The 113,996-nt window shown below is 68.0% G+C and carries 99 protein-coding genes, 7 tRNA genes and 1 riboswitch (1 of these 107 only partly in view); of the genes, 38 read left to right on the plus strand and 68 right to left on the minus strand.

Going from position 1 to position 113,996, the window contains the following annotated elements:
• Positions 1-227: 227 nt before the first annotated feature.
• A tRNA-Leu gene (locus AC1MFL_RS01310) sits at positions 228-308 on the minus strand.
• A 206-nt stretch (positions 309-514) separates the two neighbouring features.
• On the opposite strand from AC1MFL_RS01310, the gene AC1MFL_RS01315 reads away from it, so the two are divergent.
• Entirely contained in the window at positions 515-1,120 is a 606-nt protein-coding gene (locus AC1MFL_RS01315; RefSeq protein WP_301226264.1) for an ANTAR domain-containing response regulator, read from the plus strand.
• 115 nt (positions 1,121-1,235) lie between these two features.
• On the opposite strand, the gene pyk is transcribed toward AC1MFL_RS01315, so the two are convergent.
• From pyk to hisI, 11 genes are all read right to left on the minus strand, one after another.
• The gene (pyk, locus tag AC1MFL_RS01320) at positions 1,236-2,735 is read right to left on the minus strand and encodes a pyruvate kinase (RefSeq protein WP_479812828.1); all 1,500 of its coding nucleotides are present in this window, start codon (positions 2,733-2,735) and stop codon (positions 1,236-1,238) included.
• A gap of 83 nt (positions 2,736-2,818) precedes the next feature.
• On the minus strand, positions 2,819-4,276 hold the full coding sequence (locus AC1MFL_RS01325; protein ID WP_479812830.1) for a glutamate synthase subunit beta: 1,458 nt from the start codon (positions 4,274-4,276) through the stop codon (positions 2,819-2,821).
• A complete protein-coding gene (gene gltB, locus AC1MFL_RS01330) occupies positions 4,269-8,879 on the minus strand; it encodes a glutamate synthase large subunit (protein ID WP_479812832.1) in 4,611 nt (1,536 codons plus the stop codon). The genes AC1MFL_RS01325 and gltB overlap by 8 nt, the downstream gene beginning before the upstream one ends.
• A gap of 263 nt (positions 8,880-9,142) precedes the next feature.
• A complete protein-coding gene (gene lgt / locus AC1MFL_RS01335) occupies positions 9,143-10,372 on the minus strand; it encodes a prolipoprotein diacylglyceryl transferase (RefSeq protein ID WP_479812834.1) in 1,230 nt (409 codons plus the stop codon).
• A 5-nt stretch (positions 10,373-10,377) separates the two neighbouring features.
• The gene (gene trpA / locus AC1MFL_RS01340) at positions 10,378-11,205 is read right to left on the minus strand and encodes a tryptophan synthase subunit alpha (protein WP_479812836.1); all 828 of its coding nucleotides are present in this window, start codon (positions 11,203-11,205) and stop codon (positions 10,378-10,380) included.
• Positions 11,202-12,551 (minus strand): tryptophan synthase subunit beta, encoded by a 1,350-nt coding sequence (gene trpB, locus AC1MFL_RS01345; RefSeq protein ID WP_479812838.1) that lies wholly within the window; start codon positions 12,549-12,551, stop codon positions 11,202-11,204. Before trpB ends, trpA begins: the two co-directional genes overlap by 4 nt.
• 94 nt (positions 12,552-12,645) lie before the next feature.
• Positions 12,646-13,464 carry an indole-3-glycerol phosphate synthase TrpC gene (gene trpC, locus AC1MFL_RS01350; protein ID WP_479812840.1) on the minus strand — a complete coding sequence of 273 codons (819 nt, stop codon included), beginning with the start codon at positions 13,462-13,464 and terminating at the stop codon, positions 12,646-12,648.
• 2 nt (positions 13,465-13,466) lie between these two features.
• Positions 13,467-13,757: an HGxxPAAW family protein gene (locus tag AC1MFL_RS01355; RefSeq protein ID WP_479812842.1), complete on the minus strand. Its 291-nt coding sequence runs from the start codon at positions 13,755-13,757 to the stop codon at positions 13,467-13,469.
• 103 nt (positions 13,758-13,860) lie between these two features.
• The gene (locus AC1MFL_RS01360) at positions 13,861-14,496 is read right to left on the minus strand and encodes a Trp biosynthesis-associated membrane protein (RefSeq protein ID WP_479812844.1); all 636 of its coding nucleotides are present in this window, start codon (positions 14,494-14,496) and stop codon (positions 13,861-13,863) included.
• Positions 14,493-16,058 (minus strand): anthranilate synthase component I, encoded by a 1,566-nt coding sequence (locus tag AC1MFL_RS01365; RefSeq protein ID WP_479812846.1) that lies wholly within the window; start codon positions 16,056-16,058, stop codon positions 14,493-14,495. The genes AC1MFL_RS01360 and AC1MFL_RS01365 overlap by 4 nt, the downstream gene beginning before the upstream one ends.
• 105 nt (positions 16,059-16,163) lie before the next feature.
• The gene (gene hisI / locus AC1MFL_RS01370; RefSeq protein ID WP_479812848.1) at positions 16,164-16,646 is read right to left on the minus strand and encodes a phosphoribosyl-AMP cyclohydrolase; all 483 of its coding nucleotides are present in this window, start codon (positions 16,644-16,646) and stop codon (positions 16,164-16,166) included.
• A 154-nt stretch (positions 16,647-16,800) separates the two neighbouring features.
• Between hisI and AC1MFL_RS01375 the strand changes: the two genes are divergently transcribed.
• Positions 16,801-17,445 carry a TIGR03085 family metal-binding protein gene (locus AC1MFL_RS01375; RefSeq protein ID WP_479812850.1) on the plus strand — a complete coding sequence of 215 codons (645 nt, stop codon included), beginning with the start codon at positions 16,801-16,803 and terminating at the stop codon, positions 17,443-17,445.
• Positions 17,446-17,551: 106 nt separating this feature from the next.
• Here the strand turns inward: AC1MFL_RS01375 and hisF are convergent, their stop codons facing one another.
• From hisF to def, 12 genes are all read right to left on the minus strand, one after another.
• Positions 17,552-18,328, minus strand: coding sequence for an imidazole glycerol phosphate synthase subunit HisF (gene hisF, locus AC1MFL_RS01380; protein ID WP_479812852.1), 777 nt, complete (start codon positions 18,326-18,328; stop codon positions 17,552-17,554).
• Positions 18,329-18,372: 44 nt separating this feature from the next.
• On the minus strand, positions 18,373-19,215 hold the full coding sequence (hisG, locus tag AC1MFL_RS01385) for an ATP phosphoribosyltransferase (protein ID WP_226760087.1): 843 nt from the start codon (positions 19,213-19,215) through the stop codon (positions 18,373-18,375).
• Positions 19,216-19,350: 135 nt separating this feature from the next.
• Positions 19,351-19,614 (minus strand): phosphoribosyl-ATP diphosphatase, encoded by a 264-nt coding sequence (locus tag AC1MFL_RS01390; protein ID WP_123254457.1) that lies wholly within the window; start codon positions 19,612-19,614, stop codon positions 19,351-19,353.
• Between the two features lie 174 nt (positions 19,615-19,788).
• Entirely contained in the window at positions 19,789-20,274 is a 486-nt protein-coding gene (ribH, locus tag AC1MFL_RS01395; RefSeq protein ID WP_479812854.1) for a 6,7-dimethyl-8-ribityllumazine synthase, read from the minus strand.
• Positions 20,275-20,456: 182 nt separating this feature from the next.
• On the minus strand, positions 20,457-21,155 hold the full coding sequence (gene ribA, locus AC1MFL_RS01400) for a GTP cyclohydrolase II (RefSeq protein WP_479812856.1): 699 nt from the start codon (positions 21,153-21,155) through the stop codon (positions 20,457-20,459).
• A 13-nt stretch (positions 21,156-21,168) separates the two neighbouring features.
• Positions 21,169-21,816: a 3,4-dihydroxy-2-butanone-4-phosphate synthase gene (gene ribB, locus AC1MFL_RS01405; RefSeq protein WP_479815614.1), complete on the minus strand. Its 648-nt coding sequence runs from the start codon at positions 21,814-21,816 to the stop codon at positions 21,169-21,171.
• An 83-nt stretch (positions 21,817-21,899) separates the two neighbouring features.
• Complete coding sequence (locus tag AC1MFL_RS01410; protein ID WP_479812857.1) at positions 21,900-22,556, minus strand: riboflavin synthase; 657 nt, start codon at positions 22,554-22,556, stop codon at positions 21,900-21,902.
• Positions 22,556-23,674, minus strand: coding sequence for a bifunctional diaminohydroxyphosphoribosylaminopyrimidine deaminase/5-amino-6-(5-phosphoribosylamino)uracil reductase RibD (ribD, locus tag AC1MFL_RS01415; RefSeq protein WP_479815615.1), 1,119 nt, complete (start codon positions 23,672-23,674; stop codon positions 22,556-22,558). Before ribD ends, AC1MFL_RS01410 begins: the two co-directional genes overlap by 1 nt.
• 241 nt (positions 23,675-23,915) lie before the next feature.
• A riboswitch (FMN riboswitch) is annotated at positions 23,916-24,066 on the minus strand.
• A gap of 149 nt (positions 24,067-24,215) precedes the next feature.
• The gene (rpe, locus tag AC1MFL_RS01420) at positions 24,216-24,872 is read right to left on the minus strand and encodes a ribulose-phosphate 3-epimerase (RefSeq protein ID WP_479812859.1); all 657 of its coding nucleotides are present in this window, start codon (positions 24,870-24,872) and stop codon (positions 24,216-24,218) included.
• A gap of 75 nt (positions 24,873-24,947) precedes the next feature.
• On the minus strand, positions 24,948-26,561 hold the full coding sequence (locus tag AC1MFL_RS01425) for an RsmB/NOP family class I SAM-dependent RNA methyltransferase (RefSeq protein WP_479812861.1): 1,614 nt from the start codon (positions 26,559-26,561) through the stop codon (positions 24,948-24,950).
• Complete coding sequence (gene fmt, locus AC1MFL_RS01430) at positions 26,558-27,478, minus strand: methionyl-tRNA formyltransferase (RefSeq protein WP_479812863.1); 921 nt, start codon at positions 27,476-27,478, stop codon at positions 26,558-26,560. The genes AC1MFL_RS01425 and fmt overlap by 4 nt, the downstream gene beginning before the upstream one ends.
• Positions 27,475-28,071: a peptide deformylase gene (gene def / locus AC1MFL_RS01435; protein ID WP_479812865.1), complete on the minus strand. Its 597-nt coding sequence runs from the start codon at positions 28,069-28,071 to the stop codon at positions 27,475-27,477. Before def ends, fmt begins: the two co-directional genes overlap by 4 nt.
• 582 nt (positions 28,072-28,653) lie before the next feature.
• On the opposite strand from def, the gene AC1MFL_RS01440 reads away from it, so the two are divergent.
• Complete coding sequence (locus AC1MFL_RS01440; RefSeq protein ID WP_479812867.1) at positions 28,654-30,633, plus strand: HNH endonuclease signature motif containing protein; 1,980 nt, start codon at positions 28,654-28,656, stop codon at positions 30,631-30,633.
• A gap of 273 nt (positions 30,634-30,906) precedes the next feature.
• On the opposite strand, the gene AC1MFL_RS01445 is transcribed toward AC1MFL_RS01440, so the two are convergent.
• Together AC1MFL_RS01445 and AC1MFL_RS01450 are read right to left on the minus strand one after the other, a co-directional pair.
• The gene (locus tag AC1MFL_RS01445) at positions 30,907-31,755 is read right to left on the minus strand and encodes a cytochrome (protein ID WP_479812869.1); all 849 of its coding nucleotides are present in this window, start codon (positions 31,753-31,755) and stop codon (positions 30,907-30,909) included.
• Between the two features lie 213 nt (positions 31,756-31,968).
• A tRNA-Val gene (locus AC1MFL_RS01450) sits at positions 31,969-32,040 on the minus strand.
• 304 nt (positions 32,041-32,344) lie between these two features.
• Here AC1MFL_RS01450 and AC1MFL_RS01455 point away from each other — a divergent pair.
• The 6 genes from AC1MFL_RS01455 (at position 32,345) to AC1MFL_RS01480 (ending at position 33,340) form a co-directional block, all read left to right on the plus strand.
• Positions 32,345-32,417: transfer RNA gene (locus tag AC1MFL_RS01455), tRNA-Gly, on the plus strand.
• Between the two features lie 45 nt (positions 32,418-32,462).
• Positions 32,463-32,533 (plus strand) — tRNA-Cys (locus tag AC1MFL_RS01460).
• A gap of 39 nt (positions 32,534-32,572) precedes the next feature.
• A tRNA-Val gene (locus AC1MFL_RS01465) sits at positions 32,573-32,647 on the plus strand.
• 56 nt (positions 32,648-32,703) lie between these two features.
• Positions 32,704-32,776: transfer RNA gene (locus tag AC1MFL_RS01470), tRNA-Gly, on the plus strand.
• A 38-nt stretch (positions 32,777-32,814) separates the two neighbouring features.
• Positions 32,815-32,889: transfer RNA gene (locus AC1MFL_RS01475), tRNA-Val, on the plus strand.
• Between the two features lie 181 nt (positions 32,890-33,070).
• Positions 33,071-33,340 carry an antitoxin gene (locus AC1MFL_RS01480; RefSeq protein WP_479812871.1) on the plus strand — a complete coding sequence of 90 codons (270 nt, stop codon included), beginning with the start codon at positions 33,071-33,073 and terminating at the stop codon, positions 33,338-33,340.
• Between the two features lie 179 nt (positions 33,341-33,519).
• On the opposite strand, the gene zapE is transcribed toward AC1MFL_RS01480, so the two are convergent.
• Positions 33,520-34,557, minus strand: coding sequence for a cell division protein ZapE (gene zapE, locus AC1MFL_RS01485; protein WP_479812873.1), 1,038 nt, complete (start codon positions 34,555-34,557; stop codon positions 33,520-33,522).
• A 238-nt stretch (positions 34,558-34,795) separates the two neighbouring features.
• On the opposite strand from zapE, the gene AC1MFL_RS01490 reads away from it, so the two are divergent.
• The 3 genes from AC1MFL_RS01490 to ybaK all read left to right on the plus strand — a co-directional run bounded on the left by AC1MFL_RS01490 (position 34,796) and on the right by ybaK (position 36,773).
• Complete coding sequence (locus AC1MFL_RS01490; protein ID WP_479812875.1) at positions 34,796-35,713, plus strand: sulfurtransferase; 918 nt, start codon at positions 34,796-34,798, stop codon at positions 35,711-35,713.
• A gap of 69 nt (positions 35,714-35,782) precedes the next feature.
• Positions 35,783-36,241, plus strand: coding sequence for a SufE family protein (locus AC1MFL_RS01495; RefSeq protein ID WP_479812877.1), 459 nt, complete (start codon positions 35,783-35,785; stop codon positions 36,239-36,241).
• A 34-nt stretch (positions 36,242-36,275) separates the two neighbouring features.
• The gene (ybaK, locus tag AC1MFL_RS01500) at positions 36,276-36,773 is read left to right on the plus strand and encodes a Cys-tRNA(Pro) deacylase (protein WP_479812879.1); all 498 of its coding nucleotides are present in this window, start codon (positions 36,276-36,278) and stop codon (positions 36,771-36,773) included.
• A gap of 64 nt (positions 36,774-36,837) precedes the next feature.
• Here the strand turns inward: ybaK and AC1MFL_RS01505 are convergent, their stop codons facing one another.
• Entirely contained in the window at positions 36,838-38,166 is a 1,329-nt protein-coding gene (locus AC1MFL_RS01505; RefSeq protein ID WP_479812881.1) for an alpha/beta hydrolase family protein, read from the minus strand.
• A 187-nt stretch (positions 38,167-38,353) separates the two neighbouring features.
• Here AC1MFL_RS01505 and AC1MFL_RS01510 point away from each other — a divergent pair, with 187 nt between their 5' ends.
• The 9 genes from AC1MFL_RS01510 to AC1MFL_RS01550 all read left to right on the plus strand — a co-directional run bounded on the left by AC1MFL_RS01510 (position 38,354) and on the right by AC1MFL_RS01550 (position 49,127).
• Positions 38,354-38,842: a hypothetical protein gene (locus AC1MFL_RS01510; RefSeq protein ID WP_479812883.1), complete on the plus strand. Its 489-nt coding sequence runs from the start codon at positions 38,354-38,356 to the stop codon at positions 38,840-38,842.
• A gap of 14 nt (positions 38,843-38,856) precedes the next feature.
• The gene (gene msrB / locus AC1MFL_RS01515) at positions 38,857-39,372 is read left to right on the plus strand and encodes a peptide-methionine (R)-S-oxide reductase MsrB (RefSeq protein ID WP_479812885.1); all 516 of its coding nucleotides are present in this window, start codon (positions 38,857-38,859) and stop codon (positions 39,370-39,372) included.
• A gap of 283 nt (positions 39,373-39,655) precedes the next feature.
• Entirely contained in the window at positions 39,656-41,077 is a 1,422-nt protein-coding gene (locus AC1MFL_RS01520; RefSeq protein WP_479812887.1) for a DUF6421 family protein, read from the plus strand.
• Positions 41,074-41,964, plus strand: a complete 891-nt coding sequence (locus tag AC1MFL_RS01525; protein ID WP_479812889.1) for an SDR family NAD(P)-dependent oxidoreductase — start codon at positions 41,074-41,076, stop codon at positions 41,962-41,964. The genes AC1MFL_RS01520 and AC1MFL_RS01525 overlap by 4 nt, the downstream gene beginning before the upstream one ends.
• Positions 41,965-42,018: 54 nt before the next feature.
• The gene (locus tag AC1MFL_RS01530) at positions 42,019-43,107 is read left to right on the plus strand and encodes a threonine aldolase family protein (protein WP_479815255.1); all 1,089 of its coding nucleotides are present in this window, start codon (positions 42,019-42,021) and stop codon (positions 43,105-43,107) included.
• 100 nt (positions 43,108-43,207) lie between these two features.
• Positions 43,208-43,858 (plus strand): DUF3000 domain-containing protein, encoded by a 651-nt coding sequence (locus AC1MFL_RS01535; protein ID WP_479815257.1) that lies wholly within the window; start codon positions 43,208-43,210, stop codon positions 43,856-43,858.
• A gap of 86 nt (positions 43,859-43,944) precedes the next feature.
• On the plus strand, positions 43,945-45,357 hold the full coding sequence (locus AC1MFL_RS01540) for an HRDC domain-containing protein (protein ID WP_479812891.1): 1,413 nt from the start codon (positions 43,945-43,947) through the stop codon (positions 45,355-45,357).
• A 336-nt stretch (positions 45,358-45,693) separates the two neighbouring features.
• A complete protein-coding gene (locus tag AC1MFL_RS01545; protein WP_479815259.1) occupies positions 45,694-46,950 on the plus strand; it encodes a thiolase family protein in 1,257 nt (418 codons plus the stop codon).
• A complete protein-coding gene (locus AC1MFL_RS01550) occupies positions 46,947-49,127 on the plus strand; it encodes a 3-hydroxyacyl-CoA dehydrogenase NAD-binding domain-containing protein (RefSeq protein WP_479812892.1) in 2,181 nt (726 codons plus the stop codon). Before AC1MFL_RS01545 ends, AC1MFL_RS01550 begins: the two co-directional genes overlap by 4 nt.
• A gap of 148 nt (positions 49,128-49,275) precedes the next feature.
• Here AC1MFL_RS01550 and AC1MFL_RS01555 read toward each other — a convergent pair whose 3' ends face one another.
• From AC1MFL_RS01555 to AC1MFL_RS01615, 13 genes are all read right to left on the minus strand, one after another.
• Positions 49,276-50,235 (minus strand): hypothetical protein, encoded by a 960-nt coding sequence (locus tag AC1MFL_RS01555; RefSeq protein ID WP_479812894.1) that lies wholly within the window; start codon positions 50,233-50,235, stop codon positions 49,276-49,278.
• 56 nt (positions 50,236-50,291) lie between these two features.
• The gene (locus AC1MFL_RS01560; RefSeq protein WP_479812896.1) at positions 50,292-51,875 is read right to left on the minus strand and encodes an ABC transporter ATP-binding protein; all 1,584 of its coding nucleotides are present in this window, start codon (positions 51,873-51,875) and stop codon (positions 50,292-50,294) included.
• Positions 51,872-52,630, minus strand: coding sequence for an energy-coupling factor transporter transmembrane component T (locus tag AC1MFL_RS01565; RefSeq protein WP_479812898.1), 759 nt, complete (start codon positions 52,628-52,630; stop codon positions 51,872-51,874). The genes AC1MFL_RS01560 and AC1MFL_RS01565 overlap by 4 nt, the downstream gene beginning before the upstream one ends.
• A 17-nt stretch (positions 52,631-52,647) precedes the next feature.
• Positions 52,648-53,502: an ECF transporter S component gene (locus AC1MFL_RS01570; RefSeq protein ID WP_479812900.1), complete on the minus strand. Its 855-nt coding sequence runs from the start codon at positions 53,500-53,502 to the stop codon at positions 52,648-52,650.
• A 62-nt stretch (positions 53,503-53,564) separates the two neighbouring features.
• Complete coding sequence (locus tag AC1MFL_RS01575; RefSeq protein WP_479812902.1) at positions 53,565-54,638, minus strand: nucleoside hydrolase; 1,074 nt, start codon at positions 54,636-54,638, stop codon at positions 53,565-53,567.
• Positions 54,639-55,616 carry an aldo/keto reductase gene (locus AC1MFL_RS01580; RefSeq protein WP_479812904.1) on the minus strand — a complete coding sequence of 326 codons (978 nt, stop codon included), beginning with the start codon at positions 55,614-55,616 and terminating at the stop codon, positions 54,639-54,641.
• A gap of 119 nt (positions 55,617-55,735) precedes the next feature.
• Entirely contained in the window at positions 55,736-55,954 is a 219-nt protein-coding gene (locus AC1MFL_RS01585; protein ID WP_479812906.1) for a helix-hairpin-helix domain-containing protein, read from the minus strand.
• 66 nt (positions 55,955-56,020) lie between these two features.
• Positions 56,021-56,578: a hypothetical protein gene (locus tag AC1MFL_RS01590; RefSeq protein ID WP_479812908.1), complete on the minus strand. Its 558-nt coding sequence runs from the start codon at positions 56,576-56,578 to the stop codon at positions 56,021-56,023.
• Complete coding sequence (locus AC1MFL_RS01595; RefSeq protein ID WP_479812910.1) at positions 56,575-57,120, minus strand: DUF402 domain-containing protein; 546 nt, start codon at positions 57,118-57,120, stop codon at positions 56,575-56,577. The genes AC1MFL_RS01590 and AC1MFL_RS01595 overlap by 4 nt, the downstream gene beginning before the upstream one ends.
• An 8-nt stretch (positions 57,121-57,128) precedes the next feature.
• The gene (gene dxs / locus AC1MFL_RS01600; RefSeq protein WP_479812912.1) at positions 57,129-59,102 is read right to left on the minus strand and encodes a 1-deoxy-D-xylulose-5-phosphate synthase; all 1,974 of its coding nucleotides are present in this window, start codon (positions 59,100-59,102) and stop codon (positions 57,129-57,131) included.
• 213 nt (positions 59,103-59,315) lie between these two features.
• Positions 59,316-62,129, minus strand: a complete 2,814-nt coding sequence (locus tag AC1MFL_RS01605) for an aconitate hydratase (protein WP_479812914.1) — start codon at positions 62,127-62,129, stop codon at positions 59,316-59,318.
• Between the two features lie 172 nt (positions 62,130-62,301).
• Entirely contained in the window at positions 62,302-63,657 is a 1,356-nt protein-coding gene (locus AC1MFL_RS01610) for a class I SAM-dependent RNA methyltransferase (protein WP_479812916.1), read from the minus strand.
• On the minus strand, positions 63,654-65,630 hold the full coding sequence (locus AC1MFL_RS01615; RefSeq protein ID WP_479812918.1) for an APC family permease: 1,977 nt from the start codon (positions 65,628-65,630) through the stop codon (positions 63,654-63,656). Before AC1MFL_RS01615 ends, AC1MFL_RS01610 begins: the two co-directional genes overlap by 4 nt.
• Positions 65,631-65,786: 156 nt before the next feature.
• On the opposite strand from AC1MFL_RS01615, the gene AC1MFL_RS01620 reads away from it, so the two are divergent.
• Both AC1MFL_RS01620 and AC1MFL_RS01625 read left to right on the plus strand, forming a co-directional pair.
• Positions 65,787-66,458: a potassium channel family protein gene (locus AC1MFL_RS01620; protein ID WP_301228488.1), complete on the plus strand. Its 672-nt coding sequence runs from the start codon at positions 65,787-65,789 to the stop codon at positions 66,456-66,458.
• Positions 66,459-67,217: a potassium channel family protein gene (locus tag AC1MFL_RS01625; RefSeq protein WP_479812920.1), complete on the plus strand. Its 759-nt coding sequence runs from the start codon at positions 66,459-66,461 to the stop codon at positions 67,215-67,217.
• 117 nt (positions 67,218-67,334) lie between these two features.
• On the opposite strand, the gene AC1MFL_RS01630 is transcribed toward AC1MFL_RS01625, so the two are convergent.
• The 4 genes from AC1MFL_RS01630 to dut all read right to left on the minus strand — a co-directional run bounded on the left by AC1MFL_RS01630 (position 67,335) and on the right by dut (position 69,989).
• Positions 67,335-68,135, minus strand: coding sequence for a DUF3159 domain-containing protein (locus AC1MFL_RS01630; protein WP_479812922.1), 801 nt, complete (start codon positions 68,133-68,135; stop codon positions 67,335-67,337).
• Positions 68,132-68,551 (minus strand): single stranded DNA-binding domain-containing protein, encoded by a 420-nt coding sequence (locus AC1MFL_RS01635; RefSeq protein ID WP_479812924.1) that lies wholly within the window; start codon positions 68,549-68,551, stop codon positions 68,132-68,134. The genes AC1MFL_RS01630 and AC1MFL_RS01635 overlap by 4 nt, the downstream gene beginning before the upstream one ends.
• Positions 68,544-69,278, minus strand: a complete 735-nt coding sequence (locus tag AC1MFL_RS01640) for a DUF3710 domain-containing protein (protein ID WP_479812926.1) — start codon at positions 69,276-69,278, stop codon at positions 68,544-68,546. Before AC1MFL_RS01640 ends, AC1MFL_RS01635 begins: the two co-directional genes overlap by 8 nt.
• A 168-nt stretch (positions 69,279-69,446) precedes the next feature.
• Entirely contained in the window at positions 69,447-69,989 is a 543-nt protein-coding gene (gene dut / locus AC1MFL_RS01645; protein WP_479812928.1) for a dUTP diphosphatase, read from the minus strand.
• A 120-nt stretch (positions 69,990-70,109) separates the two neighbouring features.
• On the opposite strand from dut, the gene AC1MFL_RS01650 reads away from it, so the two are divergent.
• A complete protein-coding gene (locus tag AC1MFL_RS01650) occupies positions 70,110-70,595 on the plus strand; it encodes a DUF3093 domain-containing protein (RefSeq protein WP_479812930.1) in 486 nt (161 codons plus the stop codon).
• On the opposite strand, the gene AC1MFL_RS01655 is transcribed toward AC1MFL_RS01650, so the two are convergent.
• Positions 70,592-70,891 (minus strand): DUF4193 domain-containing protein, encoded by a 300-nt coding sequence (locus tag AC1MFL_RS01655; protein WP_018772415.1) that lies wholly within the window; start codon positions 70,889-70,891, stop codon positions 70,592-70,594. The two genes, AC1MFL_RS01650 and AC1MFL_RS01655, sit on opposite strands and share 4 nt — an antisense overlap.
• Before the next feature lie 355 nt (positions 70,892-71,246).
• On the opposite strand from AC1MFL_RS01655, the gene sepH reads away from it, so the two are divergent.
• Positions 71,247-72,599: a septation protein SepH gene (gene sepH / locus AC1MFL_RS01660; RefSeq protein ID WP_479812932.1), complete on the plus strand. Its 1,353-nt coding sequence runs from the start codon at positions 71,247-71,249 to the stop codon at positions 72,597-72,599.
• A gap of 37 nt (positions 72,600-72,636) precedes the next feature.
• Here sepH and AC1MFL_RS01665 read toward each other — a convergent pair whose 3' ends face one another.
• The 3 genes from AC1MFL_RS01665 to AC1MFL_RS01675 all read right to left on the minus strand — a co-directional run bounded on the left by AC1MFL_RS01665 (position 72,637) and on the right by AC1MFL_RS01675 (position 77,379).
• Complete coding sequence (locus tag AC1MFL_RS01665) at positions 72,637-73,863, minus strand: alkaline phosphatase family protein (protein WP_479812934.1); 1,227 nt, start codon at positions 73,861-73,863, stop codon at positions 72,637-72,639.
• 1 nt (position 73,864) lies between these two features.
• Entirely contained in the window at positions 73,865-74,608 is a 744-nt protein-coding gene (locus AC1MFL_RS01670; protein WP_479812936.1) for a DUF5998 family protein, read from the minus strand.
• Positions 74,609-74,694: 86 nt separating this feature from the next.
• Positions 74,695-77,379, minus strand: a complete 2,685-nt coding sequence (locus tag AC1MFL_RS01675; RefSeq protein WP_479812938.1) for a bifunctional acetate--CoA ligase family protein/GNAT family N-acetyltransferase — start codon at positions 77,377-77,379, stop codon at positions 74,695-74,697.
• Positions 77,380-77,446: 67 nt separating this feature from the next.
• Between AC1MFL_RS01675 and AC1MFL_RS01680 the strand changes: the two genes are divergently transcribed.
• Together AC1MFL_RS01680 and AC1MFL_RS01685 are read left to right on the plus strand one after the other, a co-directional pair.
• Positions 77,447-79,993 carry a DNA gyrase/topoisomerase IV subunit A gene (locus AC1MFL_RS01680; protein WP_479812940.1) on the plus strand — a complete coding sequence of 849 codons (2,547 nt, stop codon included), beginning with the start codon at positions 77,447-77,449 and terminating at the stop codon, positions 79,991-79,993.
• A 718-nt stretch (positions 79,994-80,711) separates the two neighbouring features.
• Entirely contained in the window at positions 80,712-81,230 is a 519-nt protein-coding gene (locus AC1MFL_RS01685; RefSeq protein ID WP_479812942.1) for a DinB family protein, read from the plus strand.
• 45 nt (positions 81,231-81,275) lie between these two features.
• On the opposite strand, the gene AC1MFL_RS01690 is transcribed toward AC1MFL_RS01685, so the two are convergent.
• The 4 genes from AC1MFL_RS01690 to AC1MFL_RS01705 are packed head-to-tail and all read right to left on the minus strand — an operon-like array spanning position 81,276 to position 88,520.
• Positions 81,276-82,268: a GNAT family N-acetyltransferase gene (locus AC1MFL_RS01690; RefSeq protein WP_479812944.1), complete on the minus strand. Its 993-nt coding sequence runs from the start codon at positions 82,266-82,268 to the stop codon at positions 81,276-81,278.
• A gap of 21 nt (positions 82,269-82,289) precedes the next feature.
• Positions 82,290-85,826, minus strand: a complete 3,537-nt coding sequence (cydD, locus tag AC1MFL_RS01695) for a thiol reductant ABC exporter subunit CydD (protein ID WP_479812946.1) — start codon at positions 85,824-85,826, stop codon at positions 82,290-82,292.
• Positions 85,827-85,832: 6 nt separating this feature from the next.
• Positions 85,833-86,882 (minus strand): cytochrome d ubiquinol oxidase subunit II, encoded by a 1,050-nt coding sequence (gene cydB / locus AC1MFL_RS01700; RefSeq protein WP_479812948.1) that lies wholly within the window; start codon positions 86,880-86,882, stop codon positions 85,833-85,835.
• Between the two features lie 36 nt (positions 86,883-86,918).
• Entirely contained in the window at positions 86,919-88,520 is a 1,602-nt protein-coding gene (locus AC1MFL_RS01705; RefSeq protein WP_479812950.1) for a cytochrome ubiquinol oxidase subunit I, read from the minus strand.
• Positions 88,521-88,813: 293 nt separating this feature from the next.
• Between AC1MFL_RS01705 and arr the strand changes: the two genes are divergently transcribed.
• The gene (arr, locus tag AC1MFL_RS01710; RefSeq protein ID WP_479812952.1) at positions 88,814-89,239 is read left to right on the plus strand and encodes an NAD(+)--rifampin ADP-ribosyltransferase; all 426 of its coding nucleotides are present in this window, start codon (positions 88,814-88,816) and stop codon (positions 89,237-89,239) included.
• Positions 89,240-89,478: 239 nt separating this feature from the next.
• Here arr and AC1MFL_RS01715 read toward each other — a convergent pair whose 3' ends face one another.
• The 4 genes from AC1MFL_RS01715 to AC1MFL_RS01730 all read right to left on the minus strand — a co-directional run bounded on the left by AC1MFL_RS01715 (position 89,479) and on the right by AC1MFL_RS01730 (position 92,767).
• A complete protein-coding gene (locus AC1MFL_RS01715) occupies positions 89,479-90,201 on the minus strand; it encodes a hypothetical protein (protein WP_479812954.1) in 723 nt (240 codons plus the stop codon).
• Positions 90,202-90,377: 176 nt separating this feature from the next.
• Positions 90,378-91,247: a class II glutamine amidotransferase gene (locus AC1MFL_RS01720; RefSeq protein WP_479812956.1), complete on the minus strand. Its 870-nt coding sequence runs from the start codon at positions 91,245-91,247 to the stop codon at positions 90,378-90,380.
• 320 nt (positions 91,248-91,567) lie between these two features.
• A complete protein-coding gene (locus tag AC1MFL_RS01725; RefSeq protein ID WP_479812958.1) occupies positions 91,568-91,981 on the minus strand; it encodes an Hsp20/alpha crystallin family protein in 414 nt (137 codons plus the stop codon).
• Positions 91,982-92,134: 153 nt separating this feature from the next.
• A complete protein-coding gene (locus AC1MFL_RS01730; RefSeq protein WP_479812960.1) occupies positions 92,135-92,767 on the minus strand; it encodes a TetR/AcrR family transcriptional regulator in 633 nt (210 codons plus the stop codon).
• A 308-nt stretch (positions 92,768-93,075) separates the two neighbouring features.
• Here AC1MFL_RS01730 and AC1MFL_RS01735 point away from each other — a divergent pair, with 308 nt between their 5' ends.
• The 3 genes from AC1MFL_RS01735 to AC1MFL_RS01745 all read left to right on the plus strand — a co-directional run bounded on the left by AC1MFL_RS01735 (position 93,076) and on the right by AC1MFL_RS01745 (position 96,560).
• Positions 93,076-93,852: an electron transfer flavoprotein subunit beta/FixA family protein gene (locus AC1MFL_RS01735; RefSeq protein ID WP_479812962.1), complete on the plus strand. Its 777-nt coding sequence runs from the start codon at positions 93,076-93,078 to the stop codon at positions 93,850-93,852.
• 11 nt (positions 93,853-93,863) lie between these two features.
• Positions 93,864-94,847, plus strand: a complete 984-nt coding sequence (locus AC1MFL_RS01740) for an electron transfer flavoprotein subunit alpha/FixB family protein (RefSeq protein ID WP_479812964.1) — start codon at positions 93,864-93,866, stop codon at positions 94,845-94,847.
• Positions 94,848-95,483: 636 nt separating this feature from the next.
• Entirely contained in the window at positions 95,484-96,560 is a 1,077-nt protein-coding gene (locus tag AC1MFL_RS01745) for a cytochrome b/b6 domain-containing protein (RefSeq protein ID WP_479812965.1), read from the plus strand.
• A 43-nt stretch (positions 96,561-96,603) separates the two neighbouring features.
• Here AC1MFL_RS01745 and AC1MFL_RS01750 read toward each other — a convergent pair whose 3' ends face one another.
• The gene (locus tag AC1MFL_RS01750; protein WP_479812967.1) at positions 96,604-97,362 is read right to left on the minus strand and encodes a VOC family protein; all 759 of its coding nucleotides are present in this window, start codon (positions 97,360-97,362) and stop codon (positions 96,604-96,606) included.
• A 236-nt stretch (positions 97,363-97,598) separates the two neighbouring features.
• Between AC1MFL_RS01750 and AC1MFL_RS01755 the strand changes: the two genes are divergently transcribed.
• Entirely contained in the window at positions 97,599-98,261 is a 663-nt protein-coding gene (locus AC1MFL_RS01755) for a maleylpyruvate isomerase family mycothiol-dependent enzyme (protein WP_479812969.1), read from the plus strand.
• On the opposite strand, the gene AC1MFL_RS01760 is transcribed toward AC1MFL_RS01755, so the two are convergent.
• Together AC1MFL_RS01760 and AC1MFL_RS01765 are read right to left on the minus strand one after the other, a co-directional pair.
• Complete coding sequence (locus AC1MFL_RS01760) at positions 98,248-98,637, minus strand: DUF6221 family protein (RefSeq protein WP_479812971.1); 390 nt, start codon at positions 98,635-98,637, stop codon at positions 98,248-98,250. The genes AC1MFL_RS01755 and AC1MFL_RS01760 overlap by 14 nt on opposite strands.
• Entirely contained in the window at positions 98,634-99,242 is a 609-nt protein-coding gene (locus AC1MFL_RS01765; RefSeq protein ID WP_479812973.1) for a hypothetical protein, read from the minus strand. Before AC1MFL_RS01765 ends, AC1MFL_RS01760 begins: the two co-directional genes overlap by 4 nt.
• A gap of 350 nt (positions 99,243-99,592) precedes the next feature.
• Here AC1MFL_RS01765 and AC1MFL_RS01770 point away from each other — a divergent pair, with 350 nt between their 5' ends.
• The 4 genes from AC1MFL_RS01770 (at position 99,593) to AC1MFL_RS01785 (ending at position 102,687) form a co-directional block, all read left to right on the plus strand.
• Positions 99,593-100,273, plus strand: coding sequence for a GAF and ANTAR domain-containing protein (locus tag AC1MFL_RS01770; protein ID WP_479812975.1), 681 nt, complete (start codon positions 99,593-99,595; stop codon positions 100,271-100,273).
• A gap of 27 nt (positions 100,274-100,300) precedes the next feature.
• The gene (locus AC1MFL_RS01775; protein WP_479812977.1) at positions 100,301-101,014 is read left to right on the plus strand and encodes a GAF and ANTAR domain-containing protein; all 714 of its coding nucleotides are present in this window, start codon (positions 100,301-100,303) and stop codon (positions 101,012-101,014) included.
• A gap of 290 nt (positions 101,015-101,304) precedes the next feature.
• Positions 101,305-101,691, plus strand: coding sequence for a BlaI/MecI/CopY family transcriptional regulator (locus tag AC1MFL_RS01780; protein ID WP_479812979.1), 387 nt, complete (start codon positions 101,305-101,307; stop codon positions 101,689-101,691).
• Positions 101,692-101,697: 6 nt separating this feature from the next.
• Positions 101,698-102,687, plus strand: coding sequence for a M56 family metallopeptidase (locus AC1MFL_RS01785; protein WP_479812981.1), 990 nt, complete (start codon positions 101,698-101,700; stop codon positions 102,685-102,687).
• 140 nt (positions 102,688-102,827) lie between these two features.
• Here the strand turns inward: AC1MFL_RS01785 and AC1MFL_RS01790 are convergent, their stop codons facing one another.
• The 4 genes from AC1MFL_RS01790 to AC1MFL_RS01805 all read right to left on the minus strand — a co-directional run bounded on the left by AC1MFL_RS01790 (position 102,828) and on the right by AC1MFL_RS01805 (position 106,387).
• Positions 102,828-103,298: a M28 family peptidase gene (locus AC1MFL_RS01790; RefSeq protein ID WP_479812983.1), complete on the minus strand. Its 471-nt coding sequence runs from the start codon at positions 103,296-103,298 to the stop codon at positions 102,828-102,830.
• Between the two features lie 50 nt (positions 103,299-103,348).
• Positions 103,349-103,747, minus strand: coding sequence for a PA domain-containing protein (locus AC1MFL_RS01795; protein WP_479812985.1), 399 nt, complete (start codon positions 103,745-103,747; stop codon positions 103,349-103,351).
• Entirely contained in the window at positions 103,729-104,103 is a 375-nt protein-coding gene (locus AC1MFL_RS01800) for a hypothetical protein (RefSeq protein WP_479812987.1), read from the minus strand. The genes AC1MFL_RS01795 and AC1MFL_RS01800 overlap by 19 nt, the downstream gene beginning before the upstream one ends.
• A gap of 175 nt (positions 104,104-104,278) precedes the next feature.
• Positions 104,279-106,387: a DNA gyrase/topoisomerase IV subunit B gene (locus AC1MFL_RS01805; protein ID WP_479812989.1), complete on the minus strand. Its 2,109-nt coding sequence runs from the start codon at positions 106,385-106,387 to the stop codon at positions 104,279-104,281.
• Positions 106,388-106,618: 231 nt separating this feature from the next.
• On the opposite strand from AC1MFL_RS01805, the gene AC1MFL_RS01810 reads away from it, so the two are divergent.
• The gene (locus tag AC1MFL_RS01810) at positions 106,619-106,840 is read left to right on the plus strand and encodes a DUF7455 domain-containing protein (protein WP_226759873.1); all 222 of its coding nucleotides are present in this window, start codon (positions 106,619-106,621) and stop codon (positions 106,838-106,840) included.
• Positions 106,841-107,084: 244 nt separating this feature from the next.
• On the opposite strand, the gene AC1MFL_RS01815 is transcribed toward AC1MFL_RS01810, so the two are convergent.
• From AC1MFL_RS01815 to AC1MFL_RS01830, 4 genes are all read right to left on the minus strand, one after another.
• Positions 107,085-108,422, minus strand: a complete 1,338-nt coding sequence (locus AC1MFL_RS01815) for an RNA polymerase sigma factor (RefSeq protein WP_226759874.1) — start codon at positions 108,420-108,422, stop codon at positions 107,085-107,087.
• Positions 108,423-108,767: 345 nt separating this feature from the next.
• Complete coding sequence (locus AC1MFL_RS01820) at positions 108,768-110,060, minus strand: DUF4192 family protein (protein WP_479812991.1); 1,293 nt, start codon at positions 110,058-110,060, stop codon at positions 108,768-108,770.
• Between the two features lie 111 nt (positions 110,061-110,171).
• Positions 110,172-111,503: an MFS transporter gene (locus tag AC1MFL_RS01825; protein ID WP_479812993.1), complete on the minus strand. Its 1,332-nt coding sequence runs from the start codon at positions 111,501-111,503 to the stop codon at positions 110,172-110,174.
• A 34-nt stretch (positions 111,504-111,537) separates the two neighbouring features.
• Positions 111,538-112,476, minus strand: a complete 939-nt coding sequence (locus AC1MFL_RS01830; RefSeq protein WP_479812995.1) for a proteasome assembly chaperone family protein — start codon at positions 112,474-112,476, stop codon at positions 111,538-111,540.
• Between the two features lie 291 nt (positions 112,477-112,767).
• Between AC1MFL_RS01830 and AC1MFL_RS01835 the strand changes: the two genes are divergently transcribed.
• Positions 112,768-113,996, plus strand: the 5' portion of a protein-coding gene (locus AC1MFL_RS01835; protein ID WP_479812997.1) for a leucyl aminopeptidase. The gene runs 298 nt beyond the window's last position; the window shows 1,229 of its 1,527 coding nt (coding positions 1-1,229); the start codon lies at positions 112,768-112,770; the stop codon falls past the right edge of the window.

Here is a 113,996-nt window from a genome sequence, read left to right on the forward strand (position 1 = left end):
CCATGAAGTGGTGAACGCGAAACCCCAAGGGAAGGACGAACGAGGATGAACACCCAGAAGAGATCACACAGGGCGGTACCCGGTCCGCCGTAGGCAGCCGCTCCCCCACACAACCGAATAGGCCGTTCCGGGACCCCACACACCCGGAACATCAGATCAGAGGCGAGAGTGTGCACAATGTGCACACGAATAAGCACCAAAAGAGCCCCTGACCTGCGGAAACACTGTGCCCGAGGTGGGACTCGAACCCACACACCTTTCGATACCGCATTTTGAGTGCGGCGCGTCTGCCATTCCGCCACTCGGGCGCGGAGTACACCGGTAGCATAATCCGCCACCCACAGTGCTGTGAGCAACGCGATCGCTTCCAGTGCGCGAAATTACTCTACATGCAGATAGGCTGAATTCCAGAATCGCGCCAGTGACGCCGCATCGAACCCAACCCGGTCCCAGTACAACAGCGGTGACAACCTAAGATGGTCTAGTTCCCGCCGTACCTTTCCAAGGAGTTCCCGTGTCAGAACAGACGGAGTCAAACCCCACGTCCAAGCCGGCGCGCCGCGTGGTCGTGGCCGAGGATGAGACCCTCATCCGGCTCGACATCATCGAGATCCTGCGCGGCGAAGGCTACGACGTCGTCGGCGAAGCGGACAACGGCGAGAAGGCCGTGCAGCTCGCCGAAGAACTGAAGCCGGACCTCGTCCTGATGGACGTCAAGATGCCCGTCATGGACGGCATCACCGCCGCCGAGAAGATCGTCAAGGCCCGGATCGCCCCCGTGGTCCTGCTGACCGCGTTCAGCCAGAAGGAACTCGTCGAGCGCGCCCGCGACGCCGGCGCCATGGCCTACGTGGTCAAGCCCTTCACCCCGGCGGACCTGATCCCGGCCCTGGAGATCGCGCTGTCCCGCCATGAGGAAATCAAGGCGCTCGAGAGCGAAGTGACGGACCTGCAGGAGCAGTTCGCCACCCGCAAGCTCGTGGAGCGCGCCAAGAGCCTGCTGACCACGAAGATGGGCCTCACCGAGCCGGAGGCGTTCCGCTGGATCCAGAAGACCTCCATGGACCGCCGCCTGAGCATGCGCGAAGTGGCCGAGACGATCATCAACCAGGTCAACTGACCGGGCCCCGGCAGCCCGGCAACACAGCAACACGGAGCAACACAGCAACACAGACCAAAAGGGAGGGTCCCCGCCAGCTGGCGGGGACCCTCCCTTTTGGTTTCAAGCTGCGGGACTAGACTTTGCCGTTCCGCTTCTTCTTCTCCGGCCAGGGGCCGAGCTTGTCCTTGGTGACCTCGGTTTCGCCGTGGCTGCCGGCGTCGGCCAGGTCGCCCACGCGGTGGACCTTCAGCATGTTCGTGGAACCGGCTTTTCCGGGAGGCGAACCGGCGGCGATAACCACCATGTCGCCGTCCTCGACGAGGTCCATGTTCAGCAGGCTGCGGTCAACCTGGGCGGTCATCTCGTCGGTGTGGCCCACCATCGGGACCAGGACCGGCTGGATGCCCCAGGTCAGTGCGAGCTGGTTCCAGACATGCTCGACCGGGGTGAAGGCGAAGACCGGCCGGATCGGACGCAGCCGCGACAGGCGCCGTGCGGAGTCGCCGGACTGGGTGAAGGCACAAATGTACTTGGCGTCCAGCTGGTCGGCGATTTCGACGGCGGCACGGGTGATGGCGCCGCCGCGGGTCTTGGGCTTGGTGCCCAGCGGGGGGACGCGCTCCAGGCCGTGGACCTCGGTGGATTCGATGATCCGGGCCATGGTCTTGACGGTTTCGATCGGGAACTTGCCCACGCTGGTCTCGCCGGAGAGCATAACCGCATCGGCGCCGTCGAGCACGGCGTTGGCACAGTCGGAGGCCTCGGCGCGGGTCGGACGCGGGTTGTCGATCATGGACTCGAGCACCTGGGTTGCCACAATGACCGGCTTGGCCCAGCGGCGTGCCAGTTCGACGGCGCGCTTCTGCACGATCGGCACTTCCTCGAGGGGAAGTTCCACGCCGAGGTCGCCACGGGCCACCATGATGGCGTCGAACGCGTCGATGATCTCGGGCAGCTGCTCAACGGCCTGCGGCTTCTCGATCTTGGCGATCACCGGCACGCGGCGGCCTTCTTCGTCCATGATCTCGTGGACGCGCTTGATGTCCGAGGCGTCGCGAACGAAGGACAAGGCGACCATGTCCACGCCGCGGCGCATGGCCCAGCGCAGATCGTCCTCGTCCTTTTCGCTCAGCGCGGGAACGTTGACGGCAACGCCGGGCAGGTTGATGCCCTTGTTGTTCGAGACCCACCCTCCGACGATGACCTGGGCGACGACCTTGACCGCGTCGACGTCGATCGCGCGGAGCGCGACCTTGCCGTCATCGATCAGCAGGGCGTCGCCGGGGTTGACGTCCTCGGTGAGGCTCTTGAGCGTCGTGGAGCAGATGTCCTTGGTGCCCGGGACGTCCTCGGTGGTGATGGTGAACGTGTCGCCAACAGCCAGCAGGTGCGGTCCGTCGACGAACCGGCCAAGGCGGATCTTCGGCCCCTGGAGGTCGGCCATGATGGCAACGGCCTTGTGCAGCTGACCGGCTGCCTTGCGGACGTTCTCGTACGTGGTGTCGTGGACGGCGTAGTCGCCGTGGCTCATGTTCATGCGGGCCACGTCGACGCCGGCTTCCAGCACGGCGAGAGTGTTCTCAAAACTCGCGATTGCCGGTCCGAACGTGGCCACTATTTTAGCGCGTCTCATATACCTACCCTAGTAGTCGATTGTATGGATGAAGTTGTCGGCGGAATGTGACCGGAGCCGGCCGCCAGTGGAGCAACTGCGGCCTAGAGGACGGCCATGGCCCGGTCGGTCGGGGCCACGGGAGCCGGAAGAATGGTGCTGCCCATCAGGAACTTGTCCACCGCGGCGGCGCAGGCACGCCCCTCCGCGATGGCCCAGACGATGAGGGACTGGCCGCGGCCGGCGTCTCCGGCGACGAAGATGCCTTCCGTGTTGGTCATGTAGTACCCGTCGCGGGCCACGTTGCCGCGGCCGTCGAATTCGGCGCTGACCTGCTCGGTGATCCCTGCCGGTTCCGGGCCGGTGAAGCCCAGCGAGAGGAACACCAGGTCCGCCGGGATGATCCGCTCGGTGCCGGCCTTCGGGAGTCGCTTGCCGTCGACAAATTCGGTCTCGGCCACCTTGACTCCGGTGAGCTTGCCGTTCTCGCCGACGAACTCCACGGTGGAGGCGAGGTAGGTGCGTTCGCCGCCTTCCTCGTGGGCGCTGGCAACCTCGAACAGGGTGGGGAACGTCGGCCACGGCTGGTGGCTGGCGCGCTCCGCCGGCGGCTGCTTGCCGATCGCCAGGGTGGTGACGGACGCGGCCTGGTGCCGGTGCGCGGTGCCGAGGCAGTCCGCACCGGTGTCGCCGCCGCCGAGGATGATCACATGCTTTCCTGCGGCGTTGATCTGGTTCTCCACCGTCTCCCCCGCCACCACACGGTTGGCCGGGACGAGGTAGTCCATCGCGAAGTGCACGCCCTCAAGCTCGCGGCCCGGGATCGGCAGGTCACGCGGGACGGTGGCGCCCGTGGCGATAACGACGGCGTCGTACCGGCGGCGCAGCTGCTCCCAGGTCACATCGGTGCCGACGGCGACGCCGGTCCGGAAGCGGGTGCCTTCGGCCTTCATCTGCTCCAGACGGCGGTCGACGTGCTCTTTCTCCATCTTGAAATCGGGGATGCCGTACCGCAGGAGCCCGCCGATTTTGTCGTCGCGCTCGTAGACGGCGACGGTGTGGCCCACCCGGGTCAGCTGCTGCGCGACGGCGAGCCCGGCGGGGCCGGAGCCGACGACGGCGACTGTCTTGCCGCTGAGCCGGGCCGGCGGCAGCGGGTTGACCCAGCCGTTCTCGAAAGCCTGGTCCACGATGGAGACCTCAACCTGCTTGATGGTCACGGCGGGCTGGTTGATGCCCAGCACGCAGGAAGCCTCGCAGGGTGCCGGGCAGAGCCGCCCGGTGAATTCGGGGAAGTTGTTGGTGGCGTGCAGCCGCTCCATCGCTTCCTCGCCCTTGTCCCGCCAGATGAGGTCATTCCATTCCGGAATGAGGTTTCCCAGCGGGCAGCCCTGGTGGCAGAACGGCACGCCGCAGTCCATGCAGCGGCCCGCCTGGGCCTTCAGGACACCCTTCTCCTGCGCCTCGTAGACTTCCTTCCAGTCCATGATGCGGACCGGAACGGGACGGCGGGGCTGGGTTTCGCGCTGACGTACTTTCAGAAATCCGCGTGGATCAGCCACCGGTCACCTCCAGGATTCGAGACCAAACTTCTTCGCCGTCGGGGTCAAGGCCCTCTTCGATGGCGTCGAGACGGGTTTGCAGTACGGCCGCGTAGTCGCGCGGCAGCACCTTGGTTATGCGGGCTGCGGTGTCGTCGAAGTTCTCCAGCAGCCGGGCCGCGAGCAGCGACTCGGTCTCCTCGAAGTGCTTCTGCAGCAGTCCATGGACAATCTCGCGGTCCTCGGCGTCGAGCTCGCGCAGCTGCAGCTCGCCGGACTCCAGGGCCTGCTTGTTGACGCGTTCGGTCTGCAGGTCCAGCACGTAGGCCGTGCCGCCGGACATGCCGGCACCGAAGTTGCGGCCGGTGCGGCCGATGATCAGCGTCTGACCGCCGGTCATGTACTCGCAGCCGTGGTCGCCGATTCCCTCGACCACCGCGGTGGCGCCGGAGTTGCGGACCATAAAACGTTCGCCGACCTGGCCGCGGAGGTACATTTCGCCGCTCGTGGCGCCGTAGCCGATCACGTTTCCGGCGATCACGTTGCGTTCGGCCGGGAACACGTTGGTGCGGTCCGGCCGGACGATGATGCGCCCGCCGGAAAGCCCCTTGCCGACGTAGTCGTTCGAGTCACCAAACATCCGCAGCGTGATGCCCGCCGGCAGGAACGCACCGAGCGACTGGCCGGCGGTGCCGGTCAGCGTGATGTCGATCGTGTCGGTGGCCAGCACGTCCGTGCTGAAGGTCTTGGTGACCACGTGGCCGAGCATCGTGCCGACGGAGCGGTCCGTGTTGATCACGTCGACGGCGATTTTGACCGGGGTGCGGTCGCTCAGGGCCTCCGCGGCCATCACGATGAGGCGCTGGTCAAAGTGCTTGTCCAGCTCGTGGTTCTGGCCGGTGAGGTTGCGCAGGGGTGCGTCGTCGTCGAATTCGAGTCCGTGCAGGATCGGGTCCAGGTCCAGCCCTTCGGCCTTCCAGTGGTTGATCGCCTCACGGGTATCGAGCATTTCGGCGTGGCCGATCGCTTCCTGGATGCTGCGGAAGCCAAGCTCGGCGAGGATCTCGCGGACTTCCTCGGCGAGGAATTCGAAGAAGTTGACCACGAATTCCGGCTTGCCGGTGAAGCGGGAGCGCAGCTCCGGGTTCTGCGTCGCGACGCCCACCGGGCAGGTGTCCAGGTGGCAGACGCGCATCATGATGCAGCCGGAAACCACCAGCGGCGCGGTGGCGAACCCGAACTCCTCGCCGCCGAGCAGCGCGGCGATCACGACGTCGCGGCCGGTCTTGAGCTGGCCGTCCACCTGCACCACCACGCGGTCGCGCAGGCCGTTGAGCATCAGCGTCTGCTGGGTCTCGGCGAGGCCGAGTTCCCACGGCACACCGGCATGCTTGAGCGAATTCAGCGGCGAGGCGCCGGTCCCGCCGTCGTGCCCGGAAACCAGGACGACGTCGGCCTTGGCCTTCGTGACGCCGGCGGCGACCGTGCCGATCCCGACCTCGGAGACCAACTTGACGTGCACCCGGGCCGAGGGGTTGGCCCGCTTCGCGTCGTAGATCAGCTGGGCGAGGTCCTCGATCGAGTAGATGTCGTGGTGCGGGGGCGGGGAGATGAGCCCGACGCCGGGCGTCGAGTGCCGTGTCCGGGCCACCCAGGGGTAGACCTTCTGCGCCATCAGCTGGCCGCCTTCGCCGGGCTTGGCGCCCTGGGCCATCTTGATCTGGATGTCATCGGCGTTGGTCAGGTAGAGGCTGGTCACGCCGAAGCGGCCGGAGGCGATCTGCTTGACCGCGGAGCGGCGCGTCGGGTCCAGCAGCCGGTCGACGTCCTCGCCGCCTTCGCCGGTGTTGGACTTGCCGCCCAGCCGGTTCATGGCGATCGCGAGGGTTTCGTGGGCCTCCTGGGAGATGGAGCCGTAGCTCATCGCACCGGTGGAGAACCTCTTGACGATGCTGGAGACGGACTCCACTTCCTCGAGCGGGACCGCGGGGCGCAGCCCGGCCTTGAACTTCAGGAGCCCGCGCAGGGTCATCAGGTTCTCGGACTGGTCATCCACGCCGCGGGTGTAAGCCTTGAAGATGTCGTAGCGGCGCTCACGCGTGGCATGCTGCAGCCGGAACACGGTCTCCGGGTTGAACAGGTGGGGCTCACCGTCGCGGCGCCACTGGTACTCGCCGCCGCCGAGCAGCGCCTGGTGGGGCTGCTCGATGCCGTTCTCGGGGTACGCCATCCGGTGGCGTGCCGCGACCTCGGCCGCGATGACGTCGAGGCCGACGCCGCCGAGCTGGGAGTGCGTGCCGGAGAAGTATTCGTCCACCAGGTCCTGGCCCAGGCCCAGGGCCTCGAAGGTCTGGGCCCCGGTGTAGGAGGCCACGGTGGAGATGCCCATCTTGGACATGATCTTCAGGACGCCCTTGCCGAGGCCCTTGATCAGGTTGTAGACGCCGTCCTGCGCGGTGACCCCGACGACGTCGCCGGAGGTAATCAGCTGCTCCACCGATTCCATCGCCAGGTACGGGTTCACGGCCGAGGCGCCGTAGCCGATCAGCACGGCCACGTGGTGGGTCTCGCGGACGTCGCCGGCCTCCACCACGAGGGCGGTCTTGGTGCGGTTGGCGCTGCGCAGCAGGTGGTGGTGCACGGCGCTGACCAGCAGCAGGGACGGGATGGGTGCCCACTGGGCGTTGGAGTCGCGGTCCGAGAGCACGACGTACTGCACCCCGCGGTTGATGGCGCCGGAGACCTGCTCGCAGATTTCGGTCAGGCGGGCGCGCAGCGCATTTTCGCCGCCTTCGGGGCGGTAGAGGCCGCGGACCTTCATGGCGACCTTGTCGCCGTCGGCGTTCTCGATGTTCGCGATCTTGGCGAGCTGGTCGTTGTTGATCACCGGGAACGGCAGCGCAACCTGCGGCTGGCGGACCTGCTTGGTGTCCAGCAGGTTGCCGTTGGGGCCGATCGCGCACGTCAGCGAGGTGACGAGTTCCTCGCGGATGGCGTCCAGCGGCGGGTTGGTGACCTGCGCGAAGGACTGCACGAAGTAGTCGAAGAGCAGCCGGGGCCGCTTGGACAGCACGGCCACAGGGGTGTCCGAGCCCATGGCTCCGAGCGGCTCGGCGCCGGTGCGGGACATCGGGCCCAGCAGGATTTTCAGTTCCTCGGTGGTGTAGCCGAAGGTGCGCTGGCGGATGTTGACCGAGGCCGCGGTGTGCACGACGTGCTCGCGCTCGGGCAGGTCCTTCAGGTCGATCAGGTTTTCCTTGACCCAGTCGGCCCACGGGTTGGCGGCGGCCACCTCGGCCTTGACCTCGGCGTCGCTGATGATCCGGCCGGCGTCGGTGTCCACGAGGAACATCTTGCCGGGTGAGACGCGGCCCTTCTTGACCACCTTGGAAGGTTCGACGTCGATCACGCCGACCTCGGAGGCGAAGATGATCAGGCCATCCTCGGTGATCCAGAACCGGCCGGGGCGCAGCCCGTTGCGGTCCAGGGTGGCGCCGACGAGGTTGCCGTCGGTGAAGGACACCGCGGCGGGGCCGTCCCACGGTTCCATCAGCATGGAGTGGTACTCGTAGAAGGCGCGGCGGGCCGGATCCATCGTGGCGTGGTTTTCCCAGGCCTCGGGGATCATCATCATGATCGAGTGCGTGATCGGCCGGCCGGAGAGCCAGAGCAGTTCCGCGACCTCGTCGAAGGAGGCCGAGTCGGAAGCGCCCGGGGTGCAGATCGGGTAGAGCTCCTCGGGGGAATCCCCCAGCAGCGGGTTGGCCAGCTGCGACTGGCGGGCACGCATCCAGTTGCGGTTTCCCTTGACCGTGTTGATTTCGCCGTTGTGGGCGATGGTCCGGAACGGCTGGGCCAGCGGCCAGGACGGGAAGGTGTTGGTGGAGAAGCGTGAGTGGACGATCGCAAGCTTGGTCTTGAAGCGCTTGTCCGAGAGGTCCGGGTAGAACGGCTCGAGCTGGGCCGTGGTGAGCATGCCCTTGTAGACGATGGTCCGGCAGGACAGCGACGGGAAGTACACGCCGAATTTGTTCTGCGCGCGCTTCCGGATGCGCCAGGCGCGGGAGTCGAGTTCGTTGCGCTCCAGCACCTCCCCGGTGCTGGAGGCAAAGAACGGCTGGGAGAAGTAGGGCATGCAGGCCCGGGCCATTGCCCCGACGAGGTCGGCCACGATCGGCACTTCGCGCCAGCCGAGGACGGTGAGGCCCTCGTCGGCGGCGAGGCCTTCGATGCCGGCCTTCGCGGCGTCGGATTCGCGCTTCTCGGCCGGGAGGAACGCCGTGCCCACCGCGAATTGTCCGGGTGCCGGAAGTTCGAAGTCGGCCACTGCGCGGAAGAATTCGTCCGGGACCTGCATCAGCAGTCCGGCGCCGTCGCCGGTGCCCTCGTCGGCGCCCACGGCGCCACGGTGCTCGAGGTTGCGCAGGGCGGTCAGGGCGGCGTCAACGATGTCGTAACCCGGCTCCCCCCGCAGCGTGGCGATGATGGCGAGTCCGCAGGCGTCCTTCTCCTGCTCGGGGTTGTAGAGCCCGGCCGCTTCGGGAAGCGCTGCGAAGCGCTTGAAAGGTGACATGGCGGCCTGCTGAGGCTCGGACCAACTGGGGCTGTGCAGGGTTTGGGTCATGGGAGACGTCCTTCCTCCTGATCGTGCGTATGGGAGGGACAACATTGGCCCGCATCGGTGCGCCGGTGTGATGGGCACAACAAAGTTTTTTCTTATTCGAATTGTAGGTCAGCGCCGCGTCCTGCACTAACAGTTACGCAACCGCCGGCCCGGAATTGCGCGAACAACAACTCTCTGCTGTCCGGTGCTTTCCTTGCTGCCACGCCGTTGTGGAGACGGGCTCTGCGAGGGGTGACTCCGCGGCCCGGTTTGCCGGGGCTGAGCTACTTGGTGCCCTCAGCGTCCGGCGCGGTTCCGGTGGCCTGGTGGCCGGATGCTCCGGCCGCCGGCGCTCCCGTGGCGGGCTTGGTGCCGCCCGTGGATTCCTTTGACGCTTCAGCTGGGGCGGAAGCGTGGCCTGGACCGCTCTGGTTAACAGGGAGATTACCACGCAAACCACTATCTGAGACAGCAGAATCCGAATGCTGGACGCCCTCGCTGGGGGCAGGACCGGTGGCCGGAACGGTGGCCGGCTCCTTGATTGCCGCGTCGTTTCGGGCTTCGGCTGCGGCCGTTGCGGCCTCGTCATCCAGGTCGTCGGCGGGAGCGGACGGTTCGCGGCCCGGCAGGTAGACCGTGTCGGGCTCCGTGCGCTTGCGCAGGCCCAGGATGATGAACGCGGCCAGCGCACCCAGCAGTACGAAGATGCTGGTCCACACGTTCAGCCGGGTGGTGATGCCGAAGAGGTTGATCTGCTCGGCATCGTCGATCCGCATCGCCTCGATCCAGACCCGGCCCAGCGTGTAGTAGACCGCGTAGAGGCAGAACAGCCGGCCCCGGCGGAAGCGGAACCTGCGGTCCAGCAGCAGCAGGATCCCGACGCCGGCCAGGTTCCAGAGGGATTCGTAGAGGAATGTCGGGTGGAAGAGGGTGCCGGCGGCCATGCCGGGCGGGAAGTTCGGGTTGTCGGCGTCGATCTGCAGCCCCCACGGCAGCGTGGTGGGGCCGCCGAAGAGCTCCTGGTTGAAGTAGTTGCCCCAGCGGCCGATTGCCTGGGCCAGCAGCAGGCCGGGCGCGGCGGCGTCGAGGAAGGCGCTCAGCTTGACCCCCGCCCTGCGGCAGCCGATCCACGCACCCACGGAGCCCAGCAGCACGGCTCCCCAGATCCCCAGTCCGCCGCGCTGGAGCTGCGGGATCAGGGACAGGTCACCTGTGCCGTTAAAGCCGGGGCCGAAGTACGCATCCGGTGAGGACACCACGTGGTAGAGCCGGCCGCCGATGATGCCGAAGGGGATGGCCCAGATGGCAATGTCCCACACGCTGCCCTCCGGGGCGCCGCGCTTGGCCCAGCGCACCGAGGTGAGCCACAGGCCGGCAACGATGCCGAGCAGGATGCACAGGGCGTAGGCGTGGATGCGCAGGGTCCCCCACGGCAGCGGGATGTCGAAGCCGGACCAGTCCGGGCTCGGAATGCTCGCGGGAATCATCGCTGCCGCGTGGAGGACTGACTGCATGTGCTTTATGCTTCTTCCCTGGTGAGGCCGGTGCTGAGGTCTTTCGTCAAGGACGCTACCGCATCCACGCCGCCGTCGCCGATGGCCACGACGAGCGCGGTGCCAACGATCACGCCATCCGCGTAGGCTGCGATCTCGCGGACCTGGTCCGCGTTGGACACGCCCAGCCCGACACAGACGCGTTCTGCGCCGGCAGCGTGCGCGGCGGCCACAACGTCCTTGGCCGCGGAGCTGACCGAGGTGCGGGCGCCGGTGACACCCATGATCGAGACAGCGTAGACGAAGCCCCGGCTCGCGTCGACGGTGCGCTTCATGCGCTCCGGCGACGATGACGGCGCCACCAGGAACACCCGGTCCAGACCGTACATGTCCGAGGCCGCCATCCATTCGGAGGCTTCGTCGGGGATCAGGTCGGGGGTGATGAGCCCGGCTCCCCCGGCTTCGGCGAGACGGCGGGAGAATTCCTCCACGCCCATCCGGACCACGGGGTTCCAGTAGGTCATGACCAGCACGGCGGCGTCGGTCTTGCTGGTGATGCCGCGGACGACGTCGAAGACCTGCTGGACGTGGAAGCCCTTGTTGAGGGCCTCGCTGGTGGCCGCCTGGATGACCAGGCCGTCCATGACCGGGTCGGAGTACGGGATCCCGATTTCGATCAGGTCTGCGCCGTTTTCCGCGAGGGCGATGCCGGCCGCGATGGTGTCCTCGACGCTGGGGTAGCCGGCGGGCAGATAGCCGATGAGGGCCGCGCGGCCCTGGGCTTTGGCCCGGTCAATGGCGGCAGCGGACTTGCTGGCGGTCCGGGCGGTGCCCGGTTCCTGCACGGTGCTCACAGCTGCTCCCCCTCTTTGGCGATCTCGTGCTCGGGTGAATCCTTGTCCAGCAGGTCGAACCATTCGGCGGCGGTGGCCACGTCCTTGTCGCCGCGGCCGGAGAGGTTCACGATCACGATCTTCTCGGATGCTTTGACGGTTGATTTGCCGGCGGCTTCGTCGGCGGCGCATTCGGCGGCGATCCGCTGGCCGATTTTCATCGCTCCGGCCAGGGCGTGCGCGGACTCGATGGCCGGGATGATGCCTTCGGTGCGGCAGAGCAGCCGGAACGCGTCCATCGCCTCGCTGTCGGTGATGGGCTCGTAGCTGACGCGCCCGATGTCCGCGAGGTAGGAGTGCTCCGGGCCGACTCCGGGGTAGTCCAGGCCCGCCGAAATGGAGTGCGATTCGATGGTCTGGCCGTCGTCGTCCTGCATCAGGTAGGAGCGGGCGCCGTGCAGCACGCCGGGCTTGCCGAGGGTGATGGTGGCGGCGTGGCGGCCGGTTTCGACGCCCTCGCCGCCGGCCTCGAAGCCGTAGATCTTGACCGAGGGATCGTCCAGGAAGCCGTGGAAGATGCCGATGGCGTTCGAGCCGCCGCCGATGCAGGCGCAGACGGCGTCGGGCAGGCGGCCGGCCTGCTCCAGGATCTGCGCCCGGGCCTCCTCGCCGATGACCTCGTGGAAGTACCGGACCATGGCCGGGAACGGGTGCGCCCCGGCGGCGGTGCCCAGCAGGTAGTGGGTGTTGTCCACGTTGGCGACCCAGTCGCGGAGCGCCTCGTTGATGGCGTCCTTGAGGGTCTGGGAACCGTTGGTCACCGGGATGACGGTGGCTCCGAGGAGCTCCATCCGGGCGACGTTCAGGGACTGCCGGCGGCAGTCCTCGGCGCCCATGTACACGACGCATTCCAGCCCCATCAGGGCTGCAGCCGTGGCGCTGGCGACGCCGTGCTGGCCGGCGCCGGTTTCGGCGATGACACGGGTCTTGCCCATGCGCTTGGCCAGGAGCGCCTGTCCCAGCACGTTGTTGATCTTGTGCGAACCGGTGTGGTTGAGGTCCTCGCGCTTGAGGAAGATCCGGACTCCCCCGGCGTGTTCGGCGAAGCGCTTGGCCTCGGTCAGCAGCGAGGGCCGGCCCGAGTAGTTCTTGTTCAGCTCCGCGATCTGCGCGGTGAACTCCGGATCGGCCTTGGCCTTCTCGAAGGTGTCCTCAAGCTCATCCAGGGCTGCGATGAGTGACTCGGGCATCCATCGGCCGCCGTAGGCGCCGAAGTAGGGTCCGGGGGCGTGCCGCAGGGATTCTCCACCCTGCAGGAACGCGTCCACGGCGCTTTCGTCTGAGCCGGCTGCTGGCGCATCGACCATCAGTCTCACCATCCTGTTCCACTGCTAATTAGATCTGGGGTCCGCACGGCTGCGCTGCCGAGTCCGGCCAGGCATTGCCCGGCCGGAGCGCCGTTCAGGAACGTGCGGCGATTTCTTCTGCTCCGGCGGCCATAAACTCCGCGATCCGCTCCCGCGGGGTCGCGTCACTGACCAGGGCTTCGCCCACGAGTACCGCGTTGGCGCCGTTCGCGGCGTAGTGCCGGACATCGTTGACGCCGCGCACGCCCGATTCCGCGATGACGAGCGCGCCGGCGGGGATGCCTCCGGCGAGTTCGGCGAAAACGGAACGGTCGACGTCGAGCGTCTTGAGGTTGCGCACGTTGACGCCGATGATCCGCGCCTCGGCGGCGACCGCCCGCTCAATTTCCCCGGCGGTGTGCGTTTCGACGAGCACGTTCATGCCGAGTTCGCGGCTGAGGGCGCTGAACTCGCGCAGCTGCGCATCGGACAGGGACGCCACGATCAGCAGGATCAGGTCGGCCCCGTGTGCCCGGGCCTCCCAGATCTGGTACTCGTCGATCATGAAGTCCTTGCGCAGCAGCGGGATGTCCACGGCTGCCCGGACGGCGTCGAAGTCGGCGAGCGAGCCGTTGAAACGGCGCTGTTCGGTCAGGACGCTGATCGCGGCGGCGCCGCCGCCGGCGTACTGCACGGCGAGCGAGGCAGGGTCCGCAATACTGGCGAGATCGCCCTTGGAGGGGCTGCGGCGCTTGATTTCAGCAATGACCCTCAGCTGGTCGCGCGTTGCCGAGGCACCGCCCAGGGCGGTCCACGCGTCGCGCGCCGGTGCGGCCGCGGCGGCGCGCTCCTTCAGCTCGGCGAGCGTGGTGACCCGCCGGCGGGCCTCCATATCCTCCCTGACACCGGCGTTGATGTCATCGAGAACGCTCACCCTTAGTGGCCGGAGTTCTTCAGCTTGCTGCCGCCCACACCGTAACCGGCCTTGCGCATGACGAAGCCGACGACCAGGCCGACGGCCATGACGACGCCGCCCGCGATGAAGATCGTGGCGTTGGCGATGACAAAGGCGATGGACATGATGAGGGCGCCGACGAGCATGACAAAAACGGTGGTCCAGGCTGCCGGGCTGTTGCCGTGGCCGGTCGGTTCTTGGTGATCGATGTCGTCGTAGGAGTAGCCGGTTCCGGCAGCGGGCTTGGGGGCGGAAACAGGGGCTTTGCTCATGGGAATCTCCTCAGGGTGAATACTGCTTACATTCTGCCATTTTTTGGCTGTGTTGTTCGCCGCGTTACCGGGCCGCGTTACCGGGCGTGCACGCGGCACCGGCTCAGGTGGGATCGTCGCCTCGTGACAAACGGTCCCAGCTGTCGATGTCGTCCGCCGGTCCGTCCGGCGCCGCGGACCCGGCGGCGGCGGCACCCGTGGCTGCGGTGTCGTATTTGGTGCGCGACTTCCAGAAGCGGCCCGCCGGGATGATCAGCAGCGCGCTGAGCCCCAGCAGGGCTCCGGCCACGACGGCGAGGCCCGGGAACACGGTGACGTCCACCGATACGTCGCTGCCGGTGATTCCGGTGGCGGCGGCGATGGATCCCTGGGCGGCGGCCAGCGGGTCCGCAATCACGATCGCGGCGGCGCTGACGATGCCGGCGGCGGCCAGCAGGATGAGCGCCGTGATGATCCAGCGGGCGATCCGGCCGGCGATCGACACCGCGAGCCCGCCGGCGAGAGCCACCAGCGCCAGGGCCGTCACCGTCGTCGCGGCTTTGCTGCCCTGCACGTGCAGGCCGTCCTGGCTGCTGACGGCCTGGCCGAGCTGGGCAGGGTCCAGGTGGACGGTGAGCCAGGTCTGCGTGGTGGTTCCGAAGACGGCCAACGCCAGGGCGACGATGGCCAGCACCAGGGTGGACTTCCGGGCCCAGCGTGGGACGACCGGGCTGGTGCTCTTGACCGTGCTGCCGCTCATGACTGCGTCCCGGCGTCGGGAATGGACTCGGCGGTGATATTGCGCAGCGACCGGGCTGTGTGGACGGCCCGCATCGGGGCGGCGGCCTTGTTCACGGTTTCGAGGGCCTCCGTGGCGTTCACGGAGTCGGCCACGATGCCGCCGCCTGCCTGCACGTAGGCGCGTCCTTCCCGCAGCAGCGCCGAGCGGATGGCGATGGCCATGTCCATGTCGCCGGCGAAGTCGAGATAGCCGACCACTCCCCCGTAGATCCCGCGGCGGTGCGGTTCCAGCTCATCGAGCAGGCGCAGCGCGCGGGGCTTGGGGGCGCCGGACAGCGTCCCGGCCGGGAACGTCGCCTTCAGCACGTCGTAGGCCTTCGCGGTGGGCGCAAGTTTGCCGACGACGGTGGAGACCAGGTGCATGATGTGGCTGAAGCGCTCGACTTCCATGAACTGGGTGACGTCGACGGAGCCGGCGACGCAGACCTTGGAGAGGTCGTTGCGGGACAGGTCCACCAGCATCAGGTGTTCGGCGCGTTCCTTCTCGTCCGCAAGGAGCTCCTCGGCCAGGGCCTTGTCCGCCTCCACGGTCTTGCCGCGCGGCCGGGAGCCGGCGATGGGGTGGGTGATGACTTCCTCGCCCGTCACGGTCACCAGCGCCTCCGGGGAGGACCCGACGATCGAATATTGCCGGCCGTCGGCGTCCTCGAGGCTGAAGATGTACATGTAGGGGCTGGGGTTGGTGTTCCGGAGCACCCGGTAGACGTCCAGCGGGTCGGCGCCGCATTCCATTTCGAAGCGGCGCGAGATGACCACCTGGAAGACCTCGCCGTCGACGATCGCTTCCTTGCTGCGGTCCAGGGCGGCGAGGTAGTCCGTCTCGTTCCAGCGTTCCTGCACGCTGGAGGCGAAGTCCAGGGCGGCCGGGTCGAGCACGGAAACCGGCTGTTTCACGGGGGTGCTGACCTGGGCCAGCAGCGCCTTGACCCGGGCGACGGCGTCGTGCCAGGCCTCGTCGACCCGGTCGGAGCTGTTGTCGAAGTTGATCGCGTTGGCGATCAGCAGCACGGTGCCGTCCATGTTGTCGTGCACCGCCATGTCCGTGACGAGGTTGAGCGCCATTTCGGGCAGCTGCAGGTCATCCTCCGGCGGGCTGGTCAGTTTCTCCCAGTGCCGGACGGTTTCCCAGCCGAGGAAGCCCACCAGGCCGGAGGTGAAGGGCGGAAGGTCGTCGAAGCGGTCGGTGCGCAGGGCCTCAATGGTGTCGCGGATCGCGTCCACCGGGCTGCCGCCCAGCGGCACCCCGACGGGCGGCTCGCCCAGCCAGTATGCCTGGCCGTCCTTGGTGGTCAGGGTAGCCCTGGACCGCGCGCCGATGAAGGAGTAGCGCGACCAGGAGCCTCCGACGGCGGCGGATTCCATCAGGAACGTGCCGGGCTGGCCCTGGGCAAGTTTGCGGTACAGCCCGATCGGCGTTTCGGCGTCAGCCAGCACCTTCAGCCGGACGGGGATAACACGGCTGTGGCCTGCGAGTTCACGGAACTCCTCCAGGCCCGGGCTGATGATTCCAAGGTCCTGCATGGCTGTGGTTTCCGCCTGTTCTTTCAGTGGTCCTGAAGGTTGAGTGTGCGGGGCCGGGCCCCGCCGGGGCTGCTTGCTGCGGCTGGGCCGCAGTCAACCGCCGGGTCAGTCGGCGTGGCCGGTGACGACGTCGAGTCCGCGGCCGTCGAAGCAGGTCCGGGTCCCGGTGTGGCAGGCCGCGCCGACCTGGTCCACACGGACCAGCAGCGCGTCGCCGTCGCAGTCCATTGCGAGCGACTTGACCCACTGCACGTGGCCGGAGGTGTCCCCCTTGCGCCAGTATTCCTGGCGGGAGCGTGAGTAGAACGTCACCCGCCCGCTGGTCATGGTGCGGCGCAGGGCCTCGTCATCCATCCAGCCGAGCATCAGCACCTCGTTGGTGTCGAACTGCTGCACGATCGCTGCGACCAGGCCGGCACTGTCCCGCTTCAGGGCTGCTGCGAGGCCGGCGGGAAGGGTGTCCGCGGGCGCGGCCGATCCGGGACCGGTGTTTTCCGGGACAGGACTTCCACCGACGGAACGTCCGCCGTCGGTGATTCCGTTGACAGTTCTTCCACTGACGGGGGCGGGGGCGGGCTGCTCAGACATCAGCTCCAGTCTAGTGCCTCCCGGCACGGCGCCGCCCAGCCGCCCGGCGCCCCCTTAACATCGGCGTCACGCGGATGTGAGACGGCTCCCAGTGGCACAAACGACGGCGGTTCACGTGCCCACGCGGGGCACTCTCGTGCTAGTTTCACAAGTGATGCATTTCGTCGATCCGTCCCGAGAAGTTCTGGCCGAAACCTTACTGGCGGCCGGTCCTGACTCCCCCACGCTCTGTAAGGGCTGGCTGACCAGGGACCTTGCTGCCCACCTGTACCTCCGAGAGCGCAAAGCGGCCGTCGGCCTGGGACTGCTGATCAAGCGTCTGTCCAAGGCCTCGGACCAGGCCACAGCCGCGCTGGCCGCCAAGCTCCAGACGCCGGAGGACTACAACAAGCTGGTCAACTCCTTCCGCGCCGGGCCGTCCGCGTTTTCCCCGATGAAGATCAAGGCCCTGGACGAAAGCGCCAACCTGATCGAATACTTCGTCCACACCGAGGACATCCGCCGGGCCGTGGACCGCTGGGCACCCCGCGCCCTCGACGAGGCCTACTCCGACGCCCTCTGGGATGAACTGGTGAAGCGCGCGGCGATTCTCTACCGCGGGGTGGACCTCGGGATCGTGCTGGTGCGCCCCTCCGGCCCCCGGCACGTCGCCAAACGCGCCCCGGTCTCGGTGGCGATCGTCGGCGAGCCGGGCGAACTCCTCATGCACGCCCACGGCCGCACCCGCCACGCCCTCGTGACCTTCGAAGGCCAGCCGGACGCCGTCGCGCTCCTGCAGTCCGCCGAAGTCGGACTCTAACCCCACACACCCAGCACCCCACACAGCAACGCGGGGTCACTTAGCGCCCGTAATCCCCTCCGGGATGGGCGCGAAGTGACCCCGCGTTGGTTTAAGCGGCGGCTGGTTAGCGGACTTCGAAGCCTGCTGCACGGATCGCGGCCTTGACCTGCGCGATCATGTCCAGCGGGCCGAAGTGGAAGACGGACGCGGCGAGGACCGCGTCGGCTCCGGCCGCGACGGCGGGCGGGAAGTGCTCCGGCTTGCCGGCACCGCCGGAGGCGATGAGGGGGACCTTGACGGCGGCCCGCGCGAGCCGGATCAGTTCCAGGTCGAAGCCGTCCTTGGTGCCGTCGGCGTCGATCGAGTTGAGCAGGATTTCACCCACACCGCGGTCGGCCGCTTCCCGGGCCCAGGCGATCGCGTCGATTCCGGTCCCCTGGCGTCCCCCGTGGGTGGTGACTTCGAAGCCGGAGGGGGTGGGCTGGGAGCCGGGACGGGTGCGGCGCGCGTCGAGGGACAGCACCAGGACCTGGGACCCGAAGTGCCGGGTGATCTCGTCGATCACGTCGGGACGGGCGACGGCGGCGGTGTTGATCGCGGCCTTGTCCGCCCCGTAGCGCAGGAGCTTGTCCACCTCGGCGACGCCGCGGACACCGCCGCCGACGGTCAGCGGGATGAAGACTTCCTCGGCGGTGCGCCGGACGACGTCGAAGGTTGTCTCCCGGTTGCCCGAGGACGCCGTGACGTCGAGGAAGGTCAGTTCGTCGGCGCCGCCGTTGTCGTAGCGGTGCGCCAGTTCGACGGGGTCTCCGGCGTCGCGGAGTCCTTCGAAGTTGATGCCCTTGACCACGCGGCCGGCATCAACGTCCAGGCACGGGATAACGCGGACGGCTACTGCCATGACTTCTCCTGGTATTCGCTCACGGAAGGAACATACACGCCGGGTCAGATGCGGCAGGCGTGGATCGTGCTGACCAGGATGGCGCGGGCGCCCAGGTCGTAGAGCTCGTCCATGATCCGGTTGGTCTGCTTCTTCGGCACCATCGAACGGACCGCGACCCAGTCCGAATCGCGCAGCGGCGAGACCGTCGGCGATTCCAGTCCGGGGGTGAGTGCGGCGGCTTCCTCCACGAGTTCCTTGCGGATGTCGTAGTCCATCATCACGTACTGGTGCGCCACGAGGACGCCCTGCAGGCGGCGGATCAGCACCTCGGCGGCCGGGTTCTGCTCACCCTTGCGGCCGATCAGGACGGCTTCGGAGTGCAGGATGGGCTGGCCGAAGATCTCCATGCCGGCAGCCTTGAGGGTGTTGCCGGTTTCGACGACGTCGGCGATCGCGTCCGCCACGCCGAGGCGCACGGAGGATTCGACGGCGCCGTCGAGGCGGACAACCTTGGCCTTGATGCCGCGCTCGGCGAGGTAACCGCGGAGCAGTCCGTCGTAGCTGGTGGCGAGGCGCTTGCCGTCGAGCTGCTCGACGGTGCTGAAGTCGCCGACCGGTCCGGCGAAGCGGAAGGTGGAGGCGGCGAAGCCCAGCGGGAGGAGTTCCTCGGCTTCAACCTCGGCGTCCAGGAGCAGGTCGCGGCCGGTGATGCCGACGTCGAGCGTGCCCTGGCCGACGTAGACGGCGATGTCGCGGGGCCGGAGGAAGAAGAATTCGATGTCGTTGTCCGGGTCCACCATGACCAGCTCGCGGGTGTCGCGGCGCTGGCGGTAGCCGGCCTCGGCGAGCATGGCGGAGGCGGCTTCGGACAGGGATCCCTTGTTCGGGACGGCAACTCTCAGCATGGGGGAGGTCTTTCTGGGTCGGGACGAAGTCCGTTGAGGAACAGTGCGTCCAAGATCAGTCGGTTCAGGCACAGCGGGCCACGCGATGCACCGGGTCAGCAGGTCAGGGCCTGGCGGGGTCCGGCGCGGACGTGGCTAGAGATGCTTGTAGACGTCTTCCAGGCTGAGTCCTTTGGCGAGCATCAGAACCTGCAGGTGGTAGAGCAGCTGCGAGATTTCCTCGGCGGCGGCTTCATCGGATTCATACTCGGCAGCCATCCAGACCTCGGCTGCTTCCTCCACGACTTTCTTGCCGATGCCGTGGACTCCGGAATCCAGTTCGGCGACGGTGCGGGAGCCTTCCGGGCGGGCGGCTGCCTTCTCACTCAGTTCTGCGAACAGCGATTCGAAATTCTTCACACCCTCCAGCCTACTTGCTCGCGGGCGGAGGACGGCCGCCCGGCGCTTGCATGACGACGAGGATGTGAGCGATTACACAGCCCGCAGGGTCCGGCCGTGCCCCGGCGGGGGTACGGCCGGACCCTGGGCGGGCTGTTTAGTGCCTGGCGGGCTGTTTAGTGCCTGGCGAGCTGTTTAGCTGTACTGCTTGAGCGTCACGGCAGTCGCGAGGGCGGCGGTGACGGCCTCGTGGCCCTTGTCCTCGGTGGAGCCCGGCAGCCCGGCCCGGTCGATGCCCTGCTGTTCCGTGTCGCAGGTGAGCACGCCGAAGCCGACCGGGACCCCGGTGCGCACCGACACCTCGGTCAGGCCCAGGGTGGCCGCCTCGCAGACATACTCGAAGTGCGGGGTGCCTCCGCGGATGACGACGCCGAGCGCCACGACGGCGTCGAAGTGCGGCGCCAGCCGGGCGGCGGCCACGGGGAGTTCAAAGGTGCCGGGGACGCGCAGCACGGTCGGTTCGCTGATGCCCGCGTCCTTCGCCGCGCGCAGGGCGCCCTCCAGCAGCCCGTCCATGATCCGGGTGTGCCAGCTGGCGGCCACGATGGCCAGTTTCAGCTGGGAGGTTTCCTCCGGCTTGAAGGTGCTGAGGTCAATCTGTGGTGCGCCGTGTCCGCTCATCTGGGAATCCTTGTCCTGCTCAGTCGTAAGGTCTGTGTCGAAAGTTGTGCGTGTCGAAAGTTGTTCGTGTCGAAAAAGTGCGCGCGCCGAAAGGTGTGCGCGTCCAAAAGCCTGTGTCCGAAAAGTCTGCGCCGAAAGCCGGGCCGGCCCCGCGCGGGGCCGGCTGGAATCCTGTGGTCGGCTCAGTCCTGGCCGTGCTCGAAACCGCGCGGACCGGCAGCCGGCGCTGCCGGCTCCATATCCAGGACCAGCCGGTGGTCCATCCGGTCCTTTTTGGTCTGCAGGTACCGGATGTTTTGTTCGCGGGAGGGGACCTCGGTGGGCACCATCTCCACGACGCGGACGCCGGCCCGGGCCAGCCGGTCCTGCTTGTCCGGGTTGTTGCTCAGCAGGCGGACCTCGTGCAGGCCCATGTCCGCGAGGATCTGGGCCGCTGCCTTGTAGCAGCGGGCATCCACGGGAAGGCCCAGCTGTTCGTTGGCCTCCACCGTGTCGAAGCCCGCTTCCTGCAGGGCGTAGGCCTTCATCTTGTTCGCCAGGCCGATCCCCCGGCCCTCCTGGCCGCGCAGGTACAGCAGCGTCCCGCCGAACTCGTTGATCATCTCCAGGGCGTAGGCCAGCTGTTCACCGCAGTCGCAGCGGTAGGAGCCGAAGACGTCTCCGGTGAGGCATTCCGAATGCAGGCGGACCAGCGGAGCCGTGCCGTCGACCGGCGGCAGCGGGGAGCTGACCGCCAGGTGCTCGGCACCGGTGGCCAGATCCGTCCAGGCCTGCGCCACGAAATCACCGAAGGCGGTGGGCAGCTGGACGATCGGGCCGGCGCTGACCGGGTGGGGCTGGCGTCCGGCCGCCCGCTGTTCTTGTGCTTCCGACGTCGTCATCGTTTCTCCTCCATCACACGGGGTCCGTTGCGGGGCCGGCAGGCTGCCCGGCCTCAAGGTAAGCCACCAGGTCCGCAATCGAGATCAGCGGGCAGCCGTGCTCGAGCGCGAAACCGCGGAGTCCGTCCAGCCGCATCATTTCTCCGTTGTCGTAAACCACTTCTGCGATCACACCCACGGGCTCGAGTCCGGCCAACTGGCACAGCTCCACGGCTGCTTCGGTATGGCCGGGACGTTCCCGCACTCCCCCCTTAACGGCGCGGAGCGGAAAAACATGCCCGGGGCGGGTCAGCCCGGCCGGCCCGCTGCCGGGATCGGCCAAGATTCGGGCTGTCAGGGCCCGGTCCGTAGCGGAAATTCCGGTGCTGATGCCCACCGCGGCGTCACAGGAGACTGTGTAGGCGGTGCCCTTGGCGTCCTCGTTGATTTCGACCATCGGCGGCAACGCGAGGGCGTCGGCCCGGCCGCCGTCGAGCGGTACGCAGATGACGCCGGAGCTGTACCGGATGGTCCAGCCCATCAGGGCCGGGGTTGCGTGCTGCGCGGCGAAGATGATGTCGCCTTCGTTTTCGCGGTCCTCGTTGTCGACCACCAGGACGGGACGTCCGGCGGCGATGGCGCGGACGGCGTCTTCGATCAGGTCGAGGCCTGCCGGCGAGATGACCGGCGCAAGCTCGGCGGGAAGTGCGGCCTGGGCGGGGTCAGTGAGAAGGGACTGCTGGGCAGGGATGTCCTTGACGTTGTTCACGCTGTTGCCCCCTCCGCGCGTACTGCTGCTCCGCCGGCTGCTGTGCCTGAAAATGCGAGCAGGCGCTCAGTGTACTTCGCCAGGACGTCCACTTCGAGGTTTACGTGGCTGCCGATGGCTTTCGCGCCCAGTCCGGTGTCAGCGAGTGTGGTGGGGATCAGCCCCACTTCGAACCACGGCGCAGGTTCAGCAGCGGGGCTCACCGCGGTCACGGTCAGCGAAACGCCGTCGACGGCGATGGAGCCCTTCTCGGCGATATAGCGCGCGAGCCCGGCGGGGACGCCGAAGCGGAGCCGGTCCCAGTTGCCCAGCGCCTCGCGCTCGAGCAGCTGCCCGACGCCGTCGACGTGGCCCTGGACGACGTGTCCGTCGAGCCGGCCGCCGGCCGGTACGCACCGCTCCAGGTTCACCGGGTCCCCGGCGGCGAGTTCGCCGATGGTGCTGCGGGTGAGGGTCTCGCCCATCACATCGACGCTGAAGTCCTTGCCGTCGATCTCCGTCGCCGTGAGGCAGACGCCGTTGACGGCGATGGAGCCGCCGAGGGCCAGGCCTTCGGTGCTGCCGGGCGCGTGGAGCCGGACGGTGGCGCTGATGTTGCCGTTGCGCTCAACGGACAAGACCTTCCCCTGCTCGGCGATTATTCCGGTGAACATCAATTGCCTCCTGAGGCGGGGTCCGCAACGGTGCGGAGCGGGGTTGAATCGGATGGGGTGTTGGCCGCGGCGGCCGGCGGTGTTGGAGGTCCGCCTGCCGGGGCGGGTTCGGTGTGGACGGGCCGCAGATGCAGCCGCAGGTCGCGGCCGAGCTGCCGGACCGCGCCGTCGGACGCGGGGTCCCATTCCCACTGCTGGGCATCGGCCAGGGTGGTGATGCCGAGGTCCTCAAGTGCCGGGGTTCCGGAGCCAAGGAGCGTCGGGGCGAGGTAGACGATGAGTTCGTCCACAAGCCCGGCCGCGAGGAAGGCGCTGAGGATCCGGGAGCCGCCCTCCACCATGAGATGCCGGACTCCGGCGGTGAACAGCTCGTCCAGCGCCTCCCGCGGATCACGGGTGGGCAGGTGGAGGACCTTCCCGTCGTCGCCGTTGATCGCGGCGCCGTCGGGGATCCCCCGGTAGCCCATCACGACGCGCAGGGGCTGCCGGCCGGCCGGTTCCCCGTCGGCGCCGCGGGCGGTGAGACGCGGGTTGTCCACGAGGACCGTCTGGGTTCCGACCAGGATCGCGTCGATCCGGCCGCGCAGGGCGTGGTTGTCGGCGAGGGATTGCGGGCTGGAGATCCACTGGCTGGTTCCGTCGCTGGCAGCGATACGGCTGTCGAGGGTCTGCGCGATGTGCAAGGTGACGAAGGGACGCTGGGCCGCAACGGCGTCGAACCAGCGCCGGTTCAGCTCCAGCGCGGCCTGCGCGCCGAGTCCGGACCGGACGCGGACTCCCGCGGCGCGCAGTGTGGCCGCGCCGCCGGCAGCGGGGTCGTGCGGATCATCGATCGCGTAGACGACGTCCGAAATCCCGGCCTCGATGATCGCCCGGGCGCAGGGCCCCGTGCGTCCGCAATGGTTGCACGGCTCCAGCGTGACCACCATGGTGGTGCCGCTGAGTCCGAGCCCGGCGGCCTTCGCCTGGTCAATCGCATCGGCCTCCGCGTGGGCGGTGCCGGCGCCGCGGTGATACCCCGTGGCCAGCCAGGTTCCGTCGGCGGCGATCACGACGGCGCCGACCAGCGGGTTCGCGCCGCGCGGCCCCTGCAGGGCTGCCGCGAGGGCGGCATCCATGGCGGCGACCTCGGCTGCGCTGAAACCGGGAACGGCCAGGGCAGCGGCGACGCCGACCGCCGCGTGGGTCGAGTGTTTGACGCTCATCAACCTGCCACCGGGCCTTCGAAAGCCGCAGTGTGGGTGAAGAGCCATCGCGAAGAGTCCATATTGTGTCGTTCCTTCCCTCAAAAGCCGCGATGGCTCCGGGGGTATACGACAGCGAACTTCCGCGGCGCCACAGGGCTCCGCAGTAACAGCTGTACGTGCTTCTCTCATCCAGACTTTAACTGTCGGTACCGGAGTTCCACCGGTTCAACCGTCTGCCGGCATTCTTCCCAGGGGAAGCTCCGGCTCGCGGGTCGCGGACTATAACCGCCGGTTCGGACTTACACCGACCCCGGAGCACGTATGTGTGTTGCTATTCTGGCACAACCGCCGGGTAGCTTCGGCTATTCCCGCCGGCTGGATGTTACGGAGTGCGTCATTTTCAGCCCGCTTCCCGCCGGACGGCCACACCTCCTACGCCCGGCCGGACGGCCGGACGGGCCCCTGGCGGCTCCTAGCGTCGGCCGGCGACGCGGAGCCGTTCGATCGCCTCGGCCGGATCCTCGGCACCGTAGACGGCGGACCCGGCCACGAAGACGTTGGCGCCGGCGTCCGCGGCACGCCAGATGGTGTCCTCGGTGATGCCGCCGTCGACCTGCAGCGCCACGTCCAGCCCGGACGCGTCGATCGCAGCGCGGGCCCGGCGGATCTTGGGGAGCGTCAGGTCAAGGAATTCCTGGCCGCCAAAGCCGGGTTCCACCGTCATGATCAGCAGCACGTCGATCTCACCGAGCATGTCCAGGAACGGCTCAATGCCGCTACCCGGCCGGAGCGCCAGGCCGGCCTTGGCCCCGCGGGCCCGGAGCTCGCGGGCGAGCTTGATCGGCGCAATCGACGCCTCGGCGTGGAACGTCACCGAGGCGACACCCGCGTCGGCGTAGGCCGGGGCCCAGCGGTCCGCGTGCTCGATCATCAGGTGGGCATCCAGCGGCACCGGGCTGATCTCCTGCAGGCGTGCAACGACCGGCAACCCCAGCGAGAGGTTGGGCACGAAGTGGTTGTCCATGACATCGACGTGCACTGCATCCGCGGTGCTGATTTTGCGCAGTTCCGTTTCGAGGTTGGCAAAATCGGCGGAGAGGATGCTCGGGTGGATACAGCATTTGGCCATGTGGAATTCCTTGTCGTTCTGCTGAGATGTCCTGTTGAAGGCGCGGGCTTCTGGTGTCCCAGTATTCCCTGTTGATCAGGCCTTTTTGTGGATGAGGGCCAGGAACATGGCGTCCGTGCGGTGCACATGCGGCCACAGCTGGGCGGTGAGCTCGTGCCCGGCCTCGAGGTGGCCGGTGAGGCTGACACTGTCCAGCGCCGAACCGGCGTCGAGCAGCTCGAGGTCCTCGCGCTTGCGCAGCACATCGCTCACGACGGCGGTCGTCTCCGCCGGGTGCGGCGAGCACGTCACGTAGGCCACCACGCCGCCGGGCTTGACGGCCGCCAGAGCGGACCTGAGCAGTTCGCGCTGCAGCGGGCCGAGGTCCGTCAGGTCCTTGGGGGTCCGGCGCCAGCGGGATTCCGGGCGGCGGCGCAGGGCACCGAGCCCGGTGCACGGCGCGTCCACGAGCACGCGGTCGAAGCTTTCCGGCATTTCGGTGCCGACGTCGCGGCCGTCGCCGGTCCGCACATGCCAGACCTCGTGGGGAACCGCGGCGAGGGCCTGCCGGACCAGTTTGGCGCGGTGCGGGGCGGGTTCGTTGGCCAGCAGCGTGGCGCCTTGTTCCCGGGCCAGGGCGCCGAGCAGGGCGGCCTTGCCTCCGGGGCCGGCGCACATGTCCAGCCAGCGTTCAGCCGGCTTTTCCGCGCCGGGGCTGCCGTCGGCGGTGCGATCGCCAAGGTCGACGGCGGCCATGGCGCGGGCCACCAGCTGCGATCCGACATCCTGGACACGTGTGGTGCCTTCGCGCACGGAAGCGAGCCGGCCGAGGTCCCCGCCGCTGGAAAGGGCCGAGCCCTCGACGAGCTCGCCGGGCATGGCGCCGCCTTCGAGGGCCTCATCCAGGCTGCCGAGCCCGGGCAGGGCCACGAGGTTGACCACCGGAGCGGCGTTATCCGCCTCGAGGAGGTCGCTGATTTCGCTGACCGGCCGCCCGTGGGCCACGAGGGACTGCCGGAGGGCCCGGACAATCCACTCCGGGTGGGCGTACCGGATGGCGGCCTTCTTGGTTTCGTCCGTCTCGTCGCTGAGCAGAAGGTCCAGCCACTCCTCCAGGGTGTGGGCGGATACCTTACGGAGCACAGCGTTGATGAGCGCCGACGGCCCGGCGCCAATCACCGCGCGGGCCAGGCCTACGGTCTGGTCCAGGGCGGCGTGCGCGGGCACGCGCATCGCCAGCAGCTGGTGGGCGCCGATCCGGAGGGCATCGAGGATGGCCGGGTCCAGCTGGTCCAGCGGCCGGTCCACGCAGCGGGCCAGGATCGCGTCATAGGTTCCCTGGCCGCGCAGCGCGCCGTAGCTCAGTTCCGTGGCGAAACCGGCGTCGCGCTTGTCCAGGCCATGGTGCCGGATCCGGGCGGGCAGGACGAGGTTCGCGTAGGCGTCCTCGGCTGCGACGGCGCGCAGCACCTCGAACGCCACGAGCCGGGCCGGGTCCGCCCGGCGTGTGCGCTGGGACGGCGCGTTTTCGGTGAATCCCCGCTGCGGACCACGGTTGCGTTCGCGGCCCTGCGCGTTCCGCTGGCTGCCGTCCCGCCCCCGGCCGCCCTGGCCGCCACTGGAACCGGCGCCTTGGCCGGCGCCGCGCTGGCCGCCTGATCCGCCGCGCTGGGGGCCTCGGCCGCTGCCGCTCGTCCCGGACTCGCTCATTCGAATACCACGCTTTCAAGTGTTGCCTGTCCGCGCGCCCAATCAGCGGCGGTCATCATTTTCTTGCCCGACGGCTGTACCCGGGTGAGTTCAACCGGGTGCGAGCCGGTTCCCACCAGCACACTCTTGCCCTCCAGGGCCAGCTGTCCCGGTTTCAGGGCCGGAGCTTCGGGCCGCATTCTTACCGGTTCCAGTTTGACCCGCTGGCCGTCGAGGGTGGTCCAGGCGCCGGGCTCCGGGGTGACCCCGCGGGCCCGCCGTCCAATCGCCAGGGCGGGCTGCTGCCAGTCGAGCCGGCCGTCCTCGAGGGTGAGTTTGGGTGCCAGGCTGACGTCACCCTGCTGCGGCACCGCGGCGGCCCGGCCGCCGTCGACCGCTGACAGCGTGTGGGTCAGCAGGATGGCGCCGCTGTGGGACAGCCGCTCGAGCAGCGCCCCCGCGGTGTCGTCGGGCCGGACCGATTCGGTCAGGGTGCCGAACACCGGGCCGGTGTCCAGCCCCTCCTCCAGCAGGAAGGTGACAGCGCCGGTGACGTCGTCGCCAGCGATCACGGACCGCTGCACGGGGGCTGCGCCGCGCCAGGCCGGCAGCAGGGAGAAATGCAGGTTGATCCAGCCATGCCGGGGAACGTCGAGGGCGGCCCGCGGGATGAGCCCGCCGTAGGCCACAATGGCGGCGACGTCGGGGGCGGCCGCAGCGATCTGCGCGGTCACCGCGCTGTCCACCTTGGAGGCGTGAATGATCTTGATGCCCAGTTCGGCGGCGCGGGCGGCAACGGGCGACGGCGTCAGCACGCGTTTGCGTCCGAGCGGCGCGTCCGGGCGGGTGAGGACGGCAACGACGTCGAATCCGGCTCCGACGAGCGCGTCCAGGGAGGGCACGGCCACCGCCGGAGTCCCCGCGAAGAGAACCCTCACTGGGAATTGCCGAAGGCGCCGAAGCTTCCGGAACCCGCGGTGCCGGAACCGAAGCTGGAGCCGACGGTCCTGGCGCGCTTCGCCGTCGTCTGCTCGGTAATGGAGTCGTAATTGGCGTTCCGGATGGCGCGCAGCGCAGCCTTCCGGTCTTCGCCTTCCAGCCGGTCGGTGAAGAGGATGCCGTTGAGGTGGTCTGTCTCGTGCTGGAAAGCCCGCGCCAGCATGCCTTCGCCCTCCACCATGACGGGGTTGCCGTGCAGGTCGACGCCGGTGACGCGGGTGTGCCGGTGCCGGCGGACCGGGAAGCTGAGGCCAGGGATGGAGAGGCAACCCTCGACTTCGTCGGGCTGGAAGTCCTCGCTGTTTTCCAGCACAGGGTTGATGATGTGTCCCTCAATGCCGCGGATGCGATAGGTGAAAACCCGCTGGCTGACGCCGACCTGGGGCGCGGCCAAGCCCGCCCCGTCCACGTCCTCCATGGTTTCGGTCATGTCGGCAACAAGCTTCGCCAGCTCAGGCCCGAATTCCGTCACGGGATCGGCAACTGTGCGCAGCACAGGATCCCCGATGATGCGGATATTCAAAATGGCCATGTGCAATCTGTCCTTATCAGTGGGCGACGAAGGGATTTAGTCCAGTTTAGTTGCACTCCGGGCCTCGTCCTGGACAGTTTCTATCATTCGGCTTGAGCGGGGGTGCGCGGGTTCGCGGGTGTCGTGTGGCCTGGCTGAACTACGGGTACGGCGCGGGCGTGGACTACGCCTCCGTACCTGGCGCTGGCGCGGTGCGGGCGCGGGCCGGGCGCGGTGCGGGCGCGGGCCTCACAACCGGCCTGGCGCGGGCGCGGACCGGGCCCCAGAAAGACTTTGGACATAAAACTGCGGGCGTTATCAGGGCCGGCCCTTATTGTCGGAGCCCTCTGGCAGGGTGGTTCCATGGAAGCCGTCAGGGATTTCATGGATTTGCAGGGCACGGACCGCGGCCCGGACCGCGGGACCGCCCGGTCCGGGGTGTCCGGGGTGTCCGGGGTCGATGGGGCCCTGACCGTGCTGCGGGTCGTGAGTTCGACGCCGGCCGGTGACGCGGTTTGTGCCCCAGGGAGAATTCCTGCCGCACATCTTCGGCGGGTGTCCGGCCCGGCTAATAATGTCGGAGCTAACTGGCAGAGTGATTCCATGGAAGCCGTCAGGGATTTCATGGATTTGCAGGACTCGGAACGCGGCCCGGACCGCGGTACGGTCTGCGGGACCGCCCCGTCCGGGGTGTCCGGGGTGTCCGGGGTGAATGAGGCCCTGGCCGTGCTGCAGGATGTCAGTTCGACGCCGGCCGGGGACGCGGCGTCTGCCCCAGGGAGAACAACGGCCGCAAATCTTCGGCCGGTGTCCGGCCCGGCTAATAATGTCGGAGCCAACTGGCAGAGTGATTCCATGGAAGCCGTCAGGGATTTCATCGACTTGCAGGGCACGGACCGCGAGACCGCGCAGCCCGGGATGTCCGGGGTGGATGGGGCCCTGGCCGTGCTGCGGGATGTGAGTTCGACTGCCGTCGGGGACGCGGCGTTCCGCGGCTTCCAGGCCGCCTCGGATTTCGCCGGCACCGTGGAGGAACTCTCACGGACCGTGGAATACCTGCAGCTCGTGGCAGCCGGGGCCGTGGACCGGACCCGGAAGCAGGCCGCGGCTACCGCCGCGAAGGCCAGCACCTCGTGGACCACCGGCTGGCGTGAGGCCCCCGCCCCCGGCGCTACGGCTGCGGCTGCGGCTGCGGGGCCAGCAGGAGTAGGATCCGCGGCCGCAGCGACGCCGGGAGCACCGAACGCTCCGGCCACCGGTGATGGCTCAACTGTTGCCGTGGACGACGGTTACCGGAACACCACGGAATTCCTCAGGGCGCGGCTGCGGATCAGCGCCGCCGAGGCCCGGCGCCGGTTGTCCCTGGCCGAGAGTCTGCTGCCGCGCCAGGGATTCACCGGCGGGCCCTTACCGGCCGTGCACGGGGAACTCGGGGCCGCCGTGGCCTCCGGGGAGGTCGCGTCCCGGCCCGCGACCATCATCACCCTGGCACTGGACCGTGTCCGGCACGTCTGCGACGCCGGCGCCGCCGCCGGGATGGAACACGCCCTGACCCGCACCGCGGCGGAGAACGACACGGACTTCCTGACACGCGTGGCCCGGAGCTGGACCGATGCCCTGGACCAGGACGGCGCCGAGCCCTCCGAGGAACTCCTGCGCCAACTCCAGGGCGCCTTCATCCGCAAACCCCGCCACGGACTCCAGCACCTGGAAATCTTCGGAACGGCCGAACAATTCGAACACCTCCTCACCGTCATGAACACCGCCACCAACCCCCGCACACCAGCCCCGGAACCCGGAACCGACGCCGCCCCGGCAGGCACCACCGCTGCCGCCGGAGCCCCGGCCGCCGGGATCTGCGCCGGGGCCGTCGCCGGAGGCCCCGTCCCGTGGGCCGAGGGCGGCCCGGACGCCGCAGAGGTCCCCCTTGACCTGCGCTCACGCCCGCAGAAACTCCTCGACGGCCTCGTCGGTGCCTGCAAAGCCGCCCTCGCCGCCGGCACGCTGCCCGCCGCGGGAGGACTCCGCCCACAGGTCATGGTCACCATCGACTACCGGGACCTGCTCGCCCGGCTCGGACACCTCGACGGAGACCTCCAGAACACCGCCGGCAGCCCCTTCCACCCGGGAGCCACAACGGAACACACCGGTAACCTGCTCTTCACCGGACCCGTCACCGCCTCCACCGTCCGGAAAATCGCCTGCGACGCGGACATCATCCCGGTCCTGCTCGGCAGCGAAGGCCGGGTCCTGGACATCGGCCGGGCCTCACGGGTCTTCCCGCCCCACATCCGCAAAGCCCTCACCGCCCGCGACCAAGGCTGCGCGTTCCCCGGCTGCACCATCCCCGCGCCCTGGTGCGAAGCCCACCACATCACCTACTGGTCCCGCGCCGGAACAACCGGCACAGACAACGGAACACTCCTGTGCTCCCACCACCACCACGTCATCCACAAAGAACAATGGACCATCCAAATCCGCACCGGCATCCCCTGGTTCATCCCGCCCCCACACCTGGACCCACGCCAAAAACCCCGCCGCAACCACTACTTCCGACCCACAGACCCCGACACCCCCGGCTGACCCAGGGCCCCTGAACAACGACAGCTAACGACTGGGAGGGAAGCGCCAAGACTCTAAATGGGCGTGGACGGCCACCTGCCCGAGGGGTTTCAATCAGGTGGCAACGAACCTCGGGGTTACGGGTCAGGTGGCAGCGAACGGGGACAGCAGCCGCGAGACTCTGAATGGCCTCGCCACGGCAAGGTCGAATGCGGGCAACGGGAGTCCCCGCGCGGGTTATCTGCCGGCCAAGGACCGTCGGCCAGCGCTGGCCCGCGCTGGCCCGATTTGCTCCTAACGGGTGACGGGCGGCGGGGCCAGCGGGAGCAGAGCGGTCCCGGCGGCAGTCGTATCGGCGGACATTTCCCACACGCGACGCAGGGCGCAGAACTTCCACCAGTGGTGCTTCAGGACGTCCGGGTTGGCCCGCAGCGGTCGGACCTCGGTCTGCCCGATTGCAACCGCAAGCAGAATTGGGGATTCGCCATGCTGCCAGGCTTCCCACTCCCCTGCCACCGGATCCACCAGGCTCTCCTCGGCCTTCATACCCGCCACGAGTTGCATGACCACTTTGTCATCCAGCGGTTTGACGGTGCCGTCACGGCTTGTTCCCTTGGTCTTGTAGTCAATGAGGCAGGTCCGGCCATTGATTTTGGCGACAAGGTCAAGTGTTCCGGCGTAGCCGACAGCCTTGTTCCAGACTGTTATTTCCGGGGCGATCGGCTCGACCTGGAAAAGTTCCCACCACTCATCGAATCGGGCCGCGAAAGCTTCTTCACCGTTAGCAGCGAGGGCCTCACGGGTTTCTTTCATCTCGTGCGGCCGGCCCAGGGCGCGCAGGGAAACCTGTTCGCAGTAGTTGTGCACGCGGTCCCCACGCTTTGCGGCGTCGTCACGGTACGTCTCCGCGGCTTTGGCGGCACGGCTCACCGCCTGGCGCACCTTGGCCGGGCTTCCGAGGATGCCGGGCAGGGCGGGGTCCTGGGCAAGGCTGTTGGCGCCCATGTACCCGAACCAGCCGTCCAGGCCGTGGGGCTGCTGGCCAATCACGGTCGTAATGGACGGCACAGAAAACTGCTCCGACGTGGAGCGAGCGTACATCCGGCCATAGTCCGTGGCGTGGGCAAGAAGTGGAGCAGTCATGGAAAGACTCTTTCACGGGGGTCTGACAGTGGGACAACAAGTGGTCCAGATGGGGCTGCCCATGACCTGATACCCCTGCCGGACAAACTGGGCGCGAGGGGTGGGCAGCCCGCGTACAAGACAGCTGACACCCTCTAGCCGGCCAAACAAACCAGACGGGAGGAACAAGAATGGTCCGCCCCGCTCGGTGAGCGGAACGGACCATCTATTGGGTGGGCGATACTGGGTTCGAACCAGTGACCTCTTCGGTGTGAACGAAGCGCGCTACCACTGCGCCAATCGCCCCAATGCCATTGAATGCTAGCCCACCCCGGCGGAATTTAGAAATCGGAGCGTTGTTTCCCCGAATGCGTCCTGCCCACGGGTCATTACGAACGCCGCCCGGCCAGTGTGACCGCACGCGGGGCGGGAAAAAAGATAGCTAATTACAGCGTTGTAATTAGTAAGAACGCCTAGAACTCAAGGATGCGGCGGCCATGACCCCCGCCGTCGTCATCTCGATTTGTAAGTTCCCTGAACCTCCTATAGAGTTCTTACTCGTTGGAACGCGAGGAAATGCCGATTGCGGCGGGGAATTGCAGACAATATTGCGGACGTAGCTCAGCTGGTAGAGCACCACCTTGCCAAGGTGGATGTCGCGAGTTCGAATCTCGTCGTCCGCTCGCAGGACACTGTCACGGTAAGGTTCTTCGGAATCCTATCTACACGGTGGGTTGGCCGAGAGGCGAGGCAGCGGCCTGCAAAGCCGTATACACGGGTTCGAATCCCGTACCCACCTCGGTGAAAACCCTGGTTTCCGGTCTAGGTCGGATGCAAGGGGCGATTGGCGCAGCGGTAGCGCGCTTCCCTGACACGGAAGAGGTCACTGGTTCGATCCCAGTATCGCCCACCAGAGCAAGGCAACTTGCTTGATGCAGTACCACCGGCTCAGCCGGCATGGACTAAAATGCGGACGTAGCTCAGCTGGTAGAGCACCACCTTGCCAAGGTGGATGTCGCGAGTTCGAATCTCGTCGTCCGCTCTCTTCATTACAACTCCACTCCGGATCCTTCCGGTTGCGGGCGATTGGCGCAGCGGTAGCGCGCTTCCCTGACACGGAAGAGGTCACTGGTTCGATCCCAGTATCGCCCACCACTTGAGCAGCTCCCCAGGAGCTGCTCTTTTTGTGTCCGGCCGCCCTGCGGGTCCTATGACCCTGTGCGCCGCGCCCACTGTCTTTTACCCTCTGGGCGGACACCCTTGGCACCCCCCGCACCTCCCGCTAGGGTGGATAGCGCAAGGAGCGATCTGGCTCCGAGACCGAAGGGAGGTGCCCGTGGGTTTACTTGACGATCTAAAGGGCAAGGCTCAGCAAGTTATTGGTGGCAACGAACAAGCCATCAAGGACGGCATCCAGAAGGCCGGCGATTTCGTCGACTCTAAGACCGGCGGAAAGCACGCCGACAAGATTGATGCCGTGCAGCGAGGCGCTTCCGATTTCGTGGATAAGGCGAACGACCGGCCGAACACGGCCCCCGTCGTCGATCAGACTCCCGTTGCCGGTGAGCCCCCCGTAGCCGGGGAACCCCGCCAGCCAGGCCTCTGACCCAGATACGTCAGCGAGGTGCCGGTCCCGCCGAGAGGCGGCGCCGGCACCTCCGGCATTTAACGGCGCAAACGGAACCGGCGCTCAACGAAACAGCTTAACGAAACAACGCGGGGTCATTTCCGGCCCATCCGAGGCATCAGGATGGGCCGGGAGTGACCCCGCGTTGCTTGGAGCGGTTAGGAGGGTTCGTGGTTCTGGCCCTCGCGGGCCAGTGCCGTGAGCCGGGAGACAGCGCGGAAGTACTTCTTCATGTAACCGCCGGTCATCATTTCCTCGGTGAAGAGCTGGTCGAACGGCACGCCGCTGGCCAGGATGGGCACGTCCTTGTCGTACAGGCGGTCCGCCAGCACCACAAAGCGCAGCGCGACGGCCTGCTCCGTGATGGTGTGGACGTTCTTCCAGACCACACCCTCGATCCCGTCCAGCAGCTGGCGATACCGGCTCGGGTGGACGCCGGCCAGGTGGTTGATCAGCGTGCTGAACTCATCGCGGGCCACGGTTTTGCCGTGGAATTCAGTCTGCATGTGGTGCGTCAGCTGCTCGTTCGGCAGCGGCAGCGGCGCGGCAGGCAGGCCGCGGTGGCGGAAGTCCTCACCGTCGATCCGGACGACGTCGAACTGGTCCGCCAGCACCTGGATTTCGCGGGCGAAGTCGACAGCGGCGAAGCGGCCGTCGCCGAGGGAACCCGGCAGGGTGTTGGAGGTGGCCGCGAGCTTGACGCCGGCGTCGGCCAGTTCGCGCATGAGCCGGGACATCAGGACGGTGTCGCCCGGATCATCGAGCTCGAATTCGTCAATGCAGACCAGCTTGTAGTGGCTCAGGGCCTCGACGGTCTTGCGGAAGGACAGCGCTCCGACCAGGTTGGTGTACTCGACGAAGGTGCCGAAGGCCTTGGGCCCTGGGGCGGCGTGCCACAGCGAGGCCAGGAGGTGGGTCTTGCCGACGCCGAAGCCGCCGTCGAGGTAGATGCCGGCACGGGACATGTCCTTCTTGCCGAAGAGGCGTTTGAAGAGCCCATCGCCGTCGCGGGCGCCGACGTTCGCCGCGAAACTTTCCAGGGCCCGGACCGCATTTGCCTGGCTCGGCTGGGACGGATCCGGCCGGTAGCTGGAAAACGAAACCTCACCGAAGCGCGGCGACGGATAAAAACCGTTGAGGAGTTCATCCACTGAAACTGCCGGGGTGCGGGCGGCGAGCTGTTCGATCTGTACCAAGGTGGTCCGTTCTGCTGGTCTCTTGTCCCCAGACAGAATACCGGCAATGCGCGGACAGCCGGTGTGGCGACGTGGGGCCGGACGACAGCACGTGACGAAGACCATATTTCCGAGCGTGAACCCGGTGACGCAATCCCGGCGGGGCGTGGCTAGTGTGGAGGAAGGTCCGGCGCCGCATTTGACCTTCCATCCCATTCCATGGCCCGGTCCCTGACCGTTTCAGTGAAAGGCCATCGCCATGCCCTACCCCGTTGAGCAGAACGAGAAGTTCGCCGCCTACGCCCACCCCGAGCGTCTCGTTTCCACCGAATGGCTGGCGGCTGCCATCGACTCCGGCGCCCTTCAGGACGGCAAGCTCGTGCTGGTGGAATCCGACGAGGACGTGCTGCTCTATGAGGTTGGCCATATCCCCGGCGCGGTGAAGATCGACTGGCACACGGACCTGAACGACGAGGTCACCCGCGACTACATTGACGGCGCAGCGTTCGCCGCCCTCGCCGCGGCCAAAGGAATCTCGCGCGACAGCACCGTCGTTATCTACGGCGACAAATCCAACTGGTGGGCGGCCTACGCCCTCTGGGTCTTCACGCTCTTCGGCCACAAGGACGTCCGGCTGCTCGACGGCGGCCGGGACAAGTGGATCGCCGAGGGCCGCCCCATCACCACGGACAAGACCATCACCAACCCCGGCGAGTACCCCGTCGTCGAGCGCAACGACGCCCCGATCCGCGCCTTCAAGGAAGACGTCCTGGCGCACTTCGGCAAGCCGCTGATCGATGTCCGCTCCACCGAGGAGTACACCGGCCAGCGCACGCACATGCCCGCCTACCCCGAGGAAGGCGCGCTGCGCGGCGGGCACATCCCCACCGCCGCCTCCATCCCGTGGGCCCGCGCGGCGGCCGAGGACGGCACCTACCGGACGCGCCCCGAACTTGAGGCGCTGTACCTGGGCGAGGCCGGTCTGATGGAGGGCGACGACGTTGTGGCGTACTGCCGCATCGGCGAGCGTTCCAGCCACACCTGGTTCGCGCTGAAGTTCCTGCTGGGCTTCGACTCGGTCCGTAACTACGACGGCTCGTGGACCGAGTGGGGCAATGCCGTCCGCGCCCCGATCGTCAAGGGCGCCGAGCGCGGCACGGTGCCGGCGGCCAAGTAGCCTCCGCCGCGTGCCCCCAGTCCATGGGACACCGGGACACAATCGCCGCGCGTGCGTAAGCTGGGAGGGATGAATACTTCTGCCCTCCCCGCCGCACTCGCGGAAATTGTTGATGACTTCCAGGCCGTAACCGAACCCGAGCGGCTCCAGCTGCTGCTGGAGTTCTCCCGTGAGCTCCCGGAACTCCCGGACCGGCTCAAGGACCACCCGGAGCTGATGGAACAGGTGGTCGAGTGCCAGTCGCCGCTGTACCTGACCATTGAAACGGAACAGTCCGACGGCGGTGCGGCCCGCAGCGTCCGGCTTTTCTTCAAGGCGCCCCCCGAAGCCCCCACCACCCGCGGCTTCGCAAGTGTGCTGCACGAAGGCCTCGACGGGCTGAGCCCGGCGGAGATCCTGGCCGTACCGGACGACATGCCGGAGCTGCTGGGCCTCACCCGGGCCATCACGCCGCTGCGCATGCGCGGGATGACGGCGATGCTGGGCCGGATCAAGCGCAAGGTTGCTGCCCTCCCGCAGCAGTCCTGACCCGGGCCGGACACCACCCGGATATCCGGTCAAAATGGCACGCAAGCAGGCCTCACAGGGAACGCCGGCCACCGCAGCACTGGCGGCCGCCGGGGTTCCTTTCGTTGCCCACCCCTACAGTCACGACCCGGCGGCCGCCAGCTATGGCCTGGAAGCAGCGGAGGTGCTGGGCATCGATCCGGCCCGGGTGTTCAAAACCCTGATGGTCGACGTCGACGGCCGCCTTGCGGTCGGCGTCGTGCCGGTGAGCGGGAATCTGGACCTCAAGGCAATCGCGGCCGCGTTGGGCGGCAAGAAGGCGGCGATGGCGGATCCGGCAACAGCGCAGCGCCGCACCGGCTATGTGCTGGGCGGCATCTCCCCGCTGGGCCAGCGGCAGCCCTCCCCCACCGTTGTGGACGACAGCGCCCTGGGGCTGGACACGATCCTGGTCTCAGGCGGGCGGCGCGGCCTGGACATCGAGTTGAGCCCGGCCGAACTGATCCGGCTCACCGGGGCGCGGACCGCGCGGATTGGCACCGGCCGGAACTAATCCGGGCCCGGCTCCCGGTGAGCTGCGCTCCCCGGAGCGGACTCCGGGAAGTTGCCTTCCCTGCCTAGGGCTGTTCCGGGTTCGACTGGCCCGGGTTCGGGCGGGGCGCGAGCTGCTGCCCGAGCCAAGCCATGACCAGCCGCTCCCAGCGTTCCGGATCCACGTTCCATTCCTTGGTGTGCCGTGCACGGTCGAAGGTCTCGAAGGTGACCATCTCCGGGTTCTTTTCGGCCAGGGCGGCGGACGGGCCGTAGGGGACGTATTCGTCGTCGACACTGTGGATGATCAGGGTCGGCGTCCGCAGTTCCACCGCCCGGGAAACCCAGTCCATCGCTTTGAGGTCCACGGGGGCCGCGAGGCCGGTAAGCCGCCGGCCCAGCTTGTGGCTCATCATCAGCTGCCCGTAGCGGCCCACGGCGGAGGGAATCCGGTTGAGCTCGGCGTGGTGCGCCAGCACATTCACCCAGTTGATGACCGGTGCGTCCAGCACGATCGCCCGGATCAGGGGGTGGTAGCGGGACAGGTCGGCGGTCTGGAGGCAGATGGCACCGCCCATGGACCAGCCAAAGAGCACCACTTCGCTCGCACCGTGCTCGAGGGCAAAGCCGATGGCCGCCTCGACGTCGCGCCATTCGGTGGATCCGAGACCGTAGCGCCCGTCCTGCGCCGAAGGCGCCTGGCCGTCATTCCGGTACGTGATCAACAGGCTGGACATGCCCACGTCCCGGGCCGTCCGGACCGCCCGCAGGCATTCCTGCCGGCTCGCGCCGCGGCCGTGCACCATAATCGCCCAGATGCCGGACTCCTGCGGGGCGCGGACCAGCCACGCCGGCGCCGTCCCGCCGTCGACGTCGATGTCCACTTCTTCGGAGGCCAGGCCGATGCTTGCCGGATCCGGGTACGCGGCTCCACTCCAGTAGCCGCGGCGCGCCTTGCGGAGATCGCCGCTGTAAACGGCCTCGACTTCGCGCTCCACCGTGCGCTCCGCCGGCGAATAGGAGACGACCCGGCCGATCCTGGCGTGCCCCCGGCCGCCGTCGAAGAAGAATCCGTAGACGCCCTCGACCGTGACCTCCGGCGTGGCCGCCAGAATCAGCCGCAGGCCGTGCCCGCCCCGGATCACAGCGAGCACCTCCTGGTCCTCCTCCCTGACCCGGGCCGGAGTAATGACACGGCGGGCGAAATAGAGGGCGAGGGCGGAGGAACCGGCGGCCAGCAGCCCGGCCGCGGCGCTGCCGCCAACGATGCCGGCAAGGGCCCATTTGGCGCTGCCCTTGACCGAGACATCGGCAGCGGCGGACGAAACATCGGCAGCGGCGGCAGCGGCGGCGCGGGCAGCGCGGGCGGCGGAGATCCGGCGTGGGTCCGGCAGGAGTCGGAGGGAGGAAGCCATGGCACCATTCTTACCGAACTCCTCGCACACAGTGGCATCCGGCGGGCTCCGTACCCGCCGGCGGAGGGTCCTGCCGACGGCCACCGGGGGCTGCAGAACCGTCCCCGGAACTTTCATCCCGGCCACAGGCGGCCACTTGAGGCCACAATCCATGCGGGCGTACCGGCGCGCGACTAGGCTGGGGAGCATGAGTGATCCAATCGTCATCTTGACAGAAGAGCCCCTCGGCGCGGACGACCGCGTCAACATCGAAACCCTGATTGCCGGGGGTGATACCCCGCTGGTGGTCCTGGTTCCGGCCAGCACGGAACGGCACCTCCTGGTGGATTTCCTGGAGAATCTGTCCCTGCTGGAAATCTCCAAGGCCTTCCGTGAACTGACGGCACACGCCGACCCCGCCGGGGAACGTGCCGAGGCAGCCGAGACCCTGGCCGCCTCGCTCGCTGCGCTGGCCGGACTCGGCAGCGGCGTCACCGGAGAAATTGTCGAGGGCGGCGCCGTCGACGGAATGGTCGCCCGGGTCAAGGAACTCGGCGCCGGGCAGGCCGTGGTGATCACCCGCCCGCATGCCGTCGCAGATACTTTCCATACGGACTGGGCCACCAAGGCGCAGGACAAGCTGGGCCTGCCGGTCCTGCATCTGTACGCCGGATCGGGATTTATCGGGGACTCCTAAGCGTTGTTCAGGCTATGAGCATCTTTAGCAACAGGCCAAAAGTCACTCCCGTCACGGCCCCGGCGGCCGACGGCGCGCCCCGCGCCGCCGCTGAAAACGTCTCCCAGGGGGCCGGAAACCCGCCCGTCGAGAAGACCGACGAGCAGTGGCGCCAGGAACTAACGCCGGAGGAGTACCGGGTGCTGCGCCAGGCCGGAACCGAGCGGCCCTACACCGGCGAATACTGGGACACCCACACCTCCGGTGTGTACCAGTGCCGTGCCTGCGGCGCCGAACTCTTCACGAGCCAGGAAAAGTTCGACTCGCACTGCGGCTGGCCGTCGTTCTGGGCCCCGCTCGCGGAAGGCAACGTCAGGTACATCCACGACCGGACCCTGGGCATGGAACGCGTCGAAGTCCGCTGCGGCAGTTGTGATTCCCATCTTGGCCACGTGTTCGAGGGTGAGGGCTACGGAACCCCGACGGACCAGCGTTACTGCATCAACTCCGTCTCACTGAAGCTGGTTTCGGCAGACGACGCCGGACAGTAGTCCGCCGCCCGGTCTATTCCTTGCAGGTCAATGCAGGACCCCGGTCAATGCAGGTCAAATGGGACCCCGGCCCGGCACCGCAGCAGCGGCGCCGGGCCGGGGTCCTGTGCCGTTCCGGCGGAAGCCATGCGCCTGCTGGACCTGGCACGGGCTGCGCCCACCACTTGCCTCAGAGTTTCTTATGCTCAAGCCAATTTTGCATTAGAGTTCCTGTTTGCTTGCTACGCTCGGTATAGACGCTGAAGAGCGACGCTCCCAGCAAACAGAAAGGCGCCCGCTGACGATGACTACCACCGCTATCACCACCACTGCCCCGATCTCCGCCAGCTCCCCGGAGTGGCTGGAGCTCAAGGCTGCCGCCACCGCGCTGCAGGCCCTCCAGGTCCAGGACGGCTCCGTCCCGGAGACCGCCAGCCACGAGGCCGCCGCCGGGTATGTCCGCACCATCACGGACTCCATCAGCGCCCTCGCCCCGGCCCTCCCGCACGACGCCGGCTACCTCGGACTGCTGGTCACCGACTTCGCCCGCTGGGCCGACAGCGGCTTCGGCGTGCCCGACTTCCTGGACTCCCTGCAGGCATTCCAGCCGCAGCAGCACCGGGCGAACGGCCTGCAGCACCTGGTGGTCTTCCCGATGTACACGCAGAACGGCAGCAGCAACCGCCTGGTCGAAGCCGTGCTGATCGAAGTCATCTGGCCCGAGTTCATCGCCGGCCTGGAGCAGGGCGAATACTCCAACAGGCTCTTCGTCCCGATCCGCTTCCTCGACTTCACCCCCGGCTACAACACCAACTCCGCGGTGCTGTTCCCGGAGACCGTCGCCGTACGCGAAACACCCACCTTCACCTGGGGCGCCATCTTCGCCGACCGCGAGGCAGCCCGCTTCCGCCGCGTGCTGCGGGCCGCCGCAGACATCACCTCGCTGCAGCTGCCCGAGGACGCCGCAGCCCTGCTGGAAGACCAGGAGCTGACGCAGGAAACCTTCGTTATGTGGGACCTCATCCACGACCGCACCCACATGCGCGGGGACCTGCCGTTCGACCCGTTCATGATCAAGCAGCGCATGCCGTACTTCCTCTACTCGCTCGAGGAACTCCGCTGCGACCTGACCGCATTCCGCGAAGCGGTGAAGATCGAAAAGGACGAGGACGCCGACCCGGAGGCACGCCGGCACGCCAAACTGGTCCAGTACGCGGTCATCTTCGACCGGATCTTCCGCTTCGCCATCACCGGCAGCCGCGTCCGCAACTACGACGGCCTCGGCGGCCAGCTGCTCTTCGCCTGGATGCACCAGCACCACGTCCTGCACTGGACCGACAGCAAGCTCAGCATCGACTGGGACGAAGCCGCCGACGTCGTGGTTGAACTCGGCGCAAAGATCGAGGAGCTCTACTGGCGCTCGATCGACCGCCCGAAGATGGCGCACTGGCTGGCCGCGTACGATCTGATCTCCGGCACCCTCACACCCAACCCGGCGTCCGTCTGGGCCAAGGGGCCGGACGCGCTGCCGCTGGCCGGTCCCCCGCGCGGCCTGACCGACCAGGTCCTCGACGACGAATTCCCGCTGTCCATGTTCTACGAGGCCCTCGAAAAGAAGATGCGCCCCGTGATCGAATCCACCGCCGGCATCACCGGAACGACTGAGGCTGGCCCCTCCGCCGGCAGGGCGGCCGGCGCGGCAAACACGGCCATGAACGCCGGATGAGCACCGGACGCAGGCTGAACGTGCTGGTCACGGGCGGCAGCGGCCCCTCGGGGATCGCCGCCGCCCGTGCGCTGCGCAACGCCGGGCACAGGGTCTTCACGGTCGGTTCCGACGGGCCCCGGATCGAGGCGGCCGCCGCGGAAGCCGGCCCAGGCGTCACGCCGCTCGTCTGCGACCTCGCGGACCTGGCAGACGTCCGGTCACTGCACGCCACCATCCACGCCCTGCTCGCCGGGACAGGGGCCCCAGCCGACGGGACCCAGCCAGGCGCGGCCGAGTCGGGCTCGGCCGAGTCGGGCGCGGCCGAGTCGGGCGCGGCCGGAACAGGGGCACAGCCCGACGGAGCCGAGACAAGCGCGGCCGTCGACGGCGTCATCCACCTGGTTGGCGGCTGGCGCGGCGCCAAGGGCATCACGGACCAGAGCGACGAGGACTGGGAGTTCCTGGAACGCGGCGCCATCACCACGCTGCGGAACGTCACCCGGGTCTTCTACGACGACCTCGCCGCCTCGGACACCGGGCGCTTCGCCATGGTCTCCTCCACCGCCGTGGCCAAGCCGACGGCGGGCGGCGCCAGCTACGTGGCCGCCAAAGCCGCCGCCGAAGCGTGGACCCTGGCCGTCGCCGACGGCTTCCACCGCGCCCAGTCGGGCCGGAAGCAAGACACCTCGGAACAGCGCATCCCCACCGAACAGCACAGCGCCGCCGTGGTCTTCGTGGTGAAAGCCCTCGTGGACGCGGCCATGCGGGCGAAATCCCCGGACCGCGCCTTCCCCGGATTCACGGACGTGGAGGAACTGGCCGCTGCCGCCGTCGGACTCTTCGCCTCCCCCGCGGCGGACCTCAACGGCCAGCGGCTGCTGCTGGTTCCCGGGTCCGGGCACTGAGTCCAGGATGAACCTGGCCCCGGACCTCCTTAGACTGAAAGCGTGAGCAAATCGATGACAAGCACAGTTGAAACCGCCCCTGCCAGCACCGCGGTGCGGCTCCACGATCCCTCCGTCCGCGGTTTCGCCTCGGACAACTACTCAGGCGTCCACCCTGAGGTGCTGGCAGCCCTGGCCGCCGCCAACGGCGGCCACCAGGTCTCCTACGGCGAAGACGCCTACACCGCCCGGCTGCAGCAGCTGATGGAACGGCACTTCGGCGAAGGGATCGAATGCTTCCCGGTCTTCAACGGCACCGGCGCCAACGTGCTCTCGCTGCAGTCCCTGTTGCCGCGCTGGGGCGCCGTGGTCTGCGCCTCCACCGCCCACATCAACATGGACGAGAACGGCGCGCCGGAGCGGATCGGCGGCATCAAACTGCTCCAGGTCCCGACGGAAGACGGCAAGCTCACCCCCGAGCTGATCGACAAGGAAGCCTGGGGCTGGGGCGACGAGCACCGCGCGCAGCCGCTGGCCGTGTCCATCACCCAGACCACGGAACTTGGCACCTGCTACACGCCGGAGGAGGTCCGCGCCATCGCCGAGCATGTCCATTCCAAGGGCATGAAGCTGCACATGGACGGCGCCCGGCTGGCCAATGCCGCCGCCCACCTGAATGTGCCGCTGCGGGCGTTCACCCGCGACGCCGGCGTGGACATCCTCTCCTTCGGCGGCACCAAGAACGGCCTGCTTTTCGGCGAGGTCGTCGTCGCCCTGAACCCGGCGGCGGCCCAGGGGCTCATCTACCTGCGCAAGATGAACATGCAGCTGGCCTCCAAGATGCGGTTCATGTCCGCCCAGTTCATCGCCCTGCTCGAGGGCGACCTCTGGCTGCGTTCCGCCTCGCACGCCAACGCCATGGCGGCCCGGCTTCGTGCCGGCGTCGAGGCCATCCCCGGCGTCAAGTTGAGCCAGAAGACCGAGTCCAACGGCGTGTTCGCGATCCTGCCCGCCGGCGTGGCGGACCGGCTGCGCGAGTCGTTCCGGTTCTACGACTGGAACGAGGCGGCCCGCGAGGTCCGCTGGATGTGCTCCTTCGATACCACCGAGGACGACGTTGATACCTTCATCGCCGCCATCAAGCACGAGCTCGCGGCAGGCTGAACCAGGCGGCCGGACGACCGCCCTGCCCGCCCGGCGAAAGCCGGAGCGGGCGGCGGCGGCGAGCCTGCCGGGCTTGGCAGCGCCCCTTGCATAATCTTCCATTGTGAACGCACTCGATCAGGTTCCGGCAGATTTTCTCTTTGCCCTGGGTACCCTTCGGCAAGCACGAACCCGGAGTGAACTGCGCCTGGAGGAGATTCCGGCGCCCGCACGGCTGGCACCGTTCGCCGTCGCGCTCGGGGCGGAAGTCGTCGCCCCCGGCGAACCGACACCCTCCGGGGCGGTCCACGGCCCGGCGGCCGCGGCCCTGGCACGCGCAACCGGAAGCGACGACGTCGAGCTGGCCACCGGCCGCTTCATCCTGCTGCACGATCCCGACGGCTCTCCGGTCTGGGAGGGCGAATTCCGGATCGTCACCTACATCCGCGCCCAGCTGGAACCGGAAATGGGCAATGACGAAATGCTCGGCACCGTCGCCTGGGCGTGGCTCGTCGAAGCCCTCGAAAGCCACGCCGCGCCGTACCGCTCCGCCGGCGGCACCGCAACGCGGGTGCTTTCCGAAAGCTTCGGAACCCTCGCGGACCGGCCCAACTCGATCGACATCGAGCTCCGGGCCTCCTGGACGCCGGCCACCCCCGACATCACCTCGCACCTCGAGGCGTGGTCGGACATGGTCGGCACCTTTGCCGGCCTTCCCCCGCTGCCCGAAGGCGTCACTCCGCTGCCGCGCTGGCGCCGGGGACAGGGCTGAGTTGGAATCCGCGCCCCGCGGAAATCAGCCGCGTTTTAGCGAAGGCGCGGCCCCCAGCACCGTGTTGTCGGTAAACTGAACTCATCATGACCCCTCATATTCCGGAAATCACCACGGCCGGCGCCGTGCAAAGCAAAACCGTGCAAAGCAAAACAGAGGCCGCTGACACGACAGCCCACATCGCGGTGGACGGCTTCGACAGCCTGGTCCCCGAGGTCATCGACCTCGATGCCCCCCGCGACGGCGTGCCGCTCGTCATTGAAACCCCGTCCGGGCTGGCACGCTGCGCCGCGGCCCTCGCCGCGGGCCACGGCCCCGCGGGCGTGGACGCGGAACGCGCTTCCGGTTTCCGCTACGGCCAGCGCGCCTTCCTGGTCCAGATCCGCCGCGAAGGTTCCGGAACCTGGCTGATCGACCCGGAACCCTTCGAAAACCTCGGCATCGTCAACGACGCCCTGCGCGGAGTCGAATGGATCCTGCACGCCGCCAGCCAAGACCTGCCCTGCCTCTCCGAACTCGGCATGTGGCCGGACAAACTCTTTGACACCGAGCTCGCCGCCCGCCTCGCCGGGCTGCCCCGCGTCGGACTCGCCGCGGTGATCGAACAGCTGCTGGGCTTTGGCCTCGCGAAGGAACACTCCGCCGCCGACTGGTCCACCCGGCCGCTGCCGGAACCCTGGCTGCGCTACGCGGCCCTCGACGTCGAGGTCCTCACCGAACTGCGCGAGGAACTCATCGAGCTCCTCGTGGCCGACGGCAAGCTGGACTACGCCGAACAGGAATTCGCCGCCATCCTCGAAGCCGGCCAGGCCCCTCCCCGCGTGGACCCGTGGCGCAAAACCTCCGGGCTGCACCAGATCCGCGACCGCCGCCAGCTGGCGGCAGTCCGCGAACTGTGGCTCGAGCGCGACTCCCTGGCCCAGAAGCGCGACGTCGCGCCCGGCCGGCTGATCCCCGACTCCGCCCTCGTCGCCGCAGCCAAGGCCATGCCCACCACCGTGCCGCAGCTGCTCGGCACCAAGGGCTTCCACGGCCGCGCAGCGCAACGTGAGGCGCCGCGTTGGCTGCGCTGCATCAGCACCGCCCGGAGCCTCGAGGAACTCCCGCCCCTGCACCTGCCCACCAACGCTCCCCCGCCCCCGCGCGTGTGGGCCGACCGGGACCCGGAGGCGGCCGCCCGGCTCGCCACCGCCCGGCCCCTGCTGCAGGCCAAGGCCGAGGAACTGAACATGCCGGTGGAGAACCTGCTGACGCCGGACTACCTTCGCCGCGTCTCCTGGCGTCCGCCGCTGGAGCCCAGCGAGGAAGGCATCGCGGAGGAACTGGCGAACCTGGGTGCCCGCCAGTGGCAGATTGAACTCGTCGCACCGCTGATCGCCGAAGCGTTCCTGAACCCGCAGCCGCTGCCCGCCAAGGAAGCCAAAGCGGTGCCTGACGCAGTTGCCGCCGCCACAGCGTCCGACGCGACAGCCGGGGCGGCGCCAGACACGGCGCACTAGGCGCCGGGCCGGCTCGAGCTCCGGCTCCTGCTCCTGCTCCGGGCCCAGGCTCAGGCTCAGGCTCAGGCCAAGCTCCAGGCGGGCGGCTCCAGGCCGAAGCCCGGGCCCAAGCCCAGCCCGCGGAACTTCCGGCGGCGCGCCACCCGACTCCTTGCCAGCTATGTTACCGGCGAGTAACATGTTGTCTGATGTCGCCCGGAAGCCTGCTGCCCCTGACGCTTTGCGCCCGGGGCACGGATCCGGCACCCATGTCTCGATGAGGAGTAACACGTGAGCCAGCCCCGCCCCAGCGAAGAACACAGCAGCGGACAACGCAGCAGCGCGAATCCCCGTGCCATCCGCGAGGTCGTCTTCGTCGACGGCGTCCGCACCCCCTTCGGCCGGGCCGGCGAGAAGGGCATCTACGCAGGCACGCGCGCCGATGACCTCGTCGTCAAATGCATCCGAGAACTGATGCGCCGCAACCCGTCCCTGCCGGCCGAACGGATCGACGAAGTCGCCGTCGCGGCGACGACGCAGACCGGCGACCAGGGCCTGACCATCGGCCGCACCGCCGCCCTGCTGGCCGGACTACCGCGGACCGTGCCGGGCTTTGCGATCGACCGGATGTGCGCCGGTGCCATGACGGCCGTCACCACCACGGCAAGCGGGATCGGCTTCGGCGCCTATGACGTCGTGATCGCCGGCGGCGTGGAGCACATGGGCAACCACCCCATGGGCGCCGGCGCGGACCCCAATCCGCGCTTCATGTCCGAACGGATCGTGGACCCGGCCGCCCTGAACATGGGCAACACCGCAGAAAACCTGCACGACCGCTTCCCGGCCATCACCAAGTCCCGGACCGACGCGTACGCCGTCGCCTCCCAGGACAAACTGGCCGCGGCCTACGCCCAGGGCCAGATCCAGCCGGACCTGGTGCCCGTCGCCACGATGAAGCCGGGCCAGGGCTGGACCGTGAACACGGTGGATGAGCCGCCGCGCCCGGGCACCTCGGTGGAAGACCTCGCCGCGCTGAAGACCCCGTTCCGCGCCCACGGCCGGGTCACGGCGGGAAACGCCGCCGGCCTCAACGACGGCGCCACCGCCGCCCTGCTGGCCTCCGCCGACGCCGCCGAGGAACTTGGCCTGCCGGTGAAGATGCGGCTGGTCAGTTACGCCTTCGCCGGCGTCGAACCGGAAGCCATGGGCATCGGCCCGGTCCCGGCCACCGAAAAGGCCCTCAAGAACGCCGGGCTGGGCATCGCGGACATCGGACTGTTCGAAATCAACGAGGCCTTCGCCGTCCAGGTGCTCAGTTTCCTGGACCATTTCGGCATCGCGGATGACGACCCCCGCGTCAACCGCTATGGCGGGGCGATCGCCGTCGGGCATCCCCTCGCCTCCTCCGGCGTGCGGCTGATGAACCAGCTGGCCCGCCAGTTCGAGGAGGACCCCACGGTCCGCTTCGGCATGACGACAATGTGCATTGGCCTGGGCATGGGCGCCACCGTGATCTGGGAAAACCCGCACCACGCCGACTACAGCCTTGCCCTCCACCAAGCCCCCGCCACTGGCACTGCCCCCACCACCACCGAGACTGGAGCCGCAGCATGAGCGCCGCAGATTTCCGCAAGCTTGCCGACCTCTTCCCGAACGAGACCGTCACCCACTCCTACGTCCAGGACATTGAGTTGCCGGCCGTTGACGGCCGGAGCCCCGGCACCTTCGCCCTGGTCACGCTGGATAACGGCCTGGACCATTCCAAGCCCACCACCCTGGGTCCGAACACCCTGGTCGAGCTCGGCACCGTCCTGGAAGGGCTCAAGGAGCGCGCCGCCCGCGGCGAGATCGTGGGCGTGGGCGTCACCGGGAAGCCCTACTTCCTCGTCGCCGGCGCCGACCTGTCCACGGTGAAGTCGATCACCGGCCGGGAGCACGGGCTCTGGATGGCCCAGCTCGGCCACGACGTCTACGGCACCCTGGCGGACCTGGGAGTCCCCAGCTTCGCTTTCATCAACGGAGTGGCCCTGGGCGGCGGGCTGGAGATCGCCCTGCAGTCCACCTACCGCACGGTGTCCACCGGCGCTGGCGCGCTGGCCCTGCCCGAGGCGTTCATCGGCCTCATCCCGGGCTGGGGCGGCGTGTACATCCTGCCGCGGCTGATCGGCCCCGAAAACGCCGTCAAGGTGATGATCGAGAACCCGCTCAGCAACAACCGCACCCTCACCGGGCCGCAGGCCTTCAAACTCGGTGTCGCGGACGCCCTGTTCGAGCCGGCCGACTTCGTGGAGCAGTCCGTCGCCTGGGCCGCGCAGGTCATCGCCGGCGCCGTGACCCCGGAACGTGCCAACGCCGTCGATCCTGCCGCCCCGGAGGTCGCTGGCCGCTGGGCCGCCGCCATCGCCGCCGGACGGTCCCTCGTGGAGGCCCGGACCTCCAACGCCTCCCCGGCGCCGGCCAAGGTCCTCGAGGTCATGGAAGCAAACCGGACGCTGACACAGGCCCAGTCCGCGGAACTGGAATGCGAAACCCTCGCGGACCTGATGCAGACCGATGAATTCCGCTCCACCGTCTACGCCTTCCTGGACCTCGTGCAGCGCCGGTCCAAGCGCCCCGCCGGCGCCCCCGACCGCAAGCTCGCCCGTCCGGTGACCAAGATCGGCGTCGTCGGCGCAGGCCTGATGGCCGGCCAGCTCGCGCTGCTCTTCGCCCGCCAGCTTAAGGTGCCCGTGGTGATGACGGACATCGACCAGGCCCGTGTGGACAAGGGCGTGGGCTACGTGCACGCCGAGGTGGACAAATTGCTGCAGAAGGGCCGGATCAGCCCCGACGCCGCCAACCGGACCCGGGCGCTCGTCACGGGATCCGTGTCGAAGGAGGTCTTCGCCGACGCCGACTTCGTCATCGAGGCGGTCTTCGAGGAGCTCAACGTCAAGAAGCAGGTCTTCAAGGAGGTCGAGGCCATCGTTTCACCCGAGTGCATCCTCGCCACCAACACCTCCTCGCTGTCCGTCACCGCCATGGCCGGGGACCTGGAGCACCCGGAGCGCCTGATCGGCTTCCACTTCTTCAACCCCGTCGCCGTGATGCCGCTGCTGGAGATCGTCCGCGCGCCGAAGACCGACGACGCCGTGCTCGCCACCGCGTTCGAGCTCGCCAAGGGGCTCAAGAAGTCCGCCGTGCTCGTCAAGGACGCCCCGGCGTTCGTGGTTAACCGCCTCCTGCTGCGCCTCATGGGCGAAGTGACGGCCGCGTTCGACGAGGGCACCCCCGCCGACGTCGCGGACAACGCGCTGCGCCCGATGGGCCTGCCGATGACACCTTTCGTCCTCGGCGCCATGGTGGGGCTGCCCGTTGCCCAGCACGTCCAGGAATCCCTGCACGCGGCGTTCCCCGGCCGCTTCACGGTCTCGCAGAACCTGCAGAAGCTGATCGACAATGGGGTGAAGTCCATCTGGGCCGCACCCAACGGGACGCCGGAGCAGGGTCCGGACGGCAAACCGTTCATCCCCGCCGAGACGCTGGCGCTGATGTCGTTCGGCAACACACCGTCCACCGGCGAGGAGGTGCTGCGCCGCACCCAGGACGCCCTCGCCGAGGAGATCGGGCTCATGCTGGACGAAGGCGTGGTGGCCGGTCCCGAGGATATTGACCTCTGCATGATCCTCGGCGCGCGGTGGCCGATGTTCCTCGGCGGCATCACCCCGTACCTTGACCGGGTGGGCGCCTCCGAACGGGTCAACGGCAGGAAGTTCCTGGCACCCGGCGTGGCGTCCGAACCGGCCGCCTGAGCCGCGCCCGCACCGGCAACTGCGCCGCTGTCCGCACCTGAACCGGGGTGCGGGCGGCGGCGCAGCCGTGTCAGGATCCGTGGCACGTGTCAGGATCCGAATATGCGGCCAGGATCCCGGGGCATGTGTCAGGATCCGGCTGTACCTGTCAGGATCCGCTGGTGGCGGCCGGAGCGACCTCGGCGCCGCGGCGTAAGTATCGCTTGGCAGAGGGGCGCCAGAGGAGTACCGCAGCGGCCAGGCTCCCGAGGAGCGGCAGCCCCTGGGAGAAGACCGTCAGGAGGATGGCCGTCAGCACTCCGGCCTCGGCTACCGCGCTCCCGGCGGGCACATTTGAATAGGCGGCGATCGTAGCCAGCACAACGAGGGTGAGACCAACCGCCGGGATGGCGGTGGCGACCCTCCGGACGACCGGCTTTCCCCGCCGGACCGCCATCGCGCAGGCGAGGTTTGCAACAGCCGCGGACGCCAGAGTCAGATAGAGCACCAGCGCCGGAGTCGTCTTCGCCTCAGTACCGATGCTTTCCGACAGGAGGAGCAGCCCCAGAGCTGCCTCCAGTGCGGCGATAACGCCGGAGGCAACCAGGATCCGGACCGCCGCCAGCACGGCCGCCGGCATGCGGTCGGAGGCGGCCGAACCGGCGGGTGCCTCAAGCGCGGGTGCACCTCCGGCGGCGAAATACGCGTTGGCCGGCGGCAGCCACATGAGCACCGTGGCAAGAACCGCAATGACGACGACCGCGCCGACTGTGGAGAGCAGCACCTCCCACCATGGCACCGCAGTTGCGGACGGGTCGCCCAGCCAGTAGAAGAATGCCGGAAGAATCACCGTGTACGCCGACAGCACAATGCGTGCCGGCCGCCGGCCCTGCCTCAGGAGCACGGAGCACACAATGCCCGTAACAAAGACGGCTGCACCGCCAACGTAGAACACCAGGGTCGGGAGGTACATCTCCGGTTCGAGCATCCCGCCCATTACCTGAAGGAGGAGGAGCCGCAGCAGCGACCAGACGGCGCCGACTGCCCCGACCAGCAGCCAGATCCCGGACGAAATCGTCAGGACGGCCGGAACCCCGGTAATTGCGGCAGTGCCTGCTTTAGTGACCATGGCCCCATGCTCACCCACCCGGCGGCTCCCCGGTAGGGTCCCAAGCCCCCTGCCCGTCAGGCTTCCCGCAGGCACCCGCCATCGAGCTCGAGGACCCGGTGCGCCGCGGCCCTGGCGTAGGCGGCATCATGGGTGACCAGGACGACGGCGGCGCCCCGCGCCGCCGCGGCAGATACGGCGTGGTCCAGCCGCTCGAGGCCATGCCGGTCCAGTCCCACGGTGGGCTCGTCCAGGGCGAGCACGGCCGGCCCGCGGGCCAGGACAGTGGCGAGGGCGAGCAGCCGCTGCTTCGAGGCGGGCAATTCGGCCGGGTGGGTGGCGGCCTCCCGGGACAGCCCGACGGTCTCCAGTGCCTCGTGGGCCAGGGCGCCGGCTTCCCTTCCGTGCAGCCGCCGCAGGCCGAAGCTGACTTCACGCAGGACCGTCCGCTCGAACAGCTGGTCGCGGGGGTGCTGGAAGAGCAGCCCCACCGAAGCGGCCACCCTGCCTGTCGGGAGACCGGCGATGCTTTTTCCGGCGACCCGTACCGTCCCCGTGTCCGGACGGAGCAGTCCGTTGAAATGGCGCAGCAGCGTTGATTTGCCCGCCCCGTTCCTGCCGGTGACGGCCACGATCTCCCCCGGCCGCACCGTGAGTCCCAGATCCCGCAACAGCGGCTCACCCGCAGTTCCGCCGGCCCCGGGGAAGCCAAACCCGACGCCCTCCAGCTCCAGCACCGGGACTGCGTCCGGTACCGGGCCCTGGGCCCGGACGGCGGGCACGGTGTTGGTGACCGCGGGCAGCACCGTCCCGGTCCAGGCGAGTTCCGCTGACCGGACCAGCGCCCGGGGGGTGCCGGCGGCGGTGGCGGTGCCACCGTCAAGGACGATCCAGTGCGCGGCGGAGCGTGCGAGGCCGTCGGCTGCCTGGCTCAGCACCACGACGGCGGTGCCGGCGGCAGTGAGCCGGCGGATCAGGCCCCGGACCTCGATGACACCCGCGGCGTCCAGGGACGCCAGGGGTTCGTCCAGGACCAGCACCGCGGGTCCGGTGATGACGGCGCAGGCAATGGCCAGCCGGCGCAGTTCCCCGCCGGACAGGGTGGCGGGATCCCGGCCCAGGAGCGCTGTGAGGCCGGTCAGGTCGGCGATAGCGGCCACGTCGCGGAACATTCTGGCCCTCGGGGTCCCGCGGTTTTCCAGGCCGAAGGCAAGTTCCTCGGCGACGGTGGAGCGGACCGTGGAGAGTATGGCGGCCGCATCCTGGGGGACGTAGCCCACCCGGTCCGACCATGCGGCGGGGTTGATCCGGGGATCGTCCTCGCCGCCCCGGAACTCCAGCAGTTCCCCGGCCAGTGCGAGCGAACCCCTGAGCCGTCCGGCCGGTCCGGGCCGGAGCCAGCCGGCCAGCAGCTTGCCGAAGGTGGTCTTCCCGCTGCCGGAACCGCCCAGGACCGCCGTGAGGGTTCCCGGCCGCGCGCTGAAATCCACGTCCCGCAGGGCGGGGGCCGTCCCGCCGTGGAAGCTGAAGCTGCCGATCCGGGCGGCAAGGACGGCGCCAGCCATCGGGTCAGTGGCCATCGTGCCGGCGGGATCTGGAGTGGCCATCGTGCCGGCGGGATCTGGAGTGGCCATCGTGCCGTCGGGGTCAGGAGTGGTCACGAGGGCCCAGCTGCCGGCCAGGAGGCCGCGAGGCGGAGGGCCACGGCTGCGGCGGCGAGCAGCAGCAGCGCGGCCCGGAACCGGCGCCCGACGGGAGGGTCGGCCACCTCGCGGTAGCTGGTCCGGGGGCCCGGGCCGCCGAAGCCGCGTGCTTCCAGGGCCTGGGCCCGGCTCCCGGAGTCCTCAATAAGGCCCAGCACCAGGGGGACCATCTGCAGCCGTACCCCGGCGAGCCGGGACAGCACGCCGCCGCGGAGCACCAGCCCGCGCGCCTCCTGTGCTGCCCTGATGTTGTCCAGCCTGCCGGCCATGGCCGGCAGGAGGGTGAGCGCGGAGGCGAGGACGAAGCCGAACTGCGGCGGCAGCCCCCGCCCGGCCAGCGCCGCCACAAGGTCGGGGGCGCTCACGGTGAAGGAAAAAAGCAGCAGCACCATAACGCAGGCGCCCGTGCGGGTGCCCGACTCGAGGGCGAAGGCGAGGCCTTCGGCCGTGACGCGCGCCGGGCCCCATGCGGCCAGGACGGTGCGGCCCTCCGGGAAAAAGAGCCCATGCAGCATCAGCAGCGACAACCCCAGCGGGAGCAGGACCGCCGCAGCCGCCGCCAGCACACGGCGGCCAACGCCGGCGCGCACGGCCAGCACGGCTGCCGCGAGGCCGACCGCGAGGGACAGCGGCCAGGCGCCTGCCGCCGTCGTGATCACGGCAATGCACCCCGCGGCCGTCAGCGACGTCAGCGGGTGAAGGGTGGAGGGCATTCCGGTGGGGGTCCGCTTCAGGCTTCGGGCGTTTCCGGAGCCTTGCCGGCGAGCACCCGGTAGCGCCGGACGAACGGGAACTGGATGGTGGTGCGGCGCGGCAGCGCGTAGACCAGCATCGCGGCGATGGCGAAGACGATGGCCTTGTCCATCGGGTCCGAGACCAGCGCTTGCTTGGTGATGGCTGCGAGCAGGGTGTCGCCCATGGCGCGGAAGGCGCTGACGAGCGCTCCTGTGCCGACGCCCGCGGTGCCGCCAAAGACGAAGGCTGCGATCGGGGCGGAGACGACGCCGGCGAGGATGCCGGTGACGAAGCCGGCCACGGGTGCCAGGTAGAAGCGGCGGAAGAGCCCGCCGCGGGCGGCCAGGCCTGCCAGGAAACCGATCAGCGCTGCGCCGGCGGCGAAGGGCAGCACGGTCGGGTTGAAGAAGGACCACACGATGCTGCTGAGGGCGCCAGTCGCGGCTCCCGCGGCCGGCCCGGCGAGCACTGCGATCAGCACCGTGCCGATGGCATCGAAGTAGAACGGCAGACCGGTGCTGCCCATGAGCTGGCCCAGGACCACATTCAGGACCAGCGCCACCGGCATCAGCACCAGCGTGGACGTGGGGAGGACCGGAAGCGCCGCGGCGACCAGCAGCACGGCGCCGAGGAAGAACCCACCCAGGGCCACGAGCGCGGAGAAGCTGGCCGGGCCGTTGGCGATGTCCGCCGGCTGGGCCAGGACAAGAAAGACGTAAGTGCCCGCGATCGCAGCGGCACCGGCGAGTTCGAGCACGCGGCGGTTGCGCCGCGCTCTGGCTGTGCCGGCGGCGGAGCCGGCGCCGGACCCGGGGCCGTCAGCGGGGAGGGTCAGGGACTGCTGTGACATGGGGGTGGTCCTTCGGTGGGGGCTGCAACGTCCGCCTATGTCACCTCGGCGCAGCTACCATCCTAACCAGTTGCGGACGTCCCGGCGGACGGAATTCGCCGCGCCAGCGCCCCGACCGAGGAAATCAGCTCCGTGAAGCAACGTTCGGGGTCGTTGGAGGAGACGATCCGGGCGTTGGGCGGCAGTCCCCAGAGACCGCGGAAGTCCGCGACGGTGGTGCCGATCAGCAGGGGCGAGCCGGTTTCGACGTCGACGGTGGCCAGGCGGGCGGTGAACGGGGTGCGTCCGATGGCGGCGCAGGCTGCGAAGGCGTCATGCATGTGGGCAACAAAGCCCTGCTCATAGAGCCGGTGGAACTCCATGTAGAACCGGATCGCGTCGGACAGGCAGGCCACGAGCGGGTTCGCTGAGCTGCTGCGCAGGCCCTCCGGCTGCTCGGGGAGGACCAGTTCCGGCCCCGCCCCGGCGGCCTCGCCGAGGCGCCGCAGGTGTCCTGGCAGCATTTCAATCCGCTCCGTCGTTTCCAGCGCGCACACCAGCGGCAGCTTGTCCTCCGGCAGTCCGCGGTACGCTGCGAAGACCTCCTTGGCCGCGTGCGGGTCCACCGAGACGTTCCATTCCGCCGTCGGCGTGGTGTTGCCCTGGTAGTAGAAGCTCCCTCCCATGATGACGAGGCCCTTGAGCAGCCGCGGCAGTTCCGGTTCGCGGCGCAGTGCGAGGGCGAAGTTGGTCAGCGGGCCGGTGATCAGCCCGGTGATCTTCCCCGGGTGCGCCCGGACTTCCTCCACCCAGACGTCGACGGCGTGGCGCGGCGAGATCTGCTGTGCGGGCGCCGGAAGTTCGGCGTAGCCGATCCCCTGCGGCCCGTGCGTCTCCTCGGTGGTGACCAGCGGGATTTCCAACGGCACCTCGGCACCGATCGCCACTTCGACGCCCTGCCGCCCGCACAGCTGAAGCAGTGCCAGGTTGTTGAGCGCTACCTGGCGGGCACCAACATTGCCGGCCGTGCAGGTGATGGCCTGGAGGTGGACCTCCGGCCGGGACAGCAGGTAGACGAGGGCCAGGGCGTCGTCGATGCCGGTGTCGACGTCCATCAGCACGGTCTGCGCCGGGGCGGCCGGCTCAGGAAGCTCCATCTAGAACAGTGCCACCTTCGGTGTGCGCGGGAAGAGGTCGTCGAGTTCGGCAAGTTCGGCGGCGCTGGGGATCCAGGCCACGGCGGCGGCGTTCTGCCGGACCTGCTCGGGCCGGGTGGCGCCGGCAATGACGCTGCTGACCGAGGGCTGGGCCGCGAGCCAGGAGAACGCCACCTGGATCTCCGTCAGGCCCCGTTCGGCGGCGAAGGCGCTGAAGGCACCGAGCTGCTCCCAGTCGGCGTCGTGCACAAGGTTGGTGCGGGTGTGGCTGAGGCGCGAGCCCTCGGGGGCGGTGTCCTTGGCATACTTGCCGGTCAGCAGCCCGTTGGCGAGCGGGAAGTACGGCAGGACGCCCAGGCCGTAGGCTTCGGCGGCGGGCGTGACCTCGAGCTCGGCGCGGCGGTCCAGCAGGTTGTAGTGGTTCTGGCTGGAGATGAAGCGTGCTCCCCCGCGGGCGCGGGCCACGAATTCGGCCTCGGCGATCTGCCAGCCGGCGCGGTTGGAGTGGCCGATGTAGCGGACCTTGCCGCTGGTGACGAGTTCGTCGAGGGCGGCGAGAGTCTCCTCGATCGGGGTCAGCGGGTCGGGAGTGTGGAACTGGTAGAGGTCGATCCAGTCTGTCCCGAGGCGGCGCAGCGAGGCTTCGGCGGCCTTGATGATGTAGCGGCGGGAGCCGCGGGCGCCGAAATCGTTGCCGTTGGTCCCGCGCATGTCCAGGCCGAATTTCGTGGCGACGACGGCGTCGTCGCGGCGGCCCTGCAACGCCCTGCCCAGCATTGTCTCGCTGAGGCCCGGCTCCCGGCCGTAGCTGTCGGCGACGTCGAAGAAGGTGATTCCGGCGTCCATGGCCGCATGCACGACGGCGTCGGTCCCCTGCTGTGACTCGGTCGCCGTACTGGAACGGCCCAGGTTGTTGCAGCCAAGTCCTACGACGGAGACGGTCAGTCCGGAATTTCCTACGCGGCGGTATTCAGTCATGGGGTTCAGCCTATAACGGCCAGGCGCGGCCCCCGGCAGGCCCGGCAGCCGGCGTTTGGCCGGCCGGCCGGGACCGGGACGGCTATCCCGCGGGCAGTTGCCGGCCGGGACCGGGACGGCTATCCCGCGGGCAGTTCGAGCCCTCGTTCGTCCAGGGCATCCTCAAGCTGCGCCAGGGTCCGCGGGCAGATGCCGTGCATCCGCCCCAGGCCCAGCCGTCCCAGCGCCGCCACCTGCTCAAGGGTCTCTACCCCCGCGTGGGCGAGGGACCGGCGGGCCGGGGCAGCGATCCCCCGGGGCAGCGGCGTACGGCCTGGTTCAAAGGATTGTGCAGCCATGTGGAAACCCTTCCAGTCGATGTCCCCCCCAAACTGATGTGAAACGCGCCGGTGGAACCGTTGGAGCTAGAGCGTGAAGCTGTTGGCCGGCTTCGGGGCGTACTTGAGCTTAAAGGACGTCTCGCCGAAGGCGGCGGCGCCGATGCTCAGTTTGGTGAAGTCGAGGTCCTCGCCGCGGATGCAGACCTTGATGGCATTGACGGCCTTGTTGACGTCCGGGGTGAGGATGAAGATGTTGAGCTTGGAGTCGGAGAATTCCGAGCGGTCCACAACCCCGAGTCCGCGCCAGGCAAGGTGGCTGATGAGGGCGTCCTTGGCCTTTTCCTCAAGGTAGCGGTCCCGGTCCGTGCCGCCCTTGGTCTTCAGGGCGTACTGGGCCACTACCCAGGACTGCTCCTCCTCGGGGATTTCGGCGAACCCGTCTTCGGCGCACTGCACGGCGAAGGCGTCCATCAGGCCCTCAGCAGCAGCGGCGTCGGCGACGTCGGTCTCGTCGGTCTTGCTCTGGTGCCCCACGACGCCGTGGTTCATCACGAACTGGCTGTAATCCTCGTCGAACCAGGCCTCCCTGAACTCGAGGACCCCTTCGTCGTTGCGTTTGTAAACCCGGATAATTCCGCTCATGCCCGTCCTCTCCTGAACCATTCGCGGTCTGAGCCGTCGAAAGGTGGCTGTTGTGCCTTGACGGCCTGGTAAAGCTGGTCCGATGCGGCGCTGATCCGGTCCACCACGTCAGCGGGGTAGTCCATTTCGATCCGGTGCGTGGCGAACTCGTCCTCGTCGTCCACGTACACCCCGCGGTCCGCGGTCCGGATCACGTCCAGGTCCATGTCGATCAGGTGGAACTCGGTGACGCCCGGCCGGATCGTCCTCCACCCGTGCTCCGTCGCCAGATCCACATAGACCTGGACCCCGTCGGGATGGGCCTCGTCGTAGAAGGTCGCCACGTACTCGCCGGAGCGCGGGACCAGCAGCACGGCGTCGGATGCGGCGTAGAACGCCGCGCCCGGGCGGGAGCAGAACTCGTTGGTGCCCTGGAAGATCCACCAGCCGTGGGCGTCCTCGCCGAGGTAGGTTCCGGGCACCACCCAGTGGGCCTTGCCGTTCCATTTCCGGTTCCGGGAGACCACGAGGTCGCCCGGTGCCAGGTCCTTGGGAGCCCTCACAGGGATCCTCACAGGATCGGCAGGCTGCCGGTGCTGGGATGTTCCTGGCCGGGGAGGGGACGCGCGAACGGCACCTTGGTTCCCAGGACCTGCGCCACGACGTCGTGCGTGATCTGCTGCGCGGTCAGGCCGACCCGTTCCAGGACCTGCTTGCGGGTTCCATGGTCCAGGAACTCCACCGGGAGGCCGACCTCGTTGAGGGCGGTGTCCACCCCGGCGGCCCGCATTTCCTGGCGGATCCGGGAGCCGACGCCGCCGGCGCGGACCCCGTCCTCGATGCAGATCACGAGGCGGTGGTGGGAGGCGAGGGCGATGATGGATTTGCGGACCGGCAGGAGCCAGCGGGGATCCACCACAGTGGAGCTGATGCCCTGCGCGCCGAGCCGGTTTGAAACATCCAGCGCGAGTTCGGACATCGAGCCGACGCTGACAATCAGCACGTCGTTTTCGCTGGAGCCGGCGGGGCGGCGTGCCAGCACGTCAACACCGTCGCTGAGCCGCTCGATGGCCTCGACCTCGGCCCCCACAGTGCCCTTGGAGTAGCGGATCACACTCGGGGCGTCCTCGATGGCGACCGCCTCACGCAGTTCCTCGCGGAGCCGGGTGGCGTCGCGGGGCGCGGCCAGGTGCAGCCCGGGAACGATCTGGACCATGGCCATGTCCCACATGCCGTGGTGGCTGGGGCCGTCGGGTCCGGTGACGCCGGCGCGGTCCAAGACGACGGTGACCCCGGCCTTGTGCAGGGCGACGTCCATCAGGAGCTGGTCGAAGGCGCGGTTGAGGAAGGTTGCGTAGACCGCCACGACGGGGTGCAATCCCCCGAAGGCCATGCCGGCGGCCGAGGTGAGGGCGTGCTGTTCGGCGATGCCGACGTCGAACACCCGCTCCGGGTGGCGCGCGGCGAACTTATGCAGCCCGACGGGGATCAGCATCGCGCCGGTGATGCCCACGATGTCGTTCCGCTCGTCCGCGATGTCGGCGATCTCGTCCGCGAAGACGGCGGTCCAGGACTTCGCGCCGCCGGCCTCGGTGGGCTCGCCGGTCTCGGGGTCGATGATGCCGACGGCGTGGAACTGGTCCGCCTCGTGCGCACGGGCGGGCGCGTAGCCGTGGCCCTTTTCGGTCATGGCGTGCACGATCACGGGGCCGGCATAGTTCTTGGCAGTGGAGAGCGCATGCTCCATGGCCTGGAGGTCGTGACCGTCCACGGGCCCGATGTACTTCATCCCGAGATCCTCGAACATGCCCTGCGGCGCCCACCAGTCCTTGATGCCCTTTTTCATGGCATGCAGGCTGCGGTATGTGAACTGGCCCGCGGGGCCGCCGTTTTGCAGCCGGCGTTTCCACAGGTCCAGCGTGCCCTCGTAGGCCGGGGCGGCGCGGAGCGAATCGATCGTGGGGCGCAGCGAGGCAAGGTAATCCGCGAAACCGCCGACCGTCGGGGCATAGGAGCGGCCGTTGTCGTTGACCACGATCACGACGCGGCGCTTCTTGTCCGCGGCAATGTTGTTGATGGCCTCCCAGGCCATGCCCCCGGTCAGCGCGCCGTCACCAACAATGGCGATGACGTACCGGTCGCCGTCGCCGGTGAGCTGGCGGGCGCGGGAGATCCCGTCCGCCCAGGACAGCGAGGAGGAGGCGTGGGAGCTTTCGACGATGTCGTGCTCGGACTCGGCGCGGTCCGGGTAGCCGGACATTCCGCCCTGCTGGCGCAGGGTGCTGAAGTCCTGGCGCCCGGTGAGGAGCTTGTGCACGTAGGACTGGTGCCCGGTGTCGAAGACGATGCTGTCGCGGGGGGAATCGAAGATCCGGTGGACCGCGATGGTGAGTTCGACGACGCCGAGGTTCGGGCCCAGGTGCCCGCCCGTCTGGGAGACATTGCCGATCAGGAAGTCCCTGACCTCGGCTGCCAGCTGATCCAGCTGCGCCTCTGACAACTTGCTCAGGTCCTGCGGATTCCGGATGGTCTCCAAGATTCCCAACGGCCCCTCCTTCGGGTGGTAGACATGCCTTTTAACTCTAACGCCTCCGGAGTAGCCCCGGTGCCGGGACGCGTACCTAACGGGTCCGGAACACAGACCAGCCGGATCACGGACAGACGGATCACGGACGGAACGCGAAAGCCCCGGCCGGTGTGGGACCGGCCGGGGCTTTCGCGTCTGGCAACTGTTCCTCCCTGCGGGAGGATCCCTCCGCTAGTTAGCGGAGATCTGGCGCAGCACGTACTGCAGGATGCCGCCGTTGCGGTAGTAGTCGGCCTCGCCCGGGGTGTCGATGCGCAGGACCGCATCGAACGAGGTGACGGTGCCGTCTTCGGCCGTTGCGGTGACCTTGAGCGTCTTCGGCGTGGTGCCCTCGTTCAGGGCAGTGACGCCCTCAACTGCGAAGGTCTCCGTGCCGGTCAGCCCGAGGCTGGCAGCGTTCTGCCCGGCCGGGTACTGCAGGGGCAGGACGCCCATGCCGATCAGGTTGGAGCGGTGGATCCGCTCGTAGCTTTCGGCCACGACGGCCTTGACACCCAGGAGGGCGGTGCCCTTGGCAGCCCAGTCACGGGATGAGCCGGAACCGTACTCCTTGCCGGCCAGGACGACCAGCGGGATGCCGGCGGCCTGGTAGTTCTGCGCGGCGTCGTAGACGTAGGCCTGCGGGCCGTCGGCCTGGGTGAAGTCGCGGGTGAAGCCACCCTCGACGCCGTCCAGGATCTGGTTCTTGATCCGGATGTTCGCGAACGTTCCGCGGATCATGACCTCGTGGTTGCCACGGCGTGAGCCGTAGGAGTTGAAGTCCTTGCGCTCCACACCGTTGGCCAGCAGGTACTGCCCGGCCGGGGTGTCCGACTTGAAGGACCCTGCCGGTGAGATGTGGTCCGTGGTGACGGAATCGCCGAGCTTCAACAGCACACGCGCGCCGGTGATGTCCTCAACGGGCTCCGGCGTTGCCTTCATCCCGTCGAAGTACGGGGGCTTCCGGACGTAGGTGGACTTCGGATCCCAGGCGAAGGTGTCGCCGGCCGGGGTGGAGAGTGCCTTCCAGCGGTCGTCGCCTTCGAACACGCCTTCGTAACCGCGGGCGAACATATCCTTGTCGATCGAGGAATCGATGACCTGCTGGACCTCGACCGGGTTCGGCCAGATGTCCTTCAGGAAGACGTCGTTGCCGGCCTCGTCCTGGCCCAGCGCGTCGGCCTCGAAGTCGAAGTCCATGGTGCCGGCCAGGGCGTAAGCGATGACCAGCGGCGGGGAGGCCAGGTAGTTCATCTTCACGTCCGGGTTGATCCGGCCTTCGAAGTTGCGGTTACCGGACAGCACGGCGGTCACGGAAAGGTCGTTGGCCTGGATGGCCTCGGAAATTTCGGCGTCGAGCGGGCCGGAGTTGCCGATGCAGGTCGCGCAGCCGTAACCGACGATGTAGAAGCCGAGCTTCTCCAGGTACGGGGTCAGGCCCGACTTGTTGTAGTAGTCGGTGACAACCTTGGACCCGGGAGCCACGGAGGTCTTGACCCACGGCTTCGAGGTCAGGCCCTTGTCGACGGCGTTGCGGGCCAGCAGTGCAGCGGCCAGCATCACGGACGGGTTGGACGTGTTGGTGCAGGAGGTGATCGAGGCGATCGACACCGCGCCGTGGTCCAGTTCGAACTCGCGGCCGTCTGCGGTCTTGACGCTGACCTTGGTGGACGGGCGGCCGTCGGACGTCGGGCCGTGCGCGTGCGGGGCCTCGTCGGTCAGGTGAGTGCCGGAAGCGGTGAACGACGGCGCATCCGAAGCGGGGAAGCTTTCGTCAATCGCCTCGTCCAGGCTGCCGTCGACCAGCTCTTCCTTCACGTAGTTGCGCAGGTCCTGGCGGAACTGGTCCTTGGACTCGGTGAGGATGATGCGGTCCTGCGGGCGCTTCGGGCCGGAAATCGACGGGACAACCGTCGACAGGTCCAGCTCGAGGTACTCGGAGAACTTGATCTCCTTGGAAGGATCGTGCCAGAGGCCCTGTTCCTTCGCGTAGGACTCCACGAGGGCAACATTCTCGTCCGAGCGGCCGGTGAGGCGCAGGTAGTCGAGGGTCACGTCGTCGATCGGGAACATGGCGGCCGTGGAGCCGAACTCCGGGCTCATGTTGCCGATGGTGGCGCGGTTGGCCAGCGGCACAGCCGCGACGCCTTCGCCGTAGAACTCGACGAACTTGCCGACCACACCGTGCTTGCGCAGCTGCTCGGTGATGGTCAGGACAACGTCGGTGGCGGTCGCGCCGGCCGGGATGGACCCGGTCAGCTTGAAGCCCACGACGCGCGGGATCAGCATGGAGACCGGCTGGCCAAGCATGGCTGCCTCGGCCTCGATGCCGCCGACGCCCCAGCCCAGCACACCCAGGCCGTTGACCATGGTGGTGTGCGAGTCGGTGCCGACGCAGGTGTCCGGGTAGGCCCGGACAACGCCATCAATTTCGCGGGTCATGACGGTGCGGGCCAGGTACTCGATGTTGACCTGGTGCACGATGCCGGTTCCCGGCGGGACGACCTTGAAGTCGTCGAACGCTGTCTGGCCCCACCGCAGGAACTGGTACCGCTCGCCGTTGCGCTGGTACTCGATCTCCATGTTGCGCTCCAGTGCGCCGGAGTTGCCGAAGGCGTCGATCTGCACGGAGTGGTCGATCACCATTTCGGCGGGTGCCAGCGGGTTGACCCGCTTGGGGTCCCCGCCCAGTTCCTTGACTGCTTCACGCATGGTGGCAAGGTCCACAACGCAGGGCACGCCAGTGAAGTCCTGCATGATCACGCGCGCCGGCGTGAACTGGATTTCAGTGTCGGGCTCGGCGCTGGGATCCCAGCCGGCCAGTGCTCGGACGTGATCGGCCGTAATGTTGGCGCCGTCCTCGGTCCTCAACAGGTTTTCAAGCAATACCTTGAGGCTGAACGGAAGGTTTTCTGCACCTTCAACGGAGTTCAACCGGAAAATTTCGTATTCGGTACCGGCTACATTAAGTTTGCCTTTTGAACCGAAGCTGTCCACAATGCTCATCGCAGGACTCCTCTCGCAACAGTTTCATCTTTGTCGCGCCGCAGACCCCTTGCTAGTTAGGGGGCCCTAACTAGTGCTTGGCCTTGTTCACACAAGGTTCGGTACTTAGGTGCAGGAGGTCAGCCGTGATTACGGAGCGCGACGTCGGACTACTCCGCCCATCCTAGTGGCCTCAGGCCCGGGGAGTCAGTAGCGCCACAGTCTCCATGTGGTGGGTATGCGGGTACAGGTCGAAGGCGCGCAGACCCGACAGCTCCCAGCCGGACTGCTGGAAGTAGCCCACGTCGCGGGCAAAGGACGCCGGATCGCAGGACACATAGGCCACGGCACGGGGTCCTGCCCCGACCAGCTGGGTCACGACCGCCTTGCCGGCGCCCGCCCGGGGCGGGTCCAGCAGGATGGCGTCGAACGTGCGCGCGCTCTCGCGCAGGACGCGTTCCACCCGGCCCTGGACGATCTCGACTTGGGGTGCGTCATGCAGGTTCTTGCGCGCGTCCCGGCTGGTGCCGGGTGATCCTTCCACGGACAGCACGGACCCGGTGACACCCACGGCGTCGGCGAGCGGCGCCGTGAGCAGGCCCGCCCCGGCATAAAGGTCCGCCACCGCGGCGCCCGGTTCCAGGAAGCCGCCCTCCCGCAGGAAACCGGTCACGGCGCCGGCAAGGGTGTCCGGGCCGTCCCGGTGGATCTGCCAGAAACCGTCGCCGGTGACCCGGAAGTCATGGCCGGCGGCGGTCTCCTGGACGTAGGTGCGTCCGCGCAGCCGCAGCACTTCGCCCTTGACCGGATCGAAGCTGGCCACCGAGACGTCCTCGGGCAGCTGTGCGAGGACCGCGCTGAGCCGCTTGGCCCGGGTTCCCTCGGCCGGGACCAGGAGCACGAGCGGCCGGGAGCCGTTGGCCGGGGCGGCGACCTCAATGCGGTCGATGCCCTGCAGGTCGATGTCCCAGAGCCGGAGGGCGTTGATGGCGTCCACGGCCAGGGGCATCTCCCGGACCGGGAGGACCGTGTCGGAGCGGTGGGCGTGCATGCCGAGCTTTCCGGCGGGGGTCACGGCGAAACCGGCCCGGGTACGCCAGGCGAGGCCCGCCGTCGTGCCGGAATCCCCCACGGCTTCAACGGTGAGCTGCTCCCCCAGGGCCTGAAGGTCGACGCCGGCCAGGCGTCGCAGCTGTTCGGCCAGCACCTCGGCCTTGAGGCTGCGCTGGCGTGCGAGGGCAATGTGCCCGAGTTCGGCGCCTCCCACCGGCGGGTGGCGGTGCGACCAGGAGCGCGCCGAATCGGCCAGGTCCCAGAAGTGCTCCACCCGGTCCGGGGAAGGCTCCAGGACTTCCACGACGTCGCCGCGCCAGAACTTGGCCTCCGGGCCGGACTCCGTGAGCCGGATCCGGACTTTCTCGCCGGGGATGCCGTGGCGGACAAACACCACACGCCCCTCGTGGCGGGCCACGCAGTGCCCGCCGTGGGCGACCGGGCCGACGTCGACGGTCAGTTCGGTGTGGGGTTGGGTCTGGGTGTCGGAGCTCATTGGATGTCCTGCAGTCTCTTGGCTTCTTCGGATGATTTCAGCTGCCACGGCACACTGGCGACCATGACGCCCGGCTCGAAGTGCAGCCGGGTCTTGATGCGCAGCGCCGTCTGGTTGTGGACCAGTTGCTCCCACCACTTGCCCACGACGTACTCGGGGATGTAGACGACGATCAGGTCGCGGGGCGAATCGCGGCGCATGTTCGTGATGTACTCCATGATCGGCGTCACCGTTTCGCGGAACGGGCTGGCCAGCACCGTCAAGGGCACCGGGATTTCCAGCTTCTCCCAGTCAGCGACTGTCTGTTCGGTCTCTTCGCTGCTGATGTCCACGGTGATGGCGTCCAGCCGCGACGGACGTGACGCGCGGGCATAGGCCAGCGCCCGGAGCACCGGCTTGCGGACGTGCGAGACGAGCAGCACCGCGTGCACGCGGGTGGGCAGCGCCCGGGGGGAGCTGTCCTCGCCCACCGCGAGTTCCTTGGCCACATTGTCGTAGTGCGCCCGGATGCTCCACATGATCAGGAACAGGATGAACATGGCCAGCAGCGCGATCCAGGCGCCCTGCTCGAACTTGGTGATCAGGACGATCACCAGGACCAGCCCGGTCATGCCGAAGCCGATCGTGTTGATGATGCGTGATTTGAGCATGCGCAGCTTGACGGCGGGGTCCTTGGCAAGCTTCAGCTCCCGCCCCCAGTGCCGGATCATGCCGAGCTGGCTCATGGTGAAGGAGATGAAGACGCCCACGATGTAGAGCTGGATGAGCTTGGTGACGTCGGCGTCGAACGCGATGATCAGCACCAGGGCGCCGGCGGCCAGGGCCAGGACGCCGTTGCTGAAGGCCAGCCGGTCCCCGCGGGTGCGCAGCTGCCGGGGCAGGTAACCATCCTGGGCGAGGATCGAGCCGAGGACGGGGAAACCGTTGAATGCCGTGTTGGAGGCGAAAACCAGGATCACGCCGGTCGCGGCGACCACGATGTAGAACGGGAGGGAGCCTTCGCCGAAGATGGTCTGGGCGATCTGGCTGATCGCCGGATTCTGGATGTACCCCTCGGGAAGCGGCTTGCCGTCCAGCAGGAACTCCTTGGCCGGGTCCAGCACGATGTGCACTTTGGTGGCGTTGGCCAGGTAGATGATGCCCGCGAGCATGGAGGCCGCGATCACGCCCAGCAGCAGCAGCGTGGTGGCCGCATTCTTGCTCTTGGGCTTCTTGAAGTTCGGCACCCCGTTGCTGATCGCCTCGACACCGGTCAGGGCCGCGGCGCCCGAGGAGAAGGCGCGCAGCAGCAGGAACGCGCCGGCGAGCCCGGTCAGTCCCTCGTCGAAGCCCGCCGCGGGAACAATCGTGAAGGCCGCCGACGGCGCCTGGCCCAGCTGGCCGGTGGAGGCCTGGAAGACGCCGATCGCGGTCATGCCGAGAATGGACGCCATAAAAATGTATGTGGGGACGGCGAAAACGCTGCCGGCTTCCTTGATGCCGCGCAGGTTCACTATCGCCAGGACCACAACGCCGATCGTCGCGATGAGGGCCCGCTGATCATGCAGCGAGGGAACCGCGGTCGTCAGGTAGGCGGCGGCCGAGGACATCGACACCGCCACCGTCAGCACGTAGTCGACCAGCAGCGCGGAGGCGACGGTGAGCCCGGCATATTTGCCGAGGTTCTCGTTCGCGATCTCGTAGTCGCCGCCGCCGGAGGGGTAGGCGTGGACGTTCTGGCGGTAGGACGCAACCACGGTCAGCAGCACCACCATGACGGCCAGGCCCACCCAGGGCGAGAACGCGACGGCGCTGACACCGGCCAGGGCCAGGGTCAGGAGGATTTCATCCGGCGCGTACGCCACGGAGGACAGCGCGTCGGAGGCGAAAACGGGCAGGGCGATCCGTTTGGGAAGCAGGGTGTGAGCCAGGCTGTCGTTCCGGAACGGCCTGCCTACCAGCACCCGCTTCACGGCATTGAAAATTGTCGGCACCACACAAAGCTAGTCGGATTCGGACGCGATGTCATGACGGCGCCGATCCCCGCCGTTCAGGCGCCGCCCCGCCGACCGCCCGGCGGGCAGGGGTGTCCGTCGCTGCGCAGGTAGAGTTTTACCCAGCAGCAGACACCAAAGCTTGAGGAGGCACGTGTGGCGCACTTCGTGATCATGGGTTGCGGCCGTGTTGGGGCGACCCTGGCGCACACGCTCGAGGACGCCGGCCATTCGGTGGCGATCATCGACCAGGACGACCGCGCCTTCCGGCGGCTCCGCACCGGCTTCACCGGCCGCAAGGTCACCGGCGTCGGCTTTGACCGGGAGACCCTTAAGCAGGCCGGCGTCGCGGACGCCTATGCCTTCGCCGCCGTCTCCAGCGGTGATAATTCCAACATCCTGGCCACCCGGGTGGCCCGCGAAACCTTCCATGTCCCCCACGTGGTCGCCAGGATCTACGACCCGGGCCGCGCGGAGATCTACCAGCGCCTCGGCATCCCCACGGTCGCCGCCGTGCGCTGGAGTGCGGACCAGGTGCTCCGGCGGATCCTGCCCGAACAGCACCTGGCCGGCGACTTCCGGGACCCCTCCGGCCGGCTGGTGCTCGCCGAGGTGGATCTGAACCCGGAATGGATCGGCCACCCGGTCACCTCGATCGAGAAGGCCGCCGGCGTCCGCGTCGCCTACCTGACACGCTTTGGCGAGGGCATGCTGCCCGTGGCCGGCACCCTGTACCAGGACGGCGACACGGTGCACGCCATGCTGGGCGTGGACCGCAGCAGCGAAGTCGCCCACATTCTTGCCAAGTCCCCCGCCAAGGAGTCCTAAGTGAAAGTCGTTATCGTCGGGGCGGGAAGCGTCGGTTCCTCGATCGCGCGCGAACTGCTGGCCCACAAACACGAGATCCTGCTGATCGACCTGAAGCCCGAGGTGATCGGCCGCAGCGGCCTGCGCGGCGCCCACTGGCTGGTCGGCGACGCCTGCGAACTGAGCACCCTGCAGGACGCCAAACTGGAGGACGCCGACGTCGTGGTCTCCGCCACCGGTGACGACAAGGTCAACCTGGTGGTCTCACTGCTGGCGAAAACCGAGTTCGGCGTCGGACGGACGGTCGGCCGGGTCAACAACCCCAAAAACGACTGGATGTTCGACGATTCCTGGGGCGTCGACGTCGCGGTGAACACCCCGCAGCTGATGACCGCCCTCGTCGAGGAGGCGGTGGAGATCGGCGACCTCGTCCGCCTGCTGACACTGCAGACCGGCGTGTCATCGCTGGTCGAGTTCACCGTCCCCCACGATTCGCACGTGGTTGGCCTGACGGTGGGCAACATCGACTGGCCCGAGGACTCCACCCTGGTGGCGATCCTCCGGGACCAGGCACCCATCACGCCGAGCCGTGATGACGTGATCGACGGCGGGGATGAGCTGTTCTTCGTGACCACCATCGTGGCCGAGGACCAGCTGCGCGCCCTGCTCTCGCCGGAGTCGCAGGGCGATGACGAACATGACACCGGCCAGCACCCTGTCACCTCGGACCTGCACGGCCACGCGGGCCAGCCGGCCGAGGGCGACGGTTTCGACGGCTGACCCGGTTGCTCCGGTTGCTCTGGGGCAGGTTGCCCTATCACTTAACGTTGTTCTGAAGGGCTGGAAACAACGTTAAGTGATAGGGCAACGGACGCAACGGACGCAGGGCAACGGCGGCTAGGCCGTCGGGGCGGTTTTTGGGGCGGGCCGGGTCAGCAGCCAGGCGACCCAGATGCCCAGGATGTACAGCGGCGCACCCATCAGGAGCCGCGTCGTGGCGAGGGCCGCGAAGCCGGGTTCGCCCATGAAGTACAGCGGAACCTGGACCAGCAGCCGCAGGGCCAGCACCGAGATGATCACCCAGGTGCCGATCCGGTAGGCCTTGACCCGGGCCGGGTTCTTCCGCCAGTCCAAACCTTCGTTCCGGATGAACCCGAAAATCAGACCGGCAAACGGCCAGCGGACGGCAATCGAGATCGACATCGCCACGATGTAGGCAATGTTGGTGAAGAACCCGGGAACGTAGAAGTCTTCGGCCTTGCCGGTGCTGTTGGCAAGCCACGCGGAGAGCCCGACGCCGGCGATCCCCGCCAGTGCCTGGGTCAGCGGCTTGCGCTGGATGAGCCGGGCCACGGTGAAGGCCGCGGCGACAGCGAGGGACGCCACCAGGGCCAGGGGAAGCTCGCGGGTGAGGGTGAAAGCGATCAGGAAGACCAGTCCGGGGAGGATGCTCTCGGCAATGCCCTGTATTCCGCCAGCGCTTTTAAGCACGTCGATGTTGCCGTTGCTGGACCGGTGCAGTCCGGCCTTGGCGGCGTAGCCTTCGGCGAGCTGCGCCACAGTGGGCTGCGCGGCGGCGGCTGGCCGGGCGGCAGGTCCCTCCCCGGCCGATCCTGCCCCGGCTGAGCTTTCCCGGGCCGGATTTTCCCGGGCTGCTCGCTCCCCGGCGTGCGGCTGCGGTTTCTCGGGCAGGGTCATTGCTCCTCCTGGCGGGAGAGTATTTCGTAGCGGGGATTGAACATGGTCGGCAGGCCGTCGCGCACGGTGACCATGCCCTGCAGCCGGAGTTCCGTGCCGGCGTCGATCCCGGGGATGCGGCGCCGTCCCAGCCAGACCACCCGGAGCCGGTCTGTGGGGGTCCCGGGCCGCTGGCGCCGGGCGCCCGCAGGCGCGGCGGCGGCTGCCGTGTCGGTTACTGCCGGGACTGCACGGACACCGCGGGTCCTGACCGGGGGCGCGTTGTGGTCCACAACAATCGCGGTGAAGGCCGCGACCTGGCTCGCCGGCGCGTAGGTGACCGCCTCGATGTAGCCGTGGCACAGGACGCGGCCGCGGACCGGCAACCCCCGCACGGAGACCGAGGCGGACGGATCCAGGCGGCGGGCATCAGCCAATCTGGGTAATCTCCGGTCCACGCTCGGGCTGCTGCCCGAGGTCCGGGGCGGACTGCGGGGCGGGTGCAGCGTTGTCCTTGGGAAGGCGGAGCTGCAGCAGGTCCCGCGGCGGCATCGGGCTCTCACCGCGGACCACCACGATCTGCCGGAACAGCCCCTCAAGCCCGGCGGCCGCGTCGCGGTCCACAGCGGCCTCGCCGCCGAACACGCCGCGGAGGAACCAGCGCGGACCATCGACGCCGATGAAGCGGGCCACGCGGTAGCCCTGGCTTTCGTCGGCGCCACTGGCCGGGAGCTTGGCGAGCAGCTCAGCGCCGAAACCGCCCTGGATTTCCTCGACCTGGCCGCCCTGGCTGCCGACCGACTGGCCGATCTGCTCGCGGATCTCGTCCCACAGGCCTTCGGAGCGGGGAGCCGCGAACGCCTGGAGCTGGAGGCTTGAGCCGTTCAGGTCCATGGTGACGGCCACGACGCGCTGGGTCGCCTCCTCGACCTCGAGCCGGAGCTGCAGCCCCTCCGCGGGAGCGATCAGGAGCGCACCGAGGTCCACATAACCGTCCTGGTCCGTGATTTCCGAGACGTCGAAGGGACCCGTAGCGCCACGGGCGGGGGCCGCGGAGGACGTCCCGGCGGAGTCACCGGCGGCAGCGTCGGCTGCTGCCTCCCGGGTTTCCCCGGGCTCTGTCAGCTGTTCCTGCTTGGCTTTCCTGCCACGCCCAAAAACCATGGGGTTGTCTCCTTAGTTGTGATTCTGTGCCGCCGCGTCGCCCCGCGTCCGCGTGGTGCCGCCGCCTGCTGCGCTCTCAAGCTGCAAGGGCGGCCGGCTGATGCGTCCTGCAAAGCGGTCCTGTTCATAAGTCCCTGCGTAAATACTGCGGGTCCTGCCCGCTGCCGGTCAGACCGGCGCGCCGAAACCGCCGGTGGATCCAAAGCCGCCGCCGCCACGGACGGAGCCGCCGAGTTCCTGGACCGGCAGGAACCTTGCATACTCCACGCGCTGAATAACCATTTGTGCAATTCTATCGCCGCGCTTGAGTTCAATCGCCTGCTGGCGGTCGGTATTGAGCAGCGTCACCGCAATTTCCCCGCGGTAGCCTGCGTCGACGGTGCCGGGGGCGTTCACCACGGTCAGACCATGCTTGGTCGCAAGCCCGGACCGCGGGTGGATCAGGGCCACGAAACCGTCGGGGAGGGCGATCGAAACACCGGTGGGGACCAGCCTGCGCTCCCCCGGTTCCAGCACCACATCCTCGCGGGCACGCAGGTCGGCGCCGGCGTCGCCCGGGTGGGCGTACGACGGCGGCTCCAGGCCGTCGTCGAGCATCTTCAGCTGCACCGTCAAGGTGGGAGTGCCATACTCCGGCACGGAGGCTGCTGCTGGCGGTGTTTCCGGGGCTTCCGCTCGGGCGGCGTCCACTGCGGTCGTTTCTTCAGTCACAGTCCCTCACTCTAACGCCCGCGGGGAAGATCGGCCTAGCGGCGGCCGGCCGGCCCGGACGCGGGCGCCCGCCCCGGCCGCCAAGGTGAAATAGCCCGGGAAAAGTGGAAAGCTGGGCTTATGCCCGAATCCAGTGCAGCCGTGCCTGCCCCCAACAGCTCCCCCAGCGACACCACAGTCAGGTACCACGAGAAGCTCTGGCCGAACTTCTGGATCTGGCTGGTGTCGGCGGGACTGTCGGGCGCCGGGATCCTGGTCTTCGCCCCCATCAGCATCACCGCGGGGATCATCGCTGCGGTCATCCTGTTCGTGATCATCTCCGTGCTGCTGGTCGTCTCGACCCCGGCCATCACGGTCACCGGTTCCACGCTGCGCGTCGGCCGCGCCAGCATCGAACGCCGTTTCGTGGGCGCCGTTTCGGCGTTCCGGGGCAAGGAAGCGACGGCGGAGCGCGGTACCCGGCTCAACGGCCTGGCCTTCATGTGCATCCGCGGATGGATCGATCCGGTGGTCCGCATCGAGATCACCGACCCCTCCGACCGCACGCCGTACTGGCTCGCGTCCACCCGCCACCCGGACGAACTGCTCGCCGCGCTTAATTCCTAGCCCTCGCAGTCCTTGCAGTACTTAAGGCCGTCCTTTTCGCGGGCAATCTGCGAACGGTGCCGGACGAGGAAGCAGGAGGCACAGGTGAATTCGTCTGCCTGGGCCGGCAGGACCCGGACCAGCAGTTCCTCCCCGGACAAGTCCGCGCCGGGGAGTTCGTAGCCTTCCGCAAGATCCGATTCGTCTTCATCGACCACCGCGGAAGGCTTCTCCGTACGCCGCGCTTTCAGCGCCTCAATCGAATCCTCACTGAGGTCCTCTTCAGTCTTGCGCGGCGCATCGTAATCTGTCGCCATGATGTGTTGCTCGCATTCCGCATTCGTTCGGTTGGATCGCCCGGCCCGGATGGCCCGCCAGGCTGTAGCCCTGGGCCCCGGGAGAGGTTCTCCGATGTCAACGCCGGGCACGCGGTTTTTGTGCCCGATGTCGGGTCATCTTTGCTTAAGCGCCCGGGGAGCGCCAGAGTCCTGCGGTCCCGGAGGCCCCGTCCCGGCCGGAGCATCCGGCCCACCGGCGGCGCTCCGCCCGCCGGCGGGCCGAAAAGCGGCGGAAATTCGCGGAAAATGACGGCGCGCCCTCCGTCCTCACCGGAATTGGCGCGCATCAGTGGCAGAGTTTCGATTGTTAGTAATGCCAGGGTGGAGGATTTGTATGCAGGATCTACGGCTTGTAGGCGTCCACGACGCCGGGGAGCATCTCCTGTTGAGCGGCGCCGGCGGCGAGATGTTCCAGCTGCCAATCGATGAAGCGCTTCGGGCGGCAGCCAGCCGGACGCCGGCCAAAGCCGCGTCCGGAGCGGGTGCCGCACCCATTGCGATGTCTCCGCGCGATATCCAGGCGCGGATCCGCAGCGGCTCGACGGCGGCAGAGGTGGCGGAGCTCTCCGGAATTCCGCTCGCGAAAGTCCAGCGCTATGAGGGTCCGGTGCTCGCCGAGCGCGAGCATGTCGCCCGGCAGGCCCGCGGGGTGGAAGTGGCCTCCCCCGCCCCCGGCCACGACGTCTACCGCTCGGTCTTCGGTGACCAGCCGGCGTCGCTCGGCGAGATGGTTGCCCACCGGCTCAGCGCACACGGCATTGAAGCCTCCACCGTGGAGTGGGACTCGTGGCGGCGGCCGGACGGAAGCTGGAACGTGGTGGCGCGCTTCGAGGCGGCGCCCGGCGGCCCCGCCGGTATCGGCGAGGAACCCCCGGCCATGTGGACGTTCAGCCCGTCCCGCAAATCCCTGCAGAACGCCAACCGCTGGGCGCAGCAGCTCAGCGAACTCGAGCCCCTCGACGGTCCCGTCCCGGCCCGCCGGCTCACCGCAGTCTCCGACCGGCCCTTTGATTTTGAGACCGACGCCGATGCCGCCGCGCGCACCGCGACCGCGCAGCTCCAGATCGTCCAGCAGCTCCAGCTGCAGCAGGAACAGGAGTCCGACGGGCTGCTCGACATGCTGCGCTCCCGCCGCGGACAGCGCCTCGGCGTGGACGAGGACGCCGACGACGCCCTCGCGGTGCTCCTGACCAACGGCGTCCCCGCCGCCCACCCGCGGCCCTCCGATGTGCAGGCTGAGCCGGAAGCCGCTGAACCCGGATCCGGTCCGTCCGAAACGGCGCCTGCGGAAGCTCCCGCAGCGGGCACCGAACCCCGGCCGGCCACGGATCCCTGGGACCGGCGCCGCGACGGCAGGCCTTCGATCATGTCCCGGCTCACCCTGGCGCCCCGTCAACAGGACCAGCCGGACGACGCCCTGAAACTGCACGACGGAGTCAGCACCGACACGCGGGAAATTACCATCGTGGCGTCGCAGTTGCGGCCGGCCAGCCAGCAGGGGCCGACGTCCAGCCCTGGGCTGGACGAGCTCCTGGGCGGCGGAACCTCCCGGCGCCAGCAGCGTGATTCCGCTGCCGCGGCCCCGGAAGAGCGTGACGCGGAGCAGCCGGAGCGCCAGCCGGCGAAGCCGAAGCGTTCCAGCATTCCGAGCTGGGATGACATCGTCTTCGGAGCCCGCGGGGACTGACCGAAGACCCACCCGGTCCAGGGCCCTCCACGCGCTGTCAGGCGCGGGGGGCCCTTTTCCCGTCGGCCTGGAAACACAGCAGCGGGACTTCGCGTTCGGCTTTCGTCAGCGAACCGTGCTGGCCCACCACTTCAAGGGCTGTCGGCCGGGCACGCCGGGTGTCGTAGAACGCCACGGCGTCCCGCGCGGCGACCATCACGTCGCCAATCCGCGGGCCGACCTCAGCCCGGACGGCACCGAAGAACCCCGCGGCGATGGCTTCCTCCCGGGTGAACGCCCAGATCCGGTCGCCAAAGCGGGCCCGCCAGGCAGCAATCAGCCGGGCGCGGCCGGCATCACCTTCTGATTCGTCCAGGTAGAGGTGGACCATCCGCGGTTCGCCCGCTGTGTGTCGGACACCGGCAACCAGGTCCGGGTCGGCCGAGTAGTCAATCCGCTGGGATTCCGGCACGTCGAGCATGCCATGGTCCGCGGTGAGCAGGATGGTGGTGCCCGTCGGCAGGGTGGCGCTGAGCCGTTTGACGGTGGCGTCGAGTTCCTCGAGCTGGTGCTCCCACTGCGGAGACTGGCAGCCGTGCCGGTGGCCGGCCTTGTCCAGTTCATTGACGTAGAAGTACATCAGCGAGCGTCCCGCACCGGCCATCGCCTCGGCGGCGGCGGCGGTCCGGGCGTGGGAGGTGGTCGCCGTGACGTAACGGCCGCCGCGGAGCGCAGCCCGGGTCATCGCGGAATCGCTGAACTGCGGGAGGCTGACCGTGGAGACGTCGACGTGCTCCGCCGCCCGCTCGAACACGGTGGGGAACGGCTGCCACTGCTGCGGATCCACACCGGCGTCCCAGCCACCGAGCATGTTAACCACCCGGTCCTGGTCGGGGTCCAGTACGTCATAGCCCACCATGCCGTGCTGCCCGGCGGGGAGTCCCGTGCCGAAACTGGCCAGTGACGCCGCCGTGGTGGAGGGAAAAGCGGAGTCCAGCGAAACCGGCACCCGCCCCTGGCCGGACTGCATCACGGCGCGCAGGAACGGGGTGTGCGCCGACTTCTGCTTCAGCAGGTTCCGGCCCAGGCCGTCGGCAAGGACAATGCAGACGCGCTTGGCCGCAGGCAGGTTCAGCCGGTTCTCAAAGCCCGGAACCCCCAGGCTGGCCGCGGCACTTGTCAGCACCTCGGCGATGGAACGGTCTCCGAAGGCCGGGGCTGCCGGCAGGTCCTGCGGGAGGGCCGGGGCGGAGGACAGGGCTTCGGGCACGCGGACAGGCGTCATCTCAGCGCTGGTGGCCGCGGCTGGCGCGGGTGCCGAAAACACCCATCCGCGGGCGCGGCGGGAGCCCGGGGCCAGTGTGCGGCACCGGCGCGGAGGATCCGGTGTTCACGGCGCGGAGGGCACGGGCGAACAGTTTGGCGTCCTGGACGGCCTGCAGTCCGTCGGCTTCGGCGCTGATCCGGATCACGATGTCCTCCTGCGCGATCGTGCCGCTGTACCCGTGGTCTGCCTCGCACTGCGGGTCGCCGCAGCTGGCCGGCCCCATGTCGAGGCGCTGGCCGCCGGACCAGGCGATGGACAGGGTCAGTTCGCGGACCGGGTCGGACGATTTGTAGTCCTGGGGCTGCGCGTACACGTAGCTGAGGACCACGGAGCGGATTTGCGTGACCGGGACGGACTCGGTGGAGACCTGCGCGACGGTCTGCTCCCCTGCCTCGTCAAGCTGCTGGTCATCCACGTGGGTGATGACGAGCATGTCCTCGGTGAGGACCAGCACGGTGATGTGGCGGCGGACCTCGGCGCGGTCGAAGTGCGTCTCAAGGTGCACCAGGTGGGCCACGCAGTCGCGCCCGTCGAGGGCGTCGGCGACGACGTCGGCCACCAGCCGGGGGTAGAAACCGGCCTGCTGGAGGGCCCCTTCCAGGCTTTGACCCTGCGCACTGTGGTCATGCAGGCCGTTGTGGTGCGCGCCCGGGTGTCCGGAGACGGTCGCCTGGGGCTTGGGTGTCGGAGACTGAAAGCTCATGGTCTCCATTTTCACAGATCGGCTGGGGACATGCTAACTTGCCGGCCGCGCGGTGCGGCCGCCGCCGCCCTGCCGTCCCCCGGGCGCTAGCTGCGCATGGCGCGTCGGGCACTGTCGGTGCGCTGCGCGGCGTTGGCGATCCGGACATCGGCTGCGAGGATGGATGCCCCTTCCGGCCCGGCGAGCACGGGGTTGAAGTCGACGAGGGCGATTTCCGGGTGGTTGTCCTTGAGCCTGGTCAGCCGGGCGGCAAGGTCCTCCAGGGCCCTGGCGTCCACGGCCGGCAGGCCCTGGTAGCCGAAGAGTTTCCGTGAGGCACGGGGTGCCCGGATGAAGTCATGCAGGTCCGGACCGGAGAGCGGTGGCACCCGGTGGGCCCAGTCGTCCAGCAGGTTGACCGCGTCGCCGGCCAGGCCGAAGGAAACCACCGGGCCCAGCAGCGGGTCCTCGATGGCGCGGAACGTGCAGGCCTGGCCCACCGGTGCCATCGACTGCACTTCCAGCGACGGGGAGCCGTAGCGTTCCAGGGACTTGCGCATTTCCAGCACATTCCGCCGCAGCGACTCGGCATCCTGGATGTCCAGGCGCACCCCGCCGAGGTCCAGGCGGTGCCGCAGCGCCGGGTCGGTGGTCTTCAGCGCCACGGGCCAGCCCAGCCGGTCCGCCGCGGCGACGGCCTGTTCGGCGGTTTCGAATCCTACGGAGGGGACCACCCTGATGCCGTAGCGGACCAGCAGGCCCGCGGCCGTGTCCGGGTCCAGCCGGACCAGTTGTTCACCGCCGACCTTGTCCAGCAGGCGTTCCAGCTCCTCGTGGGTACCGTCCGGGTCGCAGCCCTCGGGTTCGACAAAGAAGCCCTGGTCGCGGTTCAGCCACTGGGCGTAGCGGACCACAGCACCGAGCGCGGCCACAGCCGCGCCGGGGTTGGAGTAGCAGGGAACGACCGCTGCCCCCGCCTCCTCGCCCACCATTCCTTCCACATAGATCGAAGGGTCCAGGAGTCCGCTGAACGCCGCCACCACGGGTTTGCCGGCCGCGACCGAACATTCGGCCAGGACCCCGGCGATTTTTTCCACCGTGAGTCCGTGGGCCGGCAGCAGCGCGACCACCACGGCGTGCACGGTGTCCGAGGTGAGGACCTCCTGCAGGCGGTGCCGCAGCGCCGGCAGCGCCAGGGACATCCCGGCGTCGAGGTCGACGTCGGTGACGATCCGGTCCACACCGAGCCCCTGCACGGCCGCGCTGTCCGCGACGACCTTGCCGAGGGCCCGGGAGTTGCTGAACACGGCGATCCCCGCGCCCTTCGGCAGGGGCTGGCTGGAGACAATCTGGGCAACGTCCATGAGCTGTTCGATGGTCTCGACGCGGATCACGCCGGCCTGGCGCATCATCGCATCGACGGCCTCCGGCGGGGCCTGGGTGGTGCGCACGGCGTGGCCGGGAGGCAGGCCGAGCGCGTCGGACTTCGCCACGATGACCGGCTTGGTCCGGGCCAGGCGCCGGGCCAGGCGGGAGAACTTGCGCGGGTTGCCGATCGATTCCAGGTAGAGCCCGACGGCGGTGGTGTCGGCGTCGTCCTCCCAGAACTGCATCATGTCGTTGCCGGAGACGTCGGCGCGGTTGCCGGCGGAGAGGAAGGTGGAGATCCCGACGCGGCGCCGGCTGGAGGCCGCATAGAGGGAGACACCAATCGCGGCAGACTGGCTGAACAGGCCGAGGCCGCCGCGGCGGCCCAGCGAGGGCGCCATGGAGGCGTTGAGGGACACGGCAGGGTTGGTGTTCATGATGCCCAGCGAGGCGGGGCCGATCACGCGCATGCCGTTGGCGCGGGCCTGCCGGACGAGTTCGCGCTGCCGGGCCAGGCCGCGTTCGCCGTCGTCCGCGTACCCGGCGGTGGCCACCACGATCCCCTTGACCCCGGCGGCGCCGCATTCCTCCACCACTTTGGGGACCTCGGCGTACGGGACGGCGATGATGGCAAGTTTGACCGGCCCGGGCACCTCGGAGAGCCGGGCGAAGGAAAGCATGCCGGCGAGCTCGAAGGCCTCCGGGTTGATCGCGTAGACCGGGCCTTTGAAGCCGCCCTCGATGATGTGTTCCAGCAGCTGGTAGCCCACGGTGCCCCATTTGCGGCTGGCCCCGATCACGGCGACGGAGGACGGGGCAAGCAGTTCCTGGATGCTGCGCGCCTCGGCGCGGTGTTCCCGGGACTCCATCACGGCGCGGGACTTGTCCGTGGGGTCGATGTTGAATTCGAGGCTGACCACGCCGTCGTCGAAATGCCGTTTGACGTCGTAGCCGGCGTCGGAGAAGACCATCAGCATCTTGCGGTTTTCCGGCAGGACCTCGGCGCTGAACTTCCGGATGCCGTTTTCGCGGGCGGCGGCGGCGAGGTGTTCGAGCAGGATGGACCCGATGCCGCGGCCCTGGTGCGCGTCGGAGATGTTGAACGCGACTTCCGCTTCCTCGGGATCATCGAGCCGGTCGTAGCGGCCGATGCCCATGATCTCCCCGCCGATGGTGATCACGAGGGCCACCCGGTCCTTGTAGTCCACCTCGGTGAAGCGCTTGAGCTCCTTGGCGGAGAGTTTGGACTTGAACGCGAAGAACCGCATGTAGATGGACTTCTGCGACTGCCCCACGTGGAAGGCCTGGACCGCGTCCGCGTCGGAGGGGTGGATCGGGCGCAGATGAGCCGTCCCGCCGTCACGCAGGACAACATCGGCTTCCCAATATTCCGGATATACGCCGCCCGAGGGCTGATCCACCATAGGCTTAGCCTAGTCATAAACTTACGCAGCTTTCGTTCTGCACCGCTCAGAAGGACCCACCAGCCTCATGGCACGCCGCCAAAGCCCGTCCCCGGCAGGGGAATCCAGCCAGGACTTCGTCGAAAACATCGTCGACATCGACGTCACCTCGGAGATGGAAGGATCGTTCCTCGAGTACGCCTATTCGGTGATCTACTCGCGGGCGCTTCCGGATGCCCGGGACGGCCTGAAACCGGTGCAGCGGCGCATCCTGTACATGATGAGCGAAATGGGCCTCCGCCCGGACCGCGGCCACGTCAAGAGTGCCCGCGTGGTGGGCGAGGTCATGGGCAAGCTGCACCCGCACGGCGACACCGCGATCTATGACGCGATGGTGCGCATGGCGCAGGACTTCTCGCTGCGGCTGCCGCTCATTGACGGCCACGGCAACTTCGGCTCGCTCGACGACGGCCCCGCCGCCCCGCGGTACACCGAGGCCCGCCTGGCCGCCGCGGCCCTGACCCTGACAGACCACCTCGACGAGGACGTCGTCGACTTCGTCCCCAACTACGACAACCAGCTGACCCAGCCGGACGTGCTGCCCGCGGCGTTCCCGAACCTGTTGGTCAACGGCGCCACCGGCATCGCCGTCGGCATGGCCACGAACATGGCACCGCACAACCTGGTGGAAGTGATCGCCGCGGCGAGGCACCTGATCGAGCACCCGGACGCCACGCTCGAGGACATCATGAGGTTCGTCCCCGGCCCGGACCTGCCCACCGGCGGCAGGATCGTGGGCCTGGACGGCATCCGCGACGCCTACGCCACCGGCCGGGGCTCGTTCAAGACCCGGGCCAAGGTGGAGATTGAGCAGCTCTCGGCCCGCCGCACCGGACTGGTGGTCACGGAACTGCCGTACATGGTGGGGCCGGAAAAGGTGATCGAGAAGATCAAGGACGCCGTCAACGGCAAGAAGCTGGCCGGCATCAGCGACATTGTGGACCTCACGGACCGCAAGCACGGCCTGCGCCTTGTGATCGAGCTGAAAAACGGCTTCAACCCCACCGCGGTGCTGCAGCAGCTGTACCGCTACTCGCCGATGGAGGATTCCTTCGGCATCAACAACGTCACGCTCGTCGACGGGCAGCCGCAGACCCTCGGGCTGCTCCAGCTGCTCACCGTCTATGTCGAACACCGCATCAACGTGGTGCGCCGGCGCACCGCCTTCCGGCTCGGCAAGAAGAAAGACCGCCTGCACCTGGTTGAGGGCCTGTTGATCGCGATCGTGGACATCGACGAGGTCATCCAGATCATCCGTTCCTCGGACGAGGTTGCCGCGGCCCGGACCCGGCTGATGTCCATCTACGACCTCACCGAGATCCAGGCCAACTACATCCTGGAACTCCGCCTCCGGCAGCTGACCAAGTACTCCCGGATCGAACTCGAAAAGGAACAGGACGAACTGCGCCGCGAGATTGCCGAGCTCGAGGCCATCCTCGGCTCCAGCGAGCGGCTCCGCGGCCTGGTGTCCACCGAGCTGGCCGAGATCGCCGAGAAGTACGGCACCCCGCGCCGCACGGTGCTCCTCGAATCCGAGGCCGTCTCCCCCACCGTCGCCGCCGCCCTGGCCGCCGCGCCGGGAGCCAGAGGCAAGGCCGCCCCGCTGGCCCTGGAGATCGCGGATGACCCCTGCTGGGCCATCCTGACCGCCTCCGGCCAGATCGCACGCACCACCAACCAGGACAGCCTTGCCGACGCCGGCCCGCGGACCCGGCACGACGTGTTCACCTCGGTGGTGAAGACCTCGGCCCGCGGCGAGATTGCCGCCGTCACATCGCAGGGCCGCATGCTCCGGCTCCAGGTGATGGACATGCCCGTTCTGCCGCCGACTTCCGGCACGCCGAACATGGCAGGCGGAGTCCCGGCCAAGGACTTCATCACGCTGCTCAAGGGCGAATCGCTGGTTGCCTTCGCACCGCTGGATGACGTGCTGGCGATCGGCACGGCCCAGGGCGTGGTCAAACGGGTCCAGCCTGACTATCCGCTGAACCGCGAGGACTGGGAGGCCATTGCGCTCAAGGACAAGGACACCGTGGTCGGGGTGGCCCCCGCGGGTTCGGACGACGTCGACCTCGTCTTCGTGACGCGGCAGTCCCAGCTCCTGCGTTTCCCTGCCTCCGCCGTCCGCCCGCAGGGCCGGACCGCCGGGGGCATGGCCGGCATCAAGCTGGCCGCCGGGGACCAGGTGATGTTCTTCGGCGCGGCCAGCCGGTCCGACAGTGACGCCGTCGTGGTGACCATCGCCGGCACGGAAGGAGCGCTCCCGGGCACCGCTCCGGGGGCCGCCAAAGTCACCGCACTCTCCGAATACCCGGCCAAGGGCCGCGCCACCGCCGGGGTGCGTGCGCACCGGTTCCTCAAGGGCGAGGACACCCTGCTGCTTGCATGGGCCGGCCACGGCCCCGCGAAGGCGTCCTCCCAGGCCGGGGTGGCCCGCTCCCTGCCCGGGGAACACGGCCGCCGCGACGGGTCGGGCATTCCGCTCTCCCAGGCCATCGACGCGATCGGCCCGAGCATGTCCTGGCGGCCCGCGCCCGAGGATGCGCCGCCGACGGGTGCGGCGACGGCAGACTAGGCTCCCGCCGGAACTCTGGCGGCCGCCCGTCGGCCTGTCCGGGACGGCGCACGGGGCACGGGGCACGGGGCACGGGGCACGGGGCACTATCCAGGGTGCCGGCCGCCACCCGTTCGCCACAAGTGGCCGCTAAGCCGCTCCACAGGCCACCCGATTGCCACAAGCGGCCGCTAAATGGCCCCTCATAGCGACCATTTGTGGCGAATGGCCGCGAAAGGGCTCCACACTCACATCGACCATTTGCCACAGGTGGCCGCTAAGCCGCTCCACAGGCCACCCGTTCGCCACAAGTGGCCGCTAAGCCGCACCTCGTGCCACCCATTTGCCACAAGTGGCCGCTAAGCCGCTCCACAGGCCACCCGTTCGCCACAAGTGGCCGCTAAGGGAACTCCTCGTGCCACCCATTTGCCACAAGCGGCCGCTAAATGGCCCCTCATAGCGACCATTTGTGGCGAATGGCCGAACCTGGGCCGACGACTGCGGATGCGGGTACAGACTTAAATCGGGCCGACGTCGGGACCAGGGGGAACGTGGACAGCGAGATCGCCTTCACGACTTACATCACCCCGGTGCACCTACGTCGGCAAGGCAATGTTGCTGTGTCCCCACCAGCGCCTCAGGCAAAGTACATGGTGCCGCGTATCCGCTGACACGGACTCCCCGCGGAGCCCGCCCGGCTTTCAACTGCCGGCGGGGGAAATGCGTTTACAATGCTCGCATGCCTATCATCCCTGATATCAAGGATTGGACCTGGGTCCTGCAGCGGCCCTGCCCGGAGTGCGGTTTCGATGCGGCGGCGGCGACGCCCGCGACGGCGGCGGGGGTGGTGGAAAGTATGCTCCCGCGCTGGCGGGTGGCGTTGCGGCGTCCGGACGCCACGGAACGCCCGGATTCGAACACCTGGTCGGTGCTCGAGTATGCCTGCCACGTCCGGGACGTCTTCACCCTGTTTGATCACCGGTTGGGCCTCATGCTGAGCGAGTACGACGCCCGGTTCGCGGATTGGGACCAGGACCTCACCGCGGTCGAGAAGGACTACGCCAACGCCGACCCGGCCGAGGTCAGCGCGGAACTCACAGCTGAGGGCGAGCAGATCGCCGCCTCCTTCGCGCGGGTCACGGAGGAGCAGTGGGGCCGCAAGGGCACCCGCAGCAACGGCTCCGAGTTCACTGTGCTGACCTTCGCACAGTACTTCCTGCACGACGTCGTCCATCACCTCCACGATGTGGATGGCTAGCATGCGGACGGGCAACGCGTGGATGGCCGGCGGGCGGCTCGCCCGCTAGAGTTCCTTGTCCCAGGCCATGCTGGTGCTGACGGCGGCGTAGCCCATCTTGGCGTAGAGGGCCAGGGCCCCGGTGGGGTTCTCCGAGTCGACGTCGAGCGAGGCCTTGTCCATCCCGGCCGCGGCGAAGCGCCGCATCGCATCGGCCAGCAGCGCCTGCGCCACCCCGCGGCCGCGGAACTCCCGCCGCACGCCTAGCAGGTCCGTGTAGCCCTCTTTGTAGCCCCGCGACGCCGCGCTGACGGCGTCGTGGCTGGCGAGCTGGTAGCCGGCAACCTTTCCGCTGGCCCGGTCCAGGACGACGGCGCTCAGGTCCGGCCGCGCGAGCAAATCATTCACCACGAAGCCCCAGGACTCCTCGTCCCGCGGCTCGCTGCCCCAGTGGTCCCGGAAGGCCTCGTTGTGTGCCAGCCGCACCGGCTCGTGCAGCCCGGGCCCGAAGCCCACAAGCTCCAGCCCCTCCTCGAGCACCACTGCGGGAAGGCCGTCCTTGAGCGGCCGGTGCATCTCGTTGTAGTAGCGGACGATCCGGAAGCCGGCGCCCCCGAACAGGGCGGCCTGATGCGTGTGCTGCTGTTCCGTATGGAGCCGCAGTCTCGGCGCAACGCCCTCCGTCGCGTCCTCGGCAAAACGCTGCCGGGTCCTTGCCTCCATCCAGCCCAGCACCCCGGTGCCGGTCCCGCTCCCCTGCCACTCTGGGTCGACGCAGCCGAATCCGACCGCCTTGTCCCCGTCCGGGTTCTTGGCGATCCGGCCATAGGCCCGGGCCACGCCTTGGGAGTCGAAGCCGAGGATGGTGTTCGCGTCGGCCGGGTTCTTCTGCGATTCGAGGACTTGTTCCAGGTCTGCGCGTCGCTCGAACCAGACGGGCCGTTCGACGGCGGCGGTCCGGGCGATCAGCGCCGCCCAGCCGTCCAGGTCCGCCGTCCCGGCGGCCCGCCACGACAGCCGGGGGTCCAGGCTGGCCAGGGCGTCGGGGTGTCCGTTCATGGCAACAGGCTAACGTCCGGCTTACCCCCGCGCCAGCAGCGGCGTTGACTCCTGCGGAGGCGACGCGTGCGTGGCCGCAGCGCGGTCAAGGTCCAGCCGGCTGTCATCCGCGGCGATATCCTCCGGGTTGTGCGTGACGAGCACGACGGTGCGGTCCCGCAGTCCGTGCCGCAGCTCGGCCAGCATCGCCCGGCCGGACTCCGCATCCAGGTGTGCCGTGGGTTCATCCAGCAGGATCACGTCCGCGCCGGTCAGGAGCGTGCGGGCGACGGCGAGGCGCTGCCGCTCCCCGCCGCTAAGGTATGCCCCGCCGGGTCCAATCCGGGTGTCCAGGCCGTGCTCCAGCCGTCCGATCAGCGGGCCGAGGCCCACCGCGGCCAGGGCGTCCTGCAGCCGCGGCTCCGCCGATCCCCCGCGCTGGGCTTCGGGAATCCCCAGCAGCAGGTTGCCGCGGATGGTCGAGTCGAAGAGGTGCGCCTCCTGCGGGCACCAGGCTGCGCAGCCGCTGAGCAGGATTTGACCGCTTGCTGCGGGGAGGAAGCCCAGGACGACGGCGAGCAGGGTTGACTTGCCGGAGCCCGAGGTCCCGGTGACGGAGAGCCAGCGCCCGGGTTCCGCGGCGGCTGTGAGTCCGGTGAAGACCCGCGGGCCGTCCGGCCAGGCTGCCGCAAGGTCCCGGAGTTCGATCCCGGGCTGACCGCCGGGCCTCCCTGGCACCGGGACAAGGCCGCCGGAGGCCCCGACGTCGTCGTCCTTGTCGAGCACCCCGGCTTCGCCGATGCGCCGCAGCACGGCCCGCAGCGCCGGGTATTGCCGGACCGCCGTCGTGATGGCCGCGTACGGTTCCACGAGTGCGAGCTGAAGCAGCACCACGACGGCGAGGGTTGAGGCCTCGACGGCTCCGCTGAGGGCCAGCGGAGCGGCCAGCACGGCGCTGGCCAGGGCGGCTGTCCCGCAGGCGAGCACCGTGAGCCCCTGGCCGAGTCCTTCGGCCCACGCCGAGCGCTGGGAGGCGGCGGTCGCGGAGCGGTCGGCGCGTGTGATGGCGGCGAGCACCGGCGCGGAGACGTTATTGGCGTGGAGTTCGGCGCGGGCGTCGAGGGCCGCAGCGACCTGGCGGAGGACACCGGAGCGCAGCCGCTGTTCGGTGCCCGCGGACATCCGGTCCGCTGCCAGCGCAAGTGCGGGGGCCGCCACGAGGCTCAGCAGGGCGGCCGCTATCACGGCGGGCAGCGCGGCCGGCAGCAGCAGGGCGGTGCTGATAACTGCGGCGGCGGCGACGGCCACGGCGGTCAGCGGCGGCAGGACCACCCGGGGCAGGAGCTCCCGGACCGTGTCGACGTCGTCCACCACGGTGCCCAGGACGTTGCCGCCCTGCAGCAGCCGGCGCAGTGAGAGCGCGCGCCGGCTCAGCGATTCCCAGAGCCGGCCGCGGAGCCGCGTCAGGGCGGCGAAGACTGCGTCGTGCAGCAGGAGCCGTTCAAGGTAGCGCAGCGCGGCCCGGCCGATGCCGAAGAACCGCACCCCCACGATCGCGGTGAGCAGGTACAGAATGGGAGGCTGCTCGCTGGCGCGGATAATCAGCCAGCCGGAGAGCCCGGCAAGGGCAACGGCGAAGAGGGCCGACAGGGTGCCCACGACGCCGGCCGCGGTGAACTTGGCTCCGACCGGGGCGAGCAACCGGCGGAGCCGGGCCGCCGTTGAACCTCGGGCCGCGCTTCCGTCCGCCCAGGCTGGCGGCCCGCCGGATTCCGTCCCGCCGGCCGGCTGGAGTTCGGTTGGCAGGAGTTCGGCCGGCCGAAGTTCGGTTGGCCGGGGCCCGGCGGCAGAAGCGGCTTGCGCAGCGGACACTGCCCCGGAGCCGGCCGCGACTGCCGCGGACACTGTCACTGCCCCTGTCACTGCCACCAGGTCGTCGGCGAGTTCCCGGGTCTGCCGGTCGTGGGCCACCAGCAGGACGGTGACCTTGCCGCGCAGCCCGGCGATGGCGCCGCTGACGGCGGTGGCGGATTCCCGGTCCAGGTGGGCGGTGGGTTCGTCGAGCAGCAGCACCGTCGCCCCGGCCTCGATCCTGGCCAGGCCGCGGGCCAGTGCGACGCGGCGCAGCTCCCCCGGGCTGAGCTCGGCAGGGTGCTTAGCGGCAAGGTGCCCGGCGGCGCAGGCCGCCAGGCAGCGCATAGCGCGGCCGTCGGCGGAAGGCCCCGCGGCCGCTCCCAGATACAGCCTTACCTCCTCCAGTACGGTCGGGGCGACCATCACGGGATGCTGCGGCACCCAGGCGACGTCCGCCGTCGTGAATCCTTCCAGCCGTCCGGTGACGGTGGTGTGCCGGTCCGTGCCCCCGCCGGTCCCGATGGTGCCGGCCAGCACGCCAAGGACGGTGCTCTTGCCCGCTCCGCTGGGGCCGTCGAGGGCAGTGATCCGGCCAGGGGCGGCGGTGAAGCTGAGCGGCCCGACGGCGGCCCCGGTCCTGCCGCCGTAGCGGACGCTCAGCCGGGCAACGGTCAGGGCCGGCGGCCGTGCGGCTCCGGAGGCAGTCACCGCGGCAGCAGCAGTGGGAGCAGCCGCGGCTGGAGCAGCAGTGGGAGCAGCCGCGGCTGGAGCAGCGGGCCGCAGGGGCGTGGGCTCGGGTGCCTCGAGGACGGCGGTGGTTTCTGCGAGCGCGGCGCGGCCTTCGTCGCTGGCGTGGTGGGCGGTGCCCAGTTCCCGGAGCGGAAGGTAGCAGTCCGGGGCGAGGATCAGGGCCAGCAGCCCGGCTTCCAGCGCCATATCGCCGTGGACCAGCCGGACGCCGATGAAAACCGCGACGACGGCCACGGAGATGGTGGCGATGAGTTCCAGCGCGAGGGCGGAGAGGAAGGCGGTCCGCAGGGTTCCCATGGTCCGGTGGCGGTAGTCCTCGGAGAGGTCCTCGAGGGCCTTGCGCTGGGCGGTGGCGCGGCCCAGCCCCACGAGGACGGGCAAGCCTTTGGCGAGCTCCAGCATGTGGCCGGACAGCCGGGCCAGGGCCGACTGCGCTTCCCGGACGCGATCATCGGTGTAGCGGCCGATCAGGATCATAAAGAGCGGGACCAGCGGCACGGTCAGCACGATCACCACGGCGCTGATCCAGTCGGCGTAAAGGATGCGCGCACCCAGCAGCAGCGGGATCGCCGCGCAGTTCACCAGGGCGGGCAGGAACTGGGTGTAATAGCTGTCCAGGGCGTCCAGCCCGCGGGTCGCGAGAATGGCGAGTCCGCCGTCGGAGGGGCCGGACGGCCGGGCGCCGTTACGCAGGGCATGCTCGAGCAGCTGCGAGCGCAGTTCCTCCTTCACGCCCAGCGCCGCCCGGCGCGAAGCGACGGCCTGCGCCCAGACAGTCAGGGACCGAAGCACCACCCCCGCGGCTCCCCAGTACAGCTGCCCGCCCCAGGCGGGGTCACCGGCCATCAGCCCGGCCAGCATGGACGCGACGGCCTGCCCGATCAGCACGAGCGACAGGGCCTTCAGGGCCGCGAGCAGGCCCAGCAGGTAGAGGGCGGCACGGTTGGCGGCCCCCGTGGGGAACTGCGGTCTCATTAGCTGCTAGTCCTTGGGTGCCAGGACTTTGGCAGCGATGGCGGGGAGGAAGCTGTGGGCCTCGGGGATGTGCGCGTCACTCACCCGGCGCCGGAACACCCAGTACGTCCACGCCTGGTACGCGAGGACCAGCGGCAGCCCGATGCAGGCGACGATGGTCATCAGCCCCAGGGTGTAGTCCGAGGAGGAGGCATTGGAGATCGTGAGGTTGAAGGCCGGGTTCAGCGTGGACGGCAGCACGACGGGGAAGGCTGCGCCGAAGATCGAGGCGCTGCCGAGCAGGAGGAACGCGCCCAGGGACAGGAATGCACGACCTTCGGCACCCTTGCGGGCAAAGTTCCAGGCCACGACGGCCGCCACCACGGCGGCGACGACGGCAAGCACGGTCCAGACCTCACCGCTGAGTAGCTGCAGGCTCACCGCCCAGCCCGCGATCGGCAGCAGCAGGACCGGCAGGAGCCGGACAAACCACTGGCGTGCGCGGTGCCGGACGTCGCCGTCGGTCTTCAGTGCCAGGAAAGCGAGTCCGTGCAGCAGCGAAAATCCGACGACGGCGAGGCCGCCCAGGACGGCGTAGGCGCTGAACCACGCAAACGGGCCGCCTTCGCGGTCGCCGTTGGCGTTCAGCGGGAGCCCGGTGGTGGTCAGTGCCAGGGCCGCTCCGACGCCGAAGGCCGCCACGAGGGAACCCAGGGAGATGGCCCAGTCCCAGCGGGCACGCCAGCGCGGGTTGTCCACCTTGCCGCGGTATTCGAAGGCCACTGCGCGGAAGATAAGGGCCACGAGGACCAGCAGCAGCGGCAGGTACAGGGCGGAGAACAGCGAGGCGTACCAGAGCGGGAATGCGGCGAAGGTGGCGCCCCCGGCTGTCAGCAGCCAGACCTCGTTGCCGTCCCAGACCGGGCCGACCGTGTTGAGCAGCACACGGCGCTCGGTATTGTTCCGGGCGAAGCCCTTCATCAGCATCCCGACTCCGAGGTCAAAGCCCTCGAGAAAGAGATAGCCCGTCCACAGCACCGCGATGGCGATGAACCAGATGGTGGGAAGCAGTTCCATGCTGAGTATCCTCTGCGTTTCTTGGGGAGCGAAGGCTTAGTAGGCGAAGGCCAGGACGTCGTCGGCTTCCCCGGGCTTGCCGGGACCACCGTCCCTGGGGGTGGCGTCCTCGTTCTCGTCGGCGGGGACGTGCGCGAGTTCCGGCATGGCCGCAACCACCCCGCCGCGGATGTACTTGACCAGCAGCTTGACCTCGACCACCAGGAGCACGGCGTACACGGCGGTGAGCACCACGAGGGAGGTCAGCAGCTCGCCGGCCGAGACGCCGGGTGAGACGGCGGCGGCCGTGAACATAAAGACCTGGTCGATCCCGCTCGGGTCCGGGTTCGGGGCGACGACGAACGGCTGCCGGCCCATCTCGGTGAAGATCCAGCCGGCGGCGTTGGCTCCGAACGGCGCCAGGATCCCGAACACGGCCAGCCGCATGAGGCCGCGTGAGGCCGGAACGGTTCCCTTGCGGGTGACCCACAGGGCTGCCAGCGCGGCCAGGGCCGCTACACCGCCGAAACCGATCATCATCCGGAAGCCCCAGTAGGTGACCTCCATGACCGGCACGTACTGGATCTCCTGCCCGGCCCGGTCCCCGTAGATCGGGTTGTCCGGCAGGTTGGTGCCGTAGTCCGCCTTGTACTGGTCCAGCAGGCTGTTGACGCCCTTGACCTCGGTGGTGAAGTCACCCTTGGCGAGGAAGGATAGGATCCCGGGCACCTCGATGACGGCAACGACGTCGTCGCAGTTCTTGGAACCGACGTTGCCGACGCTGAGGATGGAGAATCCTGTGCCGTCGTGGCAGGCCGCCTCGGCGGCAGCCATCTTCATCGGCTGCTGTTCGAACATGAGTTTGCCCTGCAGGTCGCCGGTGATGGCGGTGCCGGCGAAGGAAATCATGGCGACGACGGCGCCGATGCGCAGGGAGCGGATCCAGACGGCGTGGTCGGTGCGGTCGCGGCCGGGGATGGCGGCCTCGCCGGGAATGACCTTCCCGTCGGCGCCGATGGTGTCGATCCCGTCGTGGCGGCGGCGCCACAGGTGGTACCAGGCGATGCCGAGCAGGAAGGCGCCGGCGACGGCGAGGGCACCGAAGAGTGTGTGCGGGACGGCAACGAGGGCGGTGTTGTTGGTGAAGACCGCCCAGGCGTCGGTCATCACGGGCCGGCCGTTGATCATCTCAACGCCGACCGGGTGCTGCATCCAGCTGTTCGCCACGATGATGAAGTAGGCGGAGAAGGCCGACCCGATCACTGCGATCCAGAGGCAGGCCAGATGCACGGCTGGTTTGAGCTGCTTCCAGCCGAAGATCCACAGCCCCAGGAACGTCGATTCGACGAAGAACGCCAGCAGCGCTTCCATCGCCAGCGGCGCCCCGAAGACATCGCCCACGAAGCGGCTGTACTCGCTCCACGCCATGCCGAACTGGAACTCCTGCACGATGCCCGTGGCGACGCCCATGATGAAGTTGATCAGGAAGAGCTTGCCCCAGAACTTGGTCATCCGCAGGTATTCGGGCTTGCCGGTGCGGTGCCACATCGTCTGGATGACGGCGACGACCAGGCCCAGGCCGATCGTGAGCGGCACCATCATGAAGTGGTAGACGGTGGTGATGCCGAATTGCCAGCGTGCGATTTCCAAGGCGTCCAAGGCAGTCCCTAACTTTGCTAGGCGAGCAACTTCTACACAACGTAGAAAGATTCTTCTACAGAGTGTAGAACAGTTGGATGGTTCCCTGCACCTCAGCGTCCCACGCCGCGGATCGGGCCGCAATGGATGGGCCGGGAGCCCAGGAGTGTCGCCGTCGACCGATAGCCTGGAGGTGGGCCTATCCTCTAAGGGAACAGGCTCTGCGGTTGCTGAGCCCAGGACAGGCCGGTCGTTAGCGGACGTCAACGGCTGGTCGGTGAGCAAGGGTGGGAGCCCAGGTTCGAGGAGGGTGCATGGAGAACCAACCGCCGTCGTTCGAGGCCCGCGATCCCGGGCCGTTCTACCACGGCACTAAGGCCGACCTTAAGCCCGGGGACCTGCTGGAACCTGGCCATGGCTCGAATTTCGGGGAGCGAAAGCAGGCGAACTACATCTACCTGACCGCAACCCTGGACGCAGCCACGTGGGGAGCGGAACTCGGGGTGGGCGAGGGGCGGGGAAGAATCTACCGCGTGGAACCCACTGGCTCCTTTGAGGATGACCCCAATCTGACGGACAAGAAGTTCCCGGGCAACCCGACGAGGTCCTACCGCACCCGGGCCCCGCTGCGGGTGGTTGACGAGATCGTGGACTGGCAGCCGCACTCCCCCGAGGCGCTTCGGAACATGCGGGAACACCTTGAGGAACTTAAGCGTCTGGGTATCGAGGCAATCAACTGAGCTCCTGCGAAGACGGCAGCTTCGGCGCATCAGGACCCGCGCAGGCGGCAACGCAGCGGGTGTCGTCACTACTCCCTGTCCCAGTGTTCCCAGGCTCCTGGAGATCCGAAAGTGCCGGCAGCTGGGTGCCGGCCCTCTCGGCATTCAGTTCAGCAATATTCAAGAACTAGCTACATGGTTCCGAGTTCGTGATCCGTCGCTGGACGTGGCAGCGCTGCCAACGCCCCCGCCGTCGGGGGTCAGGAGCTTTCAAGACACCCGGGAGGTTCCTCCCCGGGCGCGGGCCCCGGACCGGGACTGGGACTGGGACTGGGACTGGCCCCGTCAAGGAGCTGCTGCTCGCCGCGCACCACTTGGTTGATGTAGCCGGTGAGGCGGTTCGCCTCGTTGCGGTAGTCGCTGGGGTCGGCCAAGGGCATCGTCGCCTGGACAAACAGGGTCCCGTTTTTTGCTGCCACGCGGAGGAAATGGGCTGGGCGCTGGCCCTCAACGATGAGGGTGGCAATCACGGCGAAGCTTTGGTCAGCGTCGGTGGACGCCGAGGCCCGCTGGTACGTCGCAGTGAACGAACCATCCTCTACCGTCAGGTTGGCGGGGGAACAGTCCGGCAGCTTGAACACGGAGGGGAAGGCCAGCGCCAGCACGGCATCGCGGTCCGCGCTGACGGCGATGAACACGGGCTCGGCACGGGTACCGCTGAAAGTTCCTGCAGCCGGCAGTTCTGCGGACATCAACATGGCCCACGCCAGCACTCCCGAGCACTTGGCCGGGCTCACCTGTGCCGAACCCGCCCCGAAATGCAGGGACTGGTTTTCGTCCCACAACCGTCCTCCGGTAAGGACCTCGCCTGTCACTCCGCCTGGCCCGGATACCATGCCGGCCAAGGACTCCACCTCGGCCTGGGAGAAGAGGCGGGCGGAGCGCAGGCGGTCAGGAAGCTCGTTAAGAGCACCGTGCCCCAAAGGCAGCGAAGGATGTTTCCGATTTCCATCCTGGTTCCCCAACCTCGAACGGATGTGAAGTTATCCTATGCCGACACCGGCGGCTGGAAGTCGCAGGGGCTCGACGGAGCCGGGCGGCCCGGTCCCCCGCCGCCGTCGTTCTCAATAACGCAGGCTGCGCCGTGATCGGCGCCGGGTCACGGTTTCTGCGAGGCCGCCGCCGACGGTTCAAGATCCGAGAGAGTGAGCGCATGCGCAAGGGTGTCCGGGAAGGGGAAGGTAGCGGTCACCGCCAGGGCCGGGCTGACGTGTACGAGTTCGCCGGATGCCATGGGACCCCAGCCCGGGTTCTGGTCCATCGGTTCGGTAGCGAAGAGGACATGCGGGGAAAGCGAAAGGTCCGTGCTGCGGGAGTGGATCCGGTTGCTCCGGGCGTTCAAGGGGGCCGCGGGAGCCGGTTCGGCGCCAGGGTCCCGTTCCAGCATGTGCAACTCGTGGGTTGCCGGGTACCTGACGGCCCAAAGATCCGTAGCCGTGGTGACGATGAAGTTCAGGCTAAACACGGGCAACTCCTCAGCCACCCAGCTGGTCGCCCTGATGATCCCTGCCCCGACGTCGCCGCCGGCCCGGCGCGTCTCAGCAGTGATGAGGGCGAAGAGGCGTTCACTGTCGGTCTGACCCTGAACAAGGTCTGTCACGCCAAGCCGGGCCAGATGCTGATCGAGCCGTTCGATATCACTGAAGGCGCCGTTGTGGGCGAACAGCCGCCCGTCCTGTTCGAACGGGTCAGTGTTGACCATGGTGTGCGCGCCGGTGCTGGCGTACCGCACGTGGGCCAGGAACGTTGTGCTCTGGAGGTCCCGCGCCTCGCGGGCGAAGGCATGGTCCTCCCACGCGGCAAGCGGCTGTTTGGCCACTCGGGCTCTGCCGTCCGCACCGAAAGTCCCTATGCCGGCCCCGTCGGGCTCCCGATGGCTTTGCTCGGCGAGGCTGTCCGGGGCGTCCAGGAGCCAGAAAGTGGCGCGGACCGGTCGGGGACCGGCATGCAGCCCAAATAATCGGCACATGGAAAAGCTCTTCTCCGCTAGTGCTGCCCCGCCAGCGCCCCGCGACGGGCCAGGACACTCACGCCATCTTCCTGCCCAGAAGCGGCGCTCTCACCAAGGGATTCATATCCGAGGTCCTCGACACCGGCAGCGTCCCACCGGTAAAGGTCCTGTGGGTCGGGCACAAATGGTGCCTCGGCCGTGGGTCCTTCTGCAGTCGAAGGCAGAACCCTGCCCCGGAAGCGTTTGATCCCGACCCCCAAAAGAGAGCGCCATTCACCACATAAATTCCGCGCCGGAGCCGTCGGTCGGTTTGCCACCTGACGGATCCGCCCGATTGGTTATCCGCGGCTGATGGGGAGTTTGGTCCCTTTGGATTCAGCCAGCGCACGCCCTGGAAGCGGCAGGGTGCGGAAAAAAGAGCCGTAACGGAATTCGGACCGGTAGCCGTCCTTGTCCTTCAGCTCATTTTGTTCCTGGCGTTCGGCCCGAATCTGGAGGGCGCCATTGACGACTGAAACATCGATGTCCTTGTCCGGGTCCATCCCCGGAGCTTCGGCGCGGACCACCAGTGTGTCGCCCTCAAGGAACTCCTCGACCCGGATAGGCATCAGTTGGTTCCCCTGCTGCAACATCCGGTCCATCTCATCCATGACCTCCGACGGCGACCGGCGGAAGACGTCGAAGGGGCTGCCACGGAAAGTGTCCAGCCAGCGGTTGGATTGGAACGGGGACCCCCTGAGCAGATCAGACATGACAATACCTCCGTGAGTTTGTTAGTAGACGTCCGAAGGCGGACACATCCAGTAGACGTTGCTTCACCGTCGCGGTGCAGGGGCTAAAGGCCCCCAACTCGCTCACCGGCCGCGAGCGCCTCGGGATCGAAGGCCGCTGGCCCCGGGGTCTGCTCATGGATCGGACAGTGGATGGGCGATACGACCAATAGTGGTGTCGTTGGGGGATGCGCCCGGTTGGCGCACTTGCCAGTTCTGCAACAGGATGTGGAGGCCATGAATGATGCGCTCCCAGCTCTCGTCTGATGAGGGCTCACTGTGGCTGAAACTTCCGCTCAGCTCCAGGCTCACGTAGCCCTGAAAGGTGCTGCCCAGCAGGCGGACAGCGTGGGTCTGGTCATCCTCGCTCAGTTGGTATTCACGGAGGATTGCACGCATCATGCGGGTGTGCCGCGGCCCGTCGCTCCGTGCGGCCGTCTCGGAGTCAAGCCGCAGTTGCATGGCGGCGAAACGTCCCGGATGCTCACGGGCATAGTCTCGATAAGCGTTCCCCAGAGCCGCGAGAGCCGCCTCGCGGGACCGGCCGGCCACAGCCTCCGACGCGCGGTCCGCGAGTTCGGCGAGAGCCACCAGCGCAACGCGGGCTTTGAGGTCCGCGGAGCTTTTGACGTGGAAATACAGACTCGCCGGCATCACCTTGAACCGGCGCGCCAGTCCGGCAACCGTCACCTGCTCAAAGCCGACTTCGTCGGCAAGATCGGCCCCTCCTTGAGCGAGGCGTTCAGCTGTCAGGCCTGCTCGTGCCACGGTCGACTCCTTCTTTCCCACGTTCTTTCCAAGTAAAACCTAATGCTGGCATCGACCGGCGTCCGAGCCGCCCCCACCGCTGGCGCTGCGGCAGATGATCTGGCCAGTGCCGGAGCTGGGTGTCCGATGGGCGGGACTCCCGCATCCTCTCTGATCCCCTCCGGCATGAGCACCGCCAAGGACGAAGACCGGTGCTTTATTTCACGACACGGGCACTGTGCGCCAGGACGCCCCCGACTTTCGTAGACTCTATGGAGCTTCGACAAGTCTCCTCCACAGAGACAAGCCCGCCACAGGAAGAGCCATCGATGAAGATTGTCGTCCTAGTAAAGGAGGTCCCCGACACATACGGGGACCGAAAACTGAACCTTGAAACGGGCCTCGCCGATCGAGGAGCCAGCGAGGCAGTCATTGATGAGATCGGCGAGCGGGCCTTGGAGCTGGCGCTGACTTACGCCGACGCGAACGAGGGCACTGAAGTCGTACTCCTCTCCCTCGCTCCCGAGGGGGCGACGGCTACGATCCGCAAGGGGCTTGCGATGGGCGCGGGGAGCGCCATCCACGTCTCTGACGAAGCGCTTCGCGGTGCGGATCTTGGACTCACGGCTGAAACCCTCGCAGCAGCTATCCGTCGCGTTGGGTTTGACCTTGTCATCACGGGCAACGTTTCCACCGATGGATCCGGCGGCATGATTCCCGCGATGCTTGCAGAATTGCTTGCCGTGCCGCATGCCACCGGCCTCAGCTCCGTAGCCATCAGCGACGGCGGCGTGTCCGGGTCCAGGCCCGTCGACTCCGGCGTGCAGACAGTATCAGCGAACCTGCCCGCGGTGATTTCCATTACCGAGGCGCTTCCCGGGGCGCGCTTCCCGAACTTCAAAGGAATTATGGCCGCGAAGAAAAAGACCCTGGAGCTGCTCACCCTCGCAGACCTAGGGATCACGGCGGACAACCCGGAGGCGGCGCGTTCGATCATGCTGAGCGTTGCAGAGAGGCCTCCGCGTGCGGCGGGCGTAAAGATCGTTGACGAGGGTGATGCCGGCGAGAAACTCGCTGACTTCCTCGTAGAGAACCGACTGGCGTAAGGAGCATGGATATGACTGAATTCCCTCGTGACGCAATTCTCGTCGTCGTTGAAACCCGGTCTTCCGGTGAACTGGAGAAGGCTGCACCCGGACTCTTCGGCGCTGCCGCTGCAGTCGGCACGCCAATTGCATTGGTACTTGCCGCACCCGGCACCGGGAGCGCCGCCGCTGCGGAGGCCGCGGGCCTTGGTGCCGTGCGCGTACTGATCGCGGAGAATCCGGATCCTTCCGAGCTCGGCGTGCCGGGCGTTGACGCGCTGGCCGCCGCTGCGGAGCAGGTGCAGCCAGACGCGCTCCTGATTTCGCATTCCCTGAACGGGCGCGACCTCGCTGGCCGTTACGCCGCTCGTTCCCGTGCAGCGGTGTCTGCCGATGCGGTCGGAGTGTCACGTGATGACGAGGGCGTCGTGGCACACCACTCCGTTTACGGCGGCGCCTACAACGTGACGTCAACGTCCACGTTTGGGGCACCGGTGATTACGGTTCGCCAGGGCTCCGTCGAGGCGCGTGCCACGGCTCAGCCACTGGCGTCGGAGGCCTTGGCTATGACGCGCTCCGAGAAGCCGGCCGCGCGGATCGACGCGTTCGAGGAGGCAGTTGCCGCCACCTCGCGGCCGGAGCTGCGTGGTGCCGCGAAGGTTGTCGCGGGTGGCCGCGGCCTCGGGTCGGAGGAACAGTTCGCCCTCGTTGAACAGCTCGCCGATACACTCGGCGCTGCCGTTGGTGCTTCGCGTGCCGCGGTGGATGCGGGCTACATCCCGCAGTCGCAACAGGTCGGCCAGACCGGGGTTTCCGTGTCATCACAGTTGTATGTCGCGCTCGGCATTTCCGGCGCGATTCAGCACCGGGCTGGCATGCAGACCTCGAAAATGATCGTCGCCATCAACAAGGACTCAGACGCGCCGATCTTCGAGATCGCCGACTTTGGTGTGGTCGGCGACCTCTTCAAGGTGGTACCCCAACTGATCAACGCGCTTGAGGCCCGGAAGAAGTAGATGACAACTCTGTCTCGGTCCATTCGGCGGGGCCTGCCGCGCGTCGAAGGTGGCGACCCGTGGCCTGCAGCAGGCCAGGTACCCGCACGCATTCTCATGGCAGGAGCGGCACCCCCGCCCGCGTCTGGTTCCGGGGCGGGTTCGGTCACCGCCGCGCCGCCGGCCGCCGCGCCCCCCGCACCGGCGGCTGCCCGGGAAACGGCGTCGGGTGCGCCGGCGTCCGTTCCAGTCACGTCAGTGAACGCAGGCGCCGTGGTGGCGCGGCAGCTTCGCCGCGGACTGCCGCGCGTGCCGGGCGGCGAGCCTTGGCCGCCAGCGGGTGAGGCTTCGGTAGCCGTGGCGGCTCCGTCAGTCGCTCCCGCCGCGGGCGCCGCGCCCACGCCGCCCACAAATGCTGCTGTGCAAGCAGGGGCAGCAGTGCAAGAAGTGCCGGCAGTGGCGTCACCTGGCGCTGTACCGGCCGCCGCACGGGCCACGCCGGCGAAGGGAACCACCGCGCTTCGTCGAGGGCTTCCCCGGGTCCCCGGTGGTGGTCCGTGGCCGACAGCTGGACTTGCTCCGGCGGTCGCTGCCGCCCCTGCGGTGCAGGCAGCTCCCACAGTGCAGGCAGCTCCCACAGTGCAGGCAGCTCCCACAGTGCAGGCAGCTCCCGAACAGATCGCTCAGGCCCATGCCCCTGCAACCAGCACCGTGGAAACCGTTGCCGAGGCGGAGCCGACGGTAACCGCGAGTGCACCCGCGGCCGCCGCCCCAGCATCGGCGGCACGGTCCGTCGCCGCGGAGAAGCCGGCGAGGCCAAAGGCCGAGGCAAGGCTCTACGGTACGCGCACCGTGGGCCAGTGGATCAGACGCGTGGTGCTCCTCATGGTCGGCGCCGTGGCCGCCGCGGCGATCCTTGTGCTCGCCGCGCGGGGTGTGAAGACACTGCCGGGCGTGCCGGAATTTCTCGCGAGGTACCCCGGCGAATACAGCCTGCCCGATACGGCCGAGCCCGGCTTCCCGTGGTGGGCCCAGTGGGCGCACTTCCTGAACATTTTCATGATGGTGCTCATCATCCGCTCCGGCTACCAGGTGCGCACGCAGCAGAAGCCGCCGGCGTTCTGGACGCCCAAGCACGGCGGCAAGAAAATCAGCATCAACCTGTGGCTGCATCAGTCGCTCGACATCTTATGGCTGGTCAACGGTCTCATCTTTGTGGTGCTGCTGTTTGCCTCCGGCCACTGGATGCGAATCGTACCGACCAGCTGGGAGGTCTTCCCGAATGCGCTCTCCGCGCTCCTGCAGTACATGACCCTGGACTGGCCAGTTGAGAACGGCTGGGTGAACTACAACAGCCTGCAGCAGCTCATGTACTTCCTCGTGGTGTTCATCGCGGCCCCGCTCGCGGCGATCACGGGGGTGCGCATGAGCGAGCTCTGGCCGAAGAACGCGAAAACGCTGAACAAGATCTACCCGGTGGAGGTTGCGCGCGCGGTTCATTTCCCGACGATGCTGTTTTTTGTGCTGTTCATTCTCATCCACGTGTTCCTGGTGTTCTCGACCGGGGCGCTGCGCAACCTGAACCACATGTTCGGCGGCACGGACGTGGTGAACTGGGTCGGGTTCTGGCTCTTCACGGCCGCCATCGCCATCACGGTGGCCGGGTGGTATGCCGCCCGCCCGATCGTGCTCGCACCCATCGCGAAACTGTTCGGCCAGGTGAGCAGCCGCTAGGCTTCACCGCCTGCATGGGAAGGATCCGCCCCGGAAACTCGTGTCAGCCTCGGGTTTCACTGACCGCGACGACGCCCCCTTGAGGGTCCCTGATCACAGCGCTTCGAAATCCCGGGGTGTCCACGGGCGCCATCAGGATGCCACCACCCAGGGCGATGGCCTGCTCGGCGATGGCGTCGGCATCGGTGACGGCGAAGTTAACGCTCCAATGCGGCGGGACCTCGACGCCATCGGTGGCAGTCACTACCGCCACGACCCGGCCCGAGCGCAGCCACAGCGAGAAGGGAACGTCCGGCAGCGATTTGAGCTCCCAATCGAACATTGCCCCGTAGAACGCCTGGGCCTGTCCAACATCCGGGGTGTGCAGCGAGCTCATGGCCCAACAGCTCGGCTCATTGGCCAGTTCGACGCCGTCGTTCTCACCCGCCTGCCGCAGGCAGAAGGGGACACCGGCAGGATCGGCGAGCAGTGCAGAGCGGTCACCTGAGCCGGCATCAAACGGCCCGAGGCGCCTGCCTCCTGCCCGCGCGGCGCGGGCCAAGGACTCCCCGATGTCCTCGACACGGATGTGGGTGAGCCAGCCAGGAGGTGACAGCGGCGGTGCCTGCCCGATGCCGGCCACCAGCTTCCCGTGAAGGCGGGCGGTGTAGTAGACGCCGTCAAGAGCGGACGGCGTCGGGACTGGGTCGTCGAAACTCCACCCGAAGAGCTGACCGTAGAAGTCTTTGGCGGCCCGGGGATCAGGCTGCCAGGCGTCGACCCAGCACGGCGCACCGGCTGAGGAGGTATCCCGCGCTGTCATAGCAGAAATCCCTTTCGACCTGGCTGGATCCGGCCGGAACATTGTTTCCCACCCCGGCACCTTCGGGCAAGCGTCCGGCTCGGCAGGACCTGCTGCCTGCTGCCTGCTGCCTGCTGCCTGCTGCCTGCTGCCTGCTGCCCCAGAATGCTGGGTCTCTACACGGAACTGACGTACGCTGGCGAAAGCTCAGTGGCCTGGAAGTCAAAGCAGAGCAGCCGGATCCAGAGGGGCAAGACATGAACGAGATCGAAGCTTTGATCGGTGCCGAGCGGACCCGGATGCTCGGTGTGCTGGAGAAATTGGATAACGAGCGGTGGAACTCGGCCAGCCTGTGCGCCGGATGGCGCGTGCGGGACGTCGTCGTTCACCTGCTCATGCCCTACCACCTGACGGTGCCGCGTTTCCTCGTCAACATGGCCGCCGCCGGATTCGCATTCGACAAGATGGCTGACCGATGGGCGAGGGGAGACACCCGGCCCAACGCACAGATCGTGGAAGCCCTCCGCGCCACGGGGCAGGGCCGTTTCCGCATTCCCGGCGCCCCCGCCGAGGCGCCACTAAGCCACCTGGTCATCCACGCCCAAGACATCTATCGGCCCCTTGGCGTCGATCACACCATTGACCCGCAAACTGCCAACATGGTCCTGGAACAGCTGACCAGCCCCCGGGCCAGGAGGGCGCTCAAGCCCGGTTTGCTGGAGGGGCTCGCCTTCACCGCCCACGACTCTGGCTGGAGGTACGGCACCGGCGCCGAAGTCATCGGAAGCGCATCAGCGCTGGTCACAACCCTCGCCGGCAGGCCGGCAGCTGCGCACGAACTCACCGGCAGCGGAGCCGCCCAAATCAGGCGAAGGCTCTTGCCGCCCCCGCCGGAAACCGGCGGGGCTACTGCAACCTGAACCTGGGCCCGGTCGCTCCGGTCAATTCAGTTGGCAGACCACGTGACCAGGCCGGGTCGTAGTCCGGATGCTCCCGATGGGAACCCGCGAGAATGGTCAGCATTGACCTGCGGGCGATGGCTACCGTCCCCTCGGCTTCGCCGAGACCGGTGATCCCTTCGGCGTCGGCAGCTTCCTTCCAGCTGGCAATGATGGCCCGCTTCTGGACGCATTCGTTCAGCATTAGCTGACTTAAGGAGACCTTGTCGTTGCGCCCGGGACCGTCGGCGGTCCCCGAGGCGAATGTTCCCACCCGGATGGCTGACTCCTGCTCCCCGACGCGCGCCTCCAGAAACTCCACAAGATAGGTCCAGTCGTCCTCGACGGGGCTGGTCATTCTGTGGATCCCGCCGGTTGTTCCCTGGCTGTTTCGCTTTTCGAATCCTGCTCCCCTGCCGAAGCTGCCCGGAGGAACAGTTCGCGTGACGCGATTTCAATGCCCAAGGCAGTCGCGGCAATATCCTCAAGCGCGTCCTGAATCCACACCATGGCACTCTCGTCGGCCGGTTCCGCGGCCTGGGCGGAGTACTGGACCGCCTGCAACCCCGAGTACCGGGCCACCTTCTCCCTCAGCGCCCCAGCGAGGTCTTCGATCTCGGCCAACAGCTGATCCCGCCATATTCCGGAATCCTGCATGCTACCGCGAACACTGGTGGACGACGGCAACTGGTCAAGACCCGGCTCCTGTCGTCTCCACAAGAAGTCGGCAAGCTTGGCCGCCAGCACCTGCTGTCGTGTCTGGGCCTGTGCCTGGGCCTGGGTCTGGTCCTCGGCCTGTGCCTGTGCCTGTGCCTGTGCCGATGTTGCTGGACTGCCGTCATCCGCTTGGCTGACCTGCTGTTCGTTGGCTTTCCAGCGCTCAGGACGCGGAGTGTCAGTGATGGCCAAGGAATGGTGGAACGGGTGGACGGAAGCGGGTCTAAGGTTGGGGTTGCCTGGCATCAGTGGAATCCTCTTGGATGGTTCGCCGAATAATGGCGCTACCGGGGTCCAGGGCAACACGGCCATTTTATCTGAACTTGGCTCAAGGCGGTAGGTCGCCTGGAATAGGTTCAATGCCGGCGTGACAGCAAGGGCAGAAAAGGGGAACTGGTGGCGCCGTGGGGCTCAAGTTGGGGCAGGCATAAACTGAAACAGACGAGCAGGGGGTTCCATCGTGATTGATGGCACTCCGACCAGGCCGAGGAGGCGGGACCCCATGGCCAACATTTCGTACCGGACAATTGGAGGGCAGCCATCTCCCCCGGCGCCAATTTTCGACGTCTTCAGTTCGACCGGTCCGGGTGCCCGCCATGGATGATGTCACAGACTTCATGTCGGAGGGACTTGATGCCGGCCTGTGCGCCGGGTTCCTCGAGTCATTGCCGATCTCCGGCGCCGCGATCTCAGTGTTCTCCGGTCTGGCACCGGAGACAATGGTGTGCGCCAGCGACTCAGTGGCGGCAAAGGTCGACGAGCTGCAGTTCGACCTGGGGGAAGGCCCGCGCTGGGAGGCCCTTCGAACCCGCAATCCTGTGCTTTTGCCGGATGTGCGCAGGGGGCCGCATGTCGCCTGGCCGGTCTTCGCAAAGTCACTGTTGGAGCTCGATGTTGCAGCTCTTTTCGTTTTCCCGCTCGCGCTCGGCGCCTTGGACATCGGCGTCGCGGAGCTTTACAGTTCTGAATCCGGCCCCCTTAGCCCGGCAGAGCAATCCACAGCCCTGCAGCTGGCGGACGCGGCAACCTGGCGCCTGCTGCGCCAGCTCCTCACCCTCGCCCCCGAAGACGGCACTGACGCCCCGCCGGACGGCTCTCCCCTGTCACGACGCGAGGTCCACCAGGCAACCGGGATGGTCCTGGCACAGGCCGGGACGACAGCACGAGACGCACTTCTGCTGATGCGGGCGCACGCATTCGCCCATGGACGTACTGTCCGGGAGGTCGCCCGGGACGTGGTCAGCAGAAGCCTCGATTTCACCCCCGGGGGCGGCTGAGTTGGGCGCATACAGTAGAATTCGGGTATGGCGATGATAAGCCGCGCCGGACGCGTAAGTGCCGCTTTCGTCAAGATAGCCAACACACTCGTGGCGGACTACGACGTCTTCGACCTCCTGCACACACTGGTGGACGAGTCAGTCGGCATCCTCGACGCCGCCGCCGCAGGACTCGTCCTCGTCGATCCGGCCGGAGACCTCCAAGTAATGGCCTCAACGAGCGAGGAAAGCCAGCTGGTGGAAGTCCTCCAGCTCGAGGCTGGCGCTGGTCCGTGCGTGGACTGCTATCGGACCGGAGCTGTGGTAACCATCGATGACATCGAAGCCCAGGGCTCGCCGTGGCCCCTGTTCCGGTCCTCTGCGCTAGCCCAGGGATTCCGGTCCCTGCACGCCGTCCCCATGCGCCTGCGCAGCCGGACCATCGGTGCCTTGAATCTCTTTGGCCACGAGGCCGGTCCCCTTACCGCCGACGACGCCGCAATTGCACAGGCCTTCGCTGATGTGGCAACCATCACGCTCCTGCAGGAACGCGCCGCGAGGGAAAGCGCCCTGATCAACGAACAGCTGCAGCATGCCTTGAGCAGCCGCATTCTGATCGAACAGGCCAAGGGTGTGATCGCCCACACCTCCAATGTCAACATGAACGCGGCGTTCGCGCTGCTGCGCGGCTATGCCCGCGCCCACAACCAGACAATTTACGAAACAGCCGACAAGATCATCACCCGCAAAATCACCGTCTAGCCCAGCCAGCGGGTTTTCAACGCTGGTGCCCTCAGACCTTCCGTCCGGATGGCCAGGGCTGGGCCTTATCCCCGCCTCCTCCACAGCTGGGCGCCCGTACGCAGCACAGGCGGCCGGCCTCTCAGCCGCGGCCAATCCGGTATGCAGGGATCAAACGGGCGACACGCGGCAGGCACTTCTACCTCATGTAGAAACTATCTGCAAAACACGGTAAATTTTAAGGCAGAGGTATTCACCTACCGCCCGGCCGAGTCGATTGGCCGGAGCGGTCGTCACGAAGGATGTATGGAATGGCAAGTCTCGGCGAACTGGAACGGGCAGTGATGGACCTGCTCTGGGCAGGCCATGAGGCTGCAACGGCGAACACCCTGCGGGATTTGCTTGCAAAGAGCACGCGAGCGGAAAACGGTACCGCCGGACACGAGGGCAAGGACCTGGCCGTCACGACGGTGCTGACTGTGCTCTCGCGCCTTGAACGCAAGGGCCTTGTCGAACGTGAACGCGGCACCCGTCCGCACCGCTACCAGGCAGTCTCCAGCCGTGAAGACCACACCGCTGAACTGATGCACGAGGTCCTGGGATCCGCACCGGACCGCGAGGCAGTGCTGGCCCGCTTTATTGGTTCCGTCACCGACACCGAGGCAGAAACGCTGCGCAAGCTGCTGGGACTCAGCTAGCGCCCGATGTTCTGGACCTCATGGTTTCTGGCGGTCCTCGCGATAGTTCTGGCCTGGCCGGTGCCTATCCTGCTTTCCCGTGCCCAGTGGCCGTCCCGATCGCCGTTCACGGCCATGCTGCTCTGGCAGGCAATCGCCCTCGCCGGCGGCCTCTCCATGATCGGCGCAATGCTGGTCTACGGTCTGGAGCCGGTCGGCGATAACATGCTGGCGGGCCTGCGGGCCCTCGCCGGGATGGTCTTCAGCAATGCGCCCACCACGGCGCTGGGCTTCTGGCACATCTTTGCGCTCTCGGCCGCGGCCCTGCTGACGGCCCACCTCGTGTTTACCCTGCTGCTGACGTACTACAAGATCCAGCGCCAGCGGCGGCGGCACCGGGAACTGCTGGCACTGCTCGCCTCCCCCTCCGCTGACGGCCCGCGGACCATGGTGATCAATGTCGACTCCCCCGTTGCGTACTGCCTGCCCGGAGGCGCCCGCTCGGTCACTGTCCTCTCCGACGGCCTCATGGCGGCCCTGGAGCCCGCCGAACTGCGCGCGGTCCTCAACCACGAGAACGCACATTTGGACCAGCGACACCATCTGCTGCTCTGGGCTTTTGCGGCCTGGCGGCAGGCGCTGCCGTGGCTTCCCACCACCCGGCTGGCGCAGGAAGCGGTCAGCTCGCTGATTGAAATGCTCGCCGACGACGTCGCGCTGAAGACCGAGAGCAGGGCCACCCTGATCAAGGCCATCGCAATTGTGGCCAGCGGCTCCCCCGGCGCCCACGGCGCCCGGATGGCCTTCGGCGAACCGGACCTGTCCGACGTCGAGCCCGGCCAGCCCGGAGCCACCGGAGGCGCCGGTTCGGCCCGGACGACGGCGTCCCGCGTCAGCCGCCTGCTCTCCCCGCAGCCTCCGCTCCCGGAATCCCTGCGCGCGGCCGTGCTGGCGGCCTGTGTGCTGCTGCTGGCGGTCCCGACGGGACTGCTGATTGTCCCCGGTCTGCTGGGCTGAGCCCCCAATAATGAGTCCTACCGGCCCACTGGGCTGAACCCGCGGCAGCGGCCGCCCAAGGCAACCCGCATAAGCGTGCCGGACCACCCCACCCGCAGGCGGAACGGCCCGGCACCCGGTGCCCTGCTGGGGCCCGGAGGCTACTTGAGCAGCTTGTTGCCCTTGTATTCGAGGTCCACGTTGCCGGTTCGGTTACCCTTCGTGGTGCCGTTGACCGCCGAGGTGGTCATCGCGAAGGTCAGCGTGGAGTGGGCGATCGCGTCCGCCATTTGCTCCAGCACGGTCGTGTTCACGTTGGCGATGGTGCCGCAGGCCTGGTGGTAGCAGGCATCGTGCGCCAGGCCGGCCGTGCCGCCGAAGACTGCAGCCTCCTGTGCGGTCTTCAGATCTTCCGCACCTGTGAACAATCCTCCGGCCGGGATGCCGTCGTTGATGAAACCGAAGTAATCGGACCGCCCGTCGAATGCCGTCGCCGCCACCGGAAGGTTCTGGGACTTGAAGTAATCCAGGAAGACCCTCTCCACCAATGCGGAACCGTTCGGGCCCTTTTCACCGAAAGCCGAGCCGTCGCCGTCGTAGACGTGGCGGACGAAGTTCGGAGAGCCGACCAAGGTTGGCGGCGTGTTCCTTGATCTGGCGGGCCGTCAGCCGGGAGACGTAGTTATGGGAGCCGATCAGTCCGGTTTCTTCCCCTCCCCCGGAAGGCGAAGCGCAACCTTTTGGTGGCGCTGACGGAGAGGTGTACCGCCACGTTTTGCAGCGCCGCGAGTTCGGCGCCGTTGTCGAAGCTCGTGCTGACAACCGGGATGGCCGGTTGGGGTGCGCCGAGGGTGCCGCCAAACAGGCCGAGGCGGTCTTCACCCGGGACGACGTTGCCCTGGTTGAAGATGATGATCCCCGCTGCCCCTGCGGCGGCGGCGTTGTGGGCCTTGATCCGGAAGGTGCAGGTGCCGCGCTGGATCAACGCGATGTTTCCGGGCGTGAAACCGGCAAAGTCGCCTGCTTCGCAGCCGCTGGTCGACGCGCGGTCACCGGCCAGGTTCATGTCGACAGCCGCCACAGGGGCCGTGACGTCCCCTTCCCCGGAGTAGTCCTGTCCAGGAAGTCGTTGCCGTAGGCGTAGTTGTCGGGCGCCGGCGATACCCGCTCCTCGGTGGCCCCGAGGGTGGCGTACTGCTTGTAGGTGAACGGCTGGCGGACTGGAGTGTAGCCGGCGGCGGCGAGCTTGCCTTCGATGTACCAGGCGGAGGCCCCGTAGCCTGAGGTCCCGGGAGCCCGGTTGCCACCGTTGTTGTTGGCGATGTCCTGGAGGGCTTGAAGGTGTGCCGTGATGTTCTGGGCCGACACTGCGGAGCGCAGGGCCTCCGAGGTGGTGCCGGTTGCTGCAATGCTGCGGAATCCGGCCCCGGGCGTCATTGCCCGGGGCCGTGAGACGACACTATCGGAACGAGGCAATCGGTTAGAGGGCAGTTGGCCACTGGCGTAAACCGGCCGCGGCCAGGACAATGCAGGGCGCGGGACTTCCCTGTCGAGACTCCACTGACCAGGCTCCCCTAGCGAGACTCCCTGACCCGGCTCCCTGCGGGGTAGGTCAGGCGTCGATGCGTTCCCGGTCCAGGCTCGCCGCTCCGGCGATGATGAAGTCCTTGCGGGGCGCGACGTCGGAGCCCATCAGCAGATCAAAGGTCTCCTCGGCCTGTTTGGCGTTTTCAATGCCGACCTTGCGCAGGGTGCGGTGCCGGGGGTCCATGGTGGTCTCGGCCAACTGCTCCGCGTCCATCTCGCCCAGGCCCTTATAGCGCTGGATCGGCTCCTTGTAGCGTTTGCCCTCCTTGGCAAGCCTATCCAGGAGGACATGCAGTTCCGCCTCGGAGTAGGTGTAGATCATCTCGTTGGCCTTCTGGCCGGCGTTGATGACCTCCACCCGGTGCAGCGGCGGGACGGCGGCGAAGACGCGGCCTTGCTCGATCATCGGCCGCATGTAGCGGAAGAACAGCGTCAGCAGGAGGGTGCGGATGTGGGCACCGTCGACGTCGGCGTCGGTCATCAGGATGACCTTGCCGTACCTGGCCGCGCTGATGTCGAAGCTCCGGCCGGAGCCGGCTCCCACCACCTGGATGAGGGCCGCGCATTCGGCGTTGGAGAGCATGTCACCCACCGAGGCCTTCTGGACGTTGAGGATCTTGCCGCGGATGGGCAGCAGCGCCTGGAAGTCGGAGGAGCGCGCCAGCTTGGCGGTGCCGAGGGCGGAGTCGCCTTCGACGATGAACAGTTCTGAGCGGGCGACGTCGTCGGTGCGGCAGTCCGCGAGCTTGGTGGGCATGGAGGACGTCTCGAGGGCGTTCTTCCGGCGCTGGGTTTCCTTGTGGACCCGGGCGGAGATGCGCGACTTCATCTCGCTGACGACCTTTTCCAGCAGCAGCGCCGACTGGGCCTTGTCGTTGCGGTGGGAGGAGGTCAGCTTCGCGTTGATCTCCTGTTCCACCACTTTGGCCACGATGGCCCGCACGGCGGAGGTGCCCAGGATTTCCTTGGTCTGTCCCTCGAACTGCGGTTCCGCCAGCCGCACGGTGAGGACGGCGGTGAGCCCCGCGAAGATGTCATCCTTTTCGATCTTGTCGTTGCCCGCCTTGAGTTTCCGGGCATTGGTTTCGACCGCTTTGCGGAAGGTCTTGAGGAGCGCCTGTTCGAAGCCGGTCTGGTGCGTGCCGCCCTTTGGGGTGGCGATGATGTTGACGAAGGTGCGCACCGTGCTGTCGTAGCCGATGCCCCAGCGGAGTGCAACGTCGACCTCGCAGTCCCGTTCCACCTCGGTCAGCTGGCTGTGGCCCTTCTCATCGATGACCGGGACCGTTTCCTTGAACTTGCCAGCGCCGTGCAGCCGCCAGATGTCCGTGACGGCGGGGTCCGCGGCGAGGTATTCGACGAACTCGGAGAGGCCGCCGTCGTGGTGGAAGACCTCCTCATGCGGGCCGGCTTCGCCTGGCGTGCCGGGGAGCCGGCGCTCGTCCCGGACGGTGAGCTTCAGCCCTGGGACCAGGAAGGAGGTCTGGCGGGCGCGGGCCGCGAGCTCGTCGTAGGAGAACTTGGCATCCGGGGTGAAGATCTGCCGGTCCGCCCAGTAGCGGATCCGGGTGCCGGTGACGCCCCGCTTGGCCTTGCCCACGACGTCCAGGACGGAACCGTCGACGAAGGGCGAGAAGACCGAGGCCGGGTCCGGCTTGCTGCCGGTGTCCTTGAAGCGACCAGGCTCGCCCCGGCGGAAACACATCCTGTAGGTTTTGCCGCCGCGGTCGACGTCGACGTCGAGTCGGGCTGACAGCGCGTTTACGACGGAGGCGCCGACGCCGTGCAGGCCGCCCGAGGCCGTGTACGAGCCGCCGCCGAATTTGCCGCCCGCGTGCAGTTTCGTGAAGACGACCTCGACGCCGCTGAGCCCGGTTTTTGGTTCGATGTCCACCGGGACGCCGCGGCCGTCGTCGTGGATTTCGACCGAGTTGTCCGCGTGCAGAATGATTTTGATGTCGTGGCCGAAGCCGGCGAGGGCCTCATCGACCGAGTTGTCGATGATTTCCCAGAGGCAGTGCATGAGGCCGCGGGAGTCTGTGGAACCGATATACATGCCCGGGCGCTTACGGACGGCTTCGAGGCCCTCCAGCACGGAGAGGTGCCGGGCGGTGTAATCAGAACTTGGTGCCACGGGGCGGAAACTCCTTCAGGGACGGCTGCCAGGGGACGGGCAAGCATTTGGCGCTCTTCCTAGGGTAGTCGGAGTGCCGCGGTCCGGCGTGCTGCCACTCCCCGGCCGCCACCTGCGCAGGAAGCCGTTACCGAGACGTGATACGCGTACAGCGAAAGTGGGCAATCCGAGCCATGGTTTCGCTGCGAATGCTGGTTATATAGGTATACCGATCTACCAAGGAGGCCGAACATGACAACAGCAGTTGCGGACCGCACACTTAGCACCGTCGACCGGTGCGATCGTTGCGGAGCACAGGCATATGTCCGGGTTGTTCTCGGCGCCTCCGGGGGTGAGCTTCTTTTCTGCGGCCACCACGCACGCGCCGTGGAACCGACGCTCAGGCCGCTCAGCTCTGACTGGCACGACGAGACTGGTCGTCTTAACGAAAAGCCGCCGGTTCCCGTCGACTAGACCGTTCAAGAACGAGACCACTTAGGAAAGGGCCCCTCCCGCTGCGGAGGGGCCCTTTCAACGTTAACCCGGCCGGTCCGCTCGAACGGCCACCGCGGAGCCGCCCCGTTAACGACCACCGCGGAGCCGCCCCGTTAACGACCACCGCGGAGCCGCCCCGTTAACGACCAACGCGGGGTCACTTCCGGCCCATTCCTTCGAGGATGATGGGCGGGAAGTGACCCCGCGTAGTTTGGTTCGCTGCCTAGTCCAGGTAGTCCCGCAGGACCTGGGACCGCGACGGGTGCCGCAGCTTGGACATGGTCTTGGATTCGATCTGGCGGATCCGCTCACGCGTGACGCCGTAGACCTTGCCGATTTCGTCTAAAGTCTTCGGCTGTCCGTCAGTCAGGCCGAATCGCATGGCGACGACACCGGCCTCACGTTCTGAGAGGGTGTCCAGCACCGAGTGCAGCTGTTCCTGCAGCAGGGTGAAGCTGACCGCGTCGGCCGGGACGACGGCCTCGGAGTCCTCGATGAGGTCACCGAATTCGGAGTCGCCGTCCTCGCCCAGCGGGGTGTGCAGGGAGATCGGTTCGCGGCCGTACTTCTGGACCTCGACGACCTTTTCGGGCGTCATGTCCAGCTCGAGGGCCAGCTCTTCCGGGGTGGGTTCGCGGCCGAGGTCCTGCAGCATCTGGCGCTGCACGCGGGCCAGCTTGTTGATGACTTCCACCATGTGCACCGGGATGCGGATGGTGCGGGCCTGGTCGGCCATGGCCCGGGTAATGGCCTGGCGGATCCACCAAGTGGCGTAGGTGGAGAACTTGAAGCCCTTGGTGTAGTCGAACTTCTCGACCGCACGGATCAGGCCCAGGTTTCCTTCCTGGATGAGGTCCAGGAAGAGCATGCCCCGGCCCGTGTAGCGCTTGGCCAGGGAGACGACGAGGCGCAGGTTGGCTTCCAGCAGGTGGTTCTTGGCACGCTTGCCGTCGTGGATGACGAATTCGAGCTCGCGCTTGAGCTTGGGATCCATCGTTCCGTCGTCGGCGTTGATCTTTTCCTCGGCAAAAAGACCTGCCTCGATGCGCAGCGCGAGGTCGACTTCCTGCTCGGCGTTCAGCAGGGCGACCTTGCCGATCTGCTTCAGGTAGTCCTTGACGGGGTCAGCGGTGGCGCCGGCGGACATAACCTGCTGGACCGGGGCGTCGTCGTCGTCGGCGTCGGAGTAGACGAAGCCTGATCCGGTGGTGGCTGCTGCGGCCTTGCCGGGGATCTCCTCGCCGTCTTCACCGATCTCTACGGCCTCGACGACGACATCGTCCAAGTCAACCTCGACGTCCTCATCGGTGTCGTCGTCACCGTTTGCGGCTTTGCCGGCGGCCTGCGCAGCGGCTTTGGCGCCGGGCTTGGGCCCGCGCTTTTTGGGTTCGGGCTTGGCGGCCGCCAGGGCGGTGTCGCCACCTTCGGCCAAGGCTGCGTCTTTGACAGCCTTGTTGGCTGCACGCGTGGCAGCGCGCTTGGCGCTCGTCGCCGCCTTCTTCTCCTCGGGGGACAAGACGGCCTGGTCGGCGGGTTCCTTCTTCGCGGAAGACGGGGTCACAGAAAACCTTTCTAGCAGCGGTCTGTGGAATCACCATACGGGCAACACCACTATGACCCTGTCAAGTCCGTGTTTCACATCAGGTGCAATCACGACCAGCAGAGCCACTAAGTAGAACTCCTGGGGCGACCGTAATGTTCCCTGTTTCCAAGGTCCACTATGAGCACTTAATACACGGACCCAACCGGGTCTCAGCAACCATTGTCTCACGATTTTCCGGATCGGCGCCGAACCGGGACGCGGGGGCGCAATATCCTGCCACCGGCGCCGCGGGCCGGCTTCGCTGACCTGCGGCGCCACCTCAGGCCGGGATCAGCCCGGGGCCAGCCCGGGACCAGGCCGGCATCAGGCCACGTCCGGCTCGAACCTTTGCCAGGCCGTCTCCCTCCTCCGCGCCCAGCCGCAGAGTGTCCCGCGGCGGACCAGTTCGCCCAGCAGTTCCGCCAGGCGGTAGCCCGGGTGCTCCTCATCCGCGCGGCTGAACAGTGCGTCCGCGAAGGATCCCTTGCCGCGGCACCATTCGATCCAGCCCTGCCCGGTCAGTGCGGCGGCTCCCGCTTCGCCGCCGGCGGCGCCCACCTGCTCCAGGACCCTTTCCAGCCGAGCCATAGACGTCCAGTCCGGCAGCGGGGGCGCCAGCCCCAGCAGGACCTCGCCATAGCCGGGCAGCTCCGGCGCTGGTTCGTTGGCGGATCCCCCGCTGCTGCCGCGCCGCCCGTGGTGGCGCGGGGTCCGGGCCGGAAAGCCCTCCAGCGGCGGCAAGGGAGCCAGCGGCGACGCCAACGGCGCGGATTCGGCCAGGGAACGGCCGCGTCCGGAGTCCATTCGGCCGCCGCCGAACACACCGAAGTCCTCGGCGCCACGCTCCGCTGCCGCCTGCCCGGCAGCCGCCATCACGAGGACGGCGTCGCGCCAGGGTGGGACGCAGAGGGACGCGCGCAGGTAGCCCGTGAGGTCCGACGCCAGCTTCTGGCCCGGCGCCGGGGCGTCCAACACCCGCGACCAGACCTCCAGGACCTGCCCGAACTGGGACCTGTCCCGCGCGCAAGCAGAGAACAGCTGCTCCCAGTCCCGCTGGGCCGCCAGCACGGCGGGATCCGCTGCCCCCGGCGGCATGCGAAGGGATGTTCCGGGGGCCGCGCCGACAGTGCTGCCGCGGAACACCATCTCGGCGTTCAGCCGGCTGTTCCTGATTTCTTCAACCGGCCGGCCCGGCGGTTCGCAGCACGACGGATCGAGGCAATAGGCGTTGCGCCAGTATTCCGCCCCGACGAGCCAGGCGTCCCGCACCGGCATGCCTGCGTCGGCCAGCGCATTTTCAAGCACGGTCAGGAGTTCCGCCCAGGGTCTGCCGTCCCCGTCGGTTTCGGTGAACAGGGCCAGCAGCGAGCCGTCGGCGTCCTCGTCGGCTTCCAGGTAGGACGACACGGAACGGGCGAAGGCAGCCAGTCCGGCGGAACCGCAACTGCCCGGGCTGCCGCCCTCGCACGGGAGATCCACCCGGAGCGTTGCGCCGAGCCGTTTGCCCTGCAGGGTCATGGCAACGAGGCTGTGGGCCGGCCAGTAGCCCAGGGAATGGGGGATGAACCCGAGGATGTCCTCCGGGCCGGTGATTCTCAGATGATCGGGAACTGTCATAGAGCCAGCTTCGCGGTCCCCGCGGGCCGGCGTTAGTTTCCGCGCGTCCTATGTGGACAACCCGTGCTATGTGGACAACCCGTCCTATTCCGGACAACCCGGGAGGGGCGGTCAGGGCGTGCGGCGCCGCTCCGCACTGAGCCTGCGCTGCTCGGCGAGGGCCGTCAGCAGCGGAGGCACCACCACGCCCTGGGCTGCCATCTGGCGCCGCACCTTCCGCCGGATGAAAATGATCGCGCCCGATCCGCCTGCCAGCAGCAGGAACTGCACGCTCAGGGCGATGCGGAACGGATCGAGCCCGTAGAGCTCGCCCTGGGAGAATCCGGTGGCGTGCAGGACGTCCAGGACCAGGCCGATCAGATAGATGGCGATGAGCGAGGCGATGAAGCCGCCGACGTTCACGATTCCGGTGGCGGTCCCGATCCGGTGGGCCGGGTTGAACGTGCGGGCGAAGTCGAAACCGATCATGGAACCGGGGCCGCCGATGGCGAGCACCACCACAAGCCCGGCCAGCAGCCACAGCGGGGAACGGCCCGGAATCAGCAGCACCGCCGCCCACGCCGCGGCAGTGGCCGCGGAGATCAGCAGCACCATGGTGGACCGGCGCAGCGGATGCCGCGCGACGAAGCTGCCCATCAGCGGCCCGGCAGCGATGGCCGCGGCCACGTACAACGTCATCAGCCCCGAAACGACGGCGGTGTCCAGGCCCTGGGCGGAGATCAGGAAGGGGTAGCCCCAGGTCATGGCGAACACGGTGCCGCTGAACTGGACGGTGAAGTGGCTCCACAGTCCGAGCCGGGTTCCGGGCTGCCGCCATGCCTGGGCGAGCGTGACACCGGTGGCACGCAACCCCTGGGAGGATTCCGGCGCGGGATGCCCGGGCGGACGGTCTTGCAGCAGGACCAGCACAAGAACGACGGCAAGGGCCGACATGGCCGCCAGCGTCAGGAAGGCGGGGGTCCAGCCGGCCAGGTGCAGGATCATCGCGAACGGCACCACGCTGATGAGCTGGCCGAGCTGGCCGGACATTCCGGTCAGCTGGGTCAGCAGCGGGACGCGGGCGGGGGCGAACCAGATCGGAATGAGCCGGATCACGGAGATGAACGTCATCGCATCCCCGGCGCCCACCAGCACGCGGCCCAGGACGCCGCCGGGAATGTTCTCGGTGAACGCCAGCTGAAGCTGACCCAGCCCCATCAGCAGTGCGCCGCCGGCGATCATCGCCCGGGAGCCGAAGCGGTCCACGAGGATGCCGACCGGGATCTGCAGGGCGGCATAGACGAGGAGCTGCAGCACGGTAAAGAAGGAAATTTCGGCCGCGCTGGCGTGGAAGCGTTCGGTAGCCTCAAGTCCCACCACGCCGAACGACGTGCGCTGGCTGACCGCCACGAGGTACGCAAAGATCCCAATAATCCAGATCAGCCAGGCGCGGGGTGAAGTCACTCCCCCATTATGCCCGCGGATGGAAAAATAGTATTTATTCCCCGGGTTCTTTACTCGCCAGATAGGCCTCCACGGCGGCACCGAGCGCGTCCGCATTGGGAAGCTGGTCGTTCTCGTCGGCGAGCAGGGAACGGCGCACAGTGCCTTCGGCGTTCTCGTCGTACCGGGTTTCGAGCCGTGAAACCACCTGCTGCACTTCCTCCGATGCCTCGATCTGCTCGGCAATCTGGCGTCCGACTTCACGACCCGCTTCGCGGAGCCGGTCGGTGGGCAGCATGAGCGAGGTGGCTGCGCCCAGGTATTCGAGTCCGGCGACGGCGGCGGTCGGGTATTCGGCTTCGGCCAGGTAGTGCGGCACATGCATCACGTAGCCGGCAACGTTGCGCCCGGCTTCCGTCAGCCGCAGTTCGAGGATGTGGCCGACGGCGGCGGGAACCTCGACGGTGGGCTTCCACACCGAAATGCCCTCGATCAGGTCCGGGCGGTTGCCGTGGACCGTCACCCCGACAGGCCGGGTGTGCGGTACCGGCATGGGGATGGAATGGATCCAGGTGACGAGGTTGACGTCCAACTCCTCCACGATGCCAATGACGGCGCGGGCGAACCGCTCCCATTGCAGGTCCGGTTCGAACCCGGCCAGCAGCAGGAACGGGCTCCCGAGCCCGTCGACCAGCCGGTATAGCGCGAGGCGCGGCGCCTGATAGTCCTGCAGATGGTCTTCGACGAAGCTGATCTGCGGGCGGCGCGACCGGTAGTCGATCAGCTGGTCGGCGTCGAACTCGGCCACCATCTCCAAGTCCAGCGTCTCCAGCATTTCGCCGGTGATCTGCCGGACGACGTGCCCTGCATCAGCGAATCCGGTGAATCCCATGACGAGGTTCAGTCCGCGCATTTCGGGGCTGTGGAACAGCGCGTCATCACGCAGGTAGAGCGATTCGGGGTCCAGCAAGGAGCCGGAAATCCGTTCAATCACGGCATGTTCCTTTCGTCGTAGTCATTTGGGAGCGGCCGGAGGCCGTGCGGGGCTCCGCCCCTGCTACCGGGTACAACGCCAGGGAGTGCGGGAGCATTCCTGACCGGGGTGTGCCCCAGCTCTCATTCAATTGAACACCCGCGCCGGGGAGAGACTACGATCGGAACTGGCCTTATGACGGCTTGAAGACACCTGGGTTACGTCTCAAACCGGCAGTGGCCCAGGTTCCATGGCAGGGCGCCGAACATGCAGTTCCTGCCGCAAAAACTCAGAGAATTGAGGACTGCCCTCGTGGTCAAGAATACTGAAGTCAAACTTAGTGCAGTCGCCGGGGATCTCAAGCGGTCCCCCAGCGATGCCCTCGTCATCGGCGTGGGGCAGGGCACGGACGGACCCGTCCTGCTCAGCAACCCCCTGACGGCCAAGGCCGCCGAAGCCCTGGCGGAATCACTGACTGTTCTTGGCATCACCGGGGCAGCCGACCAGGCCCACCGCCTCCCGGGCCTGACCGAAGCCGGCACGAAGGTCCTGGTGCTCGCCGGGGTCGGCAAGGTTTCCGGATCGCAGCCGCTTACCGAAGAAGCACTCCGCCGCGCCGCCGGCTCAGCCGTCCGCCAGCTCGCCGGCGTCACCACGGTCGCCCTGGCCCTCCCGACGTCGTCCCTGGGCGAGGTAGCCGCCGTCGCCGAGGGCGCCGCAATGGGCGCCTACTCCTTCACCGAGTACCGCTCCTCCAAGGAGGGACTGAAGGATCCGGTGAAAAACGTCGTGATTGTCACGGACTTTGCCTCGGACAAGGCCCTGAAGCCGGTGCTGGACCGTGCCGCACTGATCGGCAGGGCAGTCAACGCCACCCGTTCCCTGGTCAACCAGCCGCCGAGCCACCTGTTCCCAGAATCCTTCGCCGACGCGGCCAAGGAACTGTCCAAGGGCCTGCCGGTCAAGGTGACCGTGTGGGACGAGAAGCGACTGGAAAAGGAAGGCTTCGGCGGCATCCTCGGCGTCGGCAAGGGCTCCACCCGCCAGCCGCGCCTGGTCAAGGTTGAATACTCCCCCGCCAGGGCCACCGCCAAAATCGCCCTCGTGGGCAAGGGCATCACCTTCGACACCGGTGGCATCTCGCTCAAGCCGCACCTGGGCATGGGCGACATGAAGTCGGATATGGCGGGCGCCGCCGTCGTCCTCAACAGTGTGCTGGCCATCGCCGGCCTCGGCCTGCCCGTCAAGGCGACGGCCTGGCTCTGCATTGCCGAGAACATGCCCTCCGGCGCTGCCCAGCGCCCGGCGGACGTGCTGACCATGTTCGGCGGCAAAACCGTCGAGGTCCTCAACACCGACGCCGAGGGCCGCCTGGTCATGGCGGACGGGATCGTCGCCGCAAGCCAGGATTTCCCGGACGCCATCATCGACGTCGCCACCCTCACCGGCGCGCAGCTGGTCGCCCTGGGCGACCGCACCGCCGGTCTCATGGGCTCAGATTCGGTCACCGGCCCGATCAAGGCCGCCGCGGACCGCGCCGG

Source organism: Arthrobacter sp. BG3, from assembly GCF_056680185.1.

Coding starts and splice junctions, on each gene's coding strand:
- pyk (WP_479812828.1), bottom strand. CDS start 2,735: ATGAGACGCGCTAAAATAGTGGCCACGTTCGGACCGGCAATCGCGAGT.
- gltB (WP_479812832.1), bottom strand. CDS start 8,879: ATGACCCAAACCCTGCACAGCCCCAGTTGGTCCGAGCCTCAGCAGGCC.
- lgt (WP_479812834.1), bottom strand. CDS start 10,372: ATGCAGTCAGTCCTCCACGCGGCAGCGATGATTCCCGCGAGCATTCCG.
- trpB (WP_479812838.1), bottom strand. CDS start 12,551: ATGGTCGATGCGCCAGCAGCCGGCTCAGACGAAAGCGCCGTGGACGCG.
- AC1MFL_RS01355 (WP_479812842.1), bottom strand. CDS start 13,757: ATGAGCAAAGCCCCTGTTTCCGCCCCCAAGCCCGCTGCCGGAACCGGC.
- AC1MFL_RS01360 (WP_479812844.1), bottom strand. CDS start 14,496: ATGAGCGGCAGCACGGTCAAGAGCACCAGCCCGGTCGTCCCACGCTGG.
- AC1MFL_RS01365 (WP_479812846.1), bottom strand. CDS start 16,058: ATGCAGGACCTTGGAATCATCAGCCCGGGCCTGGAGGAGTTCCGTGAA.
- hisI (WP_479812848.1), bottom strand. CDS start 16,646: ATGTCTGAGCAGCCCGCCCCCGCCCCCGTCAGTGGAAGAACTGTCAAC.
- AC1MFL_RS01375 (WP_479812850.1), top strand. CDS start 16,801: ATGCATTTCGTCGATCCGTCCCGAGAAGTTCTGGCCGAAACCTTACTG.
- hisF (WP_479812852.1), bottom strand. CDS start 18,328: ATGGCAGTAGCCGTCCGCGTTATCCCGTGCCTGGACGTTGATGCCGGC.
- hisG (WP_226760087.1), bottom strand. CDS start 19,215: ATGCTGAGAGTTGCCGTCCCGAACAAGGGATCCCTGTCCGAAGCCGCC.
- ribH (WP_479812854.1), bottom strand. CDS start 20,274: ATGAGCGGACACGGCGCACCACAGATTGACCTCAGCACCTTCAAGCCG.
- ribA (WP_479812856.1), bottom strand. CDS start 21,155: ATGACGACGTCGGAAGCACAAGAACAGCGGGCGGCCGGACGCCAGCCC.
- AC1MFL_RS01410 (WP_479812857.1), bottom strand. CDS start 22,556: ATGTTCACCGGAATAATCGCCGAGCAGGGGAAGGTCTTGTCCGTTGAG.
- ribD (WP_479815615.1), bottom strand. CDS start 23,674: ATGGATGCCGCCCTCGCGGCAGCCCTGCAGGGGCCGCGCGGCGCGAAC.
- rpe (WP_479812859.1), bottom strand. CDS start 24,872: ATGGCCAAATGCTGTATCCACCCGAGCATCCTCTCCGCCGATTTTGCC.
- AC1MFL_RS01425 (WP_479812861.1), bottom strand. CDS start 26,561: ATGAGCGAGTCCGGGACGAGCGGCAGCGGCCGAGGCCCCCAGCGCGGC.
- def (WP_479812865.1), bottom strand. CDS start 28,071: ATGGCCATTTTGAATATCCGCATCATCGGGGATCCTGTGCTGCGCACA.
- AC1MFL_RS01440 (WP_479812867.1), top strand. CDS start 28,654: ATGGAAGCCGTCAGGGATTTCATGGATTTGCAGGACTCGGAACGCGGC.
- AC1MFL_RS01445 (WP_479812869.1), bottom strand. CDS start 31,755: ATGACTGCTCCACTTCTTGCCCACGCCACGGACTATGGCCGGATGTAC.
- AC1MFL_RS01490 (WP_479812875.1), top strand. CDS start 34,796: ATGCCCTACCCCGTTGAGCAGAACGAGAAGTTCGCCGCCTACGCCCAC.
- AC1MFL_RS01495 (WP_479812877.1), top strand. CDS start 35,783: ATGAATACTTCTGCCCTCCCCGCCGCACTCGCGGAAATTGTTGATGAC.
- ybaK (WP_479812879.1), top strand. CDS start 36,276: ATGGCACGCAAGCAGGCCTCACAGGGAACGCCGGCCACCGCAGCACTG.
- AC1MFL_RS01505 (WP_479812881.1), bottom strand. CDS start 38,166: ATGGCTTCCTCCCTCCGACTCCTGCCGGACCCACGCCGGATCTCCGCC.
- AC1MFL_RS01510 (WP_479812883.1), top strand. CDS start 38,354: ATGAGTGATCCAATCGTCATCTTGACAGAAGAGCCCCTCGGCGCGGAC.
- msrB (WP_479812885.1), top strand. CDS start 38,857: ATGAGCATCTTTAGCAACAGGCCAAAAGTCACTCCCGTCACGGCCCCG.
- AC1MFL_RS01520 (WP_479812887.1), top strand. CDS start 39,656: ATGACTACCACCGCTATCACCACCACTGCCCCGATCTCCGCCAGCTCC.
- AC1MFL_RS01525 (WP_479812889.1), top strand. CDS start 41,074: ATGAGCACCGGACGCAGGCTGAACGTGCTGGTCACGGGCGGCAGCGGC.
- AC1MFL_RS01530 (WP_479815255.1), top strand. CDS start 42,019: ATGACAAGCACAGTTGAAACCGCCCCTGCCAGCACCGCGGTGCGGCTC.
- AC1MFL_RS01540 (WP_479812891.1), top strand. CDS start 43,945: ATGACCCCTCATATTCCGGAAATCACCACGGCCGGCGCCGTGCAAAGC.
- AC1MFL_RS01550 (WP_479812892.1), top strand. CDS start 46,947: ATGAGCGCCGCAGATTTCCGCAAGCTTGCCGACCTCTTCCCGAACGAG.
- AC1MFL_RS01555 (WP_479812894.1), bottom strand. CDS start 50,235: ATGGTCACTAAAGCAGGCACTGCCGCAATTACCGGGGTTCCGGCCGTC.
- AC1MFL_RS01565 (WP_479812898.1), bottom strand. CDS start 52,630: ATGCCCTCCACCCTTCACCCGCTGACGTCGCTGACGGCCGCGGGGTGC.
- AC1MFL_RS01570 (WP_479812900.1), bottom strand. CDS start 53,502: ATGTCACAGCAGTCCCTGACCCTCCCCGCTGACGGCCCCGGGTCCGGC.
- AC1MFL_RS01575 (WP_479812902.1), bottom strand. CDS start 54,638: ATGGAGCTTCCTGAGCCGGCCGCCCCGGCGCAGACCGTGCTGATGGAC.
- AC1MFL_RS01580 (WP_479812904.1), bottom strand. CDS start 55,616: ATGACTGAATACCGCCGCGTAGGAAATTCCGGACTGACCGTCTCCGTC.
- AC1MFL_RS01585 (WP_479812906.1), bottom strand. CDS start 55,954: ATGGCTGCACAATCCTTTGAACCAGGCCGTACGCCGCTGCCCCGGGGG.
- AC1MFL_RS01590 (WP_479812908.1), bottom strand. CDS start 56,578: ATGAGCGGAATTATCCGGGTTTACAAACGCAACGACGAAGGGGTCCTC.
- AC1MFL_RS01605 (WP_479812914.1), bottom strand. CDS start 62,129: ATGAGCATTGTGGACAGCTTCGGTTCAAAAGGCAAACTTAATGTAGCC.
- AC1MFL_RS01610 (WP_479812916.1), bottom strand. CDS start 63,657: ATGAGCTCCGACACCCAGACCCAACCCCACACCGAACTGACCGTCGAC.
- AC1MFL_RS01630 (WP_479812922.1), bottom strand. CDS start 68,135: ATGACCCTGCCCGAGAAACCGCAGCCGCACGCCGGGGAGCGAGCAGCC.
- AC1MFL_RS01640 (WP_479812926.1), bottom strand. CDS start 69,278: ATGGTTTTTGGGCGTGGCAGGAAAGCCAAGCAGGAACAGCTGACAGAG.
- AC1MFL_RS01650 (WP_479812930.1), top strand. CDS start 70,110: ATGCCCGAATCCAGTGCAGCCGTGCCTGCCCCCAACAGCTCCCCCAGC.
- AC1MFL_RS01655 (WP_018772415.1), bottom strand. CDS start 70,891: ATGGCGACAGATTACGATGCGCCGCGCAAGACTGAAGAGGACCTCAGT.
- sepH (WP_479812932.1), top strand. CDS start 71,247: ATGCAGGATCTACGGCTTGTAGGCGTCCACGACGCCGGGGAGCATCTC.
- AC1MFL_RS01665 (WP_479812934.1), bottom strand. CDS start 73,863: ATGACGCCTGTCCGCGTGCCCGAAGCCCTGTCCTCCGCCCCGGCCCTC.
- AC1MFL_RS01670 (WP_479812936.1), bottom strand. CDS start 74,608: ATGAGCTTTCAGTCTCCGACACCCAAGCCCCAGGCGACCGTCTCCGGA.
- AC1MFL_RS01675 (WP_479812938.1), bottom strand. CDS start 77,379: ATGGTGGATCAGCCCTCGGGCGGCGTATATCCGGAATATTGGGAAGCC.
- AC1MFL_RS01680 (WP_479812940.1), top strand. CDS start 77,447: ATGGCACGCCGCCAAAGCCCGTCCCCGGCAGGGGAATCCAGCCAGGAC.
- AC1MFL_RS01685 (WP_479812942.1), top strand. CDS start 80,712: ATGCCTATCATCCCTGATATCAAGGATTGGACCTGGGTCCTGCAGCGG.
- AC1MFL_RS01690 (WP_479812944.1), bottom strand. CDS start 82,268: ATGAACGGACACCCCGACGCCCTGGCCAGCCTGGACCCCCGGCTGTCG.
- cydD (WP_479812946.1), bottom strand. CDS start 85,826: ATGAGACCGCAGTTCCCCACGGGGGCCGCCAACCGTGCCGCCCTCTAC.
- cydB (WP_479812948.1), bottom strand. CDS start 86,882: ATGGAACTGCTTCCCACCATCTGGTTCATCGCCATCGCGGTGCTGTGG.
- arr (WP_479812952.1), top strand. CDS start 88,814: ATGGAGAACCAACCGCCGTCGTTCGAGGCCCGCGATCCCGGGCCGTTC.
- AC1MFL_RS01720 (WP_479812956.1), bottom strand. CDS start 91,247: ATGTGCCGATTATTTGGGCTGCATGCCGGTCCCCGACCGGTCCGCGCC.
- AC1MFL_RS01725 (WP_479812958.1), bottom strand. CDS start 91,981: ATGTCTGATCTGCTCAGGGGGTCCCCGTTCCAATCCAACCGCTGGCTG.
- AC1MFL_RS01735 (WP_479812962.1), top strand. CDS start 93,076: ATGAAGATTGTCGTCCTAGTAAAGGAGGTCCCCGACACATACGGGGAC.
- AC1MFL_RS01740 (WP_479812964.1), top strand. CDS start 93,864: ATGACTGAATTCCCTCGTGACGCAATTCTCGTCGTCGTTGAAACCCGG.
- AC1MFL_RS01750 (WP_479812967.1), bottom strand. CDS start 97,362: ATGACAGCGCGGGATACCTCCTCAGCCGGTGCGCCGTGCTGGGTCGAC.
- AC1MFL_RS01755 (WP_479812969.1), top strand. CDS start 97,599: ATGAACGAGATCGAAGCTTTGATCGGTGCCGAGCGGACCCGGATGCTC.
- AC1MFL_RS01760 (WP_479812971.1), bottom strand. CDS start 98,637: ATGACCAGCCCCGTCGAGGACGACTGGACCTATCTTGTGGAGTTTCTG.
- AC1MFL_RS01765 (WP_479812973.1), bottom strand. CDS start 99,242: ATGCCAGGCAACCCCAACCTTAGACCCGCTTCCGTCCACCCGTTCCAC.
- AC1MFL_RS01770 (WP_479812975.1), top strand. CDS start 99,593: ATGGATGATGTCACAGACTTCATGTCGGAGGGACTTGATGCCGGCCTG.
- AC1MFL_RS01775 (WP_479812977.1), top strand. CDS start 100,301: ATGGCGATGATAAGCCGCGCCGGACGCGTAAGTGCCGCTTTCGTCAAG.
- AC1MFL_RS01780 (WP_479812979.1), top strand. CDS start 101,305: ATGGCAAGTCTCGGCGAACTGGAACGGGCAGTGATGGACCTGCTCTGG.
- AC1MFL_RS01785 (WP_479812981.1), top strand. CDS start 101,698: ATGTTCTGGACCTCATGGTTTCTGGCGGTCCTCGCGATAGTTCTGGCC.
- AC1MFL_RS01800 (WP_479812987.1), bottom strand. CDS start 104,103: ATGACGCCCGGGGCCGGATTCCGCAGCATTGCAGCAACCGGCACCACC.
- AC1MFL_RS01810 (WP_226759873.1), top strand. CDS start 106,619: ATGACAACAGCAGTTGCGGACCGCACACTTAGCACCGTCGACCGGTGC.
- AC1MFL_RS01820 (WP_479812991.1), bottom strand. CDS start 110,060: ATGACAGTTCCCGATCATCTGAGAATCACCGGCCCGGAGGACATCCTC.